This window comes from Pseudoalteromonas sp. H103 (genome assembly GCF_001469205.1).
In the GTDB taxonomy this organism is placed as follows: Bacteria; Pseudomonadota; Gammaproteobacteria; order Enterobacterales; family Alteromonadaceae; genus Pseudoalteromonas; species Pseudoalteromonas carrageenovora.
In genome coordinates this window covers 115,343-230,685 of record NZ_LOFG01000019.1, presented here as the reverse complement: position 1 = coordinate 230,685, position 115,343 = coordinate 115,343, and the positions used below count along the sequence as shown (strand labels likewise).

Annotated in this window: 99 protein-coding genes and 2 tRNA genes (2 of these 101 running past the window's edge); 58 read left to right on the top strand and 43 right to left on the bottom strand. The window is 38.5% G+C overall.

What is annotated here, in order from left to right:
* The 4 genes from ATS74_RS17730 to ATS74_RS17715 all read right to left on the bottom strand — a co-directional run.
* Positions 1-28 carry the 5' end (the start) of an Nramp family divalent metal transporter gene (locus ATS74_RS17730; protein WP_058550187.1) on the bottom strand. Its footprint begins 1,175 nt before the window's first position, so 28 of the gene's 1,203 nt are visible here — the first part of the coding sequence; the start codon lies at positions 26-28; its stop codon lies beyond the left edge, outside the window.
* Positions 29-301: 273 nt separating this feature from the next.
* Entirely contained in the window at positions 302-1,564 is a 1,263-nt protein-coding gene (locus ATS74_RS17725; RefSeq protein WP_058550186.1) for a valine--pyruvate transaminase, read from the bottom strand.
* A gap of 79 nt (positions 1,565-1,643) precedes the next feature.
* Positions 1,644-2,303: a glutathione S-transferase gene (locus tag ATS74_RS17720; RefSeq protein WP_058550185.1), complete on the bottom strand. Its 660-nt coding sequence runs from the start codon at positions 2,301-2,303 to the stop codon at positions 1,644-1,646.
* A 9-nt stretch (positions 2,304-2,312) separates the two neighbouring features.
* A complete protein-coding gene (locus tag ATS74_RS17715) occupies positions 2,313-4,604 on the bottom strand; it encodes a peptidase U32 family protein (RefSeq protein WP_058550197.1) in 2,292 nt (763 codons plus the stop codon).
* 284 nt (positions 4,605-4,888) lie between these two features.
* Here ATS74_RS17715 and ATS74_RS17710 point away from each other — a divergent pair, with 284 nt between their 5' ends.
* The 3 genes from ATS74_RS17710 (at position 4,889) to ATS74_RS17700 (ending at position 9,123) form a co-directional block, all read left to right on the top strand.
* On the top strand, positions 4,889-5,968 hold the full coding sequence (locus ATS74_RS17710; RefSeq protein ID WP_058550196.1) for an endonuclease/exonuclease/phosphatase family protein: 1,080 nt from the start codon (positions 4,889-4,891) through the stop codon (positions 5,966-5,968).
* Positions 5,969-6,234: 266 nt separating this feature from the next.
* Positions 6,235-8,529: a tetratricopeptide repeat-containing diguanylate cyclase gene (locus ATS74_RS17705; protein WP_235592031.1), complete on the top strand. Its 2,295-nt coding sequence runs from the start codon at positions 6,235-6,237 to the stop codon at positions 8,527-8,529.
* Positions 8,530-8,703: 174 nt separating this feature from the next.
* A complete protein-coding gene (locus ATS74_RS17700) occupies positions 8,704-9,123 on the top strand; it encodes an MAPEG family protein (protein ID WP_058550183.1) in 420 nt (139 codons plus the stop codon).
* A gap of 105 nt (positions 9,124-9,228) precedes the next feature.
* Here the strand turns inward: ATS74_RS17700 and ATS74_RS17695 are convergent, their stop codons facing one another.
* Both ATS74_RS17695 and ATS74_RS17690 read right to left on the bottom strand, forming a co-directional pair.
* Positions 9,229-11,076 carry an ABC transporter ATP-binding protein gene (locus ATS74_RS17695; RefSeq protein WP_058550182.1) on the bottom strand — a complete coding sequence of 616 codons (1,848 nt, stop codon included), beginning with the start codon at positions 11,074-11,076 and terminating at the stop codon, positions 9,229-9,231.
* A gap of 86 nt (positions 11,077-11,162) precedes the next feature.
* On the bottom strand, positions 11,163-11,999 hold the full coding sequence (locus ATS74_RS17690) for a hypothetical protein (RefSeq protein WP_058550181.1): 837 nt from the start codon (positions 11,997-11,999) through the stop codon (positions 11,163-11,165).
* A 212-nt stretch (positions 12,000-12,211) separates the two neighbouring features.
* Here ATS74_RS17690 and ATS74_RS17685 point away from each other — a divergent pair, with 212 nt between their 5' ends.
* Positions 12,212-12,616 (top strand): GFA family protein, encoded by a 405-nt coding sequence (locus ATS74_RS17685; protein WP_058550180.1) that lies wholly within the window; start codon positions 12,212-12,214, stop codon positions 12,614-12,616.
* Positions 12,617-12,619: 3 nt separating this feature from the next.
* On the opposite strand, the gene ATS74_RS17680 is transcribed toward ATS74_RS17685, so the two are convergent.
* A complete protein-coding gene (locus ATS74_RS17680) occupies positions 12,620-13,420 on the bottom strand; it encodes a hypothetical protein (protein ID WP_058550179.1) in 801 nt (266 codons plus the stop codon).
* Positions 13,421-13,616: 196 nt separating this feature from the next.
* Between ATS74_RS17680 and ATS74_RS17675 the strand changes: the two genes are divergently transcribed.
* Both ATS74_RS17675 and ATS74_RS17670 read left to right on the top strand, forming a co-directional pair.
* Positions 13,617-15,020: a M28 family metallopeptidase gene (locus ATS74_RS17675; protein ID WP_058550178.1), complete on the top strand. Its 1,404-nt coding sequence runs from the start codon at positions 13,617-13,619 to the stop codon at positions 15,018-15,020.
* Between the two features lie 114 nt (positions 15,021-15,134).
* A complete protein-coding gene (locus ATS74_RS17670; protein WP_058550177.1) occupies positions 15,135-15,581 on the top strand; it encodes a DUF4826 family protein in 447 nt (148 codons plus the stop codon).
* A gap of 52 nt (positions 15,582-15,633) precedes the next feature.
* Here the strand turns inward: ATS74_RS17670 and ATS74_RS17665 are convergent, their stop codons facing one another.
* The 5 genes from ATS74_RS17665 to mnmA all read right to left on the bottom strand — a co-directional run bounded on the left by ATS74_RS17665 (position 15,634) and on the right by mnmA (position 20,428).
* Positions 15,634-16,092 carry a GNAT family N-acetyltransferase gene (locus tag ATS74_RS17665; protein ID WP_058550176.1) on the bottom strand — a complete coding sequence of 153 codons (459 nt, stop codon included), beginning with the start codon at positions 16,090-16,092 and terminating at the stop codon, positions 15,634-15,636.
* A gap of 9 nt (positions 16,093-16,101) precedes the next feature.
* Entirely contained in the window at positions 16,102-17,247 is a 1,146-nt protein-coding gene (locus ATS74_RS17660; protein ID WP_058550175.1) for a ribosomal protein uL16 3-hydroxylase, read from the bottom strand.
* A gap of 76 nt (positions 17,248-17,323) precedes the next feature.
* The gene (gene purB, locus ATS74_RS17655; protein ID WP_058550174.1) at positions 17,324-18,694 is read right to left on the bottom strand and encodes an adenylosuccinate lyase; all 1,371 of its coding nucleotides are present in this window, start codon (positions 18,692-18,694) and stop codon (positions 17,324-17,326) included.
* 31 nt (positions 18,695-18,725) lie between these two features.
* Positions 18,726-19,328 (bottom strand): high frequency lysogenization protein HflD, encoded by a 603-nt coding sequence (gene hflD, locus ATS74_RS17650; protein ID WP_058550173.1) that lies wholly within the window; start codon positions 19,326-19,328, stop codon positions 18,726-18,728.
* A complete protein-coding gene (mnmA, locus tag ATS74_RS17645; RefSeq protein WP_058550172.1) occupies positions 19,328-20,428 on the bottom strand; it encodes a tRNA 2-thiouridine(34) synthase MnmA in 1,101 nt (366 codons plus the stop codon). The genes hflD and mnmA overlap by 1 nt, the downstream gene beginning before the upstream one ends.
* 345 nt (positions 20,429-20,773) lie before the next feature.
* On the opposite strand from mnmA, the gene ATS74_RS17640 reads away from it, so the two are divergent.
* Positions 20,774-22,057, top strand: a complete 1,284-nt coding sequence (locus ATS74_RS17640) for a sensor domain-containing diguanylate cyclase (protein WP_058550171.1) — start codon at positions 20,774-20,776, stop codon at positions 22,055-22,057.
* On the opposite strand, the gene ATS74_RS17635 is transcribed toward ATS74_RS17640, so the two are convergent.
* Genes ATS74_RS17635 through ATS74_RS17605 form a run of 7 tightly spaced genes read right to left on the bottom strand, consistent with a single transcriptional unit; the run spans position 22,054 to position 25,193 of the window.
* Complete coding sequence (locus ATS74_RS17635) at positions 22,054-22,494, bottom strand: NUDIX domain-containing protein (RefSeq protein ID WP_058550170.1); 441 nt, start codon at positions 22,492-22,494, stop codon at positions 22,054-22,056. The genes ATS74_RS17640 and ATS74_RS17635 overlap by 4 nt on opposite strands.
* Entirely contained in the window at positions 22,487-23,170 is a 684-nt protein-coding gene (locus tag ATS74_RS17630) for a pseudouridine synthase (protein ID WP_058550169.1), read from the bottom strand. Before ATS74_RS17630 ends, ATS74_RS17635 begins: the two co-directional genes overlap by 8 nt.
* Complete coding sequence (locus ATS74_RS17625; RefSeq protein WP_058550168.1) at positions 23,170-23,499, bottom strand: TusE/DsrC/DsvC family sulfur relay protein; 330 nt, start codon at positions 23,497-23,499, stop codon at positions 23,170-23,172. The genes ATS74_RS17630 and ATS74_RS17625 overlap by 1 nt, the downstream gene beginning before the upstream one ends.
* Before the next feature lie 3 nt (positions 23,500-23,502).
* Entirely contained in the window at positions 23,503-23,769 is a 267-nt protein-coding gene (locus ATS74_RS17620; RefSeq protein WP_058550167.1) for a DsrH/TusB family sulfur metabolism protein, read from the bottom strand.
* Complete coding sequence (tusC, locus tag ATS74_RS17615; RefSeq protein ID WP_058550166.1) at positions 23,766-24,122, bottom strand: sulfurtransferase complex subunit TusC; 357 nt, start codon at positions 24,120-24,122, stop codon at positions 23,766-23,768. Before tusC ends, ATS74_RS17620 begins: the two co-directional genes overlap by 4 nt.
* Entirely contained in the window at positions 24,119-24,472 is a 354-nt protein-coding gene (tusD, locus tag ATS74_RS17610; RefSeq protein ID WP_058550165.1) for a sulfurtransferase complex subunit TusD, read from the bottom strand. The genes tusC and tusD overlap by 4 nt, the downstream gene beginning before the upstream one ends.
* A gap of 55 nt (positions 24,473-24,527) precedes the next feature.
* A complete protein-coding gene (locus ATS74_RS17605) occupies positions 24,528-25,193 on the bottom strand; it encodes a Bax inhibitor-1/YccA family protein (RefSeq protein WP_058550164.1) in 666 nt (221 codons plus the stop codon).
* Positions 25,194-25,444: 251 nt separating this feature from the next.
* Between ATS74_RS17605 and ATS74_RS17600 the strand changes: the two genes are divergently transcribed.
* The 21 genes from ATS74_RS17600 (at position 25,445) to ATS74_RS17505 (ending at position 54,583) form a co-directional block, all read left to right on the top strand.
* Positions 25,445-25,535, top strand: a tRNA-Ser gene (locus ATS74_RS17600).
* Positions 25,536-25,623: 88 nt separating this feature from the next.
* Positions 25,624-25,714, top strand: a tRNA-Ser gene (locus ATS74_RS17595).
* A gap of 252 nt (positions 25,715-25,966) precedes the next feature.
* Positions 25,967-26,347, top strand: a complete 381-nt coding sequence (locus ATS74_RS17590; RefSeq protein WP_058550163.1) for a hypothetical protein — start codon at positions 25,967-25,969, stop codon at positions 26,345-26,347.
* 128 nt (positions 26,348-26,475) lie between these two features.
* A complete protein-coding gene (locus ATS74_RS17585) occupies positions 26,476-26,934 on the top strand; it encodes a GAF domain-containing protein (protein ID WP_058550162.1) in 459 nt (152 codons plus the stop codon).
* Complete coding sequence (locus ATS74_RS17580; RefSeq protein WP_058550161.1) at positions 26,934-27,212, top strand: hypothetical protein; 279 nt, start codon at positions 26,934-26,936, stop codon at positions 27,210-27,212. Before ATS74_RS17585 ends, ATS74_RS17580 begins: the two co-directional genes overlap by 1 nt.
* A 15-nt stretch (positions 27,213-27,227) precedes the next feature.
* Positions 27,228-27,875: an RNA chaperone ProQ gene (proQ, locus tag ATS74_RS17575; protein WP_058550160.1), complete on the top strand. Its 648-nt coding sequence runs from the start codon at positions 27,228-27,230 to the stop codon at positions 27,873-27,875.
* 26 nt (positions 27,876-27,901) lie between these two features.
* Positions 27,902-29,926: a carboxy terminal-processing peptidase gene (gene prc, locus ATS74_RS17570; protein WP_058550159.1), complete on the top strand. Its 2,025-nt coding sequence runs from the start codon at positions 27,902-27,904 to the stop codon at positions 29,924-29,926.
* 179 nt (positions 29,927-30,105) lie between these two features.
* Positions 30,106-31,569: a Na+/H+ antiporter NhaC gene (gene nhaC, locus ATS74_RS17565; RefSeq protein WP_171038409.1), complete on the top strand. Its 1,464-nt coding sequence runs from the start codon at positions 30,106-30,108 to the stop codon at positions 31,567-31,569.
* Positions 31,570-31,613: 44 nt separating this feature from the next.
* On the top strand, positions 31,614-34,208 hold the full coding sequence (pepN, locus tag ATS74_RS17560; RefSeq protein WP_058550157.1) for an aminopeptidase N: 2,595 nt from the start codon (positions 31,614-31,616) through the stop codon (positions 34,206-34,208).
* Positions 34,209-34,430, top strand: coding sequence for a DUF2835 family protein (locus ATS74_RS19790; protein ID WP_082660679.1), 222 nt, complete (start codon positions 34,209-34,211; stop codon positions 34,428-34,430).
* 250 nt (positions 34,431-34,680) lie between these two features.
* Entirely contained in the window at positions 34,681-36,780 is a 2,100-nt protein-coding gene (locus ATS74_RS17555) for a DUF1302 domain-containing protein (protein ID WP_058550156.1), read from the top strand.
* Between the two features lie 13 nt (positions 36,781-36,793).
* Complete coding sequence (locus ATS74_RS17550) at positions 36,794-38,158, top strand: DUF1329 domain-containing protein (RefSeq protein ID WP_058550155.1); 1,365 nt, start codon at positions 36,794-36,796, stop codon at positions 38,156-38,158.
* Between the two features lie 132 nt (positions 38,159-38,290).
* Positions 38,291-39,286, top strand: a complete 996-nt coding sequence (locus ATS74_RS17545) for a WD40/YVTN/BNR-like repeat-containing protein (protein WP_058550154.1) — start codon at positions 38,291-38,293, stop codon at positions 39,284-39,286.
* On the top strand, positions 39,286-41,607 hold the full coding sequence (locus ATS74_RS17540; protein ID WP_058550153.1) for an efflux RND transporter permease subunit: 2,322 nt from the start codon (positions 39,286-39,288) through the stop codon (positions 41,605-41,607). The genes ATS74_RS17545 and ATS74_RS17540 overlap by 1 nt, the downstream gene beginning before the upstream one ends.
* Before the next feature lie 209 nt (positions 41,608-41,816).
* A complete protein-coding gene (locus ATS74_RS17535) occupies positions 41,817-46,658 on the top strand; it encodes an NAD-glutamate dehydrogenase (RefSeq protein ID WP_058550152.1) in 4,842 nt (1,613 codons plus the stop codon).
* Positions 46,659-46,775: 117 nt separating this feature from the next.
* A complete protein-coding gene (gene pyrD, locus ATS74_RS17530; RefSeq protein ID WP_058550151.1) occupies positions 46,776-47,786 on the top strand; it encodes a quinone-dependent dihydroorotate dehydrogenase in 1,011 nt (336 codons plus the stop codon).
* 127 nt (positions 47,787-47,913) lie between these two features.
* Positions 47,914-48,444: a cell division protein ZapC domain-containing protein gene (locus ATS74_RS17525; protein WP_058550150.1), complete on the top strand. Its 531-nt coding sequence runs from the start codon at positions 47,914-47,916 to the stop codon at positions 48,442-48,444.
* Positions 48,445-48,535: 91 nt separating this feature from the next.
* A complete protein-coding gene (rlmKL, locus tag ATS74_RS17520) occupies positions 48,536-50,653 on the top strand; it encodes a bifunctional 23S rRNA (guanine(2069)-N(7))-methyltransferase RlmK/23S rRNA (guanine(2445)-N(2))-methyltransferase RlmL (protein ID WP_058550149.1) in 2,118 nt (705 codons plus the stop codon).
* Positions 50,646-50,885 (top strand): glutaredoxin family protein, encoded by a 240-nt coding sequence (locus tag ATS74_RS17515; protein WP_058550148.1) that lies wholly within the window; start codon positions 50,646-50,648, stop codon positions 50,883-50,885. Before rlmKL ends, ATS74_RS17515 begins: the two co-directional genes overlap by 8 nt.
* A 15-nt stretch (positions 50,886-50,900) precedes the next feature.
* Entirely contained in the window at positions 50,901-52,817 is a 1,917-nt protein-coding gene (uup, locus tag ATS74_RS17510) for an ATP-binding cassette ATPase Uup (protein ID WP_058550147.1), read from the top strand.
* Between the two features lie 11 nt (positions 52,818-52,828).
* The gene (locus ATS74_RS17505; protein WP_058550146.1) at positions 52,829-54,583 is read left to right on the top strand and encodes a DUF3466 family protein; all 1,755 of its coding nucleotides are present in this window, start codon (positions 52,829-52,831) and stop codon (positions 54,581-54,583) included.
* A 67-nt stretch (positions 54,584-54,650) separates the two neighbouring features.
* Here the strand turns inward: ATS74_RS17505 and ATS74_RS17500 are convergent, their stop codons facing one another.
* Positions 54,651-55,160, bottom strand: coding sequence for a DUF2062 domain-containing protein (locus tag ATS74_RS17500; protein ID WP_058550145.1), 510 nt, complete (start codon positions 55,158-55,160; stop codon positions 54,651-54,653).
* On the opposite strand from ATS74_RS17500, the gene ATS74_RS17495 reads away from it, so the two are divergent.
* Genes ATS74_RS17495 through tcdA form a run of 7 tightly spaced genes read left to right on the top strand, consistent with a single transcriptional unit; the run spans position 55,140 to position 62,601 of the window.
* The gene (locus ATS74_RS17495; protein ID WP_058550144.1) at positions 55,140-57,407 is read left to right on the top strand and encodes a DNA internalization-related competence protein ComEC/Rec2; all 2,268 of its coding nucleotides are present in this window, start codon (positions 55,140-55,142) and stop codon (positions 57,405-57,407) included. The two genes, ATS74_RS17500 and ATS74_RS17495, sit on opposite strands and share 21 nt — an antisense overlap.
* A gap of 60 nt (positions 57,408-57,467) precedes the next feature.
* Positions 57,468-59,213 (top strand): lipid A export permease/ATP-binding protein MsbA, encoded by a 1,746-nt coding sequence (gene msbA, locus ATS74_RS17490; protein WP_058550143.1) that lies wholly within the window; start codon positions 57,468-57,470, stop codon positions 59,211-59,213.
* Positions 59,210-60,190, top strand: coding sequence for a tetraacyldisaccharide 4'-kinase (gene lpxK, locus ATS74_RS17485; RefSeq protein ID WP_058550142.1), 981 nt, complete (start codon positions 59,210-59,212; stop codon positions 60,188-60,190). The genes msbA and lpxK overlap by 4 nt, the downstream gene beginning before the upstream one ends.
* Positions 60,180-60,377 (top strand): Trm112 family protein, encoded by a 198-nt coding sequence (locus ATS74_RS17480; protein WP_058550141.1) that lies wholly within the window; start codon positions 60,180-60,182, stop codon positions 60,375-60,377. The genes lpxK and ATS74_RS17480 overlap by 11 nt, the downstream gene beginning before the upstream one ends.
* Positions 60,365-61,126 carry a 3-deoxy-manno-octulosonate cytidylyltransferase gene (kdsB, locus tag ATS74_RS17475; RefSeq protein ID WP_058550140.1) on the top strand — a complete coding sequence of 254 codons (762 nt, stop codon included), beginning with the start codon at positions 60,365-60,367 and terminating at the stop codon, positions 61,124-61,126. The genes ATS74_RS17480 and kdsB overlap by 13 nt, the downstream gene beginning before the upstream one ends.
* Positions 61,123-61,803 (top strand): TIGR01621 family pseudouridine synthase, encoded by a 681-nt coding sequence (locus tag ATS74_RS17470; RefSeq protein WP_058550139.1) that lies wholly within the window; start codon positions 61,123-61,125, stop codon positions 61,801-61,803. The genes kdsB and ATS74_RS17470 overlap by 4 nt, the downstream gene beginning before the upstream one ends.
* On the top strand, positions 61,804-62,601 hold the full coding sequence (tcdA, locus tag ATS74_RS17465) for a tRNA cyclic N6-threonylcarbamoyladenosine(37) synthase TcdA (RefSeq protein WP_058550138.1): 798 nt from the start codon (positions 61,804-61,806) through the stop codon (positions 62,599-62,601).
* A 214-nt stretch (positions 62,602-62,815) separates the two neighbouring features.
* Here tcdA and ATS74_RS17460 read toward each other — a convergent pair whose 3' ends face one another.
* From ATS74_RS17460 to ATS74_RS17450, 3 genes are all read right to left on the bottom strand, one after another.
* A complete protein-coding gene (locus ATS74_RS17460; protein ID WP_058550137.1) occupies positions 62,816-63,232 on the bottom strand; it encodes a SufE family protein in 417 nt (138 codons plus the stop codon).
* Between the two features lie 33 nt (positions 63,233-63,265).
* On the bottom strand, positions 63,266-64,492 hold the full coding sequence (locus ATS74_RS17455; RefSeq protein ID WP_058550136.1) for a SufS family cysteine desulfurase: 1,227 nt from the start codon (positions 64,490-64,492) through the stop codon (positions 63,266-63,268).
* Positions 64,493-64,605: 113 nt separating this feature from the next.
* A complete protein-coding gene (locus ATS74_RS17450; RefSeq protein WP_058550135.1) occupies positions 64,606-65,892 on the bottom strand; it encodes a citrate synthase in 1,287 nt (428 codons plus the stop codon).
* A gap of 417 nt (positions 65,893-66,309) precedes the next feature.
* Between ATS74_RS17450 and sdhC the strand changes: the two genes are divergently transcribed.
* From sdhC to sucD, 8 genes are all read left to right on the top strand, one after another.
* Positions 66,310-66,687 (top strand): succinate dehydrogenase, cytochrome b556 subunit, encoded by a 378-nt coding sequence (gene sdhC / locus ATS74_RS17445; RefSeq protein ID WP_084554498.1) that lies wholly within the window; start codon positions 66,310-66,312, stop codon positions 66,685-66,687.
* Positions 66,678-67,025 (top strand): succinate dehydrogenase, hydrophobic membrane anchor protein, encoded by a 348-nt coding sequence (gene sdhD, locus ATS74_RS17440; RefSeq protein WP_058550133.1) that lies wholly within the window; start codon positions 66,678-66,680, stop codon positions 67,023-67,025. The genes sdhC and sdhD overlap by 10 nt, the downstream gene beginning before the upstream one ends.
* Positions 67,026-68,798, top strand: a complete 1,773-nt coding sequence (gene sdhA, locus ATS74_RS17435; protein ID WP_058550132.1) for a succinate dehydrogenase flavoprotein subunit — start codon at positions 67,026-67,028, stop codon at positions 68,796-68,798.
* A 10-nt stretch (positions 68,799-68,808) separates the two neighbouring features.
* A complete protein-coding gene (locus ATS74_RS17430; protein WP_058550131.1) occupies positions 68,809-69,525 on the top strand; it encodes a succinate dehydrogenase iron-sulfur subunit in 717 nt (238 codons plus the stop codon).
* A 91-nt stretch (positions 69,526-69,616) separates the two neighbouring features.
* A complete protein-coding gene (gene sucA / locus ATS74_RS17425) occupies positions 69,617-72,436 on the top strand; it encodes a 2-oxoglutarate dehydrogenase E1 component (RefSeq protein ID WP_058550130.1) in 2,820 nt (939 codons plus the stop codon).
* 3 nt (positions 72,437-72,439) lie between these two features.
* A complete protein-coding gene (odhB, locus tag ATS74_RS17420; RefSeq protein ID WP_058550129.1) occupies positions 72,440-73,954 on the top strand; it encodes a 2-oxoglutarate dehydrogenase complex dihydrolipoyllysine-residue succinyltransferase in 1,515 nt (504 codons plus the stop codon).
* Positions 73,955-74,130: 176 nt separating this feature from the next.
* Entirely contained in the window at positions 74,131-75,297 is a 1,167-nt protein-coding gene (sucC, locus tag ATS74_RS17415) for an ADP-forming succinate--CoA ligase subunit beta (protein WP_006794719.1), read from the top strand.
* Complete coding sequence (sucD, locus tag ATS74_RS17410) at positions 75,297-76,169, top strand: succinate--CoA ligase subunit alpha (RefSeq protein WP_008127375.1); 873 nt, start codon at positions 75,297-75,299, stop codon at positions 76,167-76,169. The genes sucC and sucD overlap by 1 nt, the downstream gene beginning before the upstream one ends.
* Before the next feature lie 62 nt (positions 76,170-76,231).
* Here the strand turns inward: sucD and ATS74_RS17405 are convergent, their stop codons facing one another.
* The gene (locus ATS74_RS17405; protein ID WP_058550128.1) at positions 76,232-77,302 is read right to left on the bottom strand and encodes a DUF3083 family protein; all 1,071 of its coding nucleotides are present in this window, start codon (positions 77,300-77,302) and stop codon (positions 76,232-76,234) included.
* 216 nt (positions 77,303-77,518) lie between these two features.
* On the opposite strand from ATS74_RS17405, the gene glnS reads away from it, so the two are divergent.
* Positions 77,519-79,177, top strand: coding sequence for a glutamine--tRNA ligase (gene glnS, locus ATS74_RS17400; protein ID WP_058550127.1), 1,659 nt, complete (start codon positions 77,519-77,521; stop codon positions 79,175-79,177).
* 259 nt (positions 79,178-79,436) lie between these two features.
* Here glnS and fur read toward each other — a convergent pair whose 3' ends face one another.
* From fur to ATS74_RS17375, 5 genes are all read right to left on the bottom strand, one after another.
* Positions 79,437-79,880, bottom strand: coding sequence for a ferric iron uptake transcriptional regulator (gene fur, locus ATS74_RS17395; protein WP_058550126.1), 444 nt, complete (start codon positions 79,878-79,880; stop codon positions 79,437-79,439).
* 187 nt (positions 79,881-80,067) lie between these two features.
* Positions 80,068-80,595, bottom strand: coding sequence for a flavodoxin FldA (gene fldA / locus ATS74_RS17390; protein WP_058550125.1), 528 nt, complete (start codon positions 80,593-80,595; stop codon positions 80,068-80,070).
* A gap of 14 nt (positions 80,596-80,609) precedes the next feature.
* Complete coding sequence (gene ybfE, locus ATS74_RS17385; RefSeq protein ID WP_002962928.1) at positions 80,610-80,888, bottom strand: LexA regulated protein; 279 nt, start codon at positions 80,886-80,888, stop codon at positions 80,610-80,612.
* Between the two features lie 2 nt (positions 80,889-80,890).
* Positions 80,891-81,112 (bottom strand): DUF2788 domain-containing protein, encoded by a 222-nt coding sequence (locus ATS74_RS17380; protein WP_002962930.1) that lies wholly within the window; start codon positions 81,110-81,112, stop codon positions 80,891-80,893.
* Positions 81,113-81,207: 95 nt separating this feature from the next.
* Positions 81,208-81,975 (bottom strand): alpha/beta fold hydrolase, encoded by a 768-nt coding sequence (locus ATS74_RS17375; protein ID WP_058550124.1) that lies wholly within the window; start codon positions 81,973-81,975, stop codon positions 81,208-81,210.
* Between the two features lie 240 nt (positions 81,976-82,215).
* Here ATS74_RS17375 and seqA point away from each other — a divergent pair, with 240 nt between their 5' ends.
* From seqA to ATS74_RS17340, 7 genes are all read left to right on the top strand, one after another.
* The gene (gene seqA / locus ATS74_RS17370) at positions 82,216-82,806 is read left to right on the top strand and encodes a replication initiation negative regulator SeqA (RefSeq protein WP_058550123.1); all 591 of its coding nucleotides are present in this window, start codon (positions 82,216-82,218) and stop codon (positions 82,804-82,806) included.
* A 9-nt stretch (positions 82,807-82,815) separates the two neighbouring features.
* Positions 82,816-84,453: a phosphoglucomutase (alpha-D-glucose-1,6-bisphosphate-dependent) gene (gene pgm / locus ATS74_RS17365; RefSeq protein WP_058550122.1), complete on the top strand. Its 1,638-nt coding sequence runs from the start codon at positions 82,816-82,818 to the stop codon at positions 84,451-84,453.
* 80 nt (positions 84,454-84,533) lie between these two features.
* Positions 84,534-85,586 (top strand): succinylglutamate desuccinylase, encoded by a 1,053-nt coding sequence (gene astE / locus ATS74_RS17360; RefSeq protein ID WP_058550121.1) that lies wholly within the window; start codon positions 84,534-84,536, stop codon positions 85,584-85,586.
* 264 nt (positions 85,587-85,850) lie between these two features.
* Positions 85,851-87,065, top strand: coding sequence for a thiamine pyrophosphate-dependent dehydrogenase E1 component subunit alpha (locus ATS74_RS17355; protein WP_058550120.1), 1,215 nt, complete (start codon positions 85,851-85,853; stop codon positions 87,063-87,065).
* The gene (locus ATS74_RS17350; RefSeq protein WP_058550119.1) at positions 87,065-88,042 is read left to right on the top strand and encodes an alpha-ketoacid dehydrogenase subunit beta; all 978 of its coding nucleotides are present in this window, start codon (positions 87,065-87,067) and stop codon (positions 88,040-88,042) included. Before ATS74_RS17355 ends, ATS74_RS17350 begins: the two co-directional genes overlap by 1 nt.
* An 8-nt stretch (positions 88,043-88,050) precedes the next feature.
* Complete coding sequence (locus tag ATS74_RS17345; RefSeq protein WP_058550118.1) at positions 88,051-89,637, top strand: dihydrolipoyllysine-residue acetyltransferase; 1,587 nt, start codon at positions 88,051-88,053, stop codon at positions 89,635-89,637.
* Between the two features lie 150 nt (positions 89,638-89,787).
* Complete coding sequence (locus ATS74_RS17340; protein ID WP_058550117.1) at positions 89,788-90,153, top strand: DUF805 domain-containing protein; 366 nt, start codon at positions 89,788-89,790, stop codon at positions 90,151-90,153.
* A 57-nt stretch (positions 90,154-90,210) separates the two neighbouring features.
* Here ATS74_RS17340 and ATS74_RS17335 read toward each other — a convergent pair whose 3' ends face one another.
* Together ATS74_RS17335 and ATS74_RS17330 are read right to left on the bottom strand one after the other, a co-directional pair.
* Positions 90,211-91,380, bottom strand: a complete 1,170-nt coding sequence (locus tag ATS74_RS17335) for a putative manganese transporter (RefSeq protein ID WP_058550116.1) — start codon at positions 91,378-91,380, stop codon at positions 90,211-90,213.
* A 121-nt stretch (positions 91,381-91,501) separates the two neighbouring features.
* Complete coding sequence (locus tag ATS74_RS17330) at positions 91,502-93,127, bottom strand: M28 family metallopeptidase (RefSeq protein ID WP_058550115.1); 1,626 nt, start codon at positions 93,125-93,127, stop codon at positions 91,502-91,504.
* Positions 93,128-93,240: 113 nt separating this feature from the next.
* Here ATS74_RS17330 and ATS74_RS17325 point away from each other — a divergent pair, with 113 nt between their 5' ends.
* From ATS74_RS17325 to ATS74_RS17310, 4 genes are all read left to right on the top strand, one after another.
* The gene (locus tag ATS74_RS17325; protein WP_058550114.1) at positions 93,241-94,053 is read left to right on the top strand and encodes a DUF3025 domain-containing protein; all 813 of its coding nucleotides are present in this window, start codon (positions 93,241-93,243) and stop codon (positions 94,051-94,053) included.
* Positions 94,050-94,838: an ABC transporter ATP-binding protein gene (locus ATS74_RS17320; RefSeq protein ID WP_058550113.1), complete on the top strand. Its 789-nt coding sequence runs from the start codon at positions 94,050-94,052 to the stop codon at positions 94,836-94,838. Before ATS74_RS17325 ends, ATS74_RS17320 begins: the two co-directional genes overlap by 4 nt.
* Positions 94,831-96,039 carry an ABC transporter permease gene (locus ATS74_RS17315; protein ID WP_058550112.1) on the top strand — a complete coding sequence of 403 codons (1,209 nt, stop codon included), beginning with the start codon at positions 94,831-94,833 and terminating at the stop codon, positions 96,037-96,039. Before ATS74_RS17320 ends, ATS74_RS17315 begins: the two co-directional genes overlap by 8 nt.
* A gap of 267 nt (positions 96,040-96,306) precedes the next feature.
* Positions 96,307-99,366, top strand: coding sequence for an ATP-binding protein (locus ATS74_RS17310; protein ID WP_058550111.1), 3,060 nt, complete (start codon positions 96,307-96,309; stop codon positions 99,364-99,366).
* A 38-nt stretch (positions 99,367-99,404) separates the two neighbouring features.
* Here the strand turns inward: ATS74_RS17310 and ATS74_RS17305 are convergent, their stop codons facing one another.
* From ATS74_RS17305 to ATS74_RS17280, 6 genes are all read right to left on the bottom strand, one after another.
* Entirely contained in the window at positions 99,405-100,238 is an 834-nt protein-coding gene (locus ATS74_RS17305; protein ID WP_058550110.1) for a UDP-2,3-diacylglucosamine diphosphatase, read from the bottom strand.
* A gap of 368 nt (positions 100,239-100,606) precedes the next feature.
* Entirely contained in the window at positions 100,607-102,331 is a 1,725-nt protein-coding gene (locus ATS74_RS17300; RefSeq protein WP_058550109.1) for a proline--tRNA ligase, read from the bottom strand.
* Positions 102,332-102,419: 88 nt separating this feature from the next.
* Complete coding sequence (tsaA, locus tag ATS74_RS17295) at positions 102,420-103,124, bottom strand: tRNA (N6-threonylcarbamoyladenosine(37)-N6)-methyltransferase TrmO (protein ID WP_058550108.1); 705 nt, start codon at positions 103,122-103,124, stop codon at positions 102,420-102,422.
* A gap of 200 nt (positions 103,125-103,324) precedes the next feature.
* Positions 103,325-103,894, bottom strand: a complete 570-nt coding sequence (locus tag ATS74_RS17290) for an outer membrane beta-barrel protein (RefSeq protein ID WP_058550107.1) — start codon at positions 103,892-103,894, stop codon at positions 103,325-103,327.
* 262 nt (positions 103,895-104,156) lie between these two features.
* The gene (locus tag ATS74_RS17285) at positions 104,157-104,621 is read right to left on the bottom strand and encodes an acyl-CoA thioesterase (protein WP_058550106.1); all 465 of its coding nucleotides are present in this window, start codon (positions 104,619-104,621) and stop codon (positions 104,157-104,159) included.
* Between the two features lie 133 nt (positions 104,622-104,754).
* Positions 104,755-106,401, bottom strand: a complete 1,647-nt coding sequence (locus tag ATS74_RS17280; protein WP_058550105.1) for an electron transfer flavoprotein-ubiquinone oxidoreductase — start codon at positions 106,399-106,401, stop codon at positions 104,755-104,757.
* A gap of 206 nt (positions 106,402-106,607) precedes the next feature.
* Between ATS74_RS17280 and ATS74_RS17275 the strand changes: the two genes are divergently transcribed.
* Together ATS74_RS17275 and ATS74_RS17270 are read left to right on the top strand one after the other, a co-directional pair.
* On the top strand, positions 106,608-107,357 hold the full coding sequence (locus tag ATS74_RS17275; protein ID WP_058550104.1) for an electron transfer flavoprotein subunit beta/FixA family protein: 750 nt from the start codon (positions 106,608-106,610) through the stop codon (positions 107,355-107,357).
* Complete coding sequence (locus ATS74_RS17270; protein ID WP_058550103.1) at positions 107,358-108,284, top strand: electron transfer flavoprotein subunit alpha/FixB family protein; 927 nt, start codon at positions 107,358-107,360, stop codon at positions 108,282-108,284.
* Between the two features lie 145 nt (positions 108,285-108,429).
* On the opposite strand, the gene asnS is transcribed toward ATS74_RS17270, so the two are convergent.
* On the bottom strand, positions 108,430-109,827 hold the full coding sequence (gene asnS, locus ATS74_RS17265; RefSeq protein WP_058550102.1) for an asparagine--tRNA ligase: 1,398 nt from the start codon (positions 109,825-109,827) through the stop codon (positions 108,430-108,432).
* 289 nt (positions 109,828-110,116) lie between these two features.
* Between asnS and ATS74_RS17260 the strand changes: the two genes are divergently transcribed.
* Positions 110,117-110,551, top strand: a complete 435-nt coding sequence (locus ATS74_RS17260; protein WP_058550101.1) for an ATP-binding protein — start codon at positions 110,117-110,119, stop codon at positions 110,549-110,551.
* Positions 110,552-110,614: 63 nt separating this feature from the next.
* Here ATS74_RS17260 and ATS74_RS17255 read toward each other — a convergent pair whose 3' ends face one another.
* The 5 genes from ATS74_RS17255 to bioA form a co-directional block, all read right to left on the bottom strand.
* Positions 110,615-111,631 carry an ABC transporter ATP-binding protein gene (locus ATS74_RS17255; RefSeq protein ID WP_058550100.1) on the bottom strand — a complete coding sequence of 339 codons (1,017 nt, stop codon included), beginning with the start codon at positions 111,629-111,631 and terminating at the stop codon, positions 110,615-110,617.
* Positions 111,632-111,644: 13 nt separating this feature from the next.
* Positions 111,645-113,144, bottom strand: a complete 1,500-nt coding sequence (locus tag ATS74_RS17250; RefSeq protein WP_058550099.1) for an ABC transporter permease — start codon at positions 113,142-113,144, stop codon at positions 111,645-111,647.
* The gene (locus ATS74_RS17245) at positions 113,144-114,184 is read right to left on the bottom strand and encodes an extracellular solute-binding protein (protein ID WP_058550098.1); all 1,041 of its coding nucleotides are present in this window, start codon (positions 114,182-114,184) and stop codon (positions 113,144-113,146) included. Before ATS74_RS17245 ends, ATS74_RS17250 begins: the two co-directional genes overlap by 1 nt.
* A complete protein-coding gene (locus tag ATS74_RS17240; protein WP_058550097.1) occupies positions 114,185-114,997 on the bottom strand; it encodes a hypothetical protein in 813 nt (270 codons plus the stop codon). It abuts the gene before it with no gap.
* Between the two features lie 158 nt (positions 114,998-115,155).
* Positions 115,156-115,343, bottom strand: the final stretch of a protein-coding gene (gene bioA, locus ATS74_RS17235; RefSeq protein WP_058550096.1) for an adenosylmethionine--8-amino-7-oxononanoate transaminase. 1,114 nt of this gene lie beyond the right edge of the window; only the last 188 of its 1,302 coding nucleotides appear in the window; its start codon lies off the right edge, out of view; the stop codon is at positions 115,156-115,158.

The following is a 115,343-nucleotide window of genomic DNA, read 5'->3' as shown; positions in this document are numbered from 1 at the left end:
TGACTAGTAGTCCTGGTCCTAATCGCATAAATTGACCTTAATAGTGCTATTGCATGTTGCTATTTAAAGTTACATCTAACGTTTAAAACCAATAATTATACGCGATGCCTGTTGTGTTATTGCTGCCACTTAAAATAAGTGCCCTGCAGCGATAGTTGCTCCTTGACTGGTTCTTTTTTATAAGCATATGCTAAAAAAGGTCGCGTAGGATACCAATTTATATATAAATTTAAAGGGGATAGAATGCGTTTGCGTAAATTTTAAACGAATATATAAGCCCACCTAATGCTAATAAGCATATTTACATTACAAGCGCTTTAATTGCCTCAAGCCCTTTTTTAAGTGTTACTTCATCGTTGGCATAGTTAATACGTACGCACTGGTGTTTGTGCTCCCAGCTATCTTCAATACCTATAAAAAAGTTATGACCAGGAATTATATACACGTCTTGCTCTTTAAGTTTTTGGTAGAGCATTTCGCTGGTTATTTTTGAATCTTTAAACCATAGCCACATAAAAAATGCGCCTTCGAGTTTATGTAAGTACACAGGAAGATCTGCAAAAATTTCATCAAACAAATTAATTGCTGTTTGGGCTTTATTTTTATAAAAAGGGAGCACAGTATTTTTACACAGAGGCAGTAGTTCGCCATCGTTAATTAAGCGCGTTACCAAGCTTGGGCCAATAGCATTAGGTGATAACACCATAGAGCCATTAACTCGTCCAATGGCTTTAATAATCTCGTTATTCGCAACCACAATACCGGTGCGCAGGCCTGGCAAGCCTAGTTTTGAAAGCGACATACATAATATAATGTTTGAGTTCCACGTGAGGTTTGCATCGGTGTAAATACAACCTGGGAATGGGTCGCCATAGGCGTTATCAATAATTAGGGGAATATTGTATTTGTGTGCAAGGGCGTCTAGGTGGCGTACTTCTTCATCGGTAATTACATTACCGGTTGGGTTGGTAGGGCGCGATACGCACAGCGAGCTTATGCTGCTATCTTCAGCAAGTACTTTTTCAACCGCGTCAAAATCAATTACATATTTAAATTGCTTTGAGCCATTAGAGGTATTTAAAATTTCGATGTCGGGCTTTATAGCCACAAACATATCATCTGCTAAACCTTGGTCGGCATAGCCAACGTACTCAGGCGCTAGAGGGAACAATATACGCTTGGTACTGCCATCACTCATTTTACCTGCTAACATATTAAACAATACAAAAAAGTTAGCTTGGCTGCCATTCCCCAGTGCTACATTATCGGCGGTTAACCCCCATGCAAACTCGCTATTAAGTTGTTTGGCAAGGGCTGCTCTAAATTCATCGTTACCGGTTGGGCCATCGTATAAACCAAACACTTGCGTTACTTTATTACTGGCTACTAATTTTTGTAATTCATCTAAAAATACGGCATTAACCTCTGGTACTTGTGCGGGGTTACCACCGCCAAGCATAACAATATTTGGGTTATTGCTGCTGTTGGCGCTGCCTAAATCTTCCATAAGCTGCGTTATACCATTGGGTTGTGTAAATTTAGTGCCAAAATTTGAGTAGTTCATAATACCTGTATTACGTTAATAACGGGGCAGGCAGTATAGCGTAAATAATGAGCCTAAATTGCATGATGAGAATAATTCATTAGCGATTTTTAGGGCCATACAAATGCTCATTACCGGTGTCCATATATAGGTCGTATTTTGTCATTACTTTGGTAAACATAGGCGCTTGCAAAAAGTGGTTTAACCATGCATGCACCTTGGTATATTCGCTTTGAGCAAACCAGTGTTTATCTACGCGGGCAAATTGCCTAATAAATGGCAGTAATGCGTAATCGGCTAAACTTTTATTGTCGCTTATTAGGTATTTGTGCGCAGTGAGTTTAGCTTCAAATTGCTTTATAAATTCTTCACATGCTTGGCGGAAATATAACTGCGCCATGTCTTTTGTGCGTGCGTAAAATTTATATTTTTCAAGGACGGGCTTAAATTGTGTGTCGTTTAATTTAATTAACTCAAGCATACGCCTAAGCGCTAACGGCTCATGAGTATGTAATAAATTATGCGGATCGTGCTCTTTAAGCGCCCAAAGCATTATATCTAGGCTTTCATCTATTACCTGGTGATTAGGTAATAACAAAACTGGCACCGTACCTTTAGGCGATATGTGCAAAAGATGCGGTGGTTTTTTTTTAGTTTTTATAGCGCGCAGTAAAACATGTTGCTCTGCCATTAAAATACCCATTCGCGCACGCATAGCATAAGGACAGTGTTGTAATGAGTATAATAATGGCAGTGTCATTAAGTTACCTTAGCTATTTAGGCCTTCAACATATTGCTGGCGGGTTTGTACTTTAACCATGCTATTTAAGTGTTCAACCGCGTGTGTTTGCCCGCTAATTAAGTTTTGAAAGTGCGCGAGTAACTCGGCTTTATCGAGTTTTTCTTTTGAGCCTGAGCCTATATCGGTTAAATCAATCATAAACTCGTCAAACTTATCGGCAAAGTCGCTCACAATATCCATATTTAAAAATTGCTCATGATTATAAATACTCGGATAGCCGCCTTTTTGTTTATCAATGGCAAAGCTAATGCCTTTTACATTAGTAACGGTGGTTTCTTTTTTACAACTGAGCATACAACTTGCGTCAATACGTGGTTTTTTACAGCCAACGGTTTGCTGGAAAAAGCACTGGCGGCTGGTCATCATAAGTATTGGGTGATAAATGCTGTACAACATTTTAAAGTTATTAGGGCGTTTAATGTTACGCATTTGTGGTTTGTTTATTTCGTTGGAAATAAAGGCGCCTTTGGCGTTTAAATCTTCTTGTAGCGTAAGTAACGCATAAGAGTTTGTTGTATTAAGAAGTGGACCTGCTATCCACTCAATACCCATTTGCACAGCTTTATACGCCACGCCTGTGTTGTTACTAATTATAAGCTTAGGTTTTGCCACTTCTAGTAAACGCACAGCTTCGTCAAAATCTTTACCAATTAGCACAGCCGGAAACCACGGAATTAACTGTGGGTGCTCTAAAAATACATTTATGTATTTATCGTTATCGGTCCTAAAGCTTTCAGGTAATTTAAAGTAAACATCGCCCTTTGTTAAATCGCATAAATGAACGTCTTTTATGTCCGATATTAAAACAGACAGCGTTATGTCGTTATTGGCTTTAGGGTGGTTAACGAGTTTTGGTAATTCTACTGGTGCTATTACGTCCTTACCTTCGTTTAATAAAAACGCTACTTGCTTTTTAATACGGGCAAGCTCTTTAAACGGAATACTTAAGTTGCTACCAAGCTTTGAGTAATCCATATTCATAATTTCAAAATTGGCATTACTAAAGGTTTTAAAGCGCTTATCAATGGCAGCAATATCAACAATTGATTTATCAGCGGCTTGCATCATCATTTGCGATTTCACTTCAAAGCGTTGAGGTTGCAAAGTGCTTTGCTCTGCTAGGGTGTTGTCGTGCTTATCGTTTATTATGAGTGTTACTGTAAATGGCTGATTTAATTGTCCGCTAAACTCAAAACGTAGCTCACGTTTAGAAATATCTAAACAGGCAATTTTGTTTTTAACAAGTAAGTCTATATCGTTTTTTTCAGCTGCGAGCTCTTGTTGCGCATCGTAAATTTGTACAACAGAAATAGCGTTACTTTTTTCGTTTGCGTGATCAAAACTGTGATCGCGCGGATTATCGGTAAACATGTTTTTGGTCATGTCACCTTGTAAAAACTTATTAGTAAAGTTACGGTTAAATACTTTGTATAAGCTTGAATCGTCTTCAATTAAATTACCGGTTTGTACAAAGGTGTCTATTTGTTTACGCCAGCTATCAACTACGGTATGTACGTAGTTAGCGCCTTTAATACGGCCCTCTACTTTTAACGAGTCAACACCTGCAGCTACAAGCTCTGGTAAATCAAAATAGGCTGAGTTGTCTTTTAAGTTAAGTGGGTGTTTGTTACCCATGGCTGTTGGCTCGTATTCATCGCGACATGCCTGCGAGCAGCGCCCACGATTACCTGAGTTGCCTACACTTACAGAGCTTGAATAACATTGCCCCGAAAACGCAATACATAATGCGCCGTGTACAAATACTTCGGTTAATACATCGCACTTGTGTGCTACATCGGTCAGTATTTTAATTTCAGTTAAGTTAAGCTCGCGCGATAAATTTACACGTGTAGCGCCAATGCGCGCTAAAAATTCAATTTGCGATTCGTTATGTGTCGTTAACTGAGTTGATGCATGGATATGCAAAGTAGGAAAGTGCTTTTTAACAATATTAAACAGCCCTAAATCTTGCACAATAATGCCATCGAGGGTTGTATTTACTAGCTGGTTTAGTAGTTTAAATAGGGCACCCATTTCGTGCTCTAATATAACAACATTTAGCGTTAAAAATATTTCACAGCCATATTCATGGGCTAAGCGAAGTACGCCGTTAAGCTCATCAAACGAAAGATTAGATGCGCGGTTACGTGCATTAAAGGTATCTAACCCGCAATAAACCGCATTAGCACCGGCTACAATGGCGGCTTTAACCGCGTTTACATCACCGCCTGGGGCTAATAGTTCGATCTTTCTGCTCATTACAACTTCACTTTGCTCATATTTAATTGCCGCGAATATTATATGTTTAGCCACCTTAATGCTATTTATTGAAAAATATAATAACGACAAACAATAACGTTTTTATAAAACTTAAAAGCGAACTGCTTTATTACGTGTACATGTAATACAATGATAATCTACTAATTTAACGATCACTTTAGGCGACATCCATCAGTACATTCGATTCAAAACAACTAACTGCAGGTATATGCGTGCAAGACGATATAGTAACTAATACAGAGCTCAAAATAGCCACCTTTAACTTGTTTAATTATCTTGCACCGCCTAATGCGTATTATGATTTCGAAAAAATTTATACCGCGCAGCAATGGGCTAGGAAACAGCGTTGGATTATTGATTACTTAACACATCACCAGCCCGATATAATTGGCTTTCAGGAAGTCTTTAGCATTGATTCTTTAAAAGAGTTAGTCGGCGGGCAAGGTTATAATTACTTTGCAGTAGTTGATGCGCCAGAAGTGATTGATGACTTTATTTATAAACGCCCTGTGGTGGCTATTGCCTCTAAATACCCAATTATTGAAGTGGCTGCGGTTGAGCACGATAGCGACCTTGCAATTGAGCTTGGCCTTAGTAGTGATTTTACATTTAGTCGCAAAGTACTAAGAGCAACCCTAACGCTTCCGCATATAGGCAATACCGATTGTTATGTGGTGCATTTTAAATCTAAGCGCCCATCCATTGAAGTTGATGAATATAATAAAGAGCTAACGGCCGAGAAAAATATAATCGAAATATTAAAAGCGAATGTAGCGGGCGGGTGGGGCTCAACTATTCAGCGTGGCAGCGAAGCCACACTATTAATGATACAAATGATTGCCCGTCGTGAAGCTACGCAGCAACCCATGGTGTTAATGGGAGATTTTAACAACGAGCTATCTGATGGTGTACTTAGCCACTTACTTACAAGTACGCTGCGTTTTGCCCCCGCGTTTGATGCAAAAACCTACCTTGTGAAATACTGCTTGAATGACTCGTGGGATTTATATAAAAAAGCAGAGCTTAACCGAATTAACGCAGTAAACTTAAATAGCACTGATACACCCGACAATGACCACTCTGATTGCATAGTTAAAAGCACTGAAAATGTAAATGTTGAAGCTCAGCTAATTAGGAAACCAACCCATTACTATGGTGCGAGTAGTTCGGTACTTGATTACATTTTGCTCTCGTGTGAGTTTGATACCGGCTACGATGACAGTTTTTTTGAGTTAAGCGGCTACCATACCTACGATAGGCATTTAATAAATCCCGAGTATGAGCGTGATGATTTAACTACCGACCATGGTGTAGTACTTGTAACGCTTAAACTAAGAAGTTAAGTTGTTCTAGGCGCAATACATAAAGTGCACGTTATAAGTATGCATACAGGCTATAAACTTGACCAAGCGCACTAGTTTGTATATTTTATCGCCACAATTTAGAGTTTAAACAATAATAAATTACTTAAATGGTAAATATGGAATTTTATACCTACTGCAATAATACTCGAAAGATGGACCTCACTCCTCAGGTGCGAGCCTTTGTTGCCAATCGAATTTACAATTGTAAATTTTTAATTAAAGCCTTACTTTTTACTCTTTTTATTATGTTAAGTGGTGTAGGGGCACAAGAAATTACCCCGTATAGCTCAAGTAACGAATCTAATAGTGGGTTGCTAAAAAGAGCGGAGTTACTTTTAGATACTGATGTAATAACAAGTATCGAACTCAGTAAAAAATTACTGTCAAAAGCTCAAAGCGCTAATGATGTGTTGTTAGCAGCAAAACTGCATAACTTATTAGGCAAAGCGTATAAAAAGAATAACAATGCTAAAAAATCACTCCATCACTATTTACAATCTTCTCAAAACTACCGAACACTAAATGATGCGCGTAACCAAATAAAGGCATCAATTAATTATGTAAAGATATTACTCGACGATAAACGCTACGATGAACTTGCCAGCAGTATTGAAACTCTACTCCCGACAACTCTTGTATATGATGATGCGTTTTTAATTGCGCAGGTGCTTATTATTAAAGCTGATTCTTTTTATAAACAAAAGCAATACAACGTTGCCAATACTCACTACATATCAGTACTAAAGTATCTAACTAACAAAAACGTAGAAATACAAAAGCAGCTTGGAGAAACATACAAAAAGTTAGCCCAATCGCATAAGCGCCTTAAAAATAGAGAGCAAACGGCTCATTATTATAAAAAAGCGTTAGATGTTTACACTAGTTTAGGTGATTTAAAGTTAATGGCTCGCACTCTAAATACGTTAGCAGAAGCGCAGCGATATTTAGACAACCTCGTTGTAGCTCTTGACTATTCTAATCAGGCGATAGAAATACATAGAAAAATTGATGACCCAGAAGGTTTAGCCAAAGCATTGCTTGGGGCAGGTATTATATATCGGCATATTAATCTTTATGATAAATCACTTGAGCATATTAATGAGGCATACATATATTATAAAAAAATCGATAATGCGCTTGGTATTGCTAAAACAGCAAACCAAATGGGATTGATATACACTCGTTTAAGGCAATTTGATCAGGCAGAAATTTTTTATCAAATAACCATCGATTTGCCCAAAGGAATGGTTGAAGAAAAAACACTGGCATCAGCCTTAAGAGAAATGGCTGTTATAAAGTTAGAATCGGATGATTTAAAAGCAGCAATGCAATTTGCAAAAAGGGCGTACGCAACTTATAAAACAAAAAATCTAACGTCGTACATTTCTACAACAGCGAGGATTATAGCTAATATTTATCGCTCGCAAGGTAACAAAGACCGGGCATTAGAGTATTATAGAGAGTCATTATCGTTTGCTAAAAAAACGGGTAGTAAGCTTTATGAAATAAAGTCGCTAACAGCGCTTGCTGCGACTTTAGTAGGTATTGATACAAATGAAGCCATTACATTGCTAAAAAGATCACTCGCTTTATCAACCCAAATAGATGATAAATTACATATGCTATACGCTTACCGTGAGATCCGTATAGCTGAAAAACTGCGTGGGCATATAAGTGAATCGCTGCGTTACGCAGAAGAAGAAATAGCGCTAACCGAAATTATTCAAAACGAAAGAGACGAAGATAAACTAGCGCTTGAAAAAGCCCATTTGCATTCTTACAAAATGGAAATGGAACTGGAGATGCTAAGAGAAAAAGAAAAGCTATATCAATTAGAGCTTGCTAAGAAAAACAATGAAATTGAAATTTCTGGCCAAGCAAGAGTTATATCTGAGTTAGAGCTTTCGAAAAACAAATATGCAAGTATTGCGCTTGCTTTTTTATTAGCAGCTTGCTTAACAATTGTTTTATTGGTTTATAGAAGTTTTATTGCGTCTAAAAAACGTAATGAAGAGCTGGACTATTTGGCAGCGAGAGACCCTTTAACTAATTGTTATAATCGTCGTATTTTATTTGAGGTAATGAATCGGGATTTTTTAGATCTACCTCAGATTGATGAGTACTGTATTTTAATGGTCGATATTGATCATTTTAAAGCAGTTAATGACACCTATGGCCACAGCATTGGTGACACAGTCCTCATTGGCGTTGCAAAGCTTTTACAAGCAAATGTTCGTGATGGTGATAGTGTCGCTCGTTTTGGTGGGGAAGAGTTTTGTATTATTTTACCTAATACCACTAAAGAGCAAGCAATACGTATTGCAGAAGCCCTTCGTATTAAAGTAGAAAAAGCGATGTTTGATGAAATTCCTGTTACCTGCAGTTTTGGTGTTACGTCTATTAAGTTTAACGCAAGAACACCTTCTGAATTGATTGAACAAGCTGACTTGGCGCTTTATGAAGCAAAATCATTAGGACGAAATCAAGTAATTTTATGGGATTCGTCTTTTGAAGATTTTAAGCTTTTCAGATCTGAGTAAAGCCTTTTTTCATGCTATCTTTTATACTTCATTATAAGTAAATTTTATACAAAATTGAGAGTTACTTACATATGTAACTACTGTTATTAAATTTACTACCGAAATATCAATGATTTATTTTTGGTCTCAAAATTGCAACGAGCATTTAGTTAAACACTAAGCAAGGGATTAATAATGACTGAAGTTGCACTTTCGGCCTATTCGGCTTTTTACCTATACTTAATTATGTTGCTTGTGCAATGGGCGGTGGCTACATTTAGCAAAGCTAAAGAGCCCAATGCGGTACCAGGTAAAATAAGCGATGATTTATCTCACGACAGCTTTATTTTTAGAGCGCATCGTACATTTCATAATACACTTGAAAACAGTGCGTTATTTATAGGTACTGTGTTATTTGCGTTTGTGATTAATTACCAAAGCCCTATATTTGCTATGTGTGTTTGGGTATATGTAATAGCACGCTTAATTCACATGGCGCTTTATTACGTTATAGCAACTGAGAAAAACCCAAGCCCGCGTTCTTACTTCTTTTTGATAGGTGTGCTGGCAAACGTGGTTATGCTAGTCATGATTGGTTTAAGATTAATTTCATAAAAAAATTTAAATCACATAAATAAAAAAGCGAAGAGGCTAATAGCTTCTTCGCTTTTTGTATTACATAGTAGTGAGATGTAAAATCACGGCTTTATGGATGTTAAGTTATTCCACCCCAATAAATCCGCCTGTTTGATGTGCCCATAGGCCCGCATAGATTCCACCTTGGGCAATTAATTCATCGTGAGAGCCTTGCTCAACTACGCCACCATTATCGAGTACAATCAACCTATCCATTTGTGCAAAGGTTGAAAGCCTATGTGCAATTGCGATAACCGTTTTGCCCGTCATTAAGTCATCAAGGCTTGCTTGAATTGCTGCTTCTACTTCTGAATCGAGTGCGCTGGTGGCCTCATCGAGTATTAATATTGGTGCGTTTTTAAGTAATACGCGAGCTATGGCAATACGTTGGCGCTGACCGCCCGAAAGTGTTACACCGCGTTCGCCCACCTGAGCGTCAAACCCTTTATTACCTTTGCTATCTACTAAATCGTTTATAAATTCAAGTGCTTTAGCTTGCTTGGCTGCATTTAACATTTCCTCGTGGGTTGCGTTAGGGCGCCCATACAAAATGTTGTCTTTTACCGAGCGATGCAGCAAGGAAGTGTCTTGCGTTACCATAGCTATATAACGGCGTAGGCTTTCTTGGCTTACATCTGTTATTTTTTGACCATCAATTTTAATGCTGCCTGAGTCGGTATCGTAAAAGCGCAGTAGCAAGTTAACAAGCGTAGATTTACCAGCACCAGAACGCCCAACTAAACCTATTTTTTCACCCGGTTTTATGTTGAGATTTAATCCGTTCATTACCGGGCCGCGGTTTGTCTCGTTAGCGGCTTTTCCGTAGTTAAAGTGTACGTTTTCAAACTCAATGCCACCTTGAGTTACTTCAAGTGTAGTGGCGTTTGGTTTGTCGTCTACTTTAATTGGGTTTGAAAGGGTTTTCATGCCGTCGGTTGCGGTGCCTATGTTTTCGAACAGGCTGCTTATTTCCCACATTATCCACTGCGCCATGCCGTTTAATCTAAGTGACAAACTAACCGCTACGGCAATAGCACCGGCACTAATTGCACTAAGTGACCATAAATAAAGTGATAAAGCGGCAACACTAAATACTAATAAATAATTAAGGGTATTTATTGCAAAGTTAAGGCTGGTTACCAAGCGCATTTGTTTATATACGGGCTGTAAAAATACATCCATACTTTGTTTGGCATATTGCTCTTCGCGTTGGGTGTACGAAAAAAGCTTAATGGTTGATATATTTGTATAGCTATCGACAATTCGCCCTGTCATTTCAGAGCGAGCGTCGGCTTGAGAGCTAGCAATTTTTTTAAGTTTTGGTACAAAATAAATTTGTATAGAAGCATATAGTACAAGCCATGCAAGTAACGGTAGCATTAAGCGCCAATCGGCTTCAGCAACTAAAAACACCATAGCGCCAAAATAAACCACTATGTACATGAGTACATCAAGCAGTTTCATGACGGCTTCGCGAACAGCTAAAGAAGTTTGCATTACTTTTGTTGCAATTCGACCTGCAAATTCATTTTGATAAAAGCTAACACTTTGACGCAGTAAATAACGATGCGCCGACCAGCGGATCGACATTGGGTAATTACCCAATAATGCTTGATGCAAAATAGCAGAGTGAAAAAACACAACAATTGGCAGTACAACTAAAAGCATAACAGCCATTTTTATCAGCTCAGATTTTTGCTCTACAAATAGTGTTTGCGGGGTATATGTGCCTAACCAATCAACTAGCTGGCCCATGTAACTAAATAGTGATACCTCTAATATAGCTAAAAGAGCTGCACTGATAGACATTAGCACTAACGATAGTTCCATGCCTTTGGTGTAATGGCGGCAAAACGCAAATAAAGTAGAAGGCGGCTGAGTTGGTTTTTCCTCAGGAAATGCGTTGGTCATTTTTTCAAATAATCGATACATTTTAAAAACTTAAATAGCAAATAATGGCGGGTATCATACCATTTTAGTTTTACCGCGTGTTTATGTTTATAGGATAAATGATTTATTTAAAGTGGGCTTGAAAGGTTGATGCCGCGGCTCATGTATAAATCATCGTATTTTAGGCCACCGTTACCATATGGTTTTTTTAACGGGCCAGTATTACAGTTAGCCAAAAAATAAATTAGAGGTAGCTCGCGCTTCATCCTAAATTTAGCATTTTTATAGACTAACGTTTGCGTTTTAAATTCACCGCCTTGCACATACACATTATATTGTTGCCCTTGCATTTTTACTGATGCGTTATTAACAACATACCAAACGTTGTACCACGTATTTGTATTTAAAGGCTGTGCTGATTGCGCTGTTTTATAATTTTGAATGTTGCTGTAGCCAGTATCAGTTTTAACCATAAGCGCGCCATCGTTTATATGGCCGTTCGACTCAGCTTTATCGGTCACTCTGAGTGTGGGTTCAAATGCGTCATAGCCATATTTGTTTATTTCGTCCGGCTGTAAATTACTAAGCCCAAAAGCATGATTATTAGGAAAGGCGGCAACATTAATACGTGTATAAAAAGTATATGTTTCGCCAACGGGTACTGGTTTTGGCAGCTTTTTATAAGTAAGTGCTTTACGATTACCAATTACGCCTTCAGCCGCTGGTTTTTTTAATAAATAGTGATTAGCGTCATCGCTGCTTTGTCCCTGCTCAATTATTGTTATTTGCGGGTTGGGTTGATGTGGCTTGGTTTGATTGTCGGTATCGGCTTTTTGCCAGTCACTAAGATTATTCTCAAAGTTATCTATGAGTAACCACTGCGATGAAGATGCATTGTGATGATTTTGATTACATGCAACTAACGAAGCGAGAACAGGTAGTAATAGGGTGTGTCTAATACACATAAGCGCTCTTTATAAGATTTTGATTAGCGTAAATTGGTTAACCAATTTGTCGGTTTTTTATTTTTAAACTTAGCTACCTATATAACCAATTTGTATTTTGTTAGTCAACAAGTATTTAATGAGTACCCATAATGAAACTTAACACTTACGTTTTATTTTTAAGTCGGTATTATTATTTTAAAATAGACTAATCAAAATAATTAAGGGATTTTATGTATACTGGTACTTGTTTATGTGGCGAAGTAAGGGTTGAAATATCAGGAAGTATTTGCAGTATTATTCATTGTCATTGTTCGCTTTGTCGAAAAAACAGCGGTACTGCATTTGCTACTAATGGCTTTGTAAATACGTCTGAATTTAGTGTTACTAAGGGCGCAAATAAACTTAGTGAATTTAATTTTAAACCAGGGCGAGCACGATTTTTTTGTAAGTGCTGTGGTTCACCAATTTACAGTGCTAACAGCGATGATAAAAGCCGGGTAAGAATTCGTTTAGGCCTAATTGATTCAGAGATTACCGAGCAAGTTGTGTCTCATAACTTTGTTACATCTAAAGCTAACTGGGAACAACTAGAAACAAGCCTGCCATGTTATGAGCAACACGAGCCAGGAAGATAAAAGTTACTCTATGTGGTAAATACTGTTTATTTCTTTATACAGTAGGGGGGCTATCTGCTTAAAAACGGCGGAGTTTTGTATTTCTTCAACGTTAATGTGAATAAGCGTTTGCTGGCTCAAAATAACAACTATATTTTTGTATTCGTTAAACTCAATAATTGCAATACAGTTAAAGTGCTGCCTTAGTAAAACTAATAATGCTTGTAGCTCTTGTCCTGTTTGTGGATTTAAGTTTACCAAAATTTGACAGTGCTTTGCGCTACAGCGAGTAATGTTTTGCCAAAAGTCATTGCATGTTAAAAAAGGTTGATGATGCTCGCCGCTAAATATATCAATCGCAATTACATCAAAAGTATTTGTACATTGTTTTATATAGTGTTCAGCTGATTGAATATATACATTATGGTGACTTGGTAAATTAAAGTGTTGCTTAGCTATGGTGTTGATTGTTGGGTTAATTTCTACAGTATTGAATGTACTAATTGAATCTATGTAAGCAGTACAGTCGTTAAGATAATACATGACTCGCTCAAAGCCTGCGGTACCTAAACCTAAATTTAAAATATTTAAATTCGTTGTTTTAAGGTCAATCAAAAATAAAAACATGCACTGATTGATAGGTATTAACACTTGCTCGTTGTGTTTGAGGTTCATTATTCCTTGGATCACCACATCGTCGTTGGTGTTTTGGGCAAGGGTAAGCCATCTATACAGATTATTTTGATAAACACATACCGGGCCAAATTGGGTAGGTTTAAATTCAATTTGGTTTGCTTTTACCGTATCTTCTTTAAGCTGGCGCATATATTAACTATTTATAAAAACACAACGATAGTGTGCCACGAAAAACACCTATCTACATACACTAATTATGTAACAAGGTTTGTAATTTAGCCTGTTAATTGCACTTGGGCGCGCTCGTTTTAGTATCTACCTCAAATATATTGCCATCAAACCTAAGTTAAGTAATGGTTACCTTATAATAACTAGGAGCGATTAAATGCTTAAAACACCTTTTAAAATATCAACAAGATTACTTAAACTTAGCGTACTTGCCGGTGCATGTAGCGTTGCTATGTCAGCACATGGGCAAACACAATTACAATATACCGATCAACAAAAGTTACATGACATAGCAGCTCAAGTATCAGCTGTACGTATTGGCAGCGATATTCAAACGCTGGTGGATTTTGGAACTCGTCATACACTTTCTGATACTAAGTCTAATACTCGTGGTATTGGCGCTGCTAGGCGCTGGATCAAAAAAGAGTTTGAAAAAATATCAGCGCAATGTGGTGGTTGTCTTGAAATAATTGAAGTAAAAGACACTATATCTGGCGAAAAACGTATACCTGATCCTGTTGAAGTAGTAAATATTGTTGCTATACAACGCGGCGCTACTGAGCCTAATAGAATGGTGATAATGTCGGGAGATATTGACTCACGTGTGAGCGATGTTATGGATTTTACGAGTGATTCCCCCGGTGCTAATGATAATGCATCGGGCGTTGCTGGGGTTATTGAAGCGGCTCGCGTACTGAGTAAATATAAGTTTAATGGGTCAGTTGTTTATGCTGCTTTGTCAGGTGAAGAACAAGGTTTGTTTGGCGGTAAAATACTCACAGCCTATGCACAAAAGCATGATTGGCAAGTACATGGCGTGTTAAATAACGACATGATAGGCAATATTACAGGTATTAACGGCGTTACCGATAATACAACCGCACGTATATTTTCTGAAGGTACTCGTGTTGTTGAAACTAAAGAACAAGCAAGAACACGCCGATTTACCGGTGGCGAAGTAGACTCAGCTAGTCGTAATTTAGCGCGTTATATTGATACAGTTGCCGATAGGTACATTGAAAATTTAGATACAATGTTAGTTTACAGGTTGGACCGCTTTGGTCGAGGCGGGCATCATCGCCCGTTTAACGATGCTGGTTTTGCAGCGGTGCGCATTATGGAAACTAATGAACATTACGATCGTCAGCACCAAGATTTACGAACAGAAGAGGGCATTGAGTATGGCGATACTATCGAAGGTGTTGATTTTGATTACACAGCAAAGCTCACTTCACTTAATGCAGTAACTATGGCCTCTATGGCGTGGGCACCAGCACCTCCTAAACAAGTTAAAATATCTGGAGCGGTTACAGCCGATACGTCTTTTTCGTGGGCAAGCAGTGATGATAATAATATTGCCGGCTATAAAATTTATTGGCGTTACACAAGCGAGCCACAGTGGCAGTTTAGTAAATACGTAGGGAATGTAACAAACTATACGCTTAAAAATGTTGTGATTGATAACTATTACTTTGGCGTGGCCTCTGTAAGCAAAGAAGGGGTTGAATCACCTGTTGTATTTCCAGGCGATGTAGGCTCTTTTGATCATAATATTAAATAACGCTTAAAAACCCAGCAAACAAATCTTATTAGGTGCAAAGCAGGTGTTTTATGCTTGCACCTTATTTGTTATGCCCTTAGAGTGTTAAAAAAGAAGTAATAAGGTTAATAAAAAATGCAGCAACAAGAAAAAAAACCGTTAACAGAAAAAGAGCAAGTTATAACACCAGAGCAGCGAATTGCATGGCAACGTGAGTGTTTTCAAAATGCACAAAAATATTTAGCAGAAAAAGGCATTATGCCAAAGTCTGTAGTAGATAAAGATAGTCGCTTTTTGGCTCCTCTTTGCGCTATGTGGAAGTTTAAAGCGCAAAATGGCAAAACGTACTGGGTTGTTACTGGGCGTTTACCTACGGATCATGCAGAGGTAAGTGCAGCAAAAGATGCACGTGATGCTATGCGTTACTTTTCATTGCAGTGGCAGTTAAAGGCTGATCAAATAATGAGTATTGGCGCACGAGACCAAACACAAGTTAACTTTGCAAATTTACTTATAAATCGTGCACATGGTTTGTACGAAATGCATGAAAACGAACAGTTATGGGCTAATGAGCCTAAGTAATCAGCATTTAAGTTAAGTAAAATAAAAAGGGCAAATTATGAATTGCCCTTTTTTAATGTACGAGTGTAAATGGCTTAGTAACAAAGTCGGCTACTTCACACTGCATTCTTTGCCTGGGTATACCGGCTTCCATAAACACACACCCTTGTTTTATAAAACCATTTTGATTGAAAAGTTGAACTTCGTTTAAAATACAGTTAATACAAATGGTATTAATACCTTGGCGTGCTGCAAGCTTAACAATAAAGTTTAAAAGTGATTGATATACAAGGGGGTTACGGTGCTCTGGTAGCACTGCAATACGGCCAATTAAGCCGTCACTGCATAATCTGCCCGTCGCTACGGCTTGTTCAGACTCATCGGTAACGAGTACATGTTGGCATATTTCATCTAGGCTATCGAACTCTACTCTTTTGGGTATATGTAACTCGTATACAAAAACGCGTTCTCGTATTTGCTGTAACAAACTTTTTTGTCTGTTCCAATCTACTTCGTTAACTCGATAGCCCATAGCTCACCTCTAGTTATACCATATCCCTTCATTAACTAGTGTAGTAAAGGTTTTAATAAATTCTAGACTGGGTTGGTGAGCCATTAAATCTTCGCTACTAAAATAGCTGGTATCGGTTAATAATTTAACTGCATTTAAATCGCTCATTGGCAGTTCATAATTTTCACCATTAACACTTAATAATACTGCACTCCCAAGTATTTGGTAAATAGCTCTAACACCCCCTAAACGCTCAAACACATTGTTTTCATCGTTTAGTAATTGGGTTGTATCATCGCTTGAAAGTTCATCTTCTAAAGGTGCTAAATCCATTTCGTGTTTGGCTTGGCTTAGCGTGTTTCCAAGCCATTGTTTAAAGAGTTCGTTATTCTCTAAAAGGGTGGCCATTAAGGTTTTAACTTTATCAACTTCAAGATTAGTTAGTTCACCTTTTGACTCTCTAAGAGTAAGGTTATGATCGGTATAGCGCTTTTGACCGCTTTCGGTATCAATAATATGATCGGCAAAACTTGATAGTAAATCTTGTTGGTTAGGCGCTCTAAAACCGACTGAATAGTTAAGTGCATTTTCAACGGCATAACCTTCATGTGGGCAACCAGGCGGAATATATAAAATATCGCCAGGCTCTAATATACAGTCTATTACGGCTTCAAAAGGCTCAACTTGAAGTAGTTTTTTGTTTTGAGCAAATTGCTTAAGTGTTGGGTCGGGTAAGCCGACACGCCAATGACGCTTACCTTCACCTTGAATAATAAACACATCGTACTGATCTAAATGAGGGCCAACACCGCCTTTAGGCGTTGAATAGCTAACCATTAAATCATCAATTCGCCAATTTGGAATAAATCTAAATGGCTCCAGTAATTGGGCTGCCTCACAATGCCAATGATCGACTGCTTGAACAAGTAATGTTGAATGTTCTTCGGTTAATAATTCAAAGTTTTCAAATGGACCTTGGTGTGCTTGCCAGTCGTTATTGTGGTTAGTGACAATACGCGACTCTATGCTTTGTTCCATAGCTAGGCCTGCTAATTCTTCAGCTTCAATTGGATCGTTAAAATTACTAAAGCCTTGCTTTATTAGCAGTGGTTTTTTTTGCCAAAAATGGGTTAAAAACTCTTGCTCAGAGAGGTTGTTTATTTTTAGTTGGTACATAGAGTTGGCCTATAAATTTAAGACAAAAAAAGCGAAAGGGATTATCCTTTCGCTTTTTATATGCGCAATTTAGTATTTAAACTAAATCGTCAATAAACTCAACAGCGCGGCCAATGTAGTTGGCAGGTGTTAGTTTTTTCATTTCTACTTTAGCGTGCTCTGGAAGGTTTAAACCATCGATAAAGTCAGCCATAATCTCTTGATTTACGCGCTTACCACGGGTTAAATCTTTAAGTTTTTCGTATGGCTTTTCGATACCGTATTTACGCATTACCGTTTGAATTGGCTCAGCTAGTAATTCCCAGTTTTGGTCAAGCTCTTCAAGCAAACGTTGCTCGTTAACTTCAAGTTTGCTAATACCTTTAAGTGTTGACTGATACGCAATAAGGGCATAGCCCATACCCACACCAAGGTTACGTAAAACCGTTGAGTCGGTAAGGTCACGCTGCCAGCGAGATACTGGTAATTTTTGTGCAAGGTGAGCAAAAATAGCATTTGCTAAGCCTAAGTTACCTTCTGAGTTTTCAAAATCAATAGGGTTAACTTTGTGCGGCATAGTTGATGAACCTATTTCACCCGCAATTGTTTTTTGCTTAAAGTGATTAAGTGCAATATAACCCCACATATCACGATCAAAGTCGAGCAATATAGTGTTAAATCGAGCGATAGCATCAAATAACTCAGCTATGTAGTCATGCGGTTCAATTTGAGTAGTAAATGGGTTCAGTGTTAAACCTAAGCTTGATACAAACTTATCTGCATGTGTATGCCAGTCGTAATCTGGATAAGCGCTTAAGTGAGCATTATAGTTACCAACAGCACCGTTTACTTTACCTAGCATTTCAACTCGAGCAATTTGGTCACGCTGACGCTTTAAACGCATGTATACGTTTGCAAACTCTTTACCCATTGTAGATGGTGTAGCAGGTTGTCCGTGCGTACGTGTCATCATTGGGATTGCTTTATACTCAACAGCTTTTTCTTTAATAGCGCTAAGTAAATCATCACAGTAAGGTAGTAAAACCTTGTTACGAGCTTCAGTTAGCATTAAACCATGAGATAGGTTATTGATGTCTTCAGAGGTACATGCGAAGTGGATAAATTCGTTAATTGCATGAAGCTCTGCGTTGTCGGCTACTTTTTCTTTTAGTAGGTATTCAACCGCTTTAACATCGTGATTAGTTGTACGTTCAATATCTTTAACACGTTGTGCATCTGCTTCGCTAAAGTTATCTACAATTGCGTTTAAAAGTGCATTTGCTTGTTCGCTAAATGCAGGTACTTCTTTAATTTCGCTTGCTGCAGCTAACGCTTGCAACCAACGCACTTCAACAATTACGCGGTATTTGATTAAGCCAAATTCGCTGAAAATACTACGTAGTTCAGTGGTTTTGCTGCCGTAGCGACCATCCACTGGAGAGATAGCCGTTAACGCTGAAAGCTCCATAATAACTCCTAAATTTTAGTTTGAACGATAATTAAATTTTTGCTTTAGCTATGGCGATAATTTTTCTTTTTGCAAAGAAAAAATGACGGCGTTTACCGCCCATTTGTCGCCATAATACTGCACTTCTAATACCGGCAAGTAATAATGCACGGATTTTATTTTGAGTGAGTTGCTGTTTTAATAACTCGGGTTTACCATAAACCTGAATTCGGTGCCCAAGGGGGCTCAGCACCGACGAGTATATATCTGCTAAACCGGCAACAACGCTTTCGTCGGTAATAGCAAAGTGGTCTAAACGACGATGGATATCATCTATTCGTTTACCTAATTCGTTTAAGCTTTTGTCGTTTGCACTCAGCGCGCGCTCAAGCTGCATTAAACCACCTACGTATTTTACTATTTCAACATCCTTTTGAGCACCAGCTGTTAGCTGAGCTAATAATGTTTTATAGCCATCACGTAAGTTATGCGTACCTTGATACACATCAACCGGTGACGCAGGTGATGTTTGTACAATACTTGCGAATAATACTTCTAGGTCGTGTTCGTTATTAGAACCGTATTGTGCAATTTTTTGAACTTGTTTAGCTACTTGACACATGGCGGCAAGCGCCATCACTTGGTGTTCATTCATTACTTGATCACCGAATCAATAATACCACCGCCTAAACATACATCGTCTGCATAAAATACAGCAGATTGACCTGGTGTAACTGCTTTTTGTGGCTCGTCAAATAATACACGAGCCATACCGTCTTCGCCTACAAGCAGGGTACAGCTTAAGTCTTCTTGGCGGTAACGTGTTTTAACTGTACAACGCGTTGACCCTTTTGGACCAATGCGGTCAACCCAATGTAATTGGTTTGCATTAAGACCATTGCTATAAAGGCGAGGGTGGTCTTTACCTTGGCCAACAACGAGTACGTTACGCTCTAAGTCTTTATCAACTACGTACCATGGCTCACCAGAGCCTTCTTTCATGCCACCAATTAACAAACCTTTGCGTTGACCAAGTGTATGGTACATTAAGCCTTCATGCTCACCTACGTTATTACCGTCCGTGTCTTCGATAACACCTGGTTGCGCAGGTAAAAACTTCTGTAAAAAATCTTTAAACTTACGCTCACCGATAAAACAAATTCCTGTACTGTCTTTTTTATCGTGAGTAATTAAATCTTGCTCTTCGGCAATGCGACGTACTTCTGGCTTTTCTATATCACCGACAGGGAATAAAGTTTGCGCGATATGCTCGTGGCTTAATGTGTATAAAAAGTAGCTTTGGTCTTTATTGTTATCTAGACCACGGCACATTACGTATTTGTCGTCTCGTAGTTCACGGCGAACGTAATGACCCGTTGCTATAAAGTCTGCACCAAGAGCTTGTGCCGCAAACTCTAAAAAGGCTTTAAATTTAATTTCTTTATTACACATTATATCTGGGTTAGGTGTACGGCCTGCTTTGTACTCCTCTAAAAAGTACTCAAATACGTTATCCCAGTATTCTGCTGCAAAGTTAACAGTGTGAAGTTCTATGCCTAACTTGTCGCATACTGCTTGTGCGTCTTTTAAATCATCGGCTGCTGCACAGTATTCGTCATTGTCGTCTTCTTCCCAGTTCTTCATAAACAGGCCTTCTACTTGGTAGCCCTGTTGTTGTAATAAATATGCAGATACAGAAGAATCAACACCGCCGGACATACCAACGATGACTTTAATGTGACTATTTTCGCTCATGAATAATTTCGCTTATACAGATTGCTGTTAACTTGGAAAGGCCGCGATTATAGCATGTATTTTGTTTGTGCTTAAAGGGAGAGGGTGTGTAAAGAGCCTATTTTATGCTGATTTTATTTTTATAATAAATAGCAAACAATGCTCAATAAAAATAAATAAGCCTTTGGCATTAAATGTACTAAATAATTATCATTTTAGATAAAAAACAAATACTTTAGTTTTTTGTACTTATTTACTAGTATTTTGTTTGAAAACTATTAAAGTAAATATACACTTAGGTAAAAGTATTAGAAGCAAACTTGGCATTAATAACGTCATTAAAAATATAGTCAATGGAATGAATATATGAATTATGCCTATCAGGTAAGTAAAATAGAATCGTTTGTCGTACATTACATAGCAAAACCTGACTTTCAAATTAGCGATGTTTTAGCAAACCCAAAACATGAATTTAAGCAGTCAGCGTATCATTTATTCTACGAGTTAATTAAATTAAAAAAAGTGCATGTATATCAAGAGCCAAATCCTGTTAATGAACTTTTTGGCTTAATAAGAAAGTCACTTTATCTGTCTGATCAAACCCAGAGCCTTGTGTTACAAACCGTTGAGGGATGGTGGCTCGAGTGGTATTTTGCTTTAATTATGGAACAAAAAATCAACAGTGATAAAGGTGATATGCCATCAAGCTACTTATCACAAAATATTTTAAATCCTATGCGAAAGCATGAGTTGAGCCATTACGCTAAGTTATTTACTAAACTACCCATGCCTATATGTAATGTATGCGCAAACACAGGTGACATACTTAAAGTAAACCAACGATTTGTAGATGTATTTGGTTATTCTGTTAAAGAGGTACCAAATTTAAAAGCCTGGTGGAAAAAAGCATATCCAGATCCTCAATACCGAGAGTTTGTAAAAAAACTTTGGCAGGAGTCTTTAGATGTTGCACAAGAAAACAATAATGATATTCCTGCTAATAATTATAAAGTAAGTTGCAGCGATGGCTCGCAAATATTGATGGAAGTCTCTGGTATAAATATTGGTGAAGAGTTTATTGCCGTTTTTAATGACGCAACGGAGCGAATGGAGGCAGAAGATATTCTTAGAGATATGGCATTTCTTGATTCGCTAACGCGAATAGCAAATAGGCGCCGATTTGACGAGAAACTTGTACAAGAATTTGACTGTGCTCGTGACAGAAATGGTGCGCTTTCTATTATTTTAATAGACATAGACTACTTTAAGCAATTTAACGATCGGTACGGGCATATGGCAGGAGATACCTGTTTATACGATGTAGCTCAAGAAATAGCTTCCACCGTTAGTCGACCTGAAGATTTTGTTGCACGCTATGGCGGCGAAGAGTTTGTTGTTTTATTGCCGCAAACAGACAGGCAAGGCGCTTTGTTTATTGCCGAACAAATTGAAAAAGCAATTGAAAGTTTAGCGATAGTCCACGAGGATAGCTACAGTGGTTTATTATCACTAAGTATGGGAATAAATACTATTGACGATAACGATACAGAGGACCGATTTAGCTTTGTTAAGGGGGCGGATAACGCTCTTTATTATGCTAAACGTCAAGGGCGTAATTGTATTGCACTTGCAAAAAGTGAAACTAGTTAATCGTCATAAATTGTATCTAGGCTTAAAGGCGCTTTGTTTAAACTATCTTGTATACATTTCAAAACAAGGTGGCTTCTAAGGGGAAGGTCTTTAATTTGCTCATAGCTGTGCCAATTAGCCGATATTATATCGCTGTCTTTTGGCTCAAGCACTGCGGTTTCACTTGTTGTTTCAAATAAAAAACAAAACCTTAAATAATGTACGCCGTTAGCTGCATGCAAATTATAAACACCTAAAAAGCCGCTAGGCTTTAAACTTAAACCCGTTTCTTCTAAAAGCTCTCTAGAGGCTGCTTGAGCCAGCGTTTCTTTTTCTTCGAGATGACCTGCAGGTTGATTATAACAAATTCGCTTAGTAAATTTATCTCGCTCTTTAACGAGTAAAAACTGCTGCTTATTTTTTACTATTGCAGCAACAGTTACATGTGGTTTATGCATCTAGAGCACCTTTAATGACGTTGTAATCGCCTGAATTAATATCATCTAAGGTGTAATTACCAATACTGTAGCGAATTAGGCGTAATGTAGGGTGGCCAATATGAGCAGTCATTCTGCGTACTTGCCTGTTTTTTCCCTCATTAATTGTAATACTAAGCCATGTAGTTGGGATTGACTTACGTTCACGAACGGGTGGGTTACGTGGCCATATATCAGGTTCGTCAATAATTTTAACATTAGCCGGAAGTGTTAGGCCGTCTTTTAGCTCAACCCCTTTGCATAATGCGTTGATCGATTCGCGAGTGGGCTCACCTTCTACTTGCACCCAATATGTTTTGTTTGTTTTTTTATTAGGGGAGGTTAAGGTATTTTGTAATTTTCCGCAGTTGGTTAAAAGTAATAAGCCTTCACTGTCACGGTCTAACCTTCCTGCAGCATATACTTCTTTTATAGGGATAAACTGTGCGAGTGTTTGCCTGTTGTCATCGTCGGTAAATTGGCAAAGAACATCAAACGGTTTATTAAAAAGGACAATTTTTCTATCTTTAGAGGCAATTTGCGGCTTTATCTCTCGTCTCCCTGCAGGCTTTTTAAGCGCACTTCGCGAGTAAGTGCGCCCGGTATTACGTTTAGCTGTCGAATCAGGTGTGTTTTTATTGCTCGATTTGTTTTTCATTAAATACACCTAGCTGGCTTTGGTAGTCCGGCAATTTTAGTTGCTTGTTTAGCAGGGCCTTTAGGAAATAATTTGTATAAGTAAATACTATTCCCTTTATCTTCTCCAAGCGCTTTAGCCATGGCTTTTACAAGCATACGAATAGCAGGGCTTGTATTGTACTCAAGGTAAAAATTGCGAACGAAGTTTATAACTTCCCAGTGTTGCTCACTCAGGGTTATATTTTCTTGCGCGGCAATAACAGGGGCTAACTCTTTAGTCCACAGTGTGTGATCAAGTAAATAACCTTGTTTGTCGGTGTCAATGTGTAGATTATTAAATTCAAGCATGGGTTACCAAGTAATAGATTGATTGGTTGATAAGGTAAGCGCTACAAATTCTTCATAGCTTATTGCTGTATCGTTGTCTGATAAAGTTATTGCACGCACTTGAATGTCTTGAGCTAGTAATAAAAGTGAATCTGAAAATTGTCTAAATTGTTTTTTAGCAAAACAGGCATCGCCTAACAAAAGTACTTTATCTGTGGGCTGAATTAAGTTTTCAAGTTGATTTGCGCAGTAATTATTTAGCGTTTTAGAAAAAATATGTAGGGTACTCATATGTTCACCACATGTTTTTGGTTTTTAATTAAGGTTTGCTGCTCGCTAAAATTAAGTGTTTGAGCTGCGATGAGTAAATCATGTTTATTTAAACCGTAATCAAAAAGTGACTTTTCACACACATAGATATTTTCAACATCATAGATTTCTAGGGTTTTAATATTTTTAAAGAAATCTTTTATACCAATAGAGTTTGGTTGTTGGTGTTTCTTTAAAGCAAGAACTGCCGGGCCGCTAAACAACCAGCTAACGTTTTGATCTACAGCGGCAAATATTAATGTCATGTCGAGCGCATCACGAATATTTAAATCATCAAATGGGCTGCTTTGGCTTATCACTAAAACGTTAATCATTTAAATTGTATCCACTTATCAGCGTCGCTTGCGAGCATTGCAAATTCGGCTAATCCCGCAACTGCAAATACACTGGTGTTTTTTATAGCTAACCCGCGCTTTTCTGCAGCGGTTACACATAGCATCAGGTTTATATTTTGATCTGCTAATTGTTGCCAAAGGTCTGTTATTTGAAGTTCGTCTGAGGGTAAATCAAAATTATTTGAAGCGTGATATATGCCTTGCTGATATAAAAATATCGCATCTATACTATGGCCTTGTGCTAAACAAGCTTGAGCAAAGCTAACCAATCGTTGTGTTGTGTCGTGATCAGATGGTGGTGTATGCAATGAGAGTACGAAACGCGGCAAAACAATTCCAATAAAAAAGCCCCAATTAAGGGGCTATTTTAACAGAACTTTTTAATTAGTCATCACTTGCGCCAAGTAGAGCAAGTAAAGACGTAAATAAGTTATATACATTTAAGTATAAAGACACTGTAGCGCGAATGTAGTTTGTTTCGCCGCCGTTGATGATTCTGCTTGTATCAAACAAAATCAAACCAGACATAATTAGAACGACAGCTGCGTTAAGCACCATAAACATTAGCGAGCTGCCAACGAAAATATTAACAATGCTTGCAACGATTACAACAATTAAGCCAACAGTTAAAAAGCCACCCATAAATGAGAAGTCTTTTTTAGTGTTAAGTGCATAAGCAGATAAACCAAAGAAAATAAGCGCTGTAGAACCTAATGCTTGCATAATAAGCATTGGGCCATTAGGCATTGCAGCGTAATGATTTAATAATGGGCCAAGGCCTGCTCCCATTAAGCCTGTAAACGCAAACACCCAAAACACACCAGATGCAGACTCTGCTTTTTTATTTACAACAAATAATAAACCGAAAGAAACTAGTGTAAACACAAGTCCCATAAAGTAAGGTAATTGTAGTGCCATTGAAATACCAGCTGTTACTGCACTAAATGCAAGTGTCATAGCAAGTAAAAAATAGGTGTTTTTAAGTACCTTATTTGTTTCAATGGTCGACATTACCGGTTTTGCGGTATTGTACGATTGATTAAACGCCATTGTAGAGCTCCTTAAAGTGAAACAAGTCTGTTTCGATAATTTAACTAAAATTAGATTACCAACTCTTATATGTTTGGGCAAACCTTTGTAGATCAATAGAGTGTTATTTTTAAATTTAAGTTCCTGAATCTTATAAAAAGTTATAATTTGCTTTAAGTTTAAACAAATTAATTGTTTTTTAAGCACTTAAACAATTAATTTAAAAAAAAGCTTCACAAAGGCAATGGGTTTCCCTATTATGCAGGCCGTGCGGAGAGATGGCAGAGTGGTCGAATGCACCGGTCTTGAAAACCGGCATGGGTTTATAGCCCATCTAGGGTTCAAATCCCTATCTCTCCACCACTTATTTAATAAGTGTGTGGTATTAATTATATATCATTCATTTAAAATAAATATTAGTACACTCTTACTAATATTTATAATAGATTTTGGAGAGATGGCAGAGTGGTCGAATGCACCGGTCTTGAAAACCGGCATGGGTTTATAGCCCATCTAGGGTTCAAATCCCTATCTCTCCACCATTATAATAAAGCCCGCTATTTAGCGGGCTTTTTTGTGCCTGCGAATTAAAGCTGTTTTATTTTTCATCTTTTTTAAGCCTTTAGATGAGCATGGCTTCTTAGTAGTATCCATCATCTGCAATAACTTACAAAGCTTGCGTAAATCTGTATGTAAAATCATCATAAATTACGACCATAGTCTCTGTTTCTAACCTTAAGATCTTGGTGCATGCTTAATATATAGTATTTAGGCTTGTGTATTAAGGATTTTAAATGAAACATCAACTAGCAAAAAGCGTAGGGCTTTCGTTATTATCGCCTGTTATTGTAGGCAGTTTACTTGGTGTTTATTATTCACTTACGCTGGAAGGCGAGTTTGTCTCAATATTTTTAAACTTGTTAATGACTGCTATATCAAATGCACACATTGTAGGCTTAACAATGGCGGCTTTCGTAGTTCCCGGGTATTTACTTATGTTTAAGTATTCAAAGGTTAATTACTCTGGTGTACTAACGCTAGGTTTGTTAGGTGGGGCTATTTTTAGTTACCTCTTGAGTGCCACCACAGGCGAAATATTTTTAATTAATAGTGTTATGTCGGCATTCGCTGCGGGGCTATTTTTATTTGGTCTTCGTAAATCAGCAAAATCATAATTGCAGCTTTATTAATCAAGGGCGCTGATAAACGGCGTAAATTCCTTTTTTTTACCCGCAAAAGGTTCCAATTTTTCACCACAAAGAGTACCTTTAGCTACTGTATGTTTAATAAGAAGTAGTTTGGTATGCAAAAGCACGATTTTTACCAGTCATTAGTTAAGCAAACTGAATCGCTGATTGCCGGTGAATCGAATGTAATTGCTAATATGGCAAATATAAGCGCGCTGTTATTTACCTCTTTAGAAGATGTAAATTGGGCGGGTTTTTACTTTATGGATTCACCGTCAGAATTGGTATTAGGCCCGTTTCAGGGTAATCCTGCATGTATTCGTATTCCAGTAGGAAAAGGTGTATGTGGAACGGCTGCAGCTACATTGCAAACACAATTAATTGAAGATGTGCACGCATTTGATGGGCATATTGCCTGTGATGCGGCGTCAAACTCTGAGATTGTTGTACCTATCATGAAACATGGTAAAATATTTGCAGTGCTAGATATTGATAGCCCTAGTATCTCTCGATTTGATACTGATGACAAAGCAGGCTTAGAGGCATTAATTAAGTGTTTTGAGGCTAGCTTGTAATGAAAGATTTGCTAAATGTTCAAGACTACCTATTTGCTATACAAGATGTTGGCGATTGGGAAGGCGATGAAGAACATGTAGCGGAAACGCTCAATGATTTGATTCACATAGCGTGGGACCGTCTACCAGACGACTCCGAGTGTGAATTTATTGATGAAACAATTAATGGTATTTGGGAACACCTTCGAGGTGATATGGCTGTAATTGAAGCTGACTTCGAAGAGTTGGTCGACTGGGTAATACACTACGTCGATTCGTCCCTTGATGAAAAGATGTGAAAAATAGGTTCTAAAATGGAAACCACAAACAAGCTAAAAGATATTAATGAAGTACTGGAATTCTTATACCAAGAATTTCCTCAGTGTTTTAAACAAAAAGACGGGATCAAACCGCTTAAAGTAGGTATTTTTAAAGATATCGCTGAGCGTATTGAAGGGTCTGAAAAAGTAAGTAAGACTCAAGTACGTCAAGCCCTTAGAAAATACACGTCAAACTGGCGTTATTTAGAAGCTGTGACTAAGTCAGAGTTTCGTATTGACCTTGATGGTAATCAAGGTGAAAAAGTTGAGCAAGAGCACATCGACCATGCACAAAAAGCATTGGAAGAAAGCCGCGCTAAAATGGCTAAACGTAAAAAACAACAGCGTCCACGCCAAGACTCAGATTCAAAATCTTTCAAAAAGAAACCAGCTCACGCAAATAAAGCGGGCGAGCGTAGTGCTTCAGCTAACAAACCAGCTAAAGTTGCACCGGCTAAACGTTCAGGAAAAATTGAACCTTTACCAGCAGACGAGGTCAAGGTTAATAACAAGGTTAAGGTTAAACTTGGCCAAGCACTTGTAAATGCAGTAATTACAGAAGTGAACAAAGATGACGTTCACGTTGAATTAGTGACAGGTATGCAAGTTAAAACTAAAGCTGACAGCTTATACATCATTTAAGCTGTAAATAAATTAAGGAGTTGTGTATGAGTAAAAAGTTTACGCTCATTCCGTTAGTTGCTGCCCTGTTTTCAGGTTCATTATTTGCTGCTGTAGAAGCCGTTACAATCGACGATTTACCTCAGCTCAAGCAAGAAAGTCAACATGGAACTGCCAGCAAACGAGTGGCTAGCTTATTTACTCGTTCACATTACACACCGGTTCGATTTAACGATGAGCTTTCTAGTAAAGTCTACGATCGTTATATCGAATCCCTTGATTTTAATAAAAGCGTTTTTTTAGCAAGCGATGTTGCGTCTTTTGATCAATACCGTGACGACTTTGATAACGCTTTGACTACCGGCAAATTAGGTTTCACGTTTGATATTTTCAACTTAAGCCTTAAGCGTCGTTTTGAACGTTATGAATATTCACTTACATTGCTTGAAAAAGAAATGACGTTTGATAAAGAAGACGAATACTTTTTTGATCGAGAAGATGCAGCGTGGTCAACGTCTCAAGCTGAGCTTGATGAAATTTGGCGTGAGCGTGTTAAATACGATGCTTTACGTTTAAAAATGACCGGTAAAGATTGGAACGGCATTAAAGAAGTACTGACCAAGCGTTATAAAAATGCGCAAAAACGTTTGGTGCAATCAAATTCAGAAGATGCATTTCAAATTGTAATGAATTCACTCGCACGTAGTATTGAGGCACATACGTCTTATTTATCGCCACGTCGTGCAGAGCAATTCAAAATGGACATGGACCTAGAGCTTGAAGGTATAGGTGCAGTATTAAGTCCAGATGAAGATTACACTGTTATTCGCAGCTTAGTGCCGGGTGGCCCTGCTGATAAAACAGATCAAATTAAAGCTGATGACCGTATTATTGGTGTTGCCCAAGATGGCGAAGAATTTGTAGATGTAATTGGCTGGCGTTTAGATGACGTAGTTGATTTAATTAAAGGCCCTAAAGGTACTAAAGTACGCTTGCAGTATTTAAAAGGTGTTGACGCTCATGGCGCACCTAAAGTAGTTGAAATCACGCGTGATAAAATCCGCTTAGAAGATAGAGCAGCTAAGTCAGAAGTATTTGAGGCAAAATATTCTGATTTAACAAGTAAAATAGGGGTGATTGAAATCCCAGGTTTTTACAACAACCTATCAAAAGACGTCAAAGTTGAATTAGCAAAGCTTAAAGAAGAAAAAGTGGATGGCATTATCATCGACTTACGCCAAAATGGTGGTGGTTCTTTATATGAAGCAACACAGCTGTCAGGCTTGTTTTTTGACCAAGGCCCTGTTGTTCAAATTCATACTTTAAATAACCGTATTGAAGAGCAAAAAGACCGTGATGGCATTACTTATTACGACGGCCCATTAACTGTATTAGTCGATCGCTATAGTGCATCTGCGTCTGAAATATTTGCAGCCGCTATGCAAGACTATGGTCGTGCAGTTATTATTGGCGAGCAAACCTTTGGTAAAGGTACTGTACAGCAACACAAAGGCTTAGGCCGTGCTTACGATTTGTACGACAATGCGCTTGGCAGTGTGCAATATACAATTGCTAAATTTTACCGTATAAATGGTGGTAGCACGCAGCACAAAGGCGTTATTCCTGATATTTCGTTTCCATCAGCAATTGACCCAGCAGAGTGGGGCGAAAGTAAACAAGATAATGCTTTACCTTGGGATAGTATCGTAAAAGCGAAATACAAAAAATTAGGTAATTTAACGCCTATCATTACTTATTTAGAAAAAAACCATGAGCAACGCATTAAAGCAGAGCCTGAGTTTAATTATGTATTTGATGATATAGCCCGTTATAACGAAGAAAAAGATCGTAAAACTATTTCTCTAGTTGAAGCTAAGCGCATCGAAGAGAAAGACGAAGGCGAAGCACGTGCACTTGTGCGTACAAATGAGCGTCTTAAACGTTTAGGGAAAGACCCAATTGAAAATCTAGACGACGTACCTGAAATGATCGAAGAGTTAGACCCGTTTTTAGAAGAAGCGGCGTTGATCACTCAAGATTATATTAAATATGGGCGTATCGCTAAAAAGTAACCACTGGTTTTACCTCTATAAAAAAGGCGCTTTAGCGCCTTTTTTACTACCCATAATTTAGTAAATTGTTATAATCGCCTATTACTTTAAGTTGGGTTACCTTATTGTGCTCAATTTATGCGTTAACCGTTCAAAAATAATAATTAAACACGCAGCGAATGTGTGTAGGAGTCTCTATTTTGAAGCCATTGGAAGATAAACCAATTAAGCCCGCCTCGTTTTTTGATGCACTAATTCCCATCTCTGTATTAATCTGCTTACTCGGTGCCGCTGTATATTTATTTGGTGATAACTCATCATCAGGCCCTAACCAAATTGCACTTTTATTTGCTACTTTTGCAGCCGCTTTAATTGGCCTAAAAAATGGTTATACCTGGAAAAAACTTGAGCAAGCAATGATTGAGGGAATTACACTTTCACTTGGTGCAATTTTAATATTATTGATGGTGGGTGCTTTAATTGGTACTTGGTTACTCTCGGGTACTGTACCCACTTTAATTTATTATGGCCTACAGGTTATTAACCCTAGTTGGTTTTATGCAGCGAGCTGTTTAATTTGTGGCATTGTAGCTATGAGTATTGGTAGTTCGTGGACGACAGCAGCTACTATAGGTGTTGCCTTGTTAGGTGTAGCAACTGGCCTCGGGCTTGAGCAAACAGTTACCGCAGGTGCAGTTATATCGGGTGCTTATTTTGGCGATAAATTAAGCCCACTATCCGAGACAACAAACTTAGCACCAGCAGTTGTAGGCGCTGATTTATTTGAGCACATACAGCACATGCTATGGACAACCGTTCCTAGCTTTGTAATTGCACTGATTATATTTATATTTATGGGCTTTAATGCCACTGCTTCGAGTGAAGCAGGGCGAATAGAAGAAATAACAGTAATTTTACAACAAAACTTTAATATTGGTTTTGAAATGCTCATTCCACTTATTGTCCTATTAGTATTAGCAATTAAAAAAATGCCAGCTTTTCCTGCTATTTCCATTGGAGCTGTTGTTGGTGCAGTATGGGCAATGTTGTTTCAATCAGACTTAATTGCGAGTCAAATTGATGTATCTCAAGGACAATTAGTGGGTTACTTTAAACTAATTTGGACAACCTTTTTTGATGGTTTTAGTGTAGATACTGGTGATGACAAAATGGACTCATTATTAAGTGGTGGTGGTATGGCAGGAATGCTTACAACCACATGGCTTATAATGACTGCGCTTATGTTTGGCGCTATTATGGAAAAAACAGGGTTGTTAGACATTTTTGTTAAGAGCATATTAAAAGTTGCTAAAAGTACAGGGTCTTTAATAGCCTCTACTATTGCTACGTGTGTGGGTACAAATATTATTGCAGCTGATCAATATATAGCTATAGTTGTACCTGGACGAATGTTTAAAGACGAGTACGAAAAACGTGGCCTAAAGCCCGTAAATTTATCTCGTACGCTTGAAGATGGTGGCACAATTACAAGCCCGCTGATCCCGTGGAATACATGTGGTGCTTATATGCAAAGTGTTTTACTAATAAACCCATTTGACTATGCATTGTATGCTTTCTTTAATTTGATTAACCCATTCTTAGCGATTGTTTATGCCTATTTAGGTATTAAAATTTTACGTATTAAACCTAAGCAATCAGCTTAAACTAAACAGCTCCTTTATTTAAAGGAGCTTTTTTTGGAGTATTTATGACTGCACCTACTAAGCCTCAAGCGCAATATTTAAAAGACTATAAAGCCCCAAATTTTTTAATTGAGCACACTGAGCTCACTTTCGACTTGCAACCACTCACAACTAGAGTGACGGCTTTACTTACTCTTCAGCGTGCCGATAATAACAATACGCCGCTAGTGCTTGATGGTATAGATTTACGCTTAGTGTCTTTATCTGTAGGGGGAGCTGCTATAACGGATTACCAAATAGTGGGTGAGCAACTTATTATTAATAATCTGCCAGAGCAGTGCCAATTAAGCATTGTGACTGAAATATCTCCGCAAACTAATACCTCACTAGAGGGGTTGTATTTATCTGGTGGTGCTTATTGTACCCAGTGTGAAGCGCAAGGCTTCAGAAAAATAACTTACTACATGGATAGACCAGATGTGCTTGCTACATTTGATGTAACCATTATTGCAGATAAAAAATACCCGCAACTACTATCCAATGGTAACCAAGTAGACAGTGGAGAAACACAAGATGGCCGCCACTTTGTTAAGTGGCAAGACCCATTTAAAAAGCCAAGTTACTTGTTTGCTCTTGTAGCGGGTGATTTTGATGTACTTAAAGATACCTACAAAACTAAAAGTGGTAGAGATGTTGAGCTTGCATTATTTGTTGATAAAGGTAATTTATCTAAAACACCACATGCTATCGCGTCACTTAAAAAAGCAATGCAGTGGGATGAGGAGCGATTTAACTTAGAATATGATTTAGATATTTACATGATTGTAGCCGTAGATTTTTTCAATATGGGTGCAATGGAAAATAAAGGGCTAAACGTATTTAACAGCAAGTGTGTATTAGCAAATCAAGAAACAGCCACAGATAAAGATTACCATACGATTGAGTCAATCGTGGGTCACGAATACTTTCACAACTGGACGGGTAACCGTGTTACTTGCAGAGACTGGTTTCAGTTATCGTTAAAAGAAGGTTTAACGGTTTTTAGGGATCAAGAATTTAGCAGTGATATAGGCTCTCGTGCCCTCAACCGTATTGATGCAGTAAAAGTAATGCGTACTCACCAGTTTAGTGAAGACGCAGGCCCAATGGCACATCCAATACGTCCTGAAAAAGTAATAGAAATGAATAACTTTTACACCGTTACCGTTTACGATAAAGGTGCTGAAGTAATACGCATGATGCATACCTTATTAGGGGAAGAAAGCTTTCAAAAAGGGATGGTTCTGTATTTTGAAAGACATGATGGGCAAGCTGTCACCTGTGATGATTTTGTAAGTGCCATGAGTGATGCGTCAGGTGTCGATTTGCAGCAATTTAAGCATTGGTATAGCCAATCAGGAACTCCTCGATTAAATGTAGAACAAAGCTTTGATAACGACACAAATACATACTCGTTAATAATAGAGCAGTGTGCACCTAGCAATCAGCCTGAAAATAAGCCTCTACATATTCCTTTTGCCATTGAGCTTTTAGATGCCAATGGACAAAGTATTGAGCTTGAGTACAAAGGGGAAAAGCAAGATCACGTACTTAATGTTACAAGCAAAATACAAACGTTCAGTTTTGATAATATAGCCACTAAGCCTGTTGCCGTTTTACTTGAGGATTTTTCTGCGCCTTGTATTTTGACTCAACAAACTACGCAAACCGAGCTGCTGCATATAATGCGCTTTGCTCGTAGTGACTTTTCTCGCTGGGATGCGCAACAACAACTGTTTATTAAAGCTGTAAAATCACAAATTAGTGATGCAAGTAATAGCGCATTAAGTGCTGATATAATAAATGCACTTCGTGTACTTATTAGTACTAAAGAGGGTGATTTAGCGTTAATTGCTGAATTACTTAAAATACCAAGCTTTGACACATTAGCTGCTGAATTTGATGTAATTCCTGTTGATGAAATAATAAAAGTAACCCATACATTTGAGCAGCAAATTGCTGATGAGCTAAGTGATGAGTTTGTTAATTGCTATAATTCGCTTCAAGATGATGGCAGTGTAAGCGCAAGTGCTGTTGCAAACCGTGCTTTAAAACAATTATGTTTGCATTACCTTGCTAAAACACAAAAAACGGAAGCTATTACGTTTATTAATGAAGCTGCAAACTCAAACAACATGACCAATGTGCTAAGCGCCTTAAGTGCTGCTGTAAAAGCATCAAATCCAATTCAACACACTCTTTTGAGTCATTTTGATAGCCAATGGCGCTATGATGTATTAGTTATGGATAAATGGTTTGCGCTTCAAGCAATGCAGTCGGGCAAAGATGCCATAGATAACATTAAAGCGTTGTATGAACACCCATGTTTTGATTTTTCAAACCCAAACCGCGTACGTGCCCTTGTAGGCAGCTTTAGCCATTTTAATACTACACAATTTCATCGTGCAGATGGTAAAGGGTATGAACTATTAGGCGATTTACTGATAAAGCTTAACGCTATAAATCCGCAGAATGCATCACGAATGCTAACACCATTTATGTCATGGAAGCGCTATGATGATGCACGCTCTCAAGCTATGAAACAGCAGTTACAACGCTTAGCTGACCTTGACGGGTTGAGTGACGATCTTTATGAAAAGGTAGAAAAAGCGCTCGCATAAATGATTGAGTATTATTTTAGTATTAGATTGAGCTATAACGAATGTATGGATTACTACCATGGTCGTTTTAGCTCATTACAGGTAGTTGAAGATAGCGGCAAGACAATTCGTTTTGCTGCTACTCATTTAAGGCCCTTTATATCAAGCATAGGTATACGAGGCCGTTTTAGAATTTTGCTCACCCCTGAGAATAAATTTATCCGCCTTGAACGAGTGGCCTAACACTCGGTTTTTATGTTATAAAACAATAAAAATATTATCTTTTTGTTAATTTCAATTTGTTCTATTGTTAATTTACGTGTATAAATTATCTGGTATGACGTCTTACCAATACGTAAACGTCAGCTAAGAAATATAAATAACTGATTGAATGCGACCATTTGTAATTTGTTTAATTCGCTTCTATCGTTACGATTACACTAAAAACAATAACTTGATCACACAAAATGACCCGCGACAGGGGGGAACCACAATGATAAGAAGATCGCTTTTTGTTAAAAACAAAATCGCTATAGGTTTAGCAGCCGCTAGCTTAGGTTTATCAGCAGCAAGTTCACACGCTGCAACATTTGAAGCTGGAGGTTTTGATATCACCTTCGATTCAACCTTTTCATATGGCCAAAGTATCCGTGTTGAAGATAGAGACTTCAGTCTTATTGGTAAAAGTAACAATCCAGCATTTGACTGGTCAGGTTACAACCCAGCACTAAATAGCACTATATATTCATCACAAGACGTTTGGGCCCAACCAGGCTCTTATTCTAACAACGGTGATGCTGGTAACTTAAACTTTGATAGCGGTGATTCATTCTCAAAATTATTAAAAGGAACACACGACCTTTCAATAACTAAAGATAATTACGGTTTGTTCACACGTTTTATGTACTTTTATGATTTTGAGTTGATGGATGGTGATCGCGCTTATTCAAACCCAACTTCTGGTGAAGGTGTTGACCCGTGTGACGATAAAGATACAAAAGAGCAAAGCTGTGCAGATATCCGTTTACTAGATGCATACGTTTGGGCTAATTTTGATTTAAACGACGGGAATAACCCATTATCAATTCGCTTAGGTCAACAAGTAGTTAACTGGGGTGAAAGCACACTTATATCTCATGGTATTAACGTAAACCCTGTTGATATAGATCGTTTAAAAGCCCCAGGTGCTGAGCTTAAAGAAGCATTTATTCCGGTAGGCATGCTTTGGGCCTCACTTGGTATTACCGAAAATATTACACTTGAAGGTTTTTACCAGTACCAGTGGCATGAAACTCGCCTCCCTGCAGCGGGTACGTACTTTTCTACAAATGACTTTGCAGCAGAAAATGGTTATCAACAAAATGTTCAACTTGGTTTTACTTCAAACCCAGATATTGACGTTGCTTTTTTAACGGATAGCTTAAATAACTTAACGTCTGATTTTGCAATGGCAGCTGCGGCGCAGGGTATTGATCCTGCAAGTGCACAAGGCCAAGCATTACTTGCAAGCATGTACCTATCGTACCCAACGAAAGTTGCGCTTAAAGGTAAAGGCGATAATGGTAAATCTGAGCCTGATGATGGTGGTCAATATGGTTTACGTTTAGGTATGTTTTTACCTGAGTGGAACGATACAGAAATTGCACTTTATCATGTAAATTACCACAGTCGTCGTCCTCTGATTTCAGGTCGTGTATCAAACTTTTCCAATGCATCTATTGCGCAAGATTTAGCGATGATCATGACTACAGAAATCACCTCAGATAATGTAGCTGATTTAACTGCGTTTTCTAAAGCTGAAAATGAATACCCAGAAGACATCAAGCTTTATGGTTTAAGCTTTAATACGACAATTGGTGAAACAGCTTTTGCGGGTGAGTTTGCATTTAGGCAAGATGAACCTCTACAAATTGATGACGTAGAGCTTCTTTACACAGCTATGCCTGAGCAATTGGCTGTTGCTGGTATTCGTCCTGATTTTGCGGGTATTTCGCAAATGAGTATAGGCGATGCGGTAAGTTCTGTTGCTGCAGGTGAAGTTGCTAGAGGTTATATTGAACGCGATACATCGCAAATTCAGTTTACGGCAACTCATTTATTTGGCCCTTCACTAGGTGCTGATAGCTGGGCTGTAGTTGGTGAAGTGGGTGCAGTTAAAATTCACGATATGCCAGGCTACGATGAAATGCGCCTAAATGTGTCAGGTACCGGTCGCAGTGGTGTTATTACAGGCCCAGGAACAACTGATTACTCTACGTTACAACTAGGCCTTTCAAACGGTGCAGAGCAAAAGTCATTTGCGACAGCATCATCTTGGGGTTACCGACTTATTGCTAAAGGTGATTATTTTAACCTTTACAACGGTATTAACTTCTCTCCACGTTTTGTATTTTCTCATGACGTAAATGGTAATACGCCAGATCCTATGTTCTTATTTATCGAAGATCGTAAGTCTTTAGGCGCTACTATGAACTTTAACTACCAAAATGCTTGGTCATTAGATGTAAGCTATAACTCATTTTGGGGTGGCGGTGGTATTAATACCTTCTCAGACCGCGATTACGTTTCTTTTAACTTAAAATATTCAATCTAGGGGTAACATTACTATGATTAAAAAACCTACCCTCATCGCTACCGCATTTTGTAGCTTATTTGCAAGCAGTGCCGCATTGGCAAAAATGAGCGCTGATGAAGTTGCTCGTTTAGGACAAGACTTAACCCCATTGGGTGCTGAAAAAGCAGCTAATGCAGATGGCTCTATTCCAGCTTGGAACAACGGAATTACAACTGCACCAAAAGGCTATGAGCCTGGCATGCATCATTTAGACCCATATACTGCAGACAAAGTACTTTTTACTATTGATAAAACAAATATCGATAAGTACAAAGCTAACTTAAGCCCAGGTCAAATTGCATTATTTGAAGCATACCCTGACACTTTTAAAATGCCTGTGTATGAAACTCGCCGTTCTGCGTCATACCCTCAGTTTGTATATGATGCAACTAAAAAGTTTTCTGCTACTGCTGAGTTAGTTGAAGGTGGGAATGGGATTAAAAATACTGCTATAGGTATTCCTTTTCCAATTCCTCAAACGGGTTTAGAAGCAATTTGGAACCATTTATTGCGTTATCGTGGGCAGTCAATTGAACGCTTTGGCGGTCAAGCGGCGCCTACAGCATCAGGCTCTTACAATTATGTAGGTTTTGATGAGCAGTTATTAGTTAAATATTCTGATCCAAGTGCAACACCTGCAGAGCTTCAAGACTCAAACATTTTGTTTAAATTTAAACAAAGCGTTACAGAGCCTGCGCGTTTAGCGGGTACAGCGTTATTAGTTCATGAAACAATGGACCAAATTTTAACACCTCGTCAAGCATGGACTTATAACTCAGGCCAGCGTCGCGTGCGCCGTGCACCTAACGTAGCTTATGATGCACCAGGTACAGCAGCTGATAGCTTACGTACAACTGATGACTTTGATATGTTTAACGGTTCTCCAAATCGTTACAACTGGACGTTAAAAGGTAAGCAAGAGTTATATATTCCGTATAACAGCTATAAACTTCACAGCGACAAGCTTGAGTATGATGACATCTTAAAACCAGGTCATATCAACCCAGAACATACACGTTACGAAAAACATCGTGTATGGGTTGTAGAAGCAAACTTAAAAGATGATACGCGCCATATATACAAAAAACGTGTATTTTATATTGATGAAGATAGCTGGCAAGTACAGGTTACGGATATTTATGATAACCGCGACCAACTTTATCGTGTAGCTATGGCTTATGGTCTTAACTATTACGAAGTACCTACACAATGGAGTACGCTTGAAGTTTATCACGATTTGAATTCTCGTCGTTATTTAGCGATTGGTTTAGATAACCAAGAAAAAATGTACGATTTTTCACAGTCGTTTAATGATAACGAATTTACATCAAGCGCTCTACGTCGCGCTGGAAGATAGTAATAAATTAGGCACTTAACTTTAGTTAAGTGCCTTTTCCTTTCACATCGCGTTTGTCTAATATCAAATCGCGCAACGTTTTCCTCAGTATATAAAGACAAACAATTATCTCGTTCAAGGCGATTAAAATTTATGAAGTATTTGGTATATGCCAGCCTGATTATAAGCGGTGCGAGTGTTGCACAAGAAGCTCCTCAAAATGCAATCAGTGCAATTAATGCAGATAAAACGCTATTAACTGATATTACAGATACAGGTAATGGCTTAATTGCAGTTGGTAAACATGGCACAGTAATAAAGAGCCTATCAGGCGATAAGTGGCAACAAGCTGAACTTGTACCAACTCAAGTGCTATTAACAGCTGTTGATTTTAGCAGTGAAAAAAAGGGTTGGGCTTGTGGGCACGACGCTACAATCATTAATACGACTGATGGCGGTAATAACTGGCAGTTACAACAAGTTAAACCTGAATTAGACAAACCTTGCCTCGATATTTTATTTGAAGACGATTTAAACGGTTTTGCAGTCGGCGCATACGGCATGTTTTATCATACTAGTGATGGTGGAAAGCATTGGCAAAAACGCTTTTTAGACTCGCTATTATTTAGTGAAGATAGAGACTATCTCAACGATTTAAAAGAAACTGACCCTGAAGGCTATGAAGCTGAAACTGCCTCTATTTTACCTCATTTTAACCGTATAGAAAAAACAGATAATGGTTTAATGCTCGTTGGTGAAATGGGTTTAATGGCTACAAGCACCGATAATGGGCAAACTTGGGTTCGACTTGAAGAAATATACCCAGGTTCATTTTTTGCGCTTGCCTCTGATAGCGAACAAGAAATTGTAGCAGGACTTCGTGGTAATGTTTTTGTTAAGCAAAATAATGAACAGCAATGGCAGCATTTCGAAAATATTAAAACAGCCACCATCAACAGCATTATTAATTACAATAATAAACAATGGCTGATGCTAGCTAACAGTGGTGTTATTTTTCATCTACAGGATGGATTATTAACGCATGAACAACTCGCCGACGGTAAAGCCATTCTTGATGGCACAATTTTAAATAATAAACTAATTATGGCGACTGAAGACGGCATTAAAGTGAAGGAGTTAACCCCTTAATGCATAAGTTACTCGATTTTATTGAAAAGGCGATTTTTAGACATCGCTTAATTATGCTTATAAGTTTTGCACTTATAACGTGTTTGCTTGTATTTAAAGCAACTCAGATTCAACTTGATGCGTCATTTAATAAAAACATCCCGTTAAATCACGATTATATGAAAGTGTATACCAAACACGAAAAACAGTTTGGCGGCGCTAATAGTATTTTAATTTCGGTATGTGACGACAGCGGTAATATTTTTAACCCTGAGTTTTTTACTCAATTAAAAGCAGTACACGATCAACTTTATTTCATTCCTGGTGTTAACCGTCCATTAGTAAACTCTATATTTTCTCCAAGTGCTCGTTTTGTTGAAGTGGTAGAGGATGGTTTTGCTGGCGGCCCAATTATTCCTGCAAACTTTAAAGCTGATGCACGTGGTTTAGGTGTTGTTAAAGAGAACATCGAAAAAGCTAAAGTAGTAGGACGCATGATTGCAAGTGACTACTCTTGTGCCATGGTGAGCGCTCAATTACTCGAAACTGATCCGCAGACTCAGCAAAAACTAGATACCTTAGCGTTTGCTCAAAAACTTGAAACCGACTTACGTGAGCCGTTAAGCACTGATAAAGTGAGTATTCATATTATTGGTTTTGCAAAAATGGCCGGCGATATTGCTGAGGGTGCAAAAGGGGTTGTCTTATTTTTTGCAATTGCGATTGCTTTTACCTTTATTATGGTTTGGTTATTTTGCGGTAGCTTAAAGCTGACTATTTTACCTATAGCGTGTTCAATTATTGCCGTAGTGTGGCAGTTAGGATTGCTTTCTAGCTTAGGGTTTGGACTAGACCCAATGTCTATTTTGGTCCCGTTTTTAGTATTTGCCATAGGTGTGAGCCATGGCGTGCAGATGATAAATGCTATTGGCAAAAAAGTGGGTGAAGGAAAAACTACACGTGTTTGCTGTCAATCAAGCTTTAGAGCTTTACTAGTACCGGGTGGTATCGCACTACTTTCAGACACAGTTGGCTTTTTAACTTTACTTACCATTGATATTGGTATTATTCGCGAGCTGGCGATAACAGCAAGCTTAGGTGTTGCTGTAATTATTTTTACTAATTTAATCTTGCTGCCTGTATGGGCTTCATATATGAATTTTGAAAACAGCGTCCATATTCAATCGGGCGATGCCGAAAAACCAAATATGCTAGATAAAATTAGAGACGTTTTAGTTAAAGCAACCGATCCTAAAATAGCTAAAATGATCATTGGATTTACGCTTGTATTGTTTGCTTTGGGTTATTGGCAGGCAGATAAGATGCGTATTGGTGATTTGCATGCTGGCGCGCCATCATTACATCAAGATGCTCGTTATAACCAAGATACTTTTTTAATTTCAGATAAATACACAATTTCATCAGATATCTTAAAAGTGATTGTAGAGGCGTACCCAGCCGCATGTACTGAACACGATGTTATGCAGCGTATTAGTCGTTTTCAATATAAAGTTGAAAATGTAACTGGGGTGCAATCTGCTGTGAGCTTAAGCTCTGTAGCGCAATCTGTTAACGCAGGTTATAACGAAGGGAATTTAAAATGGCAAAGCCTACCACGTAATTCTGCAAGCTTAGTTCAATCAACAGCGCGTGTAGAAACCAGTACCGGGCTTTTAAATGGTGATTGCTCTGTTATGCCAGTGATTATATTTTTAGATGATCACAAAGCACAAACAATCGATACGGTAATTCAAAGCGTTAAGCAATTTGCACAAGAAGAGGGCACAGACAAATTAGCCTTTAGATTAGCTTCAGGCCCTGTAGGTGTTATGGCGGCAACAAATGAGTCAGTATCAGCGGCGCAAATCCCTATGATGCTTTATGTGTATGGCGCTGTAATCATTTTGTGTTTACTGAGTTTTAAAAGTGTAAAAGCAACGATAGCAGTTGTTCTGCCACTTTATATTGTATCAACCCTTGCACAAGCTTTAATGGTGCAGTTAGAAATTGGTTTAACAGTATCTACCTTGCCAGTAATTGCACTAGGCGTTGGTATTGGTGTTGATTACGGTATTTATATATTGTCGTCGATGATGGGGCAGCTTAAGCAAAATGTACCGCTTAGTGTCGCTTATCGAAATGCACTTGTAGAGCGAGGCAGTGCAGTACTCTTTACGGGGATCACACTTGCTATTGGTGTGAGTACTTGGATTTTCTCAGATCTTAAATTCCAAGTTGATATGGGCATACTGTTAACCTTCATGTTTTTAGTGAATATGTTAGGTGCAGTGCTGTTATTACCTGCAATTGGTAGCTTGCTCTGGACTGACCAGAAAAAATAATGTGAATAATTTTGCTCCTAAATGGCCTGTATAGGCCATTTATATCTATAATTTGTGAATAGATGACCAAATAGCTGAAATGCTTAAAATGTTTTCATCGAAAAGGCTGTTTATTAGCTGTAAAAGGGTTAGAATTTAGCTGACTCCACACTAATAAATCGCTGTACAAATATTCTGCTTTTTAGCAGCAATAGATTAAGGAACATACAATGACACGAAATGAAGGCCAAGCCTCGGTTATCTTAGATAATGTCTGTAAGCTTATCCAGAAAAAAGTTCACGCTGATAATGTGTTACTCGTTGAAAAATTCGCCAAAGCCTTGTACAGCAATATGTCTAAAGAGGATTTGGCACACCGCAACGATAGTGACCTTTATGGCGCAGCACTAAGCCTTTGGAATTCGCTAGAAAAAAATACCACTGATGACGCTTTTATTCGCGTTTTTAATCCTGAAGTGGCAAAAGACGGCTGGCAGTCGTCACACACTATCGTAGAGATAATTACGAAAGACATGCCATTTTTAGTAGACTCAGTGCGTATGGCCATGACGCGCGAAAATATTGCCTCTCACTTATTACTTCACTGCCCATTAAAAATTCAACGCGATAGTGATGCAAAAATCTCTGGCTTATCAAATTTAAAAGCAGAACAAGAATCAACATCAACCAAAACTGTTTTCTTCATTGAAATTGACCGTCAAACAGATACATCTGTGATTGAGTCTTTCAAAAAAGAACTTGAGTCTGTATTAGTTGATGTCTCTATTGCTGTAGATGATTGGCAGCCAATTCGTAAAAAGTTAGTTTCGGTAATTAAAGAGTTACCTAAACGTCATCACAAAAAAAGCAAACACGAAATATCAGAAACAACAGAGTTTTTAGACTGGTTAGCTAAAGATAACTTTACGCTAATGGGCTACCGTGAATATGAATTATGCCCAGTTCAAGGTGATTACCAATTAAAAGGTAAAATGGACACAAGCCTAGGCTTGATGAAAAACTCTACAGAAGAGCATTCACGTTTATTATCAGAGTTACCTGAAGTCGCTCGTCAAGAAGCTCGCAGCAGCAATTTACTTATTCTAACAAAAACTAACTCCGTTTCTCGCGTGCATCGCCCGGCTTACATCGACTACGTAGGTATTAAACGTTTTGACGATGAAGGGAATGTTATTGGCGAAGACCGCTTTATTGGTTTGTTCTCTTCAAGTTTTTACAATAACAGTGCAGCTGATGTACCTGTATTAAAAAGTAAAATTAATCGTATTATGGATATGTGTGACTTTGCTAAAGGCACTCATGCTTATAAAGCGGTATTAAATATTTTAGAAACCTACCCACGGGACGAACTAGTTCAAGCACGCGAAAGCGAACTTTTAGAAGTTGCTATGGGCGTTTTACAAGTACAAGAGCGTGACATGTGTCGCTTATTTGTACGTAAAGATGCATATGGCCGTTTCTTATCTTGTATGGTTTACGTTCCGCGTGAGCGTTATAACACCGCTCTGCGTCGTGAAACCCAAGATATTTTAGCTAATGCATTTAATTCTGACGATAAAGTCGAATTTACTACTTATTTCTCTGAGTCAACACTTGCGCGTACTCATTACACCGTTCGTGTGACCGACAACAATATCGAATATAACGTGAAAGACATCGAAAACAATTTAGTAGAAGCTGCGCGAACGTGGGAAGACAAACTACAATCTGCACTATTAGAATCTGCAGGCGAAGCACGTGGTAACGATTTAAACCGTAAATACTGTAATGCATTTGCACGCTCATATAAAGATGAAGTATTGCCAAGTGCTGCGGTTGTAGATATTGAAAAGTTAGAATTACTTAGTGACGAAAACAAGTTAGAAATGCTGTTTTACCGTCCACAAGAAGAAGCTAACAGCAATATTGTACGTTTGAGCTTATTTCATAAAGATGAGCCAATTCATTTATCTGATGTTATGCCAATGCTTGAAAACTTTGGCTTACGCGTTGTTGGCGAAACGCCGTATTCAGTTAAAACAAGCGATGGGCGTATTAATTGGATCATGGACTTCTCGATGCTAATCGATAGCAAAGGGATGGCTGACTTTGATAAAATTTCAGCACGTTTTCGTGCTGCGTTAACTAACGTTTGGGGAAACCGCTTAGAGAATGACGGCTTTAACCGTTTGGTGTTAATGGGCGGCTTAACAGGTCGTGAAGCCTCCATTTTACGCGCTTACGCTAAGTACATGCGCCAAATCGGTGTTACTTTCTCGCAAAGCTACATTGAAAGTACGTTTGCAAATTACCCTAATATTGCAGCGCAAATTGTAAATTTATTTGCTAAAAAGTTCTCAGTTAAAAGCCCTGCGAGTGCTAAAACTCTCGAAAAATTAAGTACTCAAATATACCTAGAGCTTGAAAACGTAGCAAACCTTGATGATGACCGTATTATACGTTTATACGTAGATATGATTGTTGCTACGTTACGTACTAACTATTTCCAAAAAGATGATGCAGGGCAGTTTAAATCGTATGTGTCGTTTAAAATACAGCCAAGCCTAATTCCAGATGTACCACTTCCACTTCCTGCGTTTGAGATTTTTGTATATTCTCCGCGCGTTGAAGGTGTGCATTTACGCTATGGTAAAGTTGCTCGTGGTGGACTTCGTTGGTCAGACCGTCGTGAAGATTTCCGTACTGAAGTACTAGGCTTAGTTAAAGCGCAACAAGTTAAAAATACAGTAATTGTACCTGTAGGCTCTAAAGGTGGTTTTGTATGTAAACAGCTACCAAGTGAACGCGAGGCGTTTATTAAAGAAGGCCAAGAGTGTTATAAAATATTCATTCGTGGGCTTTTAGATATAACTGATAACATTGAGCGCGGCGAAATTGTGCCTGCTAGAGATGTTGTTCGCCACGATGAAGACGATGCTTATTTAGTTGTTGCAGCCGATAAAGGAACCGCTACGTTCTCTGATATCGCAAATGGCATAGCCAATGAATATAACTTCTGGTTAGGTGATGCATTTGCATCAGGCGGCTCTGTAGGTTACGACCATAAGAAAATGGGTATTACCGCCAAAGGCGCGTGGGAGTCTGTTAAACGTCATTTCCGTGAAATGGATATTGACTGTCAAACTACCGATTTTACTGTAGTGGCAATTGGTGACATGGCAGGGGATGTATTTGGTAATGGTATGTTGTTATCTAAACATATTCGTTTACAAGTAGCATTTAACCACATGCACATATTTATTGATCCGAATCCTGATGCAGCTACGTCTTACCCAGAACGTGAGCGTTTATTTAATTTACCGCGTTCATCGTGGGAAGATTACAATAAAGAATTAATTTCTGCTGGTGGTGGTGTTTTCTCTCGTGCTGCTAAATCAATTACGCTTAGCCCAGAAATGAAAAAAATGTTGGGCACTAAAAAAGCAAGCATGACACCTAATGAGCTAATGAAAGCCTCATTAATGATGAACTTTGATTTATTATGGAATGGCGGAATTGGAACATACATTAAACACTCTAAAGAAACCGATGCTGATGTAGGGGACCGTGCAAACGATGCACTACGTATCAACGGTAAAGAGTTAGGCGCTAAAATAATTGGTGAAGGTGGTAACTTAGGCGCCACTCAATTAGGTCGTATTGAGTTTGCTGCTAAAGGCGGACGTGTAAATACAGACTTTATTGATAACGTTGGTGGTGTAGCGTGTTCAGATAACGAAGTTAACATCAAGATTTTATTAAATGGTTTAGTAGCTGAAGGTGATTTAACGCGTAAACAGCGTGATGAGCTGCTTTATTCGATGACTGATGAAGTGTCTGAATTAGTACTTAAAGATTGTTACCGTCAAACGCATACAATTTCTATCACGCAGTCTAAAGGGGCTTCCACCCTTAAAGAAAAAATTCGCTTTATTCATGCTCTTGAAAAAGAAGGCAAGTTAAACCGCGCTATAGAGTTTATTCCAAGCGATGAAGAATTAGCTGAACGTGCAGCAGCGGGTAAAGACTTAACTCGCCCTGAGCTTTCTGTACTAGTATCTTACGCAAAAATGGTATTAAAAGAGTCTTTAGTAACAGAAGAAATTACTGAAAACCCTTATTACCGCCAATTACTTGTTAAATCGTTCCCACGTCCTCTACGTGAGAAATTTAACGATGCGATGAATAATCATCCACTGCGTAAAGAAATTATAGCGACTAAACTTGCTAATAATATCGTTAATGACATGGGCTTAAACTTCATGGTACGTATGCATGAAGAAACAGGCGCTAACGAAGCTGAAATAGCATTGTGTTATTCAATTGCCAGTGAAATATTTGAAATGCGCGATACTTGGTCTTCTATCAGTGCGCTTGATAATAAAATTCCAGCATCAGTTCAAACAGAAATGCTTTACCAACTTCGCCGCACGGTTCGCCGCGCAACACGTTGGTTCTTACGTCATCGTAATAAAGCACTTACTATTGAACAATCAATCGAATACTTTGCACCAGTATTTAAAGACTTGAGTGAAAACTTAAATTCTTACATGGTCGAAAAAGAGAATGAACGTATAGTTGTTGAATCAGATAAGCTAGCTCAAAGCGGTGTACCTGAAGATATCGCTAAGCGTATTGTGTCTTTATCTAGTTTATTCTCTGTAATGGATTTAGCAGAAATAGCTAATAGCTCAAGTAAAAATATTTCTATGGTATCAAACACCTACTTTAAACTAGGTGCGCGTATGGGCCTGCATTGGTTCTTAGATCAAATAACGCATCAGCCTGTTGCTAATCACTGGCAAGCTCTGGCTCGTTCTTCATATCGTGAAGAACTTGATTGGCAGCAACGTACATTGTCAGAAGTTGTTCTTAATAGCTTTGAAGGCGATGACAACGATGTTGATAAACAAATTGATCAATGGATGGACAGCCAAGATTTATTGCTTCAGCGCTGGAAGCAAATGCTTGCTGAGTTTAAAACATCGCAAAGCCATGACTTTGCTAAGTTCTCAGTAGCACTTCGTGAATTGATGCTGTTAAGCCATAACTGTGATACTCCATGCAAATAACTAACTTTTAACGGTTATTTATTTAGTAAATAATCAGTTAATTTTTAAAATTGCTATATAATACCTCAGCCTTGTCTGAGGTATTTTTTTGTCTGCAATTTAAAGAGGATTATATTGATGTTTTATGATTTAGCTCGCCGTTTTATGTTTACCCGTGATGCGGAGTGGGCACATGAGTTTGCACTTAATAATCTTCGTCGTTTTTCTAATACACCGCTTAATGCAGCTTGGTCTCAAAGTATTGCAGATAAACCGGTAAATTTTTTAGGACTAGAGTTTAAAAACCCTGTTGGACTTGCAGCTGGCCTTGATAAAAACGCTGAATGTATTGATGCTTTTAGCCAAATGGGGTTTGGCTTTGTAGAAGTGGGTACGGTTACACCTCGTCCACAAGCTGGCAACGATAAGCCACGTATATTTAGACTTCCTCAGTCAAATGCGATTATTAACCGCATGGGTTTTAATAATAAAGGCGTGGATAATTTAGTTAATAATGTTAAAGCTGCTAAATATACAGGCATTTTAGGCATTAATATTGGTAAAAATAAAGATACGCCTAATGAGCAAGGTAAAGATGATTATATTCATTGTATGCGTAGGGTTTTCGAACATGCTTCTTATATTACCGTAAATATTTCATCACCAAATACACCAGGACTTCGTGACTTACAATACGGCGCAGCACTGGATGACTTATTGCAAAGTTTAAAAAATGAGCAGCTTGATTTAATTGCAAAGCACAATAAACAAGTGCCAATGCTTGTAAAAATTGCGCCAGATCTTGATGAGATCCAAATAGCACAAGTAAGCGAATCATTATTAAGTAATAAAATTGATGGTGTAATTGCAACTAATACCACGTTAGAACGCAGTGCAGTAATGGGGCAACAATACGCTGATGAAGCGGGTGGATTATCTGGATTGCCTGTGAGAGAGCGCTCTACGCATGTAGTTAGCGAATTAAAACGCTTAACCAAAGGTAACTTACCAATAATTGGGGTAGGGGGTATTGATGATGCCCAATCAGCAAAAGAAAAGTTAAATGCCGGTGCAAATTTGGTTCAGGTTTATACTGGGTTCATCTACAAAGGTCCACAATTGGTCAAGTCGATCGTTAACGGCTTATAAGGATCAGTTATCTAAGCTTTTGATCGTTCAATAAATGTTCTAAGCAGGCATTTATAAAATGGTCAAAAGCGGTTATACTTTAAGCTTATTGCATTATTTATCTACTACGTTATCCAAGGAGGAGCACATGTTACAAGCATCAAAGCAATGGCAGTGGATTGCTTGTCCTAAACAAAATCGTTTATTACTCGATTTAGACGATGATATGCAATTACGCACACCTTATAAATTAAGACAACTTACCGACTGCGTATTTAGTAATCCTCGCTTTAGCCTTGAAGATGCTGCATTTTACGAACAAGTTTATAATTACTTAGACGGTTTTAATTTATATAAGCCTGCTCAAATATGCCAAATAGCGTTAAATGCAACAGCTGTAAAATTTCACTTAAAACCTGTACTTGCTAAAAGCTGGTTTTTTCAAGAATATACCGGTAATGAACCAAGTGTTGAAGCAATCATTAAGCTTGCCTCTAAAGCCCAAATTGGTGAATTCTTAATTGTAGAGCATTGCCCTGATGCTTCTATTTGCATTAATTTGAACGAAAACTTTAAACTTGATGATAATTTATCACTTGAGCAGTTTGAAGTGATCCGTGTTCTTAATAATCGCGTTCACCCACTTTTAAACCAGCAATATCAAAGCCAAACAGCATAACCAATTTTAACGTTTATACGTGTGTTTATGGCGCGTTTGTTCCCCAACCTATGTTATAATCCTGCGCAATTAGCTATTAAGGGTTATTACTTTGCAATTTATCGCACTTACTTCTATCGGAATCGAAAATTTATTGGTTGATGAACTAACAGAGCTTGGCGCAGTTGTCTCTAAGCAAACTGTGGGTTCTGTTCGTTTTGAGGCTGACTCATTACTGGCGCAAAAGGTGTGTTTATCAAGCCGTTTTGCTACGCGTGTGCTTATGCTTATCGAAGAAAAAGAAGGCGTTAACGACAAAGATAGCCTATACAAATTTGCTCGCTTACAACCATGGCAAGAGTGGTTTGGTCCTACACAAACATTTGCCGTTGATTTTAATGGTACAAATGACTCACTTAAAAACACTCAGTTTTCAGGACTAGTGATTAAAGACGCCATTGTAGATTATTTCAATGATTTATATGAGCAGCGCCCAAATGTAGATAAACAAGATGCAAACGTGCGCGTTGTTGCGCGTCTTAATCGCCATGGCGTTTCAATGTATATTGACTATTCTGGCCCGCGTTTATCTGAGCGTGGTTACCGTCAAGGTCAAGGTAAAGCGCCAATTAAAGAACATTTAGCCGCTGCACTTATTAAACGAAGTGGTTGGCTTGATAATGTAAACCAACCTTTATTTGACCCATGTTGTGGTGCCGGCACTATTTTAATAGAAGCTGCGGGCATGGCACGCAATGAAGCCCCTGGTTTATTTAGAGAAGGGTTTGCTTTTGAGCGTTTGCCAAGCTTTAGAGCTGCTAAATTTAAACAACTTCGTGAAGAGCTATTAGCGCAAATTACCGATCCTAAATTATGGTTAATTGGTCACGATTACGATGCGCAGGTACTCGATAAAGCCATAGCAAATGCTGAGCGCGCTGAGCTTGATACTGTTATTAAATTTAAACAAAGCGATGCGACTAAATTAACACCCGTTGCTAAATTACCTGGGGTCGTTATTTCAAACTTACCTTATGGCGAACGGATTGGCTCTATGGCTGAGCTTGTAAATTTACACCGTAGTATGGGTGTTGGTTTTAAAAAGCACTTTAACCACTGGAAACTTGCTTTACTGGGCATGGATGAGAGCTTATTTAAACTGTTAAAACTAGTTAGGCTTAAACGTTATAAGTTTAAAAATGGACCGCTTGATGTTGAGCTTAATTTGTATCAATTAGATGATAAGCAAGTTAGTTTGACGACTGAAGATAAGCCAGCACTTAACTTTGAAGGCTCTATGTCGTTTGCTAATCGTTTGAAAAAGAACAAGCAAGGGTTAAAAAACTGGCTGAAGCAAAATGAGGTTCAAGCGTATCGTGTATATGATGCTGATATTCCAGAATACAACGTAGCCGTAGATGTATATGGCGATTCGGCTGTTATTTTTGAGTATGCAGCACCGAAAGAAATCGATGAAAAAACATCAGATAAACGTCTTCAAGATGTGATTAGCTTAACAGCACAGCAGTTAAAAATTTCACCAGAAAACATTGCTGTAAAAGTACGTAAAAAGCAAAAGGGTGAAGAGCAATATACACCTATGGCAAAGCAAAATCGTACAATGGTAGTTGAAGAATTTGGCGCAAAATTCAAAGTTAATTTGTTTGATTATTTAGATACAGGCCTGTTTTTAGATCACCGTTTAGTACGTCGTTATATTCAAGAAAATGCTAAAGATAAACGCTTTTTAAATTTATTTGCGTACACAGGAAGCGCATCAGTGCATGCAGCGCTTGGCGGCGCAAAGGCTATTACTACAGTTGATTTATCTAAAACCTACTTAAAGTGGGGACAAGATAACTTTGATTTAAATAATATAAGCAATACACGTTATCGTTTTGAGCAAGCCGATTGCTTAAAATGGCTTGAGCACGCAACAGCACAATACGATTTAATATTTTTAGATCCGCCTACGTTCTCTAATTCTAAACGTATGAAAGATGCATTCGATGTGCAAAGTGATCATATTAAGTTACTAACTTGGGTTAAAAAGATTTTAAGCCCTTCAGGTACCTTAATTTTTTCTAATAACAAGCGTGGGTTTGTTATGGATGAAGTAGGCTTAATTGGTTTAGGTTTAAAAGCAGTTAATATTTCTGAAAATACATTATCGCCAGATTTTAAGCGCAACAAAAAAATTCACAATAGCTGGTTAATTACGCATGGCTAAATGGGTTTTGTATCATACAGATGGATGCCACTTGTGCGAGCAAGCTGAGCAACTAGTTACTAATTTGCTTGATACCTCAAGCTCATTAGAATTGGTTGATATAATTACTGATGAGCAGCTTATTAACAAGTATCAAACACGTATTCCTGTATTAAAAAGTGAACAAGGCCTGCAACTATATTGGCCTTTTAGTGCACACAGTGCACGTGAATTTATGACGCAAGCAGATTAAGAGCAAATAAGAACTATGGATTTAATTAGAATTTTAAAAGCACAACTTGCCTTTGGCACTCATGCGTTACTTAATAATGCGGATGCTGTAATTGAAAGCGGCGAGCGAGTGTGTATTGTTGGCCGTAATGGTGCTGGTAAATCAACACTTTTAAAAATACTCGATGGCCAAGTTATTCTTGATGATGGTGAAATTAACCAATTAGGTGGATTAAAAATATCTCGCTTAGAGCAAGATCCACCAAAAGGCGCCAGTGGTACAGTATTTGATTACGTAGCCCAAGGTATGCCTGAGATTGCTAATTTGCTCATTGATTTTCATCATGTTAGCACGCAACTACAAACTGAATGTACAGATAAATTACTCAATAAACTTGAACGTTTATCAAATCAGTTAGAGGCGGCTGATGGATGGCGTTTTGATAGCCGTATTCAATTAGTATTAACGCAATTAGAATTAACACCTGAAGCAAAGCTTGAGTCTTTATCGGGTGGGTGGTTGCGTAAAGTTGCACTTGCTCGCGCACTTGTAAGTGAGCCTGATTTATTATTACTTGATGAGCCAACGAACCATTTAGATATGGCAAGTGTAATGTGGCTTGAGCAATTTTTAAAAGAGTTTAAGGGTGGGATTGTATTTATATCGCATGACCGTGCGTTTATTCGTGCTGTTGCCACTCGTATTTTGGACTTGGATCGCGGGAAACTTATATCTTACCCTGGTGATTACGCTACGTACCTTGAACAAAAAGCACATGATTTGAAAGTTGAAGAGAGTCAAAATGCGTTGTTTGATAAGCGACTTGCCGAAGAAGAAGCCTGGATCCGTCAAGGTGTGAAAGCAAGAAGAACACGTAACGAAGGACGTGTACGTGAACTTAAGCAACTTAGAAACGAGCGTAAACAACGTGTAGATCAAGTTGGTAAAACAGATTTTAATATTGAAACAGCTGATCGCTCAGGTAAGTTAGTTTTTGAAGCCAAACATTTGAATCATGCATTTAAAGACAAAGTAATTGCTGATGATTTTTCTACTTTGGTTATGCGTGGTGATCGTATAGGTTTAGTGGGTCCAAATGGTATAGGTAAAACAACACTCTTAAAGCTTTTGTTTGGGGATTTAGAAGCCGATAGCGGTGTAATTAAGCAAGGTGTAAATCTAGAGTTTGCTTATTTTGACCAATACAGACAAAAATTAGATGAAGAAGCGACTGTTCAAGATAACGTGGCAGAAGGTAAGCAAGAAGTAATGATGGGCGGGCGTTCTCGTCATGTACTTGGTTACTTACAGGACTTTTTATTCCCGCCAGCTCGAGCTCGCACGCCTGTTAAAGCGCTCTCTGGTGGCGAAAAAAACAGATTGCTACTGGCAAAACTTTTCTTAAAGCCATCTAATATTTTGGTACTCGATGAGCCAACCAATGATTTAGATATTGAAACGCTAGAATTACTTGAAGATATTATTAATCAATATCAAGGTACGGTCTTAATAGTTAGCCATGACCGTGAGTTTATTGATAATACATGTTCAAGTGTTTGGGCATTTGAAGGTAACGGTAAAGTAACGGATATCGTTGGTGGTTACAGTGATTATGAAGCCTATGTTAATTATCTTGCTGAACAAGCTAAAACAGCACAACAGCAGCCTGTAAAAAAAATTGAAAAAACAGCGCCTGAACCTGTAGCTAAAGCAGAAAGTAAAAGCAATAAACTCTCTTACAAATTAAAACTTGAATTAGAGCAACTACCAAATAAAATGGAACAACTTGAGGCTGAAGTAGAAGCTCAGCAAATAATTGTGAGTGACCCTGACTTTTTTAAACAAGACAGTGACGTTACCACTAAAGCATTGAACCATTTAGCACAACTTGAGTCTGACCTTGAAGCTGCCTTTGAGCGCTGGGAAGAACTTGAAGAATTAAAGAATCAGTAGTAAGGACTAAAATGAAATATAAATTACTCGCTGCCAGTATTTTAGCGACATTAAGCACATCTGCAACAAGTGCTACTTACCAGTTAAGTGAATTAGGGACTCTTGAAGACGCTAAATATTCTTACGTATCAGATGTAAGCGAAAGCGGGCATATTATAGGCTTTGCAAACGGCTTATATAACTTGCCAATCGATACCAGCTACATAGACTTTGGTGAAAGTGTAGTTGAAAGTGCATACGACAGCGAAGAAGCGGCATACGAACTAAGTGATAAAGAAATTACATTTACACTAGATGATATTGATAATAATGATGCTGTAAGTACAAACCCAGATGCCCATAGCTTTATGGTTAGCTTTTTATCGAGTTCTTCTTTAGGTATTTCAACTAACTTCGAATACCAAAAACTAAGCTCTTTAATTGGGGTTGTATTTTCAGATGAGCAAGTAACAGAGCAACCGTTATTTGATATAGCATCTGTCGATTATGATGGCTTAACACGCTCAACAACAAATATTTTTAATGCAGTTAGTGAAGATGGCGTAATGGTTGGTTGGGGCAGCGCGCCTTATGACAAAGTATCTTTTACACCTGATGACGAAGATGATGCTGAAACATGGTTCACCCATGAGTTTATTGAACGTGGTGTCGTGATAAGTTCAACTGGCGTACAAGTACCTCTAGAGCCAGAATTTAATGAATATGGCGGTACGAGTCGCGCAAATGATATTATTAAAACGAACAGTGGCTACACAGTTGTAGGTAATGCATCTATCGATATTCCACTTGAAAGAGAAGAAGATATCGAAGATAACTGTGATAATGAAGATGAGCCAACATCCGTTTGTATTAACTTATTAAACTCTAATATTTCTCGAGGTTTATTTAATAAACGCGCAGTTAAGTGGGAGCTTGATGAGTCTTTAAATATCACTTCATTTGAAGAGCTAGGCTTAGCGCTTGCTCCTGATGAAGATGAAACTGAAGACGATGCATTTACAAGTACTGCTTTAGCAATAAATGAAAATGGTGTAATTGTAGGTTCTTCAAATACACGTTATTACAAAGATGACGATACAATTATTACTATGCCTGTATATTTTAAAGATGGGGCAGTAACTGATTTTATAGATCAGGAAGATGATTGGATTTCTGGTAGTGCAGTTGCCATCAACGATAACGACGTTATAACTGGTAACGCAGTTAAATTTATTGAGGGTACAAGAAGAAGTAAATTTTTCTATCATGATATTGAAACGGGTAATACTGTGTTTCCAACAGATTATTTCTCAAGTTCAAGCTCATACGGTAATGATATAAACAACCAAGGTTATATTGTTGGTGAAGGTGAAGTAGGTGTTTCTGATAATACACGCCGAAAAGAAGCCTTTATTTACAAAATTGGTGAAGATACCATCACTAATTTAAATGATTTATTGCCTTGTTATGATACTGATGGTGAAACTGACTACGGTTACACTATGGTAGAAGCAACATCAATTAATGAAAATAATGAAATTTTTGGTACAGCGACTAAAACGGTTGAAAAACGCGATACTTTAGGTGGTATTGAAACCGATGTTAACGGTGAAATTGAATACGAAAGTGTTGCAATCGCGGTAAAACTTACGCCTATTGCTAATGGTGAAGTAGAAAATTGCGCTGCACCTGAGGCTGAAGAGTACGAGCGTAGCTCTGCAAGTTTCCCTTGGTATACATTATTACTATTACCATTAGTTGGCTTAAGACGTGTATTTCGATTCTAAGCACTAAAATATTAGTTACAAAAAAACCAACTTAATAAAGTTGGTTTTTTTTCGTCTATAATAAATATTAATTATTTTTACGAGCGAGCCATGCCTTTTTAACAGAGCGGCGCCAAATTATATCAATACCAAAATACGCGATGATAGAAGCTATGGAAGCACATACTAAAGAGCCTAATAAGAATGCCGGGCCAATAGTTTCAATACTTTGTAAAAACCACTCCCAACTCGCTTCAAATACGAAGTGTTGCTCAGGTTGGTTTAGAATTAAAGTACCCACTAAATACGAACCATAAAAAATAGGCGGCATAGTCAAAGGGTTGGTTAGCCACACTAAAGCAACAGAAATAGGCATATTAACTCTAAATAATATAGCGCCAGCTGCGGCTAAAACCATTTGAAAAGGGACAGGGATGAAGGCAAAAAATAACCCGACTGCAAACGCGCCTCGTGCGGAGCGTCTATTTAAATGCCAAAGATTTGCATCTTGCAATAGGCGTCCAAATATTTTTAGCATTTTATGATGCCTAATTGTATTTGGATCAGGTAAAAATCTTTGGATCGTTTTTTTAGCCATTTAAAGCAACCATTTACATCTGTGTGGATATGTCTTGGGTTTGTAATTGGTTGTGTAACAACCGTATTTTATTACCAAACTCTCGAATTCACAATATTCACAATTTCCATTGTTATTGTAAGCGCTTATTTTAAGCCGTTTTCAAACGTATTGTTAGGCTTTATTTGCGCAATTTGCTGTGTAGGTATCAATTTTTATGCTTTTTATAGCTTTGAAATACCAAAACAGGATGAAAAGTATGCGCTTAGTTCTACTGTTAAAATTGAAGAGATAATTTCTTCTAAAGCACCTCAATATATAAAAGTTAAAATCTTATCTTTAGAGACAAATACATTCTCGCGTTTTAGAGCTCCAAAAGCTTTGCTGAGTGTAAATACACAAGATGTTTTATACGTAGGTGATGAGTTTTCTGCTTCACTAAATTTGAAGTATTTTAGAAGCAATAAGAACTTTTATGTATTTGATAGTGAGCGCTATGCATTTATAAATAGAATTTTATTTAAAGGTAAAGTTCTTAATAAAAAGTTAGAAATAAAACATAACAATAATAAAAGCTTAATTTTAAGCTATCAAAATTTTTTAAAAAACACCTATAAGCATACAAAGTTGCTGTGGCTTTATTATGCTCTTCTTAGTGGAGATAAGTCTTTAATGAGTTTTGAAGACAAACAACTTATGCAATCACTTGGGCTAAGTCATTTATTAGCTATATCTGGATTGCATATAAGTTTGATTTTTGGCTTGGCTTATATATTTACGCGCTTTGTGTTTATAAAAATAAACCTGTTATTTGATCAATCAAAAAATTTATCTATTTATTACAGTCTTTCAGGCTTTTTAGCCGCTTTTATATATGTTTATTTAAGCAACTTTTTAGTGTCAGCGACACGTGCGTTAGTTATGTTAGCGTGTTATTTATTACTGTACTTTATCGCCAAACAGCCTCTTAGATGGCGAAGTGTTTTATTCGCGCTTGTGATTGTTCTTGCAATAAACCCATTTTATTTATTGAATCCTGGACTCTATTTTTCTTTTTTAGCCGTGGCTATTATTTTTATTGTTATCAGCAAATTACCAATAACAAATACGCGTTTAAAAAGTAAAGTACTGGCTTTAATTGTCATTCAATTTGGCTTGTTTTGTGGGTTACTGCCACTATCTTTATATTTTTTTAATGGAGTGAGCATAGCGGGTTTGGTTATCAATTTAGTGGCAATTCCAGTGCTTTCAATAGTTATTTTACCCTTATTAATCGTGTTTACTCTCTTAAGTAGTTTTATAGATATAAGCTTAATAATTCAATTTTTTGACCATGGGGTACATCATTTATTTAATCTACTTAATCAGATACCTGAAGTACTTAGATGGCTTAGTACTGGGCAAGTGAGTTTAACCTTTGTTGTATTTTCGTACGCTACAATGCTGCTATTGTATTTATTACCTTTTAAGTGGTTGGCTTTATTACCTATTGCTGCAATTACGTTTAATTATTTTGTAAAAAATAAGCCTTTGTGGCAATTACATGTTTTTGATGTAGGCCACGGGTTAATGGTTTTAATTGAAAAAGATAAACACGCACTCGTTTATGATTTTGGACCCAGCTATTTTAATCGATACAGTCGTACAAGGAGTATTTTATTACCTTATATAAAAGCTAATAAATTAAACGTGGACACTGCCATTTTGAGTCACGAAGATAATGACCATGCTGGCGGGTTAAAGCATTTTATAGATGCAGGATATAAAACAACGCTTATGCAGTTTCACTCTAAAAGTATAAGTGATGCATGTGATGAAAAAAGTATAAATTTTCGAGGGTTAACAGTACAAACTTTTAGCAGTAGTAAGTTTAATAACGAAAATGATGATTCATGTGTAGTTAGGGTATTTAATCATAACCACAGTGTATTACTTACGGGTGATATATCTAAATCTCGAGAGGCTCTACTAGTTGCTTCAAAAAACCACTTGCAAAGTACTGTAATGTTGAGCCCACACCATGGGAGCGATACATCATCGAGCAGTGAATTTATTAATGCGGTAAAACCTCAATTTGTTATTCATTCAAGTGCTTACAAAGGTCAGTGGGAATTTCCAAAGCCTTCTGTAGTAACGCGCTATAAAGAGGCTGGCGCCAAACAATTTACAACAGGTAAACTTGGACAAATAACTGTTAAATTTTATTCACATGATTTGGTTATAGAAACAGCAAGAGAGCAGGAAAGTTATTGGTTTATCAAAGATTGACGTTTAGTTTTCTCTCATCGGAGGATACAATACAGGTTGTTACTGTATTTAGAGAGTGTTATGGATCAAAGTACTACACAAATATATAAACGTTTGATTTCTTACGTTGGCGATTACAAGACTGTCGCTATCGTCGCAATTATAGGCATGATTGGATATTCAGCAATGGACGCTTTATTTATTCAATTAATGAAGCCGTTTATTGATCAAGGCTTGAATCAACGTAATACAGAAGTTTTAAAGTACGCACCTTTTGTAGTAATAGCGTTAGTATTAGGGCGTGGTATTTTTAACTTTATGTCCTCGTATTGTTTAAGCTATGTAGGTTCACAAGTAGTTCGCTCTTTGCGCCAACAGTTATTTGAGCACATACTCCATTTACCTGTGTCCTTTCACGATAAAAACTCAACCGGTGATTTAATTTCAAAAATCACTTTTGACACAGAACAAGTTCAGCAAGCAATTACTAAAGCGTTACTTATAGTTGTACGCGAAGGGGCTTTTGTAGTCTTTTTACTGGGTGTAATGTTTTATACCAGTTGGAAGCTTTCACTAATATTTTTAGTCATCATTCCACTTGTAGCGGTAATAGTTGCTGTAGTATCTAAACGCTTTCGCCACATATCTAAAAATATTCAATCCGCTATGGGGCAGGTTACCCGTAGTTCTGAGCAAATGCTTAGCGGCCATAAAGTGATTCATGGATTTGGCGGGCAAGACCAAGAAGTAAAGCACTTTTCAAAGATCAATAACCATAACCGCCAGCAGCGAATTAAAATGGATGCGACAAAAGCGTTAAGCGTATCAATTATTCAAATTTTAGCAGCAAGTGCTATGGCCGTTATTTTATGGGCCGTATCGCTACCATCAATGATTGATACTATTACGTCTGGTGATTTTATGGCGCTTATTGCATCTATGATGATGTTACTTCGCCCACTTAAACAACTTGCTAACGTTAATAGTGATATGCAGCGTGGTATTTCTGCCGCGCAAAGTATTTTTTTAGTGTTAGATGAAGACATTGAAAAAGATACCGGCACCGTTTCAGTCGATAAAGTTAAAGGTTTAATTGAAGTTAAGAATGTAACTTTCAAGTACCCAACTAAAGATGAAGCCGTTTTAAACGATTTATCTTTAACAATTAAAGCTGGTGAAAATATAGCGTTAGTTGGTCGCTCAGGGTCTGGTAAATCAACTATTTCAAACTTGTTACCCCGCTATTATGATTTACAGCTACCAAGTGAAATTTTACTTGATGGTATTCCTCTACAAGATTATAAATTAACAGATTTACGCCGCCAATTTGCTTTAGTATCTCAGCAGGTGGTGCTGTTTAACGACACGATTGCAAATAACATTTGTTACGGTATTCAGCGAAATGTATCTGATAAAGAATTAGATCAAGTAGTTAAACAAGCCCATGTTTGGGAGTTTGTAAAAGATTTACCAGAGCAGCTTAATACAATGGTGGGTGAAAACGGTGTAATGCTTTCTGGTGGTCAACGCCAGCGAATAGCTATAGCTCGCGCAATTTTAAAAGATGCGCCAATTTTAATTTTAGATGAAGCTACATCTGCACTAGATACAGAATCTGAAAAATTAATTCAGCATGCGCTTGATACATTAATGAAAGATAAAACGTCTATTGTAATAGCACACAGGCTTTCTACTATTGAAAACAGTGACCGTATTTATGTAATTGATAATGGTCGTGTTATAGAAAGTGGTGACCATAATACCTTACTTGCTAATGACGGCACTTACTCAGCATTATGTAAAATGCAGTTTGGTGATCAGGCGTGAGTAAAATAGAACAAAGTTGGTTTAAACCATTTGGTCTAATCACGTTTTTGTTATTACCATTAAGTGCTTTGTTTTGGCTCATTTCGTCAATTCGCACAATTTTATACAGTTATAATTTATTAAGTGGTTTTGCATGTAAAACCCCCATTATTGTTGTTGGGAATATTAGCGTAGGTGGGAATGGTAAAACCCCATTTGTGTTATGGCTGTATGAGCATTTAACTAAGCAAGGTTTATCGGTTGGTATTATAAGCAGAGGTTATGGAGGGCAATCTGATAGTTACCCGTTACTAGTAACTGACAACATAACTACGCTTCAAGCTGGCGATGAGCCCATACTTTTATATCATCGTTTAAAATGTCCGATTTCTGTAGGACCAAATCGTCAGCAAAACATTGCCCTATTAGAAGAAAAGTATAAGCTCGATGTCATCATCTCAGATGATGGAATGCAGCATTACAAAATGCCGCGTACTATTGAATGTTGCATTGTTGATAGTCAGCGCCGCTTTGGTAATGGCTTATTGATGCCAGCGGGGCCGCTACGTGAAACAACAAAGCGTTTAAATAGCGTAGATATTGTTATTGAAAACGGGGGTGATGCAAACAATAGCTATCAATTGCAAACGAGTGCTCTTTGCTCAGTTAATTCGGGTGGTGAAACTAAAACTAAAATAACCCAAGCACATGCAGTCAGTGCAATTGGTAATCCACAACGATTTGAAAACTCTCTTAAAGCACTGGGTATAAAGTTATTATCAACCCATCACTTTAGAGACCATTATGCTTACAGCGCTGATGATTTTGAGCAATTTGGTGAGCAGAGCATAGTAATGACTGAAAAGGATGCGGTAAAGTGCCGCTCTTTTGCTAAAGCTAACTGGTATTATTTACCAGTCGATGCAAAGCCTACAGATATTGTTATAGACAAATTAAATTTATTATTAAAAGAAAAAGGAATACTAAATGGCCTTTGATACAAAGTTACTTGAAATAATTGCTTGCCCAGTATGTAAGGGAAAATTACGTTTTGATAAAGATAATAATGAGTTAATTAGCACAGCAGCTAAACTTGCTTATCCTGTACAAGACGATATTCCAGTATTACTTGAAAATGAAGCCCGTGAGTTATCTTTAGAAGAGATTGAAAAGTGGAATTCGTAGTTATAATACCTGCTCGTTATGCATCTACACGCTTACCAGGTAAGCCTCTTGCTGACATATGCGGTAAGCCTATGGTGCAACATGTATATGAAAAAGCCTGCTTATCGGGTGCGAGCAAAGTTGTTATAGCAACCGATCATCAAAAAGTATTTGATGAAGTCAGTCGTTTTACGCGTGATGTTGTAATGACTCGTGAAGATCATCAATCGGGTACTGAGCGTTTAGCTGAAGTTGTTGATTCATTAAAACTTAATAGCGATACGATTGTAGTTAATGTTCAAGGTGATGAACCATTGCTAGCGCCAGAAAATGTATCTCAAGTGGCTTCACTTTTAAATGATTCAAGAGCACCAATGGCCACGCTTAGTGTTGCTATTGAAGAGCAAGATGAAGTGTTTAACCCAAATGCGGTTAAAGTGGTCAGTGACATAAATAAAAATGCATTGTACTTTTCACGAGCGAGCATTCCGTTTGATAGAAATGCAATGATGACAAAAGGTAGTGAGCTTCATTTAGCCCCTTTTCAGCGCCATGTGGGTATTTACGCTTACAGGGCTGGGTTTATTAAGCAATATATTGAATTGAGCACCTCTCCTTTAGAGGTTTTAGAGTCACTTGAGCAGTTACGTGTTTTATACCATGGTTTTAATATAAAAATAGAGCAAGCTCATGTTACGCCACATGCAGGCGTCGATACGCCTGAGGATTTAGAAAAAGTAATAGCCTATTTAAAAAGTAGCAATGCGTGAATGACCTTTTGTACACACCCTTGAATATTATTTTTACACATAGCGACTTTTATATATTCGAAAAGCCAGCAGGGCTAAATTTTCATTCTGAAGATGGCCCTGGCCTCGTTGTACTCGCTGAGCAGCAAACGGGCGAAAAGTTATTTGCTGTTCATCGCCTTGATAAAGTCACATCTGGACTCATTATTTTAGCGCGAAATAAAACATCTGCGGCTAAGTTTACAGCTTTGTTTACAAACCACGCTGTTGATAAATATTATCTTGCTGTTAGCGATGCTAAGCCTAAAAAAAAGCAAGGTTGGATAAAAGGAGATATGGCTAAATCTCGTCGTGGTATGTTTAAACTTCTTACTAGTAAAGTAAACCCTGCCATTACACGTTTTTATTCTTTAAGCTATAAAGCTGGTTATAGAGCTTATATTTTAAAGCCATATACAGGTAAAACACACCAGCTTAGAGTGGCATTAAAAAGTTTAAGTGCTCCCATATTAGGAGACACACTTTATGCGGGTTCAACTGCTCCGCGTACTTATTTACACGCATTTGCATTGAGTTTTGAATGGAAAAGTGAGTGTATGCAATTTACTTTATTCCCCGACGAAGGGGATGAATACAAAATATTAAATAAACATCAAGATTTTAAGGCTTGGCAGTCGCCATGGCAATTGGATTGGTAAATGAGTGAAAAAGTAACTGATATCCGTTTTGGCGGTATTAAACGTTTATATGGTAACCAGCAATTTGATTGGTTACAAGAGGCCCACTTTTGCGTTATTGGCATAGGTGGAGTAGGAAGTTGGACCGCTGAAGCTTTAGCGCGTACAGGTATCGGTAAAATCACACTTATCGATTTAGATGATATTTGCGCAACTAATATAAACAGACAAATTCACGCACTTAGCGGGACTGTAGGTCAAGCTAAAGTAGATGCGATGAAAACTCGCTGCGAACTGATTAATCCTGAGTGTGAAATTAACGTAATTGATGACTTCATTACTCTTGATAATATTCAAGAGCACATTCAAGGTTTTGACTATGTGATTGACTGTATAGATGCAGTTAAAGAAAAAGCCGCTTTAATTGCTCACTGTAAGCGTAATAAACTACCTATTATTACAACGGGTGGGGCAGGCGGGCAAACAGATCCTAGCCAAATTACTTTTGGTGATGTAGCAAAAACTACGCAAGACCCACTATTAGCTAAAGTACGTTACATATTACGTAAGCAATATAACTTTAGTACCAACCCAAAACGCAAATTCAATGTTGATTGTGTTTATTCTACAGAGCAGCTAGTCTATCCTGGAAGCGATGGTAGTGTTTGCCATGCAAAGCAAAGTGCAGATGGCAGTATGAATATGGATTGTAATAATGGTTTTGGCTCTGTAACTATGATTACAGGGAGTTTTGGTTTTTTTGTAGCAGCTAAAGCTATCCGAAAATACTTAGATAAAAAGCAGCGTTTGCAGGCTTAATACCAATCCGCTTAATTAAGTGAGCTATTTTGAGGTTAAAAAACGTGTTGATATCTGGGAAAAAATTCGCTATTTAGTTGTTCTCGGCAATCGCTCCTGCATTGCTCTACCTTCTGCATCTATGCAGTCGTAAATGAGAGTTTTTTAACGCAGGCAGTGACACGTTTAGCCTGGTAAAATGATTAAGTGTTATTGCGGATTGATATAAATTTACTTAGCTTATTTTTTGTTGTGCCATGGTTTGAATTTTATCAACCATGGCTTTTATCCCATTACCACGCGATGCACTTAAGTGGCTAATAAGACCTAATTTATCAAATTCTTCGTACGCATTTATATTCACTACTTGCTCAGGTATGAGTCCATTATATAACGCTAGAATAATCGCTAATAAGCCTTTTACAATGCGTGTATCTGAGTCGCCAATAACAACTAACGTATTTTCTTTTAAATCAAACTCAACGAACATCCACACCTTGCTTTCACAGCCGGGTACTAATGCATCCTCTGTTTTCAATACATCAGGTAATGCGGGTAAAGTTTTACCTAATAGCATTATTTCACGGTACTTTTGCTGCCAGGCAGAGGCTTTTTCTATAGATTCGGTGACTTTTTTAAACGTATTTGTCATGAGTTATCCTAATTAATTCTATAAAAGTGACGTTTAATCTAATAAAGCGATACATTCTTTAAGCGAATTGATGAATATATCAACATCTTCATAGGTATTATAAAAACAAAAACTGGCTCTAAGCGTTCCATTAAGTCCTAAATGAGCCATAAGTGGCTGAGTGCAATGGTGTCCAGCTCTCACTGCAACCCCATAACCGTCAAGTAATGTTGCCAAATCGTAAGGATGTTCATCTTTAAAATTAAAAGATAGCGTACCAATATTGTCAGATAGGTTGCTGTAAATTGTAATACCTTCAATGGTTACCAGTTGTTCAGCCGCATACTTAAATAATTCTTGTTCATACCTGTGTAACTCAGAGCTTTGTATAGCGTTTAAATAATCCAAAGCGGCAGAAAAACCCAATACGCCAGAAATATTAGGAGTACCAGTCTCAAATTTTGCAGGTGCCGGGCGATAAGTACTATGGGTAAGGTATACTTTATCTATCATCTCCCCACCAGTTTGATATACATCTAATGAGTTTAGCGCTTCATACTGCCCATAAAGTACACCTAAACCTGTAGGGCCAAGCATTTTATGGCTTGAGCAAACGTAAAAATCACAATTTAATTTACGCAAATCAGGCTTTAGATGCATTGCACCTTGGGCACCGTCTATTAAAACAAGTGAATCAACGTTCTTTGCAGCCGTAATAAGAGGCTCTAAATTGGTGATATTACCAAGCGTGTTAGATGCTTGTGTGATCGTTAGTAAGCTAGGTTTAGACTGTTTAATAAAATCACAGCATTGCTCAATATTTAATGTACCATCATGATTAACTGGAAGGGCTATTAATTTAGCCCCTGTTTGCTCACTAAGAACTTGCCACGGCACAATATTGGCGTGGTGTTCAAGGGCAGAGATGATAATAGTATCGTTTTTACTAAGACGGTTTCGCAGACCATTACTAACCAAATTTATTGCTTCAGTGGCTCCCTTAGTCCAAACGATTTCTTTACTTAATACATTGAAATACTTAGCTGTTTTATCACGAGCTTGTTCGTATAAAGTTGTTGCGTGTTCGCTTAATGTATGGCGTCCACGATGTACGTTTGCATTTTGACTGGTATAAAACTCGTTTATTACGTCTATGACTGATTGGGGCTTGTGCGTGGTTGCTGCAGAGTCTAAATAAACAAGCTGATTATCATTTATTGACTGCTTTAAAGTAGGGAAATCATTTCTAATCTTATTAATATTAAATTCTAAAGCAGGCATAGCTCTTCAACATGGTCATTTTAAGGCAGGAATTGTAATGGGTTTATTATAATACTCAAGTATTGATAATAAAAAAGGCCGCAAAAGCGGCCTTTTATGCTAATGCACGCTAATTAGCGCTTATCAGTAGATACGAAGTCACGTTGAGTGTAACCCGTGTACATTTGACGAGGGCGGCTGATCTTGTGACCAGGCTGAGATAACATCTCATCCCAGTGAGTGATCCAACCAACAGTACGTGCCATTGCAAAGATTACAGTGAACATGCTTGTTGGAATGCCAATCGCTTTTAAGATAATACCTGAGTAGAAATCTACGTTAGGGTATAGTTTTTTCTCAACAAAGTATGGGTCTTCAAGTGCTATTTGCTCAAGCTTCATTGCAATATCAAGAAGTGGATCTTGAATGTTAAGCTCAGCTAAAACTTCATGACACGTTTGGCGCATTACTGTAGCACGTGGATCAAAGTTTTTGTAAACACGGTGACCAAAGCCCATAAGGCGGAACGGGTCAGCTTTGTCTTTAGCTTTTGCTACGTACTCATCAATACGATCAACAGAGCCAATTTCTTCTAACATGTTTAAACATGCTTCATTAGCGCCGCCGTGTGCAGGGCCCCAAAGTGAAGCAATACCAGCAGCAATACATGCGTATGGGTTAGCACCTGATGAACCTGCAAGACGTACTGTAGACGTTGATGCATTTTGTTCATGATCTGCATGAAGCATAAAGATTTTATCCATAGCTTTTGCAGTTACTGGGTTAACTTTATATTCTTCTGCAGGTACAGAGAACATCATATGCAAGAAGTTTTCTGCGTAGCTTAAATCATTACGTGGGTATACAAACGGTTGGCCGATATTTGTTTTATACGCCATAGCTGCAATAGTAGGTAACTTAGCTACTAACTTAATTGCGCTTGTTTTACGTTGTTCAGCGTCAGTAATATCAAGGTCTTCATGATAAAAAGAAGATAGTGCGCCAACTACACCACATAGCATTGCCATTGGGTGAGCATCAAAGCGGAAACCTTGGAAGAAGTTAGCAATTTTCTCATCTAGCATTGTGCTGCGAGTAATTTGCTTAGCAAAAGCGTCGTATTGCTCTTGCGTTGGTAACTCACCATTTAATAGTAAGTAACAAAGCTCAATGTAGTTTGAATCTTCAGCTAATTGCTCAATTGGGTAACCACGGTGTAGTAGTACACCTTTACCACCATCGATGTAGGTGATTGCAGATTCACAAGAGCCAGTCGACATGAAACCTGGGTCATAAGTAAAGTGACCATGTGAACCGAGTGTACGTACGTCGATTACATCTTGGCCAGCAGTGCCTTGATAAATTGGAAGTTCGATTGGATCTAGCCCATCAATCTGGACTGTGGCTTTTTTATCTGCCATCTATGTATCTCCTATTAAGATATCTATTCTGATTTTTAGATTTTAAAGTTCTGAAATCTGTTTTAAGCACATCTTCGCATTTTAACGTGAAAGAGGGGGTTAAAGTCAATTTTTATAAACATTATGCATATATGTATAATAAATATTCGGTATTAATTAAATATAATACTATTGGCTAATTCGCAAACATCTATAAATAAACAAGAATTGTAAAAAGCCCTGTGGGTATATATACTAACGGTGGTTTTAAACCGTATTGACTTTGGGTAAACAAATTTTTACAGCTAATTTTTTACAGCTTTGTGAACTTTAACTGTTTTGATGCGTTTATTTTGATAGTTCCACCAGTAATATTTGGTGGGTTTTTAGAAAAACAAGTAGATGAGCTCCACTGTGAGCAAAGATGGGCAAGTAACTGTGAAAAAGCAAAGACCTGTAAATCTAGATCTAACAACTATATCTATGCCGGCAACGGCTAAAGCTTCAATTTTTCACCGCGTCACCGGTGTTGCATTATTTTTTGCTTTAACGTTTGTCATTTGGGCTTGGTCTGAGTCTCTTTCTTCAGCTGAAGGTTTTGAATTCGTCAAGGGTCTGTTTAGCGGATTCATTGCCAAATTCATAGCTTGGGGCACCCTTTCTGTATTGGGTTATCACTTAATTGGTGGTATCCGTCACATCATTATGGATATGGGTCATTGGGAAGAACTTGAATCAGGTAACCTTAGCGCTAAAATTGCAATGGCACTTGGCGTTGTATTTGCCGTATTGGCAGGGGTGTGGATATGGTCTTAAATCAAGCAACTCTTAAACGTGATGGTGTACAAGATTTCGTATCTTTACGTACCACGGCACTAATAATAACTGCGTACGCGATTTTTATTATTGGCTATTTTTTAGCGACGCCAGAAGTCACATTCGAAGCCTGGACAGGCCTATTCTCTAACCTAGCAATGAAAGGGTTTACGTTAATTACCCTTATTTGCATTATGGTTCATACCCACATTGGCCTTTGGCAAGTTCTTACAGACTATGTTAAGTGCGCAAAGCTTCGTGCTGCATTAGGGTTTGTTTTAAACCTTATGTCACTTGCTTACGTAGCTATTGGTCTAATCGTTTTATGGGGTGTTTAAGTGAAATATTCTGTTCGTGAATTTGACGCCGTAGTAATTGGTGCCGGTGGTGCAGGTATGCGCGCTGCTTTAGCAATTACAGAATCTGGCAAAACGTGTGCATTAATCTCTAAAGTATTTCCAACGCGTTCACATACTGTATCTGCCCAAGGCGGTATTACAGTTGCGCTTGGTAATTCACACGAAGACAACTGGGAATGGCATATGTACGATACCGTTAAGGGCTCCGATTTTATCGGTGACCAAGACGCTATTGAATATATGTGTCAAACTGGCCCAGAAGCTATTACAGAATTAGAGAACATGGGCTTACCATTTTCTCGTTTTGAAAATGGCCGTGTTTACCAACGTCCTTTCGGTGGTCAATCGAAAAACTTTGGTGGCGAGCAAGCCGCTCGTACTGCAGCAGCAGCTGACCGTACTGGTCACGCATTATTACACCTTCTTTATCAACAAAACGTTAAAAATAAAACAAATGTATTCTCTGAATGGTATGCACTTGATTTAGTTAAAAACGATAACGGTGATGTAGTAGGTTGTACTGCAATCGAGATTGAAACAGGTGAGATCACTTTTTTCAAATCAAAAGCAGTAGTATTAGCAACAGGTGGTGCAGGTCGTATATTCGCATCAACGACTAATGCTCACATTAACACCGGTGATGGTGTTGGTATGGCAACACGTGCTGGTATTTCTATGCAAGACATGGAAATGTGGCAGTTCCACCCAACGGGTATTGCGGGGGCTGGTACGCTAGTAACTGAAGGTTGTCGTGGCGAAGGTGGTTATCTTTTAAATAAAGATGGCGAACGCTTCATGGAACGTTATGCTCCTAACGCAAAAGACTTAGCGTCTCGCGATGTTGTAGCACGTTCAATGATGACAGAAATCCGTGAAGGTCGTGGTTGTGATGGTCCTTGGGGTCCACACCTTAAGCTTAAACTTGACCACTTAGGTGAAGAAACGCTTAATCTGCGTCTACCTGGTGTATGTGATCTTGCTAAAACATTTGCTCACGTTGACCCAGCTAAAGAACCAATTCCAGTTATACCAACATGTCACTACATGATGGGTGGTGTACCTACTAACGTAAATGGCCAAGCGCTACAAATCGATGCTAACGGCAACGAAAAAGTAGTTGAAGGTTTATTTGCTGTTGGTGAGATTGCATGTGTATCGGTACACGGTGCAAACCGCTTAGGTGGTAACTCACTACTTGATTTAGTGGTATTTGGTCGTGCTGCAGGTAACTTCCTAGGTAAATACTTAAATGATGTTGAAATAACTAAAGCAGCATCTGAGTCTGACTTAGAAGCATCTCTTGCTCGTTTCAACCGTTGGGAAAGTTCAACGGCTGGCCAAGGTGAAGATCCGGTTCAAATCAAAAAAGACTTACAGCAATGTATGCAGCTTAACTTCTCGGTATTCCGTGAAGGTGATTCAATGGCTACAGGTCTTACTGAGCTTAAAGAAATTCGTGAACGTCTTAAGCATGCTCGTCTTGATGACAAATCATCAGACTTCAACACGCAACGTATCGAATGTCTTGAACTAGACAACTTAATGGAAACAGCTTACTCAACTGCAGTAGCTGCAAACTTCCGTACAGAAAGCCGTGGTGCACATTCGCGCTTTGACTTCCCAGATCGTGATGACGAAAACTGGTTATGTCACTCAGTATTTAATCCGGTAACGGATGAAATGAGTAAACGTGATGTAAACTATGCGCCTAAAACGCGTGAAGCTTTCCCACCTAAAGCACGTGTTTACTAGGAGATAGACGATGGCACAAGTACAGTTTTCAGTTTATCGTTATAATCCAGATGTTGATAACGCACCTCGTATGCAAGAATACACCTTGCAAACAGAGGAAGGTCAGGACATGATGGTTTTGGATGCACTTTTACTTTTAAAAGAGCAAGATCCAACATTATCTTTCCGTCGCTCATGCCGTGAAGGTGTGTGTGGATCTGACGGTGTTAACATGAATGGTAAAAATGGTCTTGCATGTATCACTCCTTTATCTACACTGCAAAAAGGCGGTAAAGGTAAAATAGTAGTACGTCCACTTCCTGGCTTACCAGTGGTTCGTGACCTTGTTATTGACATGAGTCAGTTCTACACTCAATACGAAAAAGTTAAACCATACCTAATTAATGACGAGCCTGCTGCAGGCGAACGTCTTCAATCAATTGAAGAACGTGATAAATTAGATGGGCTTTATGAGTGTATATTATGTGCATGTTGTTCAACATCGTGTCCTTCGTTCTGGTGGAATCCAGACAAGTTCATCGGTCCAGCAGGCCTTCTTCACGCATACCGTTTCTTGGCTGATAGCCGCGATACGGCAACTGAAGAACGTTTAGCTGACTTAGACGATGCGTTCAGTGTGTTCCGTTGCCACAGTATCATGAACTGTGTTAGCGTTTGTCCTAAGGGTCTTAATCCGACCAAAGCAATTGGACAAATCAAATCTATGTTATTAAACCGAGCGGTTTGATTACTTAGTAAACGTAAGATGGCTAATAATTTTTATTAGCCATCTTGTTATGATAACTATTAATTTCTGCGCTAAAGAAAAGGGCTTATAAATGCACGAAGGTGTGATGAAGGCATGGCTAGAATCTTCACATTTAAACGGCGGTAACGTTGCTTATGTAGAAGAGCTTTATGAAGCGTATTTAGACGATGCGACTTCTGTGCCAGAAGAATGGCGAGAAGTGTTCGAACAATTACCTAAAGTAGATGGTGTGGATGTTGAAGTAAAACATTCAGAAGTTCGCTCACAATTTGCACAGCTTGCTAAAAACAAGCATAGAGAAGTGGTGGTAGCAGAGGGAAGTAGCTCTGACCTTAAACAGGTTAAAGTACTTCAACTTATTAATGCTTTCCGTTTTCGTGGTCACCAAAATGCAAACCTAGATCCATTAGGTATTTGGCAGCGAGAGCGTGTACGAGATTTAGAGCTAGAATACCACGACTTATCTTCAAGTGATTTTGACCGCGAGTTTAACGTAGGTTCGTTTGCCGTAGGCCGCGATACTATGCCTTTAGGTGAACTATACCAAGCGCTTAAAACTACATATTGTGGTTCTATTGGTGCTGAGTATATGCACATCACATCGACAGAAGAAAAGCGTTGGTTACAACAGCGTTTAGAATCTGTTCAGTCTAGGCCTAAATTCGAAAAAGATGAAAAGCTACGTATCCTTAAAGGACTAACAGCAGCTGACGGTCTTGAAAAATATTTAGGGGCTAAGTTCCCGGGTGCTAAGCGCTTTTCACTGGAAGGTGGTGATGCGTTAGTTCCTATGCTCAAAGAGCTTATTCACCGAGCAGGTGAAAGCGGCCAGCAAGAAGCTGTTATAGGTATGGCTCACCGTGGTCGTCTAAATGTACTTGTTAATGTACTTGGTAAAAATCCATCAGAGTTATTTGATGAATTTGCCGGTAAACACAAAGATACATTAAGCTCTGGTGATGTTAAATACCACATGGGTTACTCGTCAGATTTTGCGACCAAAGGTGGCAACGTTCATATGGCGCTTGCATTTAACCCATCTCACCTTGAGATTGTTAACCCAGTTGTTATGGGCTCGGTACGTGCACGTCTTGACCGCTTAGGCGATAGTTCAGGTATTAAAGCACTACCAATCACAATTCATGGTGATTCTGCGGTAACGGGTCAAGGTGTTGTACAAGAAACATTTAACCTGTCTCAAACAAACGCATTTAGCTGTGGTGGTAGTATACGTATAGTTGTAAATAACCAAGTTGGTTTTACAACATCAAAACAAGATGACGTACGCTCTACAGACTACTGTACTGACATTGCAAAAATGGTTCAGTCTCCTATTTTTCACGTGAACTCTGATGACCCTGAAGCAGTTGCATTTGTTACACAAATTGCACTTGATTTCAGAAATCAGTTTAAACGTGACGTAGTAATCGATCTAGTTTGTTACCGTCGCCATGGTCATAACGAAGCTGATGAGCCAAATGCTACACAGCCTCTTATGTATCAAAAAATCAAAAAACACCCAGTGCCTCGTTTAATCTATGCTGATCAGCTTATGTCTGAAGGCTCATTCACAGAAAGTGAAATTAAAGCACTTGCTGATGATTACCGTAATGGTTTAGATGATGGTAACTGTGTAGTTGAAGAAATTCAGCCAGAGACATCACATTCTTCTGATTGGGCTAAATATGTAGGCCATGAATGGAATGTTGATTATGACGCGAGCGTACCAGTAGAAGAGCTTAAAGCACTGGGTGAGAAAATAGCTTCTTACCCAGAGCAATATAAAGCTCAATCTCGCGTTAAAAAGATTTACGATGATCGTAAATTAATGGCAAACGGTGAGAAACCACTTGATTGGGGTATGGCAGAAACACTTGCTTATGCAACAATTGCAACTGAAGGCACTGATATTCGTTTAACAGGGCAGGATTCAGGTCGTGGTACGTTCTTCCACCGTCATGCTGTTGTACACAGTCAATCTGATGGCGCAACTTACACACCTCTTCAACATTTGAGTGAAGATCAAGGTACTTTCCAAGTATTTGACTCAGTACTTTCTGAAGAAGCAGTGGTTGCTTTTGAATACGGTTATGCCACAGCAGAGCCTACTTCATTAGTACTTTGGGAAGCACAATTTGGTGATTTCGCAAACGGTGCACAGGTTGTATTTGACCAATTCTTAAGTTCTGGTGAGCAAAAGTGGGGCCGTTTATGTGGTCTTACAATTTTGTTACCACATGGCTACGAAGGCCAAGGCCCAGAGCATAGCTCTGCGCGTCTTGAACGCTTTTTACAACTATGTGCGGATCATAATATGCAAGTATGTGTTCCTTCTACACCAGCACAAGTTTACGCGATGTTACGTCGTCAATCAGTTAGACCGCTTCGCCGTCCACTGATTGTTATGACACCTAAGTCATTGCTTCGTCATCCTCTTGCGACTTCATCGCTTGAAGAGCTTTCGCAGGGTGTTTTTCATAATATGATCGACGAAATCGATGATATTAACTCTGAAAAAGTAGAACGCGTTGTATTTTGTAGTGGTAAAGTTTATTACGAGCTCTTACAAGAACGCCGTAAGCTTGAGCAAGACAATGTTGCTATTGTTCGTGTTGAACAGTTATACCCGTTCCCACATGACGAAATGCAAACGATTATGGAGCGTTACCAACACGTAACTGATTTTGTTTGGTGTCAAGAAGAGCCGCAAAACCAAGGTGCTTGGTATTGTTCGCAACATCACTTTATTGATGCAATCCCACAAGGTGCTAAATTAAAATATGCAGGGCGTAAAGCCTCAGCATCACCAGCGTGTGGTTACATGTCAGTACATACTAAAGAACAACAAGCGCTCGTTGCAGACGCGCTTACTATAGAAAATAAAGGATAAGCAATGAGCACAGAAATTAAAGTTCCTGTTCTTCCTGAGTCGGTTGCAGATGCTACCGTTGCTACATGGCATGTAAGTGTTGGCGACAAAGTAAGCCGTGACCAAAACTTAGTAGACATTGAAACAGATAAAGTGGTTTTAGAAGTAGTTGCACCAAATGACGGTGTGATCACTGAAATTTCACAAGAAGAAGGTGCAACGGTACTTGGCGATCAAGTTATCGGTTTACTTGGTGATGCTGATGCAGCACCAACAAGTGATGACTCTGACAAAGAATCTGCACCAGCTAAATCAGAAGACGCGCCAGCGGCGCAATCAGCACCAGCATCAGAAGGTAAAGAAGTGGATATTAAAGTACCTGTACTTCCAGAATCAGTTGCAGACGCAACAGTTGCTACATGGCATGTACAACCAGGTGACGCAGTTACACGCGACCAAAACTTAGTAGATATTGAAACTGATAAAGTTGTTCTTGAAGTAGTAGCTCAAGAAGACGGCATTATGGGCGAGATCATCAACGCTGAAGGCGATACTGTTCTTGGTGAGCAAGTAATCGGTTCTGTTAAAGCGGGCGGCGCACCGGCTGCTCCTGCTGCTAAAGAAGAAGCGGCTCCTGCTGCTGACTCTGGTGACAGCTCTGATGTATTAACTCCATCAGTTCGTCGTTTAATTGCTGAAAAAGGCCTAGATGCTTCTAAAATCAAAGGTACTGGCAAAAATGGTCGTGTAACGAAAGAAGATGTTGATACTTTCTTAAAAGCACCTGCACCATCAGCTAAGAAAGCTGAAGCTGCGGCTCCAGCTGCACCAATGGGCGATCGTACTCAAAAACGTGTACCTATGACACGTTTACGTAAAACGATTGCTAATCGTCTTCTTGAAGCTAAAAACTCTACTGCAATGTTAACTACGTTTAACGAAGTTAATATGAAGCCAATTATGGATCTTCGTAAGCAGTACCAAGAAGTATTCGAAAAGCGTCACGGTATTCGCTTAGGCTTCATGTCTTTCTACGTGAAAGCAGTAACTGAAGCACTTAAACGTTTCCCTGATGTAAATGCATCAATTGATGGCGACGATATCGTCTACCATAACTACTTTGACATCAGCATTGCTGTTTCTACGCCTCGTGGTTTAGTAACACCAGTACTTAAAGATTGCGATAAGCTATCAGTTGCTGAAATTGAAAAAGGTATTCGTGAACTAGCACTTAAAGGTCGTGACGGTAAGCTAACGCTTGACGATATGACGGGTGGTAACTTCACTATTACAAACGGTGGTGTATTCGGTTCGTTACTGTCTACGCCTATCATTAACTTGCCACAGTCTTCAATTTTGGGAATGCACAAAATCCAAGACCGTCCAATGGCAGTAAATGGTAAAGTTGAAATTCTTCCTATGATGTATTTGGCACTTTCTTACGATCATCGCCAAATAGATGGTAAAGAATCTGTTGGTTTCTTAGTAACTATTAAAGAGTTACTTGAAGATCCAACTCGCTTATTACTGGATGTTTAATCAAGTAGTATGAAATGTAAGCTGTGAACCACAATTCACAGCTTTTTTTTTGCGCCTTTGGTCTTACTGGGGTTTTCATGTTAAGCCTTGGGATCTATACTAGGTGCGCAATTTGGGATAGTTGTTTATTGAATAAATATTCAGCTCTTTTAGTATAAAAAATTGGATAAAGCATCATGAATTTGCATGAGTATCAGGCAAAACAACTTTTTGCCGAATATGGTTTACCAGTTTCTCAAGGTTTCGCTTGCGATACACCTGAAGAAGCTGCTGCAGCTGCTGAGAAAATCGGCGGTGATATGTGGGTTGTTAAAACTCAGGTTCACGCAGGTGGACGTGGTAAAGCTGGCGGTGTAAAGCTAGTTAAAACTATCGACGAAGTAAAAGCGTTTGCAGCTAACTGGTTAGGTAAAAACCTAGTTACTTACCAAACAGACGAAAATGGTCAGCCAGTAGCTAAAATTTTAGTTGAAAGCTGTACAGATATCGCAAACGAACTGTACCTAGGTGCAGTAGTTGACCGTGCTTCTCGCAAAGTTGTTTTCATGGCGTCTACTGAAGGCGGTGTTGAAATTGAGACTGTTGCTGAAGAAACACCAGAACTTATCCACAAAGCTGAGATCGATCCATTAGTTGGTCCTCAAGCTTACCAAGCACGTGAACTTGGTTTCAAATTGGGTCTTAACCCAACACAAATGAAACAGTTCGTTAAGATCTTCATGGGTCTTGGTAAAATGTTTAACGATTTCGATTTCGCACTTCTTGAAATCAACCCGTTAGTAATCACAGACGAAGGTAACCTTCACTGTCTTGACGGCAAAATCGGTATCGATGGTAATGCACTTTACCGTCAACCAAAAATCCGTGAGTTCCACGATCCATCTCAAGAAGATGCACGTGAAGCACATGCAGCAAGCTTTGAGCTTAACTACGTAGCATTAGATGGTAACGTAGGCTGTATGGTTAACGGTGCAGGCCTAGCGATGGGTACTATGGACATCGTAAACCTACACGGCGGCAAGCCAGCTAACTTCCTAGATGTTGGTGGCGGCGCGACTAAAGAACGTGTTTCTGAAGCTTTCAAAATCATCCTTTCTGACGACAATGTTAAAGCTGTTTTAGTTAACATCTTTGGCGGTATCGTACGTTGTGACATGATTGCTGAAGGTATCATTGGCGCAGTTAAAGAAGTTGGCGTAAATGTACCTGTAGTTGTACGTTTAGAAGGTACTAATGCTGAATTAGGTCGTGAAGTTCTTAAGAGCTCTGACTTAGACATCATCGCTGCTGAATCATTAACAGACGCTGCTGAAAAAGTTGTTGCTGCTGCGGAGGGCAAATAATGTCTGTATTAATCAATAAAGATACAAAAGTTATCTGTCAGGGTTTCACTGGTGGCCAAGGTACTTTCCACTCAGAGCAAGCGCTTGAGTACGGTACACAAATGGTTGGTGGTGTTAGCCCAGGTAAAGGCGGTCAAACGCACCTTGGTCTTCCTGTATTCAACACAGTACGTGATGCAGTACAAGAAACTGGCGCAACTGCTTCAGTTATTTACGTACCAGCACCTTTCTGTAAAGATGCAATCTTAGAAGCTATCGATGCTGGCATCGAGCTAATTGTTTGTATCACTGAAGGTATCCCTACACTTGATATGGTTGACGTTAAAGTTAAACTAGATCAAACAGGTACTCGTATGATCGGTCCTAACTGTCCAGGTGTTATCACTCCTGGTGAGACTAAGATTGGTATCATGCCTGGTCACATCCACAAGCCTGGTAAAGTAGGTATTGTTTCTCGCTCTGGTACTTTAACGTACGAAGCTGTTAAGCAAACTACAGATGCTGGTTTTGGTCAGTCTACGTGTGTTGGTATTGGTGGTGATCCAATCCCAGGTACTAACTTTATCGACGTTCTAGAAATGTTCGAAAAAGATCCACAAACTGAAGCAATCGTAATGATTGGTGAAATTGGTGGTACTGCAGAAGAAGAAGCTGCAGAATACATCAAAGCTAACGTAACTAAACCTGTTGTATCTTACATTGCTGGTGTTACTGCACCAGAAGGTAAGCGCATGGGGCACGCTGGCGCAATCATCGCAGGCGGTAAAGGTACTGCTGATGAAAAATTTGCTGCACTAGAAGCTGCTGGCGTACAAACTGTACGTTCACTTGCTGATATTGGTAAAGCACTTAAAGAAAAAACAGGCTGGTAATTCAGTTAGTTTAATCTTTAAAAAGGCTCGCATTTGCGAGCCTTTTTGTTATTGACTAATAATTAGTAAGGGTAACTAATATGCTGAAAAAACCGCACAGATAAATCTTGTCGCTCTTTATTTATAGATAGCTCAGAGGACATTGTATGTATTGTTTTTTCTACTTGATTCATAAAACGCCCATAGCCTATCTCATGTTTATCTTTATCTGTTGCAACAATAACAAAATGTAGTGTTTCGACTAACTTATCGCTTTGGTAAAAGCTTTTTAAATCCAATTGATTGTCTTGTGTATTAAAGCTTAGTTTTTGTATTTCACAATTGCTCTCATTTTTATCTATTTTGCTATTACGAACTATGGGCAGTGCACCATTGGCCACCATAGCGCCGTGACTCAATTTATTTGTAATACACGCTTTCTTAAATGAATCTTCAAAATAATCATAAAATTTAGCATAGTCATTATTATTTATTAACGCTTGAAACTGGGTTTTAATAGCGCGTGAAACGGGAATAGAAAATGTTACGTAGGTCATTTCAGCGTGAGTATCTGGAATATTACAATGCCTAGACTGGTAGCGAGGGTAAAGACTTCTTAATTTGTATCCGTAACTTTCTTTATTACCTTTTTCTTTAGCAAATAAGTCGTATGTTAAATGTTGGTGATCGCGTAATTTAAATTGAGGTTGGTTTAAAAATAAATGTCCTTGCAAATGATTTAGAACTTTAAGCACCTTATTATGAAAATGAGCTGAGTTTGCTCTTAAATCATCGCCGGTTGCTAAAAATAATAATCGTATTTTTTTACTTTTCACGCCTTTAGCGTAATAGACCTTATGCGCTTCGTGATAGCGTGGGTTATAAAAAAACAGCATTTGCTTTTGTGTTTCTAATTGATAAGACTCATCATGAAAGCGTGCAACAGGAAGTTTATCGTTAGCTAATAAATGCACATTGTGTAATTCATATTCATCACAACAAGCAAAAAGCTGGCGTGCTATGCGCTCATAACAGCAATCAATATTGCTAAAGCTTTTATAGAAATCTTCATTGGGTGTTAGCTCTGCTAATAAATAATGATTTGCACGAGCATTTGTAGGGATATAAACACGGTGTTGTGTAGAGTTTGCCATCTTAGAGTCCTTTTTATTCGGGGTTGCGCGTACTATAAAATCATTTGATGACTTAAATATTGCGCTAAAACAAATTTTATCTATAAACAAGACTTAATAAGAATTAAAGTTGAGCAATTTCTAGAATAAACCCGCATCTAGTGCTGTATGTTAGTGTTTGTTTTTGTAATAATGCATTAGTTTTGTTATCACGAATATTCAGAGGATTGCACTCCTATGGCGGAAATTGAGAATCGCCCAAGTAACTTTATTAGAACCCGAATTGATGAAGATTTAGCAAGTGGAAAGCATGCGACTACGCATACTCGTTTTCCACCTGAACCAAATGGCTTTTTACACATTGGCCATGCAAAATCAATTTGTTTAAATTTTGGTATCGCAAAAGATTACGACGGTTTATGTAATCTACGTTTTGACGATACAAACCCAGAAAAAGAAGATATTAACTATGTTAACTCTATAAAAGAAGATGTTAAATGGTTAGGTTTTAACTGGAGTGGCGACATAAAGTATTCATCGAATTACTTTGATACTTTATATGGTTATGCTGTAGAACTTATTGAAAAAGGTTTAGCGTACGTTTGTTTTTTAACAGCAGATCAAGCACGTGAATACCGTGGTACGTTAAAAGAGCCTGGTAAAAATAGCCCGTACCGAGATACTTCAATTGAAGAAAACCTAGCACTATTTGAAAAAATGCGCGCTGGTGAATTCAAAGAAGGTGAATGTGTTCTGCGAGCTAAAATTGATATGGCCAGCTCATTTATGGTGCTGCGCGATCCAATTATTTACCGTGTACGCTTTGCGCATCATCACCAAACGGGCGATAAGTGGTGCATTTACCCTATGTACGATTTTACACATTGTATATCTGATGCGCTTGAAGGTATTACACATTCACTTTGTACACTAGAATTTCAAGATAACCGTCGTTTATACGATTGGGTGCTTGATAATATTAGCCTTGAATGTCATCCGCAGCAAATTGAGTTTTCTCGTTTAAATCTAGAATATACAATTATGTCTAAGCGTAAGCTAAATGACTTAGTTGTTAATAAGTTTGTTGAAGGCTGGGACGATCCTCGCATGCCTACCATAGCGGGTTTACGTCGCCGTGGTTATACGCCTGGTTCTATTCGTGAGTTTTGTTTACGTATTGGTGTAACAAAACAAGAAAACATGGTTGAAATGGGTATGCTTGAAGCTTGTATTCGTGAAGACCTAAACGAAAATGCACCGCGTGCAATGGCAGTATTAGATCCCGTTAAAGTGGTTATCGAAAACTACGATGAAAATACAATTGAAACTTTATCAGTGGCTAATCACCCTAATAAAGAAGAAATGGGTCGACGTGATGTACCATTCACGCGCGAAATTTACATCGAACGAGAAGACTTTAAAGAGCAAGCAAATAACAAGTTTAAACGCTTAGTGCTTGATAAAGAGGTACGTTTACGTGGCGCTTATGTTATTAAAGCAGAGCGTGTAGAAAAAGATGAAAACGGTGAAATAACCACTATTTACTGTACCTACGATAACGAAACACTAGGCAAAAACCCTAGTGATGGTCGTAAAGTGAAAGGTGTTATTCATTGGGTTTCTGCACCAGAGTCTATTACCGCTGAAGTACGCTTGTATGACCGTTTATTTAATGTACCAAACCCAGCTGCCGCTGATGAGTTTGAAACTACATTAAACCCTGAATCATTAGTTGTTTTACACAATGCTAAACTTGAGCCTTCACTTGCTAATTCACAAGCAGAGCAGGGCTTTCAATTTGAGCGAACAGGGTATTTTTCTCGCGATTCAAAATCAGATAATGTTGTATTTAATCAAACTGTTGGTCTTCGTGACTCATGGTCTAAAACTCAGTAATAACTAGTGTTTTTATGCCCAATAACATATTGGGCATAATACTAATTTGCAATAAATTAAAAAATTTGAGGGGTCAAACCTGACGCTAACTGTGTTTAAAGTTCTGTTATAAAACAAGTGAATAACGAATTTTTTGCTTTGTTATTGATATGGCTTCCTACTCTCAGAATAGTTAACTTAGTTAATCGTTTATTGAGCCACGATATTTAGACACAAAAAAACCTGCAATTAGCAGGTTTTTTTACTTTAAAAAGCGGTATTAACTGTTGGCATCGCTAAATGCTTTACATGCTGCTTTATCGTTACACTCGCCGTATAAATATAAAGAATGATTAGTAAGTGTAATACCATTTTCTTCAGCAATCTCAAGCTGACGACGTTCAATCATGTCATCTTCAAACTCAACAACCTTGCCACACTTTAAACATACTAAGTGGTCGTGGTGAGTACTGCCTGAAAGTTCAAATACTGATTTACCACCTTCAAAGTGATGACGGCTTACAATGCCAGCGTCATCAAATTGGTTAAGTACACGGTAAACTGTCGCTAGGCCAATTTCTTCACCAAGGTCTAATAGAATTTTGTAAACATCTTCAGCGCTGATGTGTTGGTTATCTGGAGATTGTAAAATCTCTAAAATTTTAATACGCGGTAAAGTTACTTTTAAACCGGCTTTTTTAAGTTCCAAGTTGTGATCAGTCATTAAATCTGTCTCAATTTTATTTGGTTATACTAGACATCTTGCAAAGATGTACACGACACATTAGCAACAGTAAGAATAACGTGCCTAGGAGTTAAGTGCAAAGAACAATTGATCATAATTGTAATTTAGACTTAAAACGCTAACTGTTTGATAATTATTTAAACAGCTAGCGTAAAGAGGGGAGAAACTAGTCAGCTAATTCGCTTAAACACATTTCTTCAAAGACTTGCGCAGACCAGGCTTTAACACGTTCTTCAGTTAGTTCAGGTTGGCGATCTTCATCAATGCCCAAACCTACAAAGTGATTGTCATCCGCCATTCCTTTAGATGCTTCAAAGTCATAGCCTTTAGTTGGCCAATGACCTACAACAATTGCGCCACGTTCAGTAACGATATCGTTGATCATGCCCATTGCATCTAAAAAGTACTCTGCGTAATCTTCTTGATCACCACAACCAAAAATAGCAACTAGCTTGCCTTCAAAATCAACTTCTTCAAGCTCTGGGAAAAAATCATCCCAATCACATTGTGCTTCGCCGTAGTACCAAGTAGGAATACCGAATAAGATCAAATCGAATTCAGCAATCTCTTCTTTAGAGCTTTTTGCAATATCGTGAACAGCAACAAGTTTTTTACCCAATTCTTTTTGGATCATTTTTGCTACGTGTTCTGTGTTACCTGTATCACTTCCGAAAAAAATGCCTACACTTGCCATGGATTTACAACCTTTTATGTATCAATAGCCAATCTTTCTTGTAAAATCGTTTCGATCAACGCACTGCGGCTAATATTTTGTGCATCTGCCATATCACTAAGTGCCTGATATAACTGTGATGAAACTTTAAATTCAACACGCTTTAAACCACGTGCTTTATCTCTTTTTATTTGATTACGTTTATTAACCTTTAACTGCATATCCCTAGAAAGGGGATTAGTTTTAGGTCTGCCTGGGCGTTTTTCGTATTCAAATAAATCGAGTGTTGTTCTATCTGTTTCTGACTTAGCCATGCTTAACCTACACCTGCGCCTTGCCAAAATACTTGAATAAGGCCCTTAGCAATAAAGCCAGAACACCCTAAAAAGAGCACACCCCAAACAATATATTGTCCAAACTTTGGAACATTACCACTTTTTAGTACGTCTTTAATTGCCATGCCGATGAATATGAATATACCGGCTAAGCCAAAATACAACCCTAGGGTATCAAATTCGTTAATTAACTGACTGACCATCAACGTATAACCTTTAAATTAAACGGCGCGTACTATAGCATATAAATCTACAATTATTTAGTATGCTGCATCAAAAACACGCGATAAAAATCACTTTAAACCGTAGTTAAAAAATCGCTTATTGCTTTATTAACAGCAAGTGGCTTTTGTGCATGAAGCCAATGACCTGCACCATGAATGATTTTTGCTTTGGTATTTTTAAATAGTGCCATTATTGCACTACGATGCTCAGGTAAAATATAGTCAGAATCATTACCTTTAATAAAAAGAGTATCACACAAACAAGAATTATTTTCATTAACATTGGCGGTAATTGTCGAATATTTTTCGTCAAGCACCTTTAAGTTAAATCGCCAAGTAAACTGGCCACTTTCATTTTTAGCTAAGCTTTTAAGTAAAAATTGGCGAACGCCTTGTTCATCAATATAAGGTGCCATTATTGAATCTGCTTGCTTTCTATCACTTATGTTCTCATTAGCCACGGCGTTGAGCGCCTTTAAAATTTGTGTGTGACGAGCCGGGTAGCTTACGGGCGCAATATCTAGTACTACAAGCTTATTAACACGTTCAGGTTGTGTTAGTGCTAATTGCATTGCAACTTTACCGCCCATTGAGTGGCCGATTACATGTGCTTTGTTAATATTTAGACTATCCATTAGCTCTAAAATATCTTGCGACATAGCAGGGTAGTTCATTTCGTTACTATGGGGTGAAAGGCCATGGTTGCGTAAATCCACATTTATTACATTAAAATGTTCACTGAGCGGTTTTGCGATCACATTTAAGTTTTCAAGTGATCCAAAAAGGCCATGAATTAAAATAACATCTGGGCCTTGCCCTTGTTGTTTGTAATTTAGCTGCATACCAGTCTCCTAAAATTTTGCATAGTTTGACGAGCATTGCTTTAAAAAGCAAAAAAATGCAGCCACTATTTATTACATTGGGCTATTGGGTATTAAATCAACGACATTGAGTAAAGTTTATTCTGTAATTGCTGTTTACAGGTTATGTTTATGGGAGTGCTTGTTGTAACTCGCATTTCTAATTGGTTTGGGTATAATCACACTGGAGAAAAAAATGTGACCCGTAATGACAGGAAGAACATGAAACAAATCGACATAGACGACGAGTTATATCAATATATTGCCAGCAATACGCAAAGTATTGGTGAGAGTGCATCCACTATTTTACGTCGTTTATTAAACCTCAGCGGCGAAAAAATTCAAACCGCTAACGTAGAACTTAATCAAAATAATCAAACTGCGATAACAACCAATACTTTACCAAGTGCTGAGCAAGTTGCTGAGCCAACAAAGGTAAAAGCGCCTGATGCTGTCACACCCGTGAAGCAAAAAAGCGCTAATGTTTTTAATATATTAAATAAAGAAGAGTTAGCAATGCAAAAAGGCGTTGTTGGTCGGTTTTTGTTTATTTTAAGTGCGTTTTATAGAACCCATAAAACGGATTTTAGTGCTGTTTTAGAGATAAAAGGCCGCGATAGAGTTTACTTTGCAACAAGCAAAGAGGACTTAGTTAATAGTGGTAGTAGCATGAACCCTAAAAATATTACTGATAGTGAATATTGGGTAATGACTAACTCTAATACAACGCGCAAAAAGATGATGCTTCACGAAGTTGCGCTTTGCCTAGGATACAGTGCAGAGCAAGCTGAAAAAATTCGCGATTACTTGTAAGGAAATATAATGGCTATTCACTCAGGCGCAGGCAAAGCTGCTCCACAATCAATATTGGTTAATGTTCCTAAGTTAGTTTCTGCTTATTATTTAAATGAGCCCGACCTTGAGCAAAACCCAGAGCATTGTGTTGCTTTTGGTACATCAGGACACCGTGGTTGTTCTTACGATGTAAAATTTAACGAGTCTCATATTTTAGCAATTACACAAGCTATATGTGACTACCGAAAGCAAAATGACATTTTTGGTCCACTATTTTTGGGCAAAGATACTCATGCCTTGAGTGAAGCTGCGTTTAACTCAGCAATCGAAGTACTTGTTGCAAATGAAGTGCAAGTAATCACCCAAGAAAATGGCGACTTTACACCTACTCCAGTTATTAGCCATGCCATTGTTTGTCATAATAAAATTAACCCTAATGAACTGGCAGACGGTATTGTTGTAACGCCTTCGCATAACCCTCCAGAAGATGGTGGTTTTAAATATAACCCACCTAATGGCGGTCCAGCAGATACGGATGTGACGAAGTGGATTGAAGATAGAGCCAATCAACTTTTGTTAGAAGATTTAGTAGAAGTTGAATTGTTCCCGTTTGCTAAAGCATCTCGCTCTGGTTTTATTAAATATGAAGACTTAATGACGCCATACATTAACGATTTAGAAAATATCGTTAATTTAAAAGCGATTAGTGAGGCCGGTATCAAAGTAGGTATAGACCCACTAGGTGGTTCAGGTATTAACTTTTGGCCAATAATAGCGCAAAAATATAATTTAGATTTAACCGTAGTAAACGACAGTGTTGATCCACGTTTTGCATTTATGCCTCTTGATAAAGATGGCAAAATACGTATGGATTGCTCGTCTCCTTACTCTATGGCTAATTTAATTAAGCTTAAAGATGACTTTGATATTTCAATAGGTAACGATCCTGACTATGACCGTCATGGCATTGTTACTCCTGATGGTTTAATGAACCCAAATCACTTTTTAGCTGTGGCGATTGATTACTTATTAAAACACCGAGATTGGGATTCAAGCGTAGAAATTGGTAAAACACTGGTTTCAAGCTCAATGATAGATAAAGTTGCAGCAAGAAATGAGCGCAAAGTAAAAGAAGTACCTGTAGGCTTTAAATGGTTTGTTGAGGGCTTAAATAAAGGAAAACTTGCTTTTGGCGGCGAAGAAAGTGCCGGTGCTGCATTTTTACGTTTTGATGGCACCGTGTGGTGTACAGATAAAGACGGCTTTATTATGGGGCTACTTGCAGCAGAAATTATAGCTGTTACAGGTAAAACACCTTCAGTACTTTACAAAGAGCTTGAGCAAGAGTTTGGCTCACCACTTTACAAACGCCTAGATGCACCAGCAAGCAGCGCTCAAAAATCACGTTTAAAAGCACTAAGTGCTGATGATGTAAAAGCGGATACCTTAGCTGGAGATCCTATTTTACAAAAGCTAACTCATGCTCCAGGTAACAACGCTGCAATAGGTGGATTAAAAGTAGTGACTGAAAATGGTTGGTTTGCTGCACGTCCATCAGGTACTGAAGATATTTATAAAATCTATCTTGAGTCTTTCAAAGGTGAAGACCATTTAGCTCTTCTAGAAAAAGAAGCTAAAAAGTTAGTTGACTCTGTGATCAGCTAACACTGCTTAAACTATTTAAAAACGGCTGATTTATTCAGCCGTTTTCGTTTGTACCTCTCACATTATTAAAAGGGCTTATCATGTTAGCCAAACCAACTTATTTAAATGAATTAAAAAATACAGGCGATTTTTTAACGCTCAGTCGTAATAATGAATGGCATTTAGAGGCAAGTGAATTTGCTTTAGAAAATGGCACACGTGTAATTGTTCATGATACGGGCGTTATTGAGTTTCAACCACGTGTTACAACAACAAAAGATGTTGTGCTTTCAAGCGCAGTGCACGGTAACGAGACTGCGCCAATAGAAATTTGTGACTCGCTCATAAAGCAAATTATAAGTGGCGAACTTAAGCTAGCTCAACGAGTGCTATTTATTTACGGTAACCCTAAATCTATAAATATTGGTTTACGTTTTGTTGAAGAAAACCTTAATAGGTTATTTAACGGTCATCATACTGTAGAAGGGATAGCTATGAATGATGAACGTGTTCGTGCTGCAAAGCTTGAACAATACGTGAGTGATTTTTTTGAGCGCGGTGAGCACGGCAGTGCACGTAGTCATTATGATTTACATACTGCAATTCGAGGCTCAAAAAATGAGAAGTTTGCCGTCTACCCATACTTACATGGTAAACCATGGAAAAAATCACAATTACAGTTTTTATTAAGCTGTGGTGTAAATACCGTATTGATGATGAAATCTGAAGCTACAACGTTTAGTTATTATTCGTCGTATGTTCACGGTGCTGACTCGTTTACTGTTGAACTGGGTCAAGTTAAACCTTTTGGTCAAAACGACATGACTCGATTTGAAAAAACCAAGAAAACATTGGCTGCATTAATTAGTCAAGATGAAGTTGAATATCCACAATTTAATGCAAGTGACTTTGAGCTTTTTGCCGTACATCGTACAATTAACAGAACAGAAGATGAGTTTAGTTTTCCATTTTCAGATGATGCTGAGAACTTTACTGGGTTTGCAAAGGGGGAGCTGCTTGCTACAGACGGTGATACGTCTTACTATGCCGACGTTGAGGGTGAAGCTATCATTTTCCCAAATGCACACGTTGCTTTAGGGCAGCGAGCATTACTTACAGTTATTCCTATGCAAATTGATAGTAATTTCGTCTAATAGAACTCGTCAGATCACACCTGCATTTAAGTTAACTATATGATTGGTATAAATTTAATTGGCCGTATAGTTAACTTGCCAGTTTTTTAATCAGTATTTATTTTTCTTTCGTCACAGATTTGTTGAATAACACTTTACGTTAACGTAAAGTGTTGGCAGCTTTAATTAAAGACAGTGCAGATGCTGCAAAGTTTATTCGCAGCTATCACCCATAATAATAATCCACAGGGGCATTGTTTTTCCGACAACAAAAGAAGGTAGGTTATGAGTAATCCCAATAACGTATCGCTGAATATTAACCATGACCTAGAGTTTATCGATGGTAATGCGCTTAATATTCCAACCCTTAGTATTTTAACTGAGGACGGCGACATTCATCCTAGTGCAACTGCACCTGATATTTCAAAACATACCGCACTTAAATTATACGAAACGATGCGTTTTATTCGCCTGCTTGATGAGCGTATGCAAGGCGCACAGCGCCAAGGCCGTGTTAGCTTTTATATGCAATGCTTAGGTGAAGAGGCCGCTGTAACCGCATCTGCTGCAGCATTAGATCAAGACGATATGATAATGGCGCAATACCGTGAGCAAGCCGCACTTCATTATCGTGGCTTTACACTTGATCAGTTTATGAACCAAATGTTTTCAAACGAATTGGATTTAGGCAAAGGCCGCCAAATGCCGATTCATTATGGTTCTAAAGAATTGAATTACATGACTATCTCATCGCCATTAGGTACTCAAATTCCTCAAGCTACAGGTTATGCCTATGGACAAAAAGTAAAGCATATAGATGCAAAAACAGGTGAGCTTGCAAGTACTATCGATAACGTGACGATTTGTTATTTTGGTGAGGGTGCGGCATCGGAAGGTGATTTTCATGCTGGTTTAAATATGGCTGCTGTACACAAAGCACCCGTTATATTTTTTGCCCGTAATAATGGCTATGCAATATCTACTCCGGCAGATGAGCAATTTAAAGGTGATGGTATTGCCTCTCGTGGTGTTGGCTACGGCATTAAAACGATTAGGGTTGATGGGGCTGATGCATTGGCTGTTTACGCTGCAACAAAAAAAGCGCGCGAAATTGCAACTACCCAAGGTGAACCTGTTTTAATTGAATCTATAGCGTATCGATTAGGTGCGCACTCTACATCTGACGATCCTAGTGGGTATCGCTCAAAAGATGAAGAGGCAAATAATCAAACGTGTCCAATTGATAAATTTAGAAAATGGCTTGTTAAGCAAAACTGGTTAAACGAAGAGCAAGACGTAAAAGCAAAAGAGTCTATTCGCGAAGAAATTTTAGCAGCCCTTAAGCGTGCAGAAATAGTACAAAAACCTGCATTAGAAGAACTAATTTCTGATGTATACGATACGCCTATTCCTTCTCTTGTTCGTCAATATAACGAATTAAAAGAGCATATTAAAAAGCACCCAGATGCGTATCCGATCACAGCAGGGAGAATCAAGTAATGGCTAAAATGAACATGCTACACGCAATAAACTCTGCGCTCGACATTACAATGAATGAACATCCTCAAGCCTGTATTTTTGGTGAAGATGTTGGTTACTTTGGTGGCGTATTTAGAGCAACATCGGGCTTACAAGAAAAATACGGTAAGCACCGTGTTTTTAATACACCTTTAACTGAGCAAGGTATTTTAGGTTTTGCTAATGGTTTAGCGGCATTTGGTGCACCTGCTTTAGCTGAAATACAATTTGCTGATTATATTTTTCCGGCATTTGACCAAATAGTTAATGAATCAGCAAAATTTAGATACCGTAGTGGTAACGAGTTCAACGTAGGGAATTTAACCATACGTACACCTTATGGTGGTGGTATTGCCGGTGGTTTATATCATTCGCAATCACCTGAGGCATATTTTGCACATACGCCGGGCTTAAAAATAGTGGTACCACGCAACCCTTATCAAGCAAAAGGTTTGTTACGTGCGTGTATTAAAGACGATAACCCTGTTTTATTCTTTGAACCAAAGCGTTTGTACCGTGCATCAATTGGTGAAGTACCTGAAGAAGATTACACTATTGAGCTCGGAAAAGCCGAAGTAGTACAAGAAGGGTCTGATATAACCGTACTTGCTTGGGGCGCGCAAATGGAGATTGTAGAAGACGCTGCTAAACAAGCCAGTGAGCAAGGTATAAGCTGTGAAGTAATAGATCTTAGAAGTATATTACCGTGGGATGTAGACACCATTGCTAAGTCGGTAACCAAAACGGGTCGGTTAGTTGTTAGCCATGAAGCGCCTATTACAAATGGCTTTGGCGCTGAAATAGCGGCAACTATTCAACATGAGTGCTTCCTACATTTAGAATCTCCTATTATGCGAGTGTGTGGTTTAGATACACCATACCCGCTAGCGCTTGAAAAAGAATATGTACCGGATGCGTTAAAAGTACTGGCTGCAATTAAACAATCAATGGATTTTTAGGGGTTACCATGGCTAAAGATTTTATATTACCCGATATTGGTGAAGGCATTGTTGAATGCGAAGTTGTTGAATGGTTAATCAAAGAGGGCGATAGCGTATCTGAAGATCAGCCTATTTGTGATGTAATGACAGATAAAGCATTAGTGCAAATTCCGGCTGTACATGATGGTGTAATTACTAAGCTTTATTATCAAAAAGGTGAAATAGCTAAAGTACATGCCCCATTATTTGCTATGGATGTAGACGGTGACAGTGCAAATAATGAAGCTGTTCAAGAAGACGTTACAACTGAACTACAAGCAAACACTAGCTCAACTGATTTGCTAGAAGACTTTATACTACCCGATATCGGAGAGGGTATTGTTGAGTGTGAAATTGTTGATTGGTTAGTTGCAGAAGGCGACGAAATAGAAGAAGACCAAGCTGTTTGCGACGTAATGACGGATAAAGCATTAGTACAAATTCCGGCTAAATATACGGGTACTGTGCAAAAGCTTTATTATCAAAAAGGTGAAATTGCTAAAGTACACAGCCCGTTGTTTCAAATGACAATTACAGGCAGTGCAGCTAAGCCAAATGTTGATATAAACCAAGCGGTCGTAAAGGCGCAAACTAATGCTGTTGTTGAAAAAACAGCACCAGTTAAAACGCAGCAAGCTGCTAAAGTTATCAACCAAAAAGCAGTGGCATCGCCTGCGGTTCGCCGCAAAGCACGCGAGCTTGATGTTGATTTAACCTGCGTACCAGGTAGTGGCAAAAATGGCCGTATTTATAAGCAAGACATAGAAGAGTTTGTAAAAGGTGAAGTGCCAAATACTATTGATACTTCACCTCTTAATAGCAATGCCTCTCAAAGTACAGTACAAAACCAAACGCAAAATCAAAGTGGTGGCGTACGAGTAGAGTCTATTAAAGGCATTAAAGCGGCTATGGCTAAGCAAATGATGGCTTCTGTGTCTACTATTCCGCACTTTACCTTTAGTGATGAAATTGACTTAACACAGTTAATTGCGCTCAGAAGTGCTCTAAAAGAGCAGTATAAAGCGCAAGGTGTAAAGCTCACCATGATGCCGTTTTTTGTAAAAGCACTGTCACTAGCTATGAAAGAATACCCAGTGCTTAACTCAAAAGTAAATGATGAATGTTCAGAGCTTACCTACTTTGATGATCATAATATTGGTATTGCAGTTGACTCTAAAATTGGTTTGTTAGTGCCTAACATTAAATCGTGTCAGAGTAAGAGCATTGTAGAAGTAGCAAACGATTTAACTCGTTTAACTCATTCAGCACGCGAAGGGCGTGTTGCACCTGATGACTTAAAAGGTGGCACAATTAGCATTTCGAATATTGGTGCAATTGGTGGCACTATTGCGACGCCTATTATTAATAAACCAGAAGTAGCAATTGTTGCATTAGGTAAATTGCAACATTTACCGCGCTTTGATGAAAGCGGGCAAGTTGTGAGTAAAGCAATTATGCAAGTTAGTTGGTCTGGCGATCATCGCGTTATTGATGGCGGAACAATTGCACGCTTTAATAACTTGTGGAAATCGTATTTAGAAAACCCATCGGCAATGATGATGGCAATGAGTTAAAAATATAATTGTTTAAAGCTAATAAAAAACCAGCAATTTGCTGGTTTTTTGTTTTAAATGAGTCTGTTTTTATTTAAGATACAAGTGTTGCTAAAAAGTAATAAAATTAACCCCGTTAGGGAATATAAAAAATAACACTAAGGAAATATTATGGAACATTATATGAATGCGCTGCGTAGCTACGCAGATTTTTCAGGGCGTAATCGTCGTAAAGCATTTTGGATGTTTTACCTAATCAACTTTTTAATTGCTTTAGTACTGGGTGTGGTTGATGAGCTGATGGGGGTAGCTGTGGTTGGAACAATTTATAGTTTAGCACTATTAATACCACAATTAAGTGCGGGTGCTCGCCGTCTTCACGACACAGGCCGCTCTGGCTGGTGGCAGCTACTTTGGTTAGTGCCAATAATTGGTTGGATTGTTTTAATTGTGTTCCTTGCACAAGACTCACATGAAGGCGAGAATGATTATGGCCCAAATCCAAAAGAGCTAGCTGCAGAGCCAGCTACTGTATAAAAAATAACTTAATATAAAAAGCTCAGCAATTGCTGAGCTTTTTTGTGTTTGGCAATTTTAGCTTAAAAAGTAAAGGCCATAGCCAACAGCTAATGCAGGGATAGACGTATACAAAGTCGCAATTATAGCCGCTTTAGGTGCCATGGCAATTGCAGGGAATAATGCATCACCATCGTTAGATATAGCATTAGCAGTTAATGCGCTAAATGGAATGATCCCCTGAATATATAACGTTGTAACAATTATTTGCGGGCCACAACCCGGTAAAAAACCAATCACTACAGCGATAAGCGGCGCTAAATAAGCGTAATGTGCAAACCAGGTTTTTAAATCAAGCCCTGCAATATTTACTAAAATTTCAAACAACATAAACGATGCCACAACCCATGCAGTAACGAAGTGTGTGTCTTGGAGTACTTTAATAATTTTAGAAGGTGGATTACATTCATCGTCTTCAGAGGTTACTTCTTTATAGCTTTCGCCTTTAGAAGAATACGCCCATATAGTTACAGTAAATAACGCCATTGCAGCACCAAAAATACTAATACTTGTGCCTGTGTATTTTCCAAATTGATCAAAGTCGACATTAAACGCAATTAAAAAAGCAATAATGAGGCTTGGAATAATAGCGAACATCCAAACGGGTTTGCTTATTTTAATTATTCGAGTAGGTAATACTTTTACTTGGTGTTTTTGTTCTTGCTTGGTTGGGCGTAAAAAGTCTTTTGCATGAAGGGCATTTACTATAACACCACAAAGCGTACCGACAACTAAACCAATCGCCATTATAATCAAACCTTCAGTAGGGCGAGTGGCAAGGAGTAAAAATGCAGCATCTCCCATTGTGGCAGTAAGCACGGCGACTATAGCCCCAAAACTTGCTTGGCCTTTTGTAAATTGGGTAACTACTATTATTGCACCACCACATCCAGGAAGGGCACCTAATACGGCCGCAAAAAATATTTCTAATACCGGCGATTTAGCACTTAAATAACTAAGCTCTAACTGAGGTAAGTGCTCTATAGCGTAGTAATAAATTAATAATGTAGCAGCTACAAATACGCTAACTTGAAAAAAAGCATCGCTTAGTGCTGTTATTGTAATTTCACGAAGTGATGGCACAGCTAAGCATACCAACAAAAACAGTGGTAATAATAAACGTTTATTTTGGCTAACAAAGCGTTTAGAAGCGGGCGTAATAAATCCTATTTGAGAGAGTAAAATCATACAGTGTTACCAATTAAATAAACGTGGTAACACTGTATATTTTAATTAAATGATAATCAATATCATTTGTATCTATTTAAATCGATTACTCACTTTGAGTTTTTCGATGTTAAACCCGATGTTATTTACGTTGAAACTCTGAGTTTGCATTCCAAGTAGGCCATTGCTCTTGCTCAGATATATTAAAACCTACTTTATAAAATAATTGTAAGTCTTGAACAGCGCCTGATAAATCCCACTCATCGCGGTACCTATCACAAGGCTGATGGTAACAACCACGAAGCACTAAACTCATACGTTTACGATAATTTGCTGTTTCTTCATCGGCCGCTACTGTACCACCGCCTGCATACATTGCAGGAATACCCATATTTGCAAATGCAAAGTGATCAGAGCGGTAATAGCCACCCGATGATGGTTTTGGATCACCAGATATTGTTCTACCTTGCTCTTTGGCTGCGGTAGTTAAAAATTCGTCCATTTGCGATTTACCAATACCCACTACATTCATATCTTTAACTTTACCTAGTAGGTTTAAGCTATCCATATTTATGTTAGCAACGGTTTTATTAGCAGCAATAACCGGGTTTGCTGCGTAATACTTAGAACCAAGTAAGCCTTGTTCTTCTGCAGTAACGGCTAAAAAGGTCATTGAGCGGCTAGGGTGCTTTGGTAATTTAGTAAAGGCTTCGGCTACTTCAATAAGACCAGCTGTACCCGTTGCGTTGTCGTGTGCACCATTATAAATTTGATCGCCTTTACGGGTCTTATCTGTACCTAAGTGATCCCAATGTGCAGAGTAAATAACATGTTCTTCAGGTTTTTCACTACCAGGTAGGGTTGCAATAAAGTTGTACGACACCGATTTTTTAATTGTATTTTTAACACTTACTGATGCGGTTAAATCGCCCATATCAACGTTATAAGCACCTTTTGCTGCATTTGTTTTTACAGTCTCAAAATCAAGGCCAGCCTTAGTAAATAGCTCTTTTGCTACATCACTAGTTACCCAACCTTCAACGGCAACGCGGTCCATGTTGTTATTTTCTTTTTGAAACCCAAATTGCTCACCACTCCAAGAGTTTTCTACAACCGACCACGGGTAAGATGCAGGTGCTGTTTCATGAATAATAATGGCTCCAGCTGCACCTTGACGGCTTGCTTCTTCGTACTTGTAAGTCCAGCGTCCGTAGTAGGTCATTGCATCGCCTGTAAATAACGCAGGGTCTTTTGTAGCAAAACCCGGATCGTTAACAAGCATAACCACTGTTTTGCCTTTAACGTCTAACCCTTCGTAATCATTCCAGTTGTACTCTGGTGCATTTACACCGTAGCCAACAAATACAAGTTCTGAATTCTCAATGCCTTCTTGTGCACTGATACGGCTACTGCCCATAACCATGTCTTTTTTGTATTGGTAATCTTTTCCACCAATACTTAATACCATGTTTGCATCAGCCTCAAGCGACACAAGTGGAACTTCTTGCAAGTAGCTGTCGCCATTGCCAGGCTCTAAACCTAGGGCTTTAAATTGCGCTGTTAAATAATCAAGCGTTAGTTTTTCGCCAGGCGATGAAGGAGCGCGTCCGCCAAATTCATCAGATGCGAGTACTTTTACATGTTTAGCCAGTTCATCAGCTTTAATGCTGTTATAGCCTGTAGTTACATCGGTAGAGGTAATACTTGTTGTTGTACAGCCTGCTAAAACAGCACCTGCAAGTAATGTGAGAGAAAAATAACGTTTCATGTCAGCTCTTTTCTTGTTTTAAGATTTAATAAGTATATTAAGTTCTATTAAGTAGAACCAGTTTTTGCGGTAAACTTCCCGTAAATTAAAGGTATAAATTGTTAAAGGTACAAATGAAACGCTTTACTCCTCCAGAGCAATGGCAAGTGAGTAGTTTACAAACAGGCGCATTTTCGCACTTACGTGAGCTATTTAAAGTAGACGAACTAGCTAATTGGCCTGCACCTCAGTGGTTTTCTCCTTTTTTAAAAGCGATTAATGCTAATAATATTGCTATTAGCTTTGAAGACGACTCAAAAGTAGATTTTGGCGATAGGTATTATGAGCAGGTTATTTTTGAAACGGGTGTAGTGCCAACTCGTGCAGAAAATTGGCATGACTTATTTGGTGGTTTTATTTGGTGTTTATTCCCAAAAACTAAGGCACTGATCAACCAACGTCACGTGCAAGATATAGCGCAATATGGGCTACAAAAGCGTACCAAACACAGAAATGCACTTACTTTATTTGATGAATGCGGCGTTGTATTAGCCATTAGCGACACAAAGTGGATTGAGCTACTTCGCGAGCACCAATGGAAAACTGCTTTTGTTGATAATAAAAGCGAGTGGGGTAAAACAATAAAGCCGTTCATGTTTGGTCATGCAAATTACGAAATGCTTACTAAGCCTTATATAGGGTTAACGGGTAAAGCGTTGTTTGTATGTATGCCCGATGAAATATTTTGTAAAGATTTAGTTACTCAATATCAGTACCTAGACCAAGCCCTTTATGAGATGATTAATACTAACAACTGTTTAGCTGATAACAAACAGCTTTCACCTTTGCCTTTATTAGGTGTGCCAGGTTGGCATGATGAAAATCAAGACGCGTCATTTTACGACAATACAGACTATTTTAGAGCGAAACGAAGGATACGAACATGATAGAAATCGCTGGGCTTAAAAAGAAATTTAAGTTAACCAAAGATCATAAAAAAAACAAAGTCGACGATATCGACCCACGTGAAGACAAAGACTATTTTCACTCTGTTCGTAATGTAAGCTTTAGTTGTGCTAAAGGTGAAGTGCTTGGTTTATTAGGTCCAAATGGTGCGGGTAAAACAACAACACTACGCATGTTATCAACCGCACTGAAACCAGATGAAGGCTCTATTACTATAGCGGGAAACGACATAGTAAAAAAACCATTGCTAGGGCGCAAATCAATCGGCTTTTTATCAGGATCTACAGGGTTGTACGGCCGCTTAACCGTAAAAGAAAACATAGAGTACTTTGCAAAACTCCATGGGATGAGTAAAAAAGACATAGCATCGCGTTGTGAAGAGCTGTTTACCATGCTCGATATGCACAAATTTATTGATAAACGCGCAGAAAACCTCTCAACAGGTATGAAGCAAAAAGCAAATATAGCTCGTGCGGTAGTTCATCATCCTGATGTGGTAGTGCTTGATGAACCAACAACTGGCCTTGATATAATGACTACACAAACGGTTATAAATTTTATTAAAGGCTTAAAAGAGCAGGGCACACCTGTTATTTTCTCAACTCACCATTTAGATGAAGTTGCACTTTTATGTGACCGAGTAGCGGTTATAAATGAAGGCGTAAGTTGTTTTGATGGCACAGTAGATGAATTTAAAAAAGCAGGTAATAGTGAAGAGCTTAATCAAGCATTTATAAATATATTAACGGAGAAACAAGATGTTTGAAGTATTTAAAAAGGAATTAAAAGAACTCCTTCGTGACAAAAAAACCTTATTGTTTGTTGTAGCGTTGCCCGTTGTTATATTTCCACTACTATTTGCAGTAATGGCATTTATAAGCTCACAAGCTGCGCTTGATGCTGATCAAAAAGTAAATACATACGTAATTATTAATGGTGAGTATGCACAAGAATTTACAGATAAAGTGTTTTACCACAAAAGTTTTGAGTTATATAAAGGCAGCAAAACGTTTAATACTATTGAAGAGCTTAAAGCGGGTGTTATTGCTGGTGATATCGATATGGGGATCTATTTACCCAGTGATGCCAAACAAACGTTAAATGACGAAAAGCAAAGTAAATGGCAAGTGGTATTTAACGATTCAAAATCTATTAACTTTTTGTTTGAACGTGTAAAAGAGCTGGCTAAGGAATACAGCGACAATTTACAAAAAGAACAATTAATTAGCTTTGGTATTGATATGTCAGCCCACGCAGCGCTGTTAAATCCAGTTGATGTAATAAAAGTTGATACCGCAGATAAGCGTGAAAACTTAGGCGAGAAAATGGGTGGCTTTTTACCTTACTTACTTATCCCTCTTGTATTAATGGGGGCGACTTATCCAGCTATAGATTTAGGCGCTGGTGAAAAAGAGCGTGGCACACTAGAAACTCTTCTGCTTACCCCTATTACTCGTACTGAGTTAGTACTTGGTAAATTTATAACGCTGTTAACGACTTCTATAGCGTCCACAACAATAACAGTACTCAGTATGGGCTGTTGGGTTGCGTTAGCATTAGCGTTTGCAGATTTAGATGTGATTAAAACGGCTTTTAGTTCTTTAGCAGTAACCGATTTACTAATGATATTTGTATTGCTGCTACCTTTGGCTGCAATTTTTTCATCATTAGCATTAGCTATATCTATCTATGCACGTACGTTTAAAGAAGCTCAAAATTATATGGCTCCGCTAAGTATGGGGGTATTCTTTCCTATTATAATTTCAATATTACCTAATATGGAGCTAACCGCTAAAACTGCGTTTATTCCTGTTACTAATGTTGCTTTAGCAATTAAAGATATAATTAAAGGCACCGTTGATTACACTTTTGTAGGCTTAATATTTTTGGCTACGGCGTTGATAGCCGGTGCGCTGCTAGCATTTTGTGTAAAATGGTTTAATAGAGAAGACGTTCTTTTTAGATAGAAAGCCAATATTATAAAATGTAAATGAGGTAGCCAGGCTACCTCATTTTTTAATTAGTCACTAAAATTAACGCATGTATTCAAGCGCTAACCAATCCAAATATTCACTTAAAATTCATACTCTTTGTGCTCTAAAAATTAAACTCATCCTTTAGTACTTTAATAGGTAAAAACATTAAAATTAATAACAATAACAAATTAGTTTTGGGGTCCTTTTTAACTTTTAATACACTATACTGTAGCGAGTAGAATCTGGTGGCGAAGGTAAATGTTAAAAAGGAATGTTTTTTTGAATGTTGCAAAAAGTAATAAATTAATTGTGGTTGCAGCAGGGTTGTTTTTGCTGATTGCGTTACCTGCTTTGTATATATTTGAAAAAAACGTTAGAAGTGATATTTACCATACAGCGCAAACTGAACTTAAGCGCGAGCTTGAACTTAAAAGCCTCTCTTTAAAAAAGCATCTACAAGATAGCGTTAATGCAATTAGGTTTTTAGATGCAACACCTCCTATTCAAGGCATTTCGCGTGCTTCTGAAAATAAATATATCGATCCATTATTGGGCACGCCTATTGATGTTTGGCAAACTCGTTTAGCCAGTATTTTTAGCGGCTTTATGCGGACTGATGAAAGCATACTGCAGGCTCGTTATATTATGCTCGCGGATGGCGGGCAAGAAATAGTAAGGGTGGACCGTAATCAATTAGGTGAAATTATAAGGTTACAGGGCTCGCAGTTACAAAAAAAAGGCGAGCGTGAATATATAATTAAAACAAGCATGTTGGATGACAAAAGCGTTTACATTTCACCAATTAATTACAACCGCGAAAATGGGCAAATTCAAAAGCCTTATGTAAGTACTTTTCGAGTTGCTAAACCAGTATTTGACGAACAAAAACAAGTGTTTGCTATTTTAGTAACAAACTATTTTGCCGAAAACTTAATAAAAAGTTTAACGGTTGAATCCCCACAAGGGACACAAATTTACTTGATGAATAACGAGGGTGAATTTTTGTATCATCCAAATCCCGATTTAAGATTTGGTTTTGAGTTTAATAAAGCAAAAACATGGGATGAAGAATTTACAGCCTCAGGTACCATGGATGCAGATGGCACACTGCCTTTTAACGAGTACCCTGCATTTTACACTTTAAAAAAACGCATCACATTTAGCGGCAATATAGCTATGCTTCCGCTAGAACTGGCTGTGAGTGTTAATACTGAGCACCTACTAGCTAAAGTGAGTAAAAGACGAGATAACTTTATAACTATGCTGGTGGTATTTTTTAGCATATTTTTAGTAATCACCATTTTATACCAGCGCTTTATTAACCGAAAATTACTTATTCACTCTTTAAAAGAGCAAAATAATAAAGTGATTGAAAATTCGCTCGATGCCATTTTTACAATCGAGCAAACCGGTGTAATTGTTAATTTTAATAATACAGCGCGCGATGTTTTTGGTACTAATTTAAAAGGGGAGAACGTTAGTTTTACGTCACTCTTTGAGTTAAGCGATACAGATAAAAATTGCATACAAGATACAATTACCGACGGCGTTAAAATGCCTTTTGAAGCAACCTACACCGATGGGTTTGGTAGTAAACAATTTTACTCTATTACCCTTAGTAGTATTTTTGATGTATTTAATAATCGTTACCAAGTGGCGGCCATTTTAAGAAATATAAGTTCGTTAAAAAATATTCAATCTGAGCTTGAAGGTTTAAATAATACCCTAGAGTTAAAGGTATCACAGCGCACAGTAGAGCTTGAGCGAGCAATTGATCAGGCGCTTGCTGCAAGCCAAGCTAAAAGCGATTTTGTTGCTAATATATCGCACGAAATACGCACTCCGATGAACGGCGTACTAGGCATGTTAGAAATGCTTAAAGAAGATAGTCTTACCGACCAGCAACATCATTACTTAAAACTAGCTAATAGTAGTGCTAATTCTTTAATGAATTTAATAAATGATATTTTAGATTTTTCTAAAATAGAAGCCGGTAAGCTGGATATAGATAATCACACATTTGATGTGGTTACGGTTTGTAGTGACATGATCACATCGCTTGCGCTGCAAGGGCAACGTAAAGGTCTTGAAGTATTTTTAGATACTAAAAATGTGGTTGATAGAATGGTTATTGGTGATAGCCATCGCCTAAAGCAAATTTTGATAAACTTAGTAAATAACGCGTTTAAATTTACGCATAAAGGGGAGGTAAGTTTAACCTTATCGTCTAAGTATATTACTGATTCAAAGCTGCTAATGAGTTTTACAATTAAAGATACTGGTATAGGTATTGCGCCAGAAAATCTCAATAAGTTATTTGAAGTATTTACCCAAGAAGACTCTAGTACCACGAGGCATTTTGGTGGAACCGGCTTAGGTTTATCTATTTGTAAAAAATTAGCACAGTTAATGGGCGGCAATATTACTGTCACGAGTGAGAAAGGTGCGGGGAGTACATTTACAGCTACAGTAGAACTTCATGTAGCCGCCCAGAAAAAATTAAACACGGGCATTGAGCTTTCAACAAGTATTAATGTAGCTGCGTTAATTGCGCGCGATAACGTGTTTAATAACGTTACTGACCTATTATTACAAACCTGTAAGGTTGATGAAGATAAAATAATAAGGCTCGATTACTTTAGCGAGCATGAAGCCTTTGACGCTGATTTATTAATTATTGATGATGAACACCCACAAGTAGATGCATTAATAAACTTTTGTAAGCAACATGATAAACGCTATGTACTCATTTTGCGTGATATGGTCATGAATAAGCAATCTAAAAAGGTATTCCCAGAGCATAGCCATATTCTTAATAAGCCGCTTACTCAAGATCAATTTACCTATAAATTGGCAAGCTTATTTGGTGCCAGTAAAGAGTTTGTTTTAACCCCACCTAAAACTCTCGAGGAAGAATTATCTGAGCCTGATTTATCGGCTTATCATGTACTGCTTGTTGATGACAACATGATAAACATTGAAGTGGCCAAAGCCATTTTAAAGCGTACTAAAATTAATATTACATGTGCATCTGACGGCCTTGAAGCCATTGACGCGCTTAAATTTAATGAAGGCCAACACATAGACTTAGTATTAATGGACTGTCAAATGCCTAACTTAAATGGCTACGATGCAACAAGTGAAATACGTAACGCTAAAGCCGGCATTAATTACATTCATGTGCCAATAATAGCGATGACAGCAAGTGCTATGGAAGGTGATAGAGAGCGCTGTATTGCAGCAGGTATGAACGACTATATTACCAAGCCTATAAAACCAAAAACACTAAAAGAGAGGTTAATAACCTGGTTGAATTAGTATTTTCGATAGGCAATTTATTTTTAATAAGTCATCGGTTAAGCCGCTGACTTATTCGGTTTAACTGCTGTAGGTGTAACTATGCTCGTTACATCTGCACTCTCTAATACTTTTTGCGTGTCTGACCAATGCAGCAACTCTATTTTACCGTTTTGCTGCTCTACTAGGGCTGTACAGCTTTCTATCCAATCGCCATCGTTGCAATACACTATGTCATCTTCAACCTTAATTTTAGGGTGATGGATATGACCACAAATAATACCATCCACCTTTTGCTTTTTAGCTTCGTGAATAGCCGCATCTTCAAAGGCTGCAATTGCCTCGCGGGCTTTATGTACACGCGCTTTTATATAGGCTGCGAGTGAATAGTAATTACCACCAAATACTTTACGAATTCGATTAGTCCAGCGATTTAAAAATAATAAAAAGTCATAGCCTGCATCTCCAGCAATACTAATGAGTTTGTTATAGCGGGTAGCAATATCAAAATCATCACCATGAACCAGTAAAAAACGCTTATTTGCTTTAGTGGTATGAATATATTGCTGATGGACTTCTACACCAAAAATTGTTTGGTCCACATAGTGTCTAAACGTTTCGTCGTGGTTACCAGGGATGTAAATTACACGCGTTCCATCCAGTGCTTTTTGTTGTATACAGTTAAGTACTTGGTAGTGGGAAGGATGCCAATAAAACTGGCGTTTCATCGACCATAAATCAACAATATCACCGACTAAATAAAGCGTATCGCATTCAATTGAGTTTAAAAAATCTAGCAGGTATTCTGCTTTACAATCTTTAAAACCTAGGTGTACGTCGGAGATCCATACCGCAGGATAGTGCTGCTTGTTTGCGTTTAATTGCTCTGTCATGTCCTTTCCCCATAGTGGAATAATTATCCACTTTAGATAAGGCGCGTGACATTTATAAGACACTTTGGCTAAGCCTGCATGACATTATACCAATCCGCAATAATACTTAATCATTTTGCGGGGCTAAAGGTATCGCTAACTGCGTTAAAAAATTCTCATTCACGACTGCATGGATGCAGAAGGTAGAGCAATGCAGGAGCAATTGCCGAGAACATCTAAATAGCGAATTTTTTCCTGGCTATCTACACGTTTTTCCATTCTCAAAATAGATCACTTAATTAAGCGAATTGGTATTACACGCAAAAAATTAAAATAAAAAAGCCGCTAATTAAAGCGGCTATCTGTTTATAGGCTCGTTAAACTATTAATTAACCTTTTACGGTAACCTTAATAACTTCAACTGCTGTGTCTATATCAACCATAAGTTTTTCGCCGGTATGACGGTTTTTAAGCTCGACTTTATTTTCGTCAAGGTTACGCTCGCCAATAACCAGTGTATAAGGCACACCAATTAATTCCATGTCATTAAACATAACACCAGGGCGCTCTTTACGATCGTCAAATAACACGTCTAAACCTGCATCTTTTAAACCTTGGTAAAGATTATTAGCAATATCAGGGATACGATGTGACTTATGCATATTCATTGGTACGATTGCTAAATCAAATGGTGCAATAGGTTGCGGCCATTTAATACCGTAATCATCATTGTTTTGCTCAATAGCAGCAGCAACAATTCGAGATACACCAATACCGTAACAACCCATAGTCATTACTTGGTTTTTACCACCTTCGTTTAATACGCCGGCTTTCATCGCTTCTGAGTATTTAGTCCCTAGCTGGAAAATATGGCCTACTTCAATACCACGTTTGATTTGAAGGTTACCTTGACCACATGGGCTTGCATCACCTTCAACAATATTACGGATATCTGCAACTTCGTAGTTAGTTACATCACGATCCCAGTTAATACCGCTAAAGTGTTCGTCATCTTTATTAGCGCCGGCTACAAAATCAGCCATTACATTTGCTGTTCTATCAACAATAATAGGCATTGATAAACCAACAGGGCCAAGTGAACCTGGTTTTGCGCCAATAGCTTCAACGATGTCTGCTTCTGTTGCCATTTCAAGAGGCGAGTCAACAAGTGGGTGCTTTTCAGCTTTTAGTTCATTTAAATCATGATCGCCACGAAGTACAAGTGCCACTAAACCACGTACTTCGTTTTCATCAGGCGTACCATAAACAATTAACGTTTTAACGCCACGATGAGGTTTTACACCGTAATGTTTTTTAAGCTCATTAATAGTTTTAGCATCTGGAGTAGGGAATGCTTTTAGCTCTTTGCTTGCTTCTGGGCGAGGATCAGTGGGAGCAAGTGCTTCTGCTTTTTCAATGTTAGCGGCATAATCGCTGCCATCACTAAATGCAATTGCATCTTCGCCTGACTCAGCAAGTACGTGAAACTCGTGAGAAACACTGCCACCAATTGAACCTGTATCCGCGATAACAGGACGGTAGTCAAGGCCTAAACGCTCAAAAATATTACAATATGCTTTGTGCATTGCTTGATAAGTTGCATCTAAACACTCTTCACTTAAGTGAAAAGAGTATGCATCTTTCATTGTAAATTCACGGGCACGCATAACACCAAAACGAGGGCGTCGCTCGTCGCGTACTTTAGTTTGTACTTGGTATAATGTAATAGGTAACTGCTTGTAGCTGCTTATTTCTTTGCGAACAAAATCAGTTATTACTTCTTCGTGCGTTGGACCAAGTGCAAATGTACGGTTGTGACGGTCTGTAAAACGCATAAGCTCAGGACCAAATTCATTCCAACGACCTGACTCTTCCCATAAATCTGCAGGTTGAATAACAGGCATTAGCATTTCTATCGCGCCTGCATTGTCCATTTCTTCACGTACAATGTTTTCTACTTTACGAAGTACACGTAAACCAGAGGGTAACCAAGTGTATAAACCCGAAGCGACGCGACGGATCATACCGGCTCTAAGCATTAACTGATGCGATACAATTTCAGCATCTGATGGCGTTTCTTTAAGTGTTGCGAGTATATATTGACTGGTACGCATTATTTTTCCGAAATAGAGTAATATGTTCTTTTAATAGAGCTTAAGTTTACCAGCGGATGCTTTTACACTAAAGCGCTAAGTGAGTTATTTAGCTTTTTTCTATACTTGTTACTACGTTATGTTCGCCATTGACTTGCCAGCGAATATTATAATTATACAAAGTCATTCCATAGCTCTGCTCGCCATCTTTTTGTTTTTTATAGGCAGGGCGCGGATCTTGTTTTAAAACATTACTAATAAAGTTGTGCAAATCTGGGTATTGCGTTTGCTGCTCAATAAAAGAGGTAACTTCAGGCGTAAACTCCACACTCATTTGTGTTTCTGGGCGTGTATCTGCAAAGCCTGCACTGGCGTCATGCATCGCATCTGAATAGGGTAGGTAGGGTTTTATATCTATTATTGGCGTGCCATCGAGTAAATCAATGCCTGCAAGTAATAAACTAAGCTGTCCATTTTTATATTCAATCCCTTCTAGCTTTACAGCGCTCATACCTATAGCGTTAGGTCTAAATGTAGCGCGGGTAGCAAACACGCCTTTTCGCTCATTACCGCCTAATCGAGGAGGGCGTACCATTGCTGAGTAGCCCTTATCTGCGGTTTCATGAAACCTAAATAGAAGCCAAATATGAGTGAATTCATCAATACCACGTACAAACTCTTCACGATTAAAATCAGCAGTAAACACAAGTTTCGCTTTAGCCTCTGGTACTAATCGAGGTTGCCTAGGAATGGCAAATTTTTGTTTGTATGGAGATTGAATATGGCCTATCGCCGAAATGCTGTAATCGCTCATAGTTCTCAGGTAAAAATAAAATAGGGCGTTATTCTACCTTTATTTAGTAGTTATGGCATTAATGACAACAAGTTAATTATTTATAGACCTACTGGTTTAAACGAATCAAATAGACTGATTGGTTTATAATATTATTAGAAGGGTTACAAAACAAAAAAAGGTAAGCCTAAGCTTACCTCTTATATACACGTTAAATATTATTAAAACATGTACTGAACTGAAACAGATGCAACATCCATATCTGGGTCAATATCATCATCAAGTTTGTAACGCTCGTACTCTAAACGAAATTGAACATTTGTTGTAAGTGCGTATTCAATACCTGCACCATAAAATACATCACCGCCATCTTGAGAAGTTGAAATGCTGCCTACAGGTAGTTCTTGTTCGTAGTCTGCATCCCATTCAAACCAACCACCTTTAGCGTATACAGAGAAGCTTTCGCTAATCGGTAAACCTAGGCGTGCAGCTAGTGATACACCATCAATTTCAGCTTTACTGTCAATATCGCTTACTTCATCAAAGTTTTGATAAGCAAGTTCTAAGCTTAAATATTCGTTAAATTGTGTACCGATGTAACCTTTAAGCATTTGCGCATCATCATCGAAGTCAGTGTCGTTGTCGCTATCTTCAAACTCAAAAGAATATTGTCCGTAACCAATACCGGTGTAAATACGAGGAGAATCGAAATCGGCAATATCAGCGTGTGCTGCAGAGTTAAAACCCATTGTTGCTAAAGCAAGTGCAGAAAGAGAAAGTGTTTTAATCATTGAATAGCTCCTTTAAAATAATATAAATGTTTGATTAAACTCATCAAACGACAATTACTTAGTTGCAGCGAGCGTGCCAAGTTTAAAAGAGCATAAAAAAACGCCATACCAAGTACTTAAGTACTAATAAATATGACGTTTAGGGTGTTTTGTAATCACATTGAACTTTTAGATGTTTTTGTTTTCTAATCTTAGTTGTATGTTTTACAAAACATTATGAGTTTTTTACATACCTATTGGGTACATACTTAATAAAGCTTATTTATACTTTATGAAGTAGGTTTTCAGTTTCTATCGCAATCTCTTTCATTTTTATAGCGTAGTTTTCTAATTTAATATCTTCTTCAGTAACGGCTTTAAATGATGGCACTTCTATTGGGTAACCGGTTTCGTCCATAGCAATAAAGCTAATAACACAGTGGTTTGTTTCAACCATATTTTGTGTTTTAGGATCGCCACAGCGAACTTGTATAAATATTTGCATGCTACTTCTGCCTGTATGGGCAATTTTAGCTTCTACTTCTACAATTTGGCCTACTAAAATAGGTCGTCTAAATTTAACACCAGCAACCGATACGGTTACACAATAATGGCCACTCCAACCAGCAGCACAGGCATATCCAGCTTGGTCAATCCACTTCATTACAGCTCCTCCGTGGACTTTACCACCAAAGTTTACATCGGTAGGCTCGGCTAAAAAACGAAAAACAACTTTTGACGACGGCATATTAAATACTCACTTTATTAAACTTATCTATGAGCATACCGTAAAAAAGGGGCCGAAGCCCCTGCAATTTAGGATAGGTTTATAATTTATATGTAAAAGATACGTTTTTAATGCACCTTTGTGCATAAAATAGTTACATATTAGGGTAGTTAGGGCCACCAGCGCCTTCTGGTGTAACCCAAGTAATATTTTGGCTCGGATCTTTAATATCGCAGGTTTTACAGTGCACACAGTTTTGCGCATTGATCACAAACTGGTTTGCACCTTCAATTTCTTGCACTTCGTATACACCAGCTGGGCAGTAGCGCTGTGCGGGTTCATCAAATTTAACTAAGTTCACAGAAATAGGGATGGCTGCATCTTTTAATTTTAAATGACATGGCTGGGATTCTTCGTGGTTTGTGTTTGATAAAAATACACTGGAGCTTTTATCAAAGCTCAGCTTTGCATCTGGTTTAGGGTAGTTAATTTTTGCAGCCGCTTTAGCGTCAACAAGAGTAGCATGATCGGGTGTATTATCTTTAAAAGTAAACGGCAAACCGCCGTTAAAAATGTTTTGATCAAGCGTATTATAAGCACCGCCTACAAATTTTCCGAGTTTGTGCATTGCTGGGCCGAAGTTGCGTGATTGATATAGCTCTTTATATGCCCACGAATTTTCAAATGCCGTTTTAAACTCGGTTAAATCAGTATTAGCCATATTATTTTGTAGTGCATCAAAAATGACTTGTGCAGCTACCATTCCCGATTTCATAGCGGTATGGTTGCCCTTAATTTTAGCAAAATTGAGCGTGCCTGCATTACATCCTACTAATAAGCCACCCGCAAAGTTCATTTTAGGTAGCGAATGTAAGCCACCTTTTGCAATTGCTCGTGCGCCATAAGCAATACGATCACCGCCTTCAAGTACGTTTTTAAATACAGGGTGATGTTTCATTCGTTGAAACTCATCAAACGGACTTAAATGCGGGTTTGAATAATTTAGGTCAACTATTAGGCCAACCACAACTTGGTTATTTTCACTGTGATACATAAATGCACCACCGTTGGTGTCGCCAGCAAATGGCCAACCCGTACCATGAACAACTTTACCAAGCTCATGTTTGCTTTCATCAATTTGCCAAATTTCTTTAAAGCCCAAACCGTAATGCTGAGGAGATGCATCGGCATCCAGTGCAAACTGGTTTATAAGCTGTTTACCTAAATGGCCTCGACAGCCTTCAGCAAAAATAGTGTATTTAGCACGCAGTTCCATACCTGGCATGTAACCGTCTTTCTCGTTACCGTCTTTATCGACTCCCATATCGCCAGTAATAATGCCTTTAACGGCTTCATCTTCAATAATTAACGAATGCGCGCTAAAGCCTGGGAATATTTCAACGCCTAAACCTTCAGCCTGCTCTGCAAGCCATCGACATACATTACCCATAGAAACAATGTAGTTACCATCATTATGAAATGTTTTAGGTGTAGCGAAGTGGGGGATTGATGTCGCTTTTTGCTCGTTATTAAACCAGTAGATTTCATCGTTAGTTACTTTAGTTGAAACAGGCGCACCCAATTCTTGCCAATTTGGCAGTAGCTCATCAAGCGCCTTTGTTTCAAATACGGCTCCTGAGAGTACATGTGCACCCACTTCAGAGCCTTTTTCTACTACGCAAATCATGCACTCTTGTTGTTTTTCTTGTGCTAATTGCGCGAGTTTAATTGCACTAGCTAGACCAGCTGGGCCTGCTCCTACAATTACTACATCAAATTCCATGGTTTCACGTTCGACCATAATAACCTCTCAATCAATGACGGGCTTAGCTAAATTAGATAAGCAATGCAGCCTTTTTAATACTTGCACATTAAACGTTACAGGCTGTGAATAGTTTAAGGTTATTTTAGGTTGACGTTTACGTCAACAGGAAGTAGTCTGATTTCATAAAATAAATAGGTTGACGTGCGCGTTACCTTGTAGGTTTAAATAATTATGGAGTTCCTATGAAAGTTCTCGTACCAATAAAAAGAGTTATCGACTACAACGTAAAAGCTCGCGTTAAAAGCGATAATAGCGATGTTGATTTAGCTAACGTAAAAATGGCAATCAACCCATTTTGCGAAATTGCAATTGAAGAAGCTATACGCTTAAAAGAAGCGGGCACAGCAACAGAAGTAATTGCCGTAACCATTGGCGCTAAAGCCTCACAAGAGCAGTTACGTACTGCTCTTGCGTTAGGTGCCGACAAAGCAATTCACATCGAAACCGATGAAAAATTAGAGTCACTTCATATTGCTAAGCTCCTTGCAAAAATTGTTGAACAAGAAGCACCTGAGCTGGTTATTTTAGGTAAACAGTCTATCGATTCCGATAATAACCAAACGGGGCAAATGCTTGCTGCCTTAACAAATCGTGGGCAAGGTACGTTTGCATCAAAAGTTGTTATTGAAAATAACAAAGTAAACGTAACGCGTGAAGTTGATGGCGGCCTGCAAACGGTAGCACTTAGCTTACCAGCTATTGTTACTACTGACTTACGCTTAAATGAGCCTCGCTATGCATCACTGCCAAATATAATGAAAGCAAAGCGTAAGCCGCTTGAAGTAATTGCAGCTGACTCGTTAGGCGTTGATTTAGCGCCGCGCATACAACTTGTAAGCGTAGAAGAGCCAGCTAAACGCAGCGGTGGCATTATTGTAGAAGATGTAGCACAGCTTGTAGAAAAACTTAAGACAGAGGCAAAGGTGATTTAAATGAAAACACTTGTAATTGCAGAGCACGATAACGGTGCCTTAAAACCAGAAACCTCAAAAACAATTAATGCCGCTGTTAAATTAGGCTTAGACGTAGATGTACTTGTTGCAGGTTTAAATATAAGCACTATGAGCGAAAAGCTAGCGAGTATTGCGGGTGTTAATGCGGTACTTACAGCAGACAACGCTGTTTATGAGCATCAACTAGCTGAAAGCATGACAGACTTGGTATTGAGCCTTGCTGATAACTACAGTCATATTGTGGCAAGCGCCACTACCACGGGAAAAAACTTTATGCCACGCGTTGCAGCGCTTTTAGATGTGGCTCAAATTTCAGAAATAATTGATGTAATAGATGCCGATACGTTTAAACGCCCAATTTATGCAGGTAACGCTATTGCGACAGTTAAATCACTTGATGCTAAAAAGGTTATTACCGTACGCGCAAGTAGCTTTGATTTACAAGGCGAGCAAGCCGCGGTAAGTATTAATACTTTAGATACGGTATCGGACTCACAGTTAAGTATGTTTGTAAGCGTTGAGCAAACTGAATCAGAGCGCCCAGAGCTTACTGCTGCAGAGGTGGTTATATCTGGCGGTCGTGGTATGCAAAATGGCGAAAATTTTGCGTTATTAAATGGCATTGCCGATAAACTAGGTGCCGCTATTGGTGCATCGCGCGCAGCCGTCGATGCAGGCTTTGTACCTAACGATATGCAAGTAGGGCAAACAGGTAAAATTGTGGCGCCTAACTTATATATTGCAGTAGGTATTAGCGGTGCTATTCAGCACTTAGCAGGTATGAAAGACTCAAAAGTGATTGTCGCAATTAATAAAGATCCTGATGCGCCAATATTCCAAGTAGCAGATTACGGCCTAGTAGCTGACTTATTTGAAGTGCTACCTCAGCTTGAAGGTGCTTTATAGCGCTTAATTAAGCAAAATATATTCTGGTTGAAAGCCGTGGTGCTCTTTGAGTGCTGCGGCTTTTTTATACGGTAAAATATAGACACAAAAAAACCAGCCAATTGGCTGGTTTTTAATGTTTCTAAACAACTTATTAAATAAGGGTTTAGTAAGTTGCGCTGCCTTTAGTACGAGGGAAGGCAATAACATCACGTACGTTACCCATACCTGTTACGTATGCAACTAAGCGTTCAAAGCCTAAACCAAAGCCAGAATGTGGCACACTACCGTATTTACGTAAATCGCGGTACCAGCTGTAATCTTCTTTGTTTAAGCCCATTTCGTCCAAACGAGCATCAAGTACGTCAAGGCGTTCTTCACGTTGCGAACCACCAATGATCTCACCAATGCCAGGTGCTACAACATCCATTGCTGCAACTGTTTTGCCGTCTTCGTTTTGGCGCATGTAAAACGCTTTAATATCACGCGGGTAGTTTTTAATAACTACAGGCGCTTTAAAGTGCTCTTCTGCTAAGTAACGCTCGTGCTCAGACTGTAAATCAACACCCCATTCAACAGCGTACTCAAACTTTTTGCCACATGTTTTAAGGATTTCAACAGCGTCAGTGTAATCAACTTGTGCAAAGTCTTTATCTACAAACTCTTCAAGGCGAGTGATTGCAGTTTTTTCTACACGTTGTGCAAAAAATTCCATGTCGTCACGGCGCTCTTCAAGTACGGCTTTAAATACATACTTAAGCATGTTTTCTGCAAGTTTTGCGATATCTTCTAAATCAGCAAATGCTACTTCAGGTTCAACCATCCAAAACTCAGCTAAGTGACGAGAAGTATTTGAATTCTCAGCACGGAAAGTTGGGCCAAATGTATAAATTTTTGACATTGCTGATGCGTAGGTTTCGCCGTTTAACTGGCCAGATACAGTCAGGAATGCTTCTTTACCAAAGAAATCTTCGCTGTAATCAACATCGCCTTTATCTGTACGCGGTAAGTTTTGCATATCAAGTGTAGATACACGGAACATTTCACCAGCGCCTTCACAGTCACTTGCTGTGATAATAGGTGTGCTGATCCAGTAAAAACCTTGTTCGTGATAAAAACGGTGAATAGCTTGTGCTAAACAGTTACGTACACGTGTTACCGCGCCAATCATATTTGTACGAGGGCGAAGGTGAGCGTGCTCACGTAAGTACTCAATGCTGTGGCGTTTTGCCGACATTGGGTAAGAATCTGGGTTTTCTACCCAACCTAAAACTGTTACAGAATTAGCTTGAATTTCAAATGATTGACCTTGGCCAGCAGATTGAACTAAAACACCAGTAACCGATACAGAACAACCGGCTGTTAAGCTAGTAACTTCATCATAATTATTCAGTGAATTAGGAACTACCGCTTGAATAGGATCAAAACACGAACCGTCATGAACGGCTAAAAATGATATTCCTGCTTTTGAATCGCGGCGAGTACGGATCCAGCCTTTAATTGTAACTTGGCTGTCTACCGCAACGTTGCCTTTTAATAGCTCTGAAATCGCTAAATGGCTCATCTTCACTCCAATGATATAAGTTGCCTAACTTTATTTAACTGTGCGCAGCACATTGGCATTAATTGCATAAACGTTGCTGCACTTGAACCCTGTATCTTACCTAGTTAACTCAAATAAAAAAACTATTGTGGGCAACTCTTTAAAAGTTTTTATCAATGCGCTTTATTTTTAGCCATTTTTAAAGCAAAAATGATCAAGTTTGTAATTTGATGCTCTGAAATTTAACGATTTTGTGGCATTATAAGTTTTTAAACTCTTTAACGTTGCCTTTTACTTAGAAACGGATGCCATGAAACAAGTTTTTATTTTACGAGGACTACCAGGAAGCGGTAAGTCTTATTACGCGCAAAACCTTGCTGACGAACTAGGTGGTGTTGACGAAAGCCAATATCTAATTTGTTCAACCGACGACTACTTTATAAATGAGCAAGGCGAATACCACTTCGATAAATTTAGGCTCTCGCAATACCATAATTTAAACTTGGCTCGTTTTATTAATGCACTCGCACAAAATATTCCATTAGTCATAGTTGATAATACTAATATTAAAAAGTGGGAATTTATCGCGTATTCACAAGCTGCTGTTGCTCTAGGGTATCAAGTAAAAGAAGTGATCGTAGGTGAAGTAAAAGACAAATCTATGCAGCATTTATACGCTAAGCGTAACTCACATAATGTGCCGCTTAAAACCATAAGTAAAATGGCGTACATGTTTGAGTGGTGATTTGCGTTAACGTTTTAATTTAAAAAGCCCATACATATGGGCTTTTTTAGTTTTTAAGTGCTACTAGCTAGCTTTTGTATAAACTGCAAGTGGGTGTGATGTACTTAGTGATACATGTACTTCATCGCCTGGGTTTACTACAACCTCATGGCTAACACGGCTTGTTACAACAGTAGAGCATGCAAGTTTTACAGCGCACAAGCGGCTGCCACCTTCAAAGCGTACCCATACAACTTCACCATTATTACCAACACTACTTTGGACAAGTAATACGTCATCAGGGCGAAGCAGTACATCAACATCGCCGCTTTCACAGTCAACGCCTTGAGCTGGTGCGTTACCTATAGCAGTAGTAGCTTGTCCGTTTTCAAATTTACCGGCAATAAAGCTAGCTTCACCTAAAAAACGAGCAACAAAACGGTTGTTAGGAATACTAAAGCAGCGCTCTGGTGTATCTATTTGCTGAATTTTACCCGCTTTTAAAACACCAACACGATCACCAACAGAAAGCGCTTCTTCTTGATCGTGCGTTACCCAAATTGCAGGAACACCGGCATCTTTAAGTGCGTTTCTAATATCCCAGCGCAGCATATCTTTTAGTGCAGCATCTAGGTTAGATAATGGCTCATCAAGTAAAACAAAGTCTGGCTCGTGTGCAAGAGTTCGGGCTAGGGCAACACGCTGCTTTTGACCGCCTGAAAGCGTAGCAGGTTTTTTATTTCTAAATTCGTCAAGACCCAATAGTTTTATCCAGCGCTCTGCAGGCGCTGTATTTTTTAATCTAAAGCAAATGTTTTGCTCAACCGTTAAATGCGGGAATAATGCAAAGTCTTGAAACACCATACCAACACTGCGTTTTTCAGGTGGTACCGTTAATTTAGGCGTAGCACGCCATTTACCGACGTTTATTTCGCCTTCGCTGATAGGTAAAAGCCCAGCAAGTGCTTGTAAAATTGTGCTCTTACCACAGCCTGTAGGGCCGACAAGCATAAGGATTTCACTTTGTTCAAGCGATAGATTTAAATCGCTGACTACACGGTTACTGCCATAATCTATAGACAACTGACTTACAGATAGCATTGTTATTAAATCCTTAATGTTCTAACTGATTGCGTTTTTCGCCAGTGAGCATAATAGCTAACGCGCACGCAGAAATCACTACTAACAATAGACCAGGTATTGCAGCGCGGCCAAAATAACCAGCTTCGTAAACACGCCATAAGTAGGTTGAAAGTGTTTCAAAGCCTGTAGGCCCAAGTAAAAGAGTGGCTTCAAGTTCACGCATAGACTCTAAAAACACAAGTGCTGCACCTGCTATTATTCCGCGCATAGTCAGCGGTAATGTAATACGCGTAAAGGCTTCACGTGGGCTTGCGCCTAGTACTCTGGCAGATTTAATTAAACTAGGATCTAAGTGTTCTGTGCTAGTACGAACAGAGCCTACCGCAAGCGGTAAAAAACGCAGCATATATGCAATAATTAAAAGCCCTAACGTTTGATATAAAAACGGTAGTTGTAAGCCGCCATAAACCAAAGCAGTACCCATTACTATACCCGGAATACCAAAACCAAAATAAGTCACGCGCTCCATTACTTTACCGGCTTTGCCACTAAGGGCAGCATGAGCAACTGGCACGGCTACAATTACGGCAACCACAGCGGCAATTGCTGATGCATAAGCTGAGTTCCAAGCAATATTAAAATCGAACGAGCTAAAACCATCACGCCCTAACCACAGTGTAAAAATGGCTAGAGGCAAACCAATGGCTAACAATAACACCGGCGCAAAGGCAACAAACATAGCGCTTAACTGCCACTTGTTAGGAAATAAAATTAGCGGACGACCTTGTTTTTCACTGGCTGTTTTTATTTGTGATTCTATTAATAATAAAAAGCCAACAATAACCATTAGCTGCAGCGAAAGCATTGCTGCTCGGCCTAACGCAAAGGCGTTGTATTCTACGTATATAACGCGGGTAAAGGTATCTAGGCGCATCATCGCCGGAGTACCAAAATCAGAGAGGGTATAAAGCGCAACTAATAAAGAACCTGCCGCAATACCATTAACTACACGCGGTAATATTACTTTAAACACGCTTTGTGTCATTGACATACCTAAAGTACGCGCTGCGTTGACCATGCTTGCATCTAAGCTTAAAAGCGATGAGCGGGTGGTCATCATTACAAAAGGGAAGGTATACAAAGTCATTACAATGGCAGCGCCAGTTAAGCCATACATAGAAGGGGTTTCTATGCCGGTCACTGTATTAATTTCGCCGCCAGGGCCAAAGGCCGCATACAAGGTAAATGCACCTATATAGCTGGGTACAGCAAGTGGCGCTGCAAAAAATACCAGCCATAATTTTTTAAAGGGCAAGTGCACATATGCACTAATAAAAGCTAAAGGCACACCAATTAAAATAGAACCTAAAACAGTTAAGCCCATTAACGATAGGGTGTTTCCTAAAATTTTTAAATTATGGCTATCAAAAACGGTACTAGCATCGCTTGCAAGTACCATTAATATAAAAACAGGGGTAAGCGTAATGAGCGCTGCAAGCAGCGCCATTGGGTAAGAAGCGGGTAGTCGCATTATAAAACGCCGTTATTTCTCATCAAATCGATGGTAGGTCGTAAATCTGCCAATTGGGTTAAATCTATCTTCGGCGGTGAAATATTAGCGAGCGATGGTAATCCATCGGGTTGACTAATGTTATTTATAAGCGGAATTTCGTACGCTTCAGTTGCTAAATAACCTTGTACTTCTTTACTAAGTAAATAACGCATAAAGTCAGTAGCAAGTGGATCGTCATTCAAGGCAAGTACGCCCGATGCATTAACTAAACATCCTGCATCGTTTTGAGTAAAGGCTAAATCGAGTTTTGCATCCGGTTTGCCTGATTTAAGGCGAAGAGTGTAATAGTGATTAGCAAAGCCAATATCTACTTCACCGCGTTCAACACCCATAACTACACCCAGTTCACCGGCGTAGGTTTTAGAGCGCTTTTGAACTTTTTTAAGCCATTTAGCGGTTTTGTCATCGCCTTCTAAAATTCTCATTGCGGTTACAAACGATTGAAAAGACGCATAAGCCGGCGCCCAGCCAATGCTTAAATCGCTATCGGCAATTTCCATAATACTTGTAGGAATTTGATCTTTCGTTAAGCGAGAGGTGTTGTAAGGCAATGTTCTAATGCGCCCAGTTACAGGAGCCCATTCTTTGTATCTAAATTGCGGCTGTAACTGCTCAGATAAATCAGTAGGAATTTTTTGAGCAAGCCCAGCGTCGGTTACTAAACCAATAGCGCCAGAATCTACAGCCCAAAATATATCAGCGCGTTTAACGCCGGCTTTAGCTTCGGCAACAATGGTATTAGCGAGTGCAGCAGTTGGACCTCGGCGTATGCCTAACTTAAAGTCTGGATTTCTTTTTTGAATAGCTTGTAATACGTTTTCGTATAAACCGCCTTCACCACGGCCTAAATATAAGGTGAGCTCACCTTTAAGCTTTGGTAAATCATCAACAGAAACAGGGTTTGCTATATTGGCAGCTAGTGCGCGAGAAAGAGGAAGTGGCAATGAGCCAACAACCCCTAACGCAGCTAGGCCTTGTATAAAGGTCCTACGCTTCACTTAAAATACATCCTTACGCGACTTCTCTGCTTTTTCTATAAGCGTTTTAGCGCGGTCTAATTTGGTTTGCATATCACTTACCACATTGCGTACGTCATCTACGCTTTTACCATTTTTAATTGCTTGTGGCAGTGTTACGTTAAAGTCTTTTTCCAGCACTTCAACTAAGTTGGCATCTTGTTCAATAAGCGTACCTTCTACGCCTTCAAATAGGTGTAGGTAAGTATCGTGAACAATGTCGGTGGCTTCGTCTTGTAGACGTTCAGCAAATTTAGCGACTACTCGGTCTAGCTTGTGCTTAATTTCATCAATTGTTGCACTTTGTGTCATTTCTTCTGTAGCCGTTGCTTTAACGCTTTCTAACAAGCCTTTTTGCTGGAATTTTGCGGCAAGCTTAACAGCACCAAGGCCTTGCCACAAGGCTATGTTCATTGCTTCTTGCTCTTTGCGTACTTCTGCAGCTGGTTTACCATTTTCGATGGCCATTTTTACGCCATATATACCTTGCCAAATAGATGCGTAAACAGGTACGTAGTTTGTTTCAATTGCGCTGTGGAACTTAACAGACTCCCAGTATTCAATTAAATCATCAGTTTTAACCGCTTTAGCGCCTTTTTTATCGTAGTCGCTTACCATGGTATCCACTTTACCTACCATCCATTCAACTTCTTCAGCGTAACTTTTTAGGTTAGCTTGAAGGTGATTTACATGCTCACCAATAGGGCCATTAGCAAGTGCTGGCTGTGCCATAAAAGCTGAAGCAAGTAAAAGGCTTGCACCTAAGGTTTTAGCTGGTTTAAATAATAAATTCATTGCAGAAGAGTCCATAAAGGTAATTGTAAATGATAGACATTATCATATCCGTATTGATCAGCGAGATCAATAACCATAAACTGGCTAAATAGATAAAAACACTAAATACAGCGCTAAGTTACGAGTAAACACAGTTTAAAGTTTAACAAGCGCAGTAATTAAGCGTAATGTTTACCTTTAATTGCATTATAAATAGCATCGCACAGTGTTTTTATACTGTTTGCATCACTTATATACGCAGGCATAAGGTAAATAAGTTTACCGAATGGGCGTATCCATACACCTTGCTCTACAAAATAGGCCTGAATTTTAGCAACATCAACATTGCCAGCAGCCTCGTTTAGTT

Bases quoted from the DNA above. Each gene is read 5' to 3' on its own strand.
- fldA (WP_058550125.1), bottom strand. From the start codon at position 80,595: ATGGCAAGTGTAGGCATTTTTTTCGGAAGTGATACAGGTAACACAGAA.
- ATS74_RS17310 (WP_058550111.1), top strand. From the start codon at position 96,307: ATGTTAAAAAGGAATGTTTTTTTGAATGTTGCAAAAAGTAATAAATTA.
- proQ (WP_058550160.1), top strand. From the start codon at position 27,228: ATGGAAACCACAAACAAGCTAAAAGATATTAATGAAGTACTGGAATTC.
- ATS74_RS17585 (WP_058550162.1), top strand. From the start codon at position 26,476: ATGCAAAAGCACGATTTTTACCAGTCATTAGTTAAGCAAACTGAATCG.
- ATS74_RS17580 (WP_058550161.1), top strand. From the start codon at position 26,934: ATGAAAGATTTGCTAAATGTTCAAGACTACCTATTTGCTATACAAGAT.
- ATS74_RS17525 (WP_058550150.1), top strand. From the start codon at position 47,914: ATGTTACAAGCATCAAAGCAATGGCAGTGGATTGCTTGTCCTAAACAA.
- astE (WP_058550121.1), top strand. From the start codon at position 84,534: ATGTTAGCCAAACCAACTTATTTAAATGAATTAAAAAATACAGGCGAT.
- ATS74_RS17705 (WP_235592031.1), top strand. From the start codon at position 6,235: ATGTTAAGTGGTGTAGGGGCACAAGAAATTACCCCGTATAGCTCAAGT.
- ATS74_RS17260 (WP_058550101.1), top strand. From the start codon at position 110,117: ATGAAACAAGTTTTTATTTTACGAGGACTACCAGGAAGCGGTAAGTCT.
- ATS74_RS17670 (WP_058550177.1), top strand. From the start codon at position 15,135: ATGCAGCAACAAGAAAAAAAACCGTTAACAGAAAAAGAGCAAGTTATA.
- ATS74_RS17330 (WP_058550115.1), bottom strand. From the start codon at position 93,127: ATGAAACGTTATTTTTCTCTCACATTACTTGCAGGTGCTGTTTTAGCA.
- ATS74_RS17290 (WP_058550107.1), bottom strand. From the start codon at position 103,894: ATGATTAAAACACTTTCTCTTTCTGCACTTGCTTTAGCAACAATGGGT.
- ATS74_RS17325 (WP_058550114.1), top strand. From the start codon at position 93,241: ATGAAACGCTTTACTCCTCCAGAGCAATGGCAAGTGAGTAGTTTACAA.
- ATS74_RS17320 (WP_058550113.1), top strand. From the start codon at position 94,050: ATGATAGAAATCGCTGGGCTTAAAAAGAAATTTAAGTTAACCAAAGAT.
- tsaA (WP_058550108.1), bottom strand. From the start codon at position 103,124: ATGAGCGATTACAGCATTTCGGCGATAGGCCATATTCAATCTCCATAC.
- ATS74_RS17545 (WP_058550154.1), top strand. From the start codon at position 38,291: ATGAAGTATTTGGTATATGCCAGCCTGATTATAAGCGGTGCGAGTGTT.
- ATS74_RS17450 (WP_058550135.1), bottom strand. From the start codon at position 65,892: ATGGCAGATAAAAAAGCCACAGTCCAGATTGATGGGCTAGATCCAATC.
- pgm (WP_058550122.1), top strand. From the start codon at position 82,816: ATGGCTATTCACTCAGGCGCAGGCAAAGCTGCTCCACAATCAATATTG.
- ATS74_RS17630 (WP_058550169.1), bottom strand. From the start codon at position 23,170: ATGAAAAACAAATCGAGCAATAAAAACACACCTGATTCGACAGCTAAA.
- ATS74_RS17555 (WP_058550156.1), top strand. From the start codon at position 34,681: ATGATAAGAAGATCGCTTTTTGTTAAAAACAAAATCGCTATAGGTTTA.
- uup (WP_058550147.1), top strand. From the start codon at position 50,901: ATGGATTTAATTAGAATTTTAAAAGCACAACTTGCCTTTGGCACTCAT.
- ATS74_RS17355 (WP_058550120.1), top strand. From the start codon at position 85,851: ATGAGTAATCCCAATAACGTATCGCTGAATATTAACCATGACCTAGAG.
- ATS74_RS17690 (WP_058550181.1), bottom strand. From the start codon at position 11,999: ATGTGTATTAGACACACCCTATTACTACCTGTTCTCGCTTCGTTAGTT.
- ATS74_RS17240 (WP_058550097.1), bottom strand. From the start codon at position 114,997: ATGAATTTATTATTTAAACCAGCTAAAACCTTAGGTGCAAGCCTTTTA.
- ATS74_RS17590 (WP_058550163.1), top strand. From the start codon at position 25,967: ATGAAACATCAACTAGCAAAAAGCGTAGGGCTTTCGTTATTATCGCCT.
- ATS74_RS17540 (WP_058550153.1), top strand. From the start codon at position 39,286: ATGCATAAGTTACTCGATTTTATTGAAAAGGCGATTTTTAGACATCGC.
- tusC (WP_058550166.1), bottom strand. From the start codon at position 24,122: ATGATTAACGTTTTAGTGATAAGCCAAAGCAGCCCATTTGATGATTTA.
- ATS74_RS17270 (WP_058550103.1), top strand. From the start codon at position 107,358: ATGAAAACACTTGTAATTGCAGAGCACGATAACGGTGCCTTAAAACCA.
- ATS74_RS17625 (WP_058550168.1), bottom strand. From the start codon at position 23,499: ATGCTTGAATTTAATAATCTACACATTGACACCGACAAACAAGGTTAT.
- hflD (WP_058550173.1), bottom strand. From the start codon at position 19,328: ATGAATGAACACCAAGTGATGGCGCTTGCCGCCATGTGTCAAGTAGCT.
- odhB (WP_058550129.1), top strand. From the start codon at position 72,440: ATGAGCACAGAAATTAAAGTTCCTGTTCTTCCTGAGTCGGTTGCAGAT.
- ATS74_RS17345 (WP_058550118.1), top strand. From the start codon at position 88,051: ATGGCTAAAGATTTTATATTACCCGATATTGGTGAAGGCATTGTTGAA.
- ATS74_RS17550 (WP_058550155.1), top strand. From the start codon at position 36,794: ATGATTAAAAAACCTACCCTCATCGCTACCGCATTTTGTAGCTTATTT.
- ATS74_RS17460 (WP_058550137.1), bottom strand. From the start codon at position 63,232: ATGACAAATACGTTTAAAAAAGTCACCGAATCTATAGAAAAAGCCTCT.
- ATS74_RS17335 (WP_058550116.1), bottom strand. From the start codon at position 91,380: ATGATTTTACTCTCTCAAATAGGATTTATTACGCCCGCTTCTAAACGC.
- sdhD (WP_058550133.1), top strand. From the start codon at position 66,678: ATGGTCTTAAATCAAGCAACTCTTAAACGTGATGGTGTACAAGATTTC.
- ATS74_RS17535 (WP_058550152.1), top strand. From the start codon at position 41,817: ATGACACGAAATGAAGGCCAAGCCTCGGTTATCTTAGATAATGTCTGT.
- ATS74_RS17455 (WP_058550136.1), bottom strand. From the start codon at position 64,492: ATGCCTGCTTTAGAATTTAATATTAATAAGATTAGAAATGATTTCCCT.
- tcdA (WP_058550138.1), top strand. From the start codon at position 61,804: ATGAGTGAAAAAGTAACTGATATCCGTTTTGGCGGTATTAAACGTTTA.
- seqA (WP_058550123.1), top strand. From the start codon at position 82,216: ATGAAACAAATCGACATAGACGACGAGTTATATCAATATATTGCCAGC.
- ATS74_RS19790 (WP_082660679.1), top strand. From the start codon at position 34,209: ATGATTGAGTATTATTTTAGTATTAGATTGAGCTATAACGAATGTATG.
- ATS74_RS17675 (WP_058550178.1), top strand. From the start codon at position 13,617: ATGCTTAAAACACCTTTTAAAATATCAACAAGATTACTTAAACTTAGC.
- ATS74_RS17505 (WP_058550146.1), top strand. From the start codon at position 52,829: ATGAAATATAAATTACTCGCTGCCAGTATTTTAGCGACATTAAGCACA.
- ybfE (WP_002962928.1), bottom strand. From the start codon at position 80,888: ATGGCTAAGTCAGAAACAGATAGAACAACACTCGATTTATTTGAATAC.
- fur (WP_058550126.1), bottom strand. From the start codon at position 79,880: ATGACTGATCACAACTTGGAACTTAAAAAAGCCGGTTTAAAAGTAACT.
- ATS74_RS17340 (WP_058550117.1), top strand. From the start codon at position 89,788: ATGGAACATTATATGAATGCGCTGCGTAGCTACGCAGATTTTTCAGGG.
- ATS74_RS17305 (WP_058550110.1), bottom strand. From the start codon at position 100,238: ATGACAGAGCAATTAAACGCAAACAAGCAGCACTATCCTGCGGTATGG.
- sucD (WP_008127375.1), top strand. From the start codon at position 75,297: ATGTCTGTATTAATCAATAAAGATACAAAAGTTATCTGTCAGGGTTTC.
- ATS74_RS17250 (WP_058550099.1), bottom strand. From the start codon at position 113,144: ATGCGACTACCCGCTTCTTACCCAATGGCGCTGCTTGCAGCGCTCATT.
- ATS74_RS17515 (WP_058550148.1), top strand. From the start codon at position 50,646: ATGGCTAAATGGGTTTTGTATCATACAGATGGATGCCACTTGTGCGAG.
- ATS74_RS17685 (WP_058550180.1), top strand. From the start codon at position 12,212: ATGTATACTGGTACTTGTTTATGTGGCGAAGTAAGGGTTGAAATATCA.
- ATS74_RS17660 (WP_058550175.1), bottom strand. From the start codon at position 17,247: ATGTACCAACTAAAAATAAACAACCTCTCTGAGCAAGAGTTTTTAACC.
- sucA (WP_058550130.1), top strand. From the start codon at position 69,617: ATGCACGAAGGTGTGATGAAGGCATGGCTAGAATCTTCACATTTAAAC.
- ATS74_RS17700 (WP_058550183.1), top strand. From the start codon at position 8,704: ATGACTGAAGTTGCACTTTCGGCCTATTCGGCTTTTTACCTATACTTA.
- ATS74_RS17715 (WP_058550197.1), bottom strand. From the start codon at position 4,604: ATGAGCAGAAAGATCGAACTATTAGCCCCAGGCGGTGATGTAAACGCG.
- msbA (WP_058550143.1), top strand. From the start codon at position 57,468: ATGGATCAAAGTACTACACAAATATATAAACGTTTGATTTCTTACGTT.
- purB (WP_058550174.1), bottom strand. From the start codon at position 18,694: ATGGAGCTTTCAGCGTTAACGGCTATCTCTCCAGTGGATGGTCGCTAC.
- ATS74_RS17620 (WP_058550167.1), bottom strand. From the start codon at position 23,769: ATGAGTACCCTACATATTTTTTCTAAAACGCTAAATAATTACTGCGCA.
- mnmA (WP_058550172.1), bottom strand. From the start codon at position 20,428: ATGAGCGAAAATAGTCACATTAAAGTCATCGTTGGTATGTCCGGCGGT.
- sucC (WP_006794719.1), top strand. From the start codon at position 74,131: ATGAATTTGCATGAGTATCAGGCAAAACAACTTTTTGCCGAATATGGT.
- ATS74_RS17350 (WP_058550119.1), top strand. From the start codon at position 87,065: ATGGCTAAAATGAACATGCTACACGCAATAAACTCTGCGCTCGACATT.
- ATS74_RS17635 (WP_058550170.1), bottom strand. From the start codon at position 22,494: ATGCATAAACCACATGTAACTGTTGCTGCAATAGTAAAAAATAAGCAG.
- ATS74_RS17500 (WP_058550145.1), bottom strand. From the start codon at position 55,160: ATGGCTAAAAAAACGATCCAAAGATTTTTACCTGATCCAAATACAATT.
- ATS74_RS17280 (WP_058550105.1), bottom strand. From the start codon at position 106,401: ATGGTCGAACGTGAAACCATGGAATTTGATGTAGTAATTGTAGGAGCA.
- prc (WP_058550159.1), top strand. From the start codon at position 27,902: ATGAGTAAAAAGTTTACGCTCATTCCGTTAGTTGCTGCCCTGTTTTCA.
- ATS74_RS17275 (WP_058550104.1), top strand. From the start codon at position 106,608: ATGAAAGTTCTCGTACCAATAAAAAGAGTTATCGACTACAACGTAAAA.
- ATS74_RS17405 (WP_058550128.1), bottom strand. From the start codon at position 77,302: ATGGCAAACTCTACACAACACCGTGTTTATATCCCTACAAATGCTCGT.
- glnS (WP_058550127.1), top strand. From the start codon at position 77,519: ATGGCGGAAATTGAGAATCGCCCAAGTAACTTTATTAGAACCCGAATT.
- ATS74_RS17375 (WP_058550124.1), bottom strand. From the start codon at position 81,975: ATGCAGCTAAATTACAAACAACAAGGGCAAGGCCCAGATGTTATTTTA.
- ATS74_RS17430 (WP_058550131.1), top strand. From the start codon at position 68,809: ATGGCACAAGTACAGTTTTCAGTTTATCGTTATAATCCAGATGTTGAT.
- ATS74_RS17695 (WP_058550182.1), bottom strand. From the start codon at position 11,076: ATGTATCGATTATTTGAAAAAATGACCAACGCATTTCCTGAGGAAAAA.
- ATS74_RS17315 (WP_058550112.1), top strand. From the start codon at position 94,831: ATGTTTGAAGTATTTAAAAAGGAATTAAAAGAACTCCTTCGTGACAAA.
- ATS74_RS17300 (WP_058550109.1), bottom strand. From the start codon at position 102,331: ATGCGTACCAGTCAATATATACTCGCAACACTTAAAGAAACGCCATCA.
- ATS74_RS17255 (WP_058550100.1), bottom strand. From the start codon at position 111,631: ATGCTATCTGTAAGTCAGTTGTCTATAGATTATGGCAGTAACCGTGTA.
- ATS74_RS17725 (WP_058550186.1), bottom strand. From the start codon at position 1,564: ATGAACTACTCAAATTTTGGCACTAAATTTACACAACCCAATGGTATA.
- ATS74_RS17680 (WP_058550179.1), bottom strand. From the start codon at position 13,420: ATGCGCCAGCTTAAAGAAGATACGGTAAAAGCAAACCAAATTGAATTT.
- ATS74_RS17605 (WP_058550164.1), bottom strand. From the start codon at position 25,193: ATGGCGTTTAATCAATCGTACAATACCGCAAAACCGGTAATGTCGACC.
- ATS74_RS17285 (WP_058550106.1), bottom strand. From the start codon at position 104,621: ATGCCGTCGTCAAAAGTTGTTTTTCGTTTTTTAGCCGAGCCTACCGAT.
- asnS (WP_058550102.1), bottom strand. From the start codon at position 109,827: ATGAGCCATTTAGCGATTTCAGAGCTATTAAAAGGCAACGTTGCGGTA.
- ATS74_RS17640 (WP_058550171.1), top strand. From the start codon at position 20,774: ATGAATTATGCCTATCAGGTAAGTAAAATAGAATCGTTTGTCGTACAT.
- ATS74_RS17720 (WP_058550185.1), bottom strand. From the start codon at position 2,303: ATGACACTGCCATTATTATACTCATTACAACACTGTCCTTATGCTATG.
- ATS74_RS17665 (WP_058550176.1), bottom strand. From the start codon at position 16,092: ATGGGCTATCGAGTTAACGAAGTAGATTGGAACAGACAAAAAAGTTTG.
- ATS74_RS17380 (WP_002962930.1), bottom strand. From the start codon at position 81,112: ATGGTCAGTCAGTTAATTAACGAATTTGATACCCTAGGGTTGTATTTT.
- pepN (WP_058550157.1), top strand. From the start codon at position 31,614: ATGACTGCACCTACTAAGCCTCAAGCGCAATATTTAAAAGACTATAAA.
- pyrD (WP_058550151.1), top strand. From the start codon at position 46,776: ATGTTTTATGATTTAGCTCGCCGTTTTATGTTTACCCGTGATGCGGAG.
- ATS74_RS17480 (WP_058550141.1), top strand. From the start codon at position 60,180: ATGGCCTTTGATACAAAGTTACTTGAAATAATTGCTTGCCCAGTATGT.